The 115,343-nt window shown below is 43.2% G+C and carries 74 protein-coding genes, 1 tRNA gene and 20 pseudogenes (1 of these 95 running past the window's edge); 57 read left to right on the top strand and 38 right to left on the bottom strand.

Translation table 11 applies throughout. The features are described from left to right. The 7 genes in view from cobJ to cbiB are tightly spaced (at most 27 nt apart) and all read left to right on the top strand, a layout consistent with a single transcriptional unit that may run on beyond the window. On the top strand, positions 1-365 hold the 3' portion of the coding sequence (gene cobJ, locus DXA05_RS12720) for a precorrin-3B C(17)-methyltransferase (protein WP_008024866.1). It extends 1,042 nt beyond the left edge of the window; the window shows 365 of its 1,407 coding nt (coding positions 1,043-1,407); its start codon lies off the left edge, out of view; it ends in the stop codon at positions 363-365. A gap of 27 nt (positions 366-392) precedes the next feature. Continuing rightward, positions 393-1,577: a bifunctional cobalt-precorrin-7 (C(5))-methyltransferase/cobalt-precorrin-6B (C(15))-methyltransferase gene (locus tag DXA05_RS12715; RefSeq protein WP_008024863.1), complete on the top strand. Its 1,185-nt coding sequence runs from the start codon at positions 393-395 to the stop codon at positions 1,575-1,577. Then, a complete protein-coding gene (locus tag DXA05_RS12710) occupies positions 1,574-2,896 on the top strand; it encodes a cobyrinate a,c-diamide synthase (protein WP_008024862.1) in 1,323 nt (440 codons plus the stop codon). The genes DXA05_RS12715 and DXA05_RS12710 overlap by 4 nt, the downstream gene beginning before the upstream one ends. After that, positions 2,896-3,486: a cob(I)yrinic acid a,c-diamide adenosyltransferase gene (locus DXA05_RS12705; RefSeq protein WP_032812048.1), complete on the top strand. Its 591-nt coding sequence runs from the start codon at positions 2,896-2,898 to the stop codon at positions 3,484-3,486. The genes DXA05_RS12710 and DXA05_RS12705 overlap by 1 nt, the downstream gene beginning before the upstream one ends. A gap of 4 nt (positions 3,487-3,490) precedes the next feature. Continuing rightward, the gene (locus tag DXA05_RS12700) at positions 3,491-4,981 is read left to right on the top strand and encodes a cobyric acid synthase (RefSeq protein ID WP_032812047.1); all 1,491 of its coding nucleotides are present in this window, start codon (positions 3,491-3,493) and stop codon (positions 4,979-4,981) included. Beyond that, positions 4,974-5,996 (top strand): threonine-phosphate decarboxylase, encoded by a 1,023-nt coding sequence (locus tag DXA05_RS12695; RefSeq protein ID WP_008024855.1) that lies wholly within the window; start codon positions 4,974-4,976, stop codon positions 5,994-5,996. The genes DXA05_RS12700 and DXA05_RS12695 overlap by 8 nt, the downstream gene beginning before the upstream one ends. Before the next feature lie 15 nt (positions 5,997-6,011). Then, positions 6,012-6,959 carry an adenosylcobinamide-phosphate synthase CbiB gene (cbiB, locus tag DXA05_RS12690; RefSeq protein WP_008024853.1) on the top strand — a complete coding sequence of 316 codons (948 nt, stop codon included), beginning with the start codon at positions 6,012-6,014 and terminating at the stop codon, positions 6,957-6,959. Here the strand turns inward: cbiB and cobC are convergent. The 4 genes and pseudogenes from cobC to cobU form a co-directional block, all read right to left on the bottom strand. After that, complete coding sequence (gene cobC / locus DXA05_RS12685; RefSeq protein ID WP_008024852.1) at positions 6,939-7,472, bottom strand: alpha-ribazole phosphatase; 534 nt, start codon at positions 7,470-7,472, stop codon at positions 6,939-6,941. The genes cbiB and cobC overlap by 21 nt on opposite strands. Positions 7,473-7,480: 8 nt before the next feature. Continuing rightward, complete coding sequence (locus DXA05_RS12680; protein ID WP_008024850.1) at positions 7,481-8,227, bottom strand: adenosylcobinamide-GDP ribazoletransferase; 747 nt, start codon at positions 8,225-8,227, stop codon at positions 7,481-7,483. A gap of 1 nt (position 8,228) precedes the next feature. Then, positions 8,229-9,265 (bottom strand): annotated as a pseudogene (cobT, locus tag DXA05_RS12675) (nicotinate-nucleotide--dimethylbenzimidazole phosphoribosyltransferase). Between the two features lie 2 nt (positions 9,266-9,267). Continuing rightward, positions 9,268-9,777 (bottom strand): bifunctional adenosylcobinamide kinase/adenosylcobinamide-phosphate guanylyltransferase, encoded by a 510-nt coding sequence (gene cobU, locus DXA05_RS12670; protein WP_008024847.1) that lies wholly within the window; start codon positions 9,775-9,777, stop codon positions 9,268-9,270. Positions 9,778-9,913: 136 nt separating this feature from the next. Here cobU and DXA05_RS12665 point away from each other — a divergent pair, with 136 nt between their 5' ends. Next, positions 9,914-12,670, top strand: a complete 2,757-nt coding sequence (locus DXA05_RS12665) for an outer membrane beta-barrel protein (protein WP_128859215.1) — start codon at positions 9,914-9,916, stop codon at positions 12,668-12,670. Between the two features lie 52 nt (positions 12,671-12,722). Continuing rightward, complete coding sequence (locus DXA05_RS12660; RefSeq protein ID WP_004313556.1) at positions 12,723-13,355, top strand: cytidylate kinase-like family protein; 633 nt, start codon at positions 12,723-12,725, stop codon at positions 13,353-13,355. Between the two features lie 93 nt (positions 13,356-13,448). On the opposite strand, the pseudogene DXA05_RS12655 reads toward DXA05_RS12660, so the two are convergent. Continuing rightward, positions 13,449-15,112: pseudogene (locus tag DXA05_RS12655) on the bottom strand (putative transporter). 269 nt (positions 15,113-15,381) lie between these two features. Here DXA05_RS12655 and mutA point away from each other — a divergent pair. The 12 genes and pseudogenes from mutA to DXA05_RS12600 all read left to right on the top strand — a co-directional run bounded on the left by mutA (position 15,382) and on the right by DXA05_RS12600 (position 33,273). Further along, a pseudogene (gene mutA, locus DXA05_RS12650) lies at positions 15,382-17,281 on the top strand (methylmalonyl-CoA mutase small subunit). Position 17,282: 1 nt separating this feature from the next. After that, positions 17,283-19,428, top strand: a pseudogene (scpA, locus tag DXA05_RS12645) (methylmalonyl-CoA mutase). 148 nt (positions 19,429-19,576) lie between these two features. Then, positions 19,577-20,127: pseudogene (locus DXA05_RS12640) on the top strand (RNA polymerase sigma-70 factor). Between the two features lie 63 nt (positions 20,128-20,190). Then, positions 20,191-21,198, top strand: coding sequence for a FecR family protein (locus DXA05_RS12635; RefSeq protein ID WP_004313561.1), 1,008 nt, complete (start codon positions 20,191-20,193; stop codon positions 21,196-21,198). Between the two features lie 228 nt (positions 21,199-21,426). Continuing rightward, positions 21,427-24,789: a TonB-dependent receptor gene (locus DXA05_RS12630; RefSeq protein ID WP_120068973.1), complete on the top strand. Its 3,363-nt coding sequence runs from the start codon at positions 21,427-21,429 to the stop codon at positions 24,787-24,789. A 5-nt stretch (positions 24,790-24,794) separates the two neighbouring features. After that, positions 24,795-26,434: pseudogene (locus DXA05_RS12625) on the top strand (SusD/RagB family nutrient-binding outer membrane lipoprotein). A gap of 25 nt (positions 26,435-26,459) precedes the next feature. Next, positions 26,460-27,362: a glycoside hydrolase family 18 gene (locus DXA05_RS12620; protein WP_008641125.1), complete on the top strand. Its 903-nt coding sequence runs from the start codon at positions 26,460-26,462 to the stop codon at positions 27,360-27,362. 12 nt (positions 27,363-27,374) lie between these two features. After that, complete coding sequence (locus DXA05_RS12615) at positions 27,375-28,670, top strand: DUF1735 and LamG domain-containing protein (protein ID WP_008024824.1); 1,296 nt, start codon at positions 27,375-27,377, stop codon at positions 28,668-28,670. 29 nt (positions 28,671-28,699) lie between these two features. Then, on the top strand, positions 28,700-29,470 hold the full coding sequence (locus tag DXA05_RS27570; protein ID WP_284515544.1) for a hypothetical protein: 771 nt from the start codon (positions 28,700-28,702) through the stop codon (positions 29,468-29,470). A 2-nt stretch (positions 29,471-29,472) separates the two neighbouring features. Then, complete coding sequence (locus tag DXA05_RS27565) at positions 29,473-30,252, top strand: glycosyl hydrolase family 18 protein (protein ID WP_284515543.1); 780 nt, start codon at positions 29,473-29,475, stop codon at positions 30,250-30,252. A 248-nt stretch (positions 30,253-30,500) separates the two neighbouring features. Continuing rightward, complete coding sequence (locus tag DXA05_RS12605) at positions 30,501-31,268, top strand: DNA-binding domain-containing protein (RefSeq protein ID WP_008024820.1); 768 nt, start codon at positions 30,501-30,503, stop codon at positions 31,266-31,268. Positions 31,269-31,553: 285 nt separating this feature from the next. Continuing rightward, a pseudogene (locus tag DXA05_RS12600) lies at positions 31,554-33,273 on the top strand (ATP-binding protein). Positions 33,274-33,320: 47 nt separating this feature from the next. On the opposite strand, the gene DXA05_RS12595 reads toward DXA05_RS12600, so the two are convergent. Further along, the gene (locus DXA05_RS12595) at positions 33,321-34,883 is read right to left on the bottom strand and encodes an ATP-binding protein (protein WP_008641128.1); all 1,563 of its coding nucleotides are present in this window, start codon (positions 34,881-34,883) and stop codon (positions 33,321-33,323) included. 123 nt (positions 34,884-35,006) lie between these two features. On the opposite strand from DXA05_RS12595, the pseudogene DXA05_RS12590 reads away from it, so the two are divergent. Both DXA05_RS12590 and DXA05_RS12585 read left to right on the top strand, forming a co-directional pair. Then, a pseudogene (locus DXA05_RS12590) lies at positions 35,007-37,182 on the top strand (DNA topoisomerase 3). Between the two features lie 109 nt (positions 37,183-37,291). Then, positions 37,292-39,327 (top strand): annotated as a pseudogene (locus tag DXA05_RS12585) (hypothetical protein). A gap of 27 nt (positions 39,328-39,354) precedes the next feature. Here the strand turns inward: DXA05_RS12585 and DXA05_RS27560 are convergent. After that, positions 39,355-39,498, bottom strand: a pseudogene (locus tag DXA05_RS27560) (formylglycine-generating enzyme family protein); the annotation flags it as partial. A gap of 181 nt (positions 39,499-39,679) precedes the next feature. Here DXA05_RS27560 and DXA05_RS12580 point away from each other — a divergent pair. Beyond that, positions 39,680-40,738 carry a linear amide C-N hydrolase gene (locus DXA05_RS12580; protein ID WP_118408318.1) on the top strand — a complete coding sequence of 353 codons (1,059 nt, stop codon included), beginning with the start codon at positions 39,680-39,682 and terminating at the stop codon, positions 40,736-40,738. A 113-nt stretch (positions 40,739-40,851) separates the two neighbouring features. Here DXA05_RS12580 and DXA05_RS12575 read toward each other — a convergent pair. Both DXA05_RS12575 and aroC read right to left on the bottom strand, forming a co-directional pair. Then, positions 40,852-42,215 (bottom strand): annotated as a pseudogene (locus DXA05_RS12575) (dipeptidase). Further along, complete coding sequence (gene aroC / locus DXA05_RS12570; RefSeq protein ID WP_008024813.1) at positions 42,215-43,291, bottom strand: chorismate synthase; 1,077 nt, start codon at positions 43,289-43,291, stop codon at positions 42,215-42,217. The pseudogene DXA05_RS12575 and the gene aroC overlap by 1 nt, the downstream one beginning before the upstream one ends. Positions 43,292-43,453: 162 nt before the next feature. On the opposite strand from aroC, the gene DXA05_RS12565 reads away from it, so the two are divergent. Continuing rightward, on the top strand, positions 43,454-44,020 hold the full coding sequence (locus DXA05_RS12565) for a calycin-like domain-containing protein (protein WP_008024812.1): 567 nt from the start codon (positions 43,454-43,456) through the stop codon (positions 44,018-44,020). 104 nt (positions 44,021-44,124) lie between these two features. Here the strand turns inward: DXA05_RS12565 and DXA05_RS12560 are convergent, their stop codons facing one another. Beyond that, the gene (locus DXA05_RS12560) at positions 44,125-44,910 is read right to left on the bottom strand and encodes a porin family protein (RefSeq protein WP_008997271.1); all 786 of its coding nucleotides are present in this window, start codon (positions 44,908-44,910) and stop codon (positions 44,125-44,127) included. 121 nt (positions 44,911-45,031) lie between these two features. After that, entirely contained in the window at positions 45,032-46,117 is a 1,086-nt protein-coding gene (locus DXA05_RS12555; RefSeq protein WP_008641135.1) for a PCMD domain-containing protein, read from the bottom strand. Between the two features lie 133 nt (positions 46,118-46,250). Between DXA05_RS12555 and DXA05_RS12550 the strand changes: the two genes are divergently transcribed. Then, entirely contained in the window at positions 46,251-47,537 is a 1,287-nt protein-coding gene (locus DXA05_RS12550; RefSeq protein WP_128859214.1) for an L-serine ammonia-lyase, iron-sulfur-dependent, subunit alpha, read from the top strand. A gap of 134 nt (positions 47,538-47,671) precedes the next feature. On the opposite strand, the gene DXA05_RS12545 is transcribed toward DXA05_RS12550, so the two are convergent. Further along, positions 47,672-48,250, bottom strand: a complete 579-nt coding sequence (locus tag DXA05_RS12545) for an FKBP-type peptidyl-prolyl cis-trans isomerase (protein WP_004313581.1) — start codon at positions 48,248-48,250, stop codon at positions 47,672-47,674. Positions 48,251-48,731: 481 nt separating this feature from the next. On the opposite strand from DXA05_RS12545, the gene ilvD reads away from it, so the two are divergent. The 6 genes and pseudogenes from ilvD (at position 48,732) to DXA05_RS12515 (ending at position 56,975) form a co-directional block, all read left to right on the top strand. Further along, positions 48,732-50,531: a dihydroxy-acid dehydratase gene (ilvD, locus tag DXA05_RS12540; RefSeq protein WP_117515000.1), complete on the top strand. Its 1,800-nt coding sequence runs from the start codon at positions 48,732-48,734 to the stop codon at positions 50,529-50,531. Between the two features lie 124 nt (positions 50,532-50,655). Next, a pseudogene (gene ilvB, locus DXA05_RS12535) lies at positions 50,656-52,349 on the top strand (biosynthetic-type acetolactate synthase large subunit). 57 nt (positions 52,350-52,406) lie between these two features. Then, positions 52,407-52,964, top strand: coding sequence for an acetolactate synthase small subunit (gene ilvN / locus DXA05_RS12530; protein ID WP_004299476.1), 558 nt, complete (start codon positions 52,407-52,409; stop codon positions 52,962-52,964). A gap of 5 nt (positions 52,965-52,969) precedes the next feature. Next, positions 52,970-53,713: an acyl-ACP thioesterase domain-containing protein gene (locus tag DXA05_RS12525; RefSeq protein ID WP_004306752.1), complete on the top strand. Its 744-nt coding sequence runs from the start codon at positions 52,970-52,972 to the stop codon at positions 53,711-53,713. Positions 53,714-53,780: 67 nt separating this feature from the next. Continuing rightward, positions 53,781-54,823, top strand: a pseudogene (gene ilvC, locus DXA05_RS12520) (ketol-acid reductoisomerase). Between the two features lie 190 nt (positions 54,824-55,013). Continuing rightward, the gene (locus DXA05_RS12515; RefSeq protein WP_004306756.1) at positions 55,014-56,975 is read left to right on the top strand and encodes an LruC domain-containing protein; all 1,962 of its coding nucleotides are present in this window, start codon (positions 55,014-55,016) and stop codon (positions 56,973-56,975) included. A 143-nt stretch (positions 56,976-57,118) separates the two neighbouring features. Here DXA05_RS12515 and DXA05_RS12510 read toward each other — a convergent pair whose 3' ends face one another. Then, positions 57,119-59,056, bottom strand: coding sequence for an AAA domain-containing protein (locus DXA05_RS12510; RefSeq protein WP_165861511.1), 1,938 nt, complete (start codon positions 59,054-59,056; stop codon positions 57,119-57,121). A gap of 66 nt (positions 59,057-59,122) precedes the next feature. Between DXA05_RS12510 and DXA05_RS12505 the strand changes: the two are divergent. The 9 genes and pseudogenes from DXA05_RS12505 (at position 59,123) to DXA05_RS12465 (ending at position 72,339) form a co-directional block, all read left to right on the top strand. Next, positions 59,123-61,365, top strand: a pseudogene (locus DXA05_RS12505) (aconitate hydratase). Between the two features lie 3 nt (positions 61,366-61,368). Continuing rightward, positions 61,369-62,559 (top strand): NADP-dependent isocitrate dehydrogenase, encoded by a 1,191-nt coding sequence (icd, locus tag DXA05_RS12500; protein WP_117611038.1) that lies wholly within the window; start codon positions 61,369-61,371, stop codon positions 62,557-62,559. Between the two features lie 25 nt (positions 62,560-62,584). Further along, positions 62,585-63,928, top strand: coding sequence for a citrate/2-methylcitrate synthase (locus DXA05_RS12495; protein ID WP_004299485.1), 1,344 nt, complete (start codon positions 62,585-62,587; stop codon positions 63,926-63,928). A 193-nt stretch (positions 63,929-64,121) separates the two neighbouring features. Beyond that, positions 64,122-64,883, top strand: a complete 762-nt coding sequence (locus DXA05_RS12490) for a DUF1295 domain-containing protein (protein ID WP_087320508.1) — start codon at positions 64,122-64,124, stop codon at positions 64,881-64,883. Positions 64,884-64,934: 51 nt separating this feature from the next. Further along, complete coding sequence (locus DXA05_RS12485; protein WP_117611037.1) at positions 64,935-66,158, top strand: NADH:flavin oxidoreductase; 1,224 nt, start codon at positions 64,935-64,937, stop codon at positions 66,156-66,158. After that, positions 66,155-67,006, top strand: a complete 852-nt coding sequence (locus DXA05_RS12480; protein ID WP_008770745.1) for an SDR family oxidoreductase — start codon at positions 66,155-66,157, stop codon at positions 67,004-67,006. Before DXA05_RS12485 ends, DXA05_RS12480 begins: the two co-directional genes overlap by 4 nt. 191 nt (positions 67,007-67,197) lie before the next feature. After that, the gene (locus DXA05_RS12475; protein ID WP_117611036.1) at positions 67,198-69,612 is read left to right on the top strand and encodes a TonB-dependent receptor; all 2,415 of its coding nucleotides are present in this window, start codon (positions 67,198-67,200) and stop codon (positions 69,610-69,612) included. A gap of 40 nt (positions 69,613-69,652) precedes the next feature. After that, the gene (locus tag DXA05_RS12470; RefSeq protein ID WP_128859212.1) at positions 69,653-71,041 is read left to right on the top strand and encodes a DUF4374 domain-containing protein; all 1,389 of its coding nucleotides are present in this window, start codon (positions 69,653-69,655) and stop codon (positions 71,039-71,041) included. 89 nt (positions 71,042-71,130) lie between these two features. After that, on the top strand, positions 71,131-72,339 hold the full coding sequence (locus DXA05_RS12465; RefSeq protein ID WP_120490104.1) for a PepSY-associated TM helix domain-containing protein: 1,209 nt from the start codon (positions 71,131-71,133) through the stop codon (positions 72,337-72,339). 747 nt (positions 72,340-73,086) lie between these two features. Here the strand turns inward: DXA05_RS12465 and pfkA are convergent. The 3 genes from pfkA to cmk form a co-directional block, all read right to left on the bottom strand. Then, complete coding sequence (gene pfkA, locus DXA05_RS12460) at positions 73,087-74,067, bottom strand: 6-phosphofructokinase (RefSeq protein ID WP_004297914.1); 981 nt, start codon at positions 74,065-74,067, stop codon at positions 73,087-73,089. Between the two features lie 201 nt (positions 74,068-74,268). Beyond that, positions 74,269-75,138, bottom strand: a complete 870-nt coding sequence (locus DXA05_RS12455; protein ID WP_004306786.1) for a 4-hydroxy-3-methylbut-2-enyl diphosphate reductase — start codon at positions 75,136-75,138, stop codon at positions 74,269-74,271. A gap of 8 nt (positions 75,139-75,146) precedes the next feature. After that, complete coding sequence (cmk, locus tag DXA05_RS12450; protein ID WP_181985794.1) at positions 75,147-75,980, bottom strand: (d)CMP kinase; 834 nt, start codon at positions 75,978-75,980, stop codon at positions 75,147-75,149. A 70-nt stretch (positions 75,981-76,050) separates the two neighbouring features. Here cmk and DXA05_RS12445 point away from each other — a divergent pair, with 70 nt between their 5' ends. The 9 genes and pseudogenes from DXA05_RS12445 to DXA05_RS12405 all read left to right on the top strand — a co-directional run bounded on the left by DXA05_RS12445 (position 76,051) and on the right by DXA05_RS12405 (position 81,957). Then, a complete protein-coding gene (locus DXA05_RS12445; protein WP_004321840.1) occupies positions 76,051-76,734 on the top strand; it encodes an energy transducer TonB in 684 nt (227 codons plus the stop codon). A 68-nt stretch (positions 76,735-76,802) separates the two neighbouring features. Then, the gene (locus DXA05_RS12440; RefSeq protein ID WP_128859211.1) at positions 76,803-77,777 is read left to right on the top strand and encodes a polyprenyl synthetase family protein; all 975 of its coding nucleotides are present in this window, start codon (positions 76,803-76,805) and stop codon (positions 77,775-77,777) included. A 15-nt stretch (positions 77,778-77,792) separates the two neighbouring features. Further along, positions 77,793-78,508 (top strand): annotated as a pseudogene (locus tag DXA05_RS12435) (hypothetical protein). Then, positions 78,502-79,278 (top strand): TatD family hydrolase, encoded by a 777-nt coding sequence (locus tag DXA05_RS12430; RefSeq protein ID WP_008024783.1) that lies wholly within the window; start codon positions 78,502-78,504, stop codon positions 79,276-79,278. The pseudogene DXA05_RS12435 and the gene DXA05_RS12430 overlap by 7 nt, the downstream one beginning before the upstream one ends. Positions 79,279-79,398: 120 nt before the next feature. Beyond that, positions 79,399-79,486 (top strand) — tRNA-Ser (locus tag DXA05_RS12425). Between the two features lie 74 nt (positions 79,487-79,560). Continuing rightward, positions 79,561-80,361: a MotA/TolQ/ExbB proton channel family protein gene (locus tag DXA05_RS12420; RefSeq protein WP_004315775.1), complete on the top strand. Its 801-nt coding sequence runs from the start codon at positions 79,561-79,563 to the stop codon at positions 80,359-80,361. Positions 80,362-80,367: 6 nt separating this feature from the next. Further along, positions 80,368-80,853 carry a hypothetical protein gene (locus DXA05_RS12415; RefSeq protein ID WP_009038743.1) on the top strand — a complete coding sequence of 162 codons (486 nt, stop codon included), beginning with the start codon at positions 80,368-80,370 and terminating at the stop codon, positions 80,851-80,853. Positions 80,854-80,889: 36 nt separating this feature from the next. Next, complete coding sequence (locus DXA05_RS12410; protein ID WP_004315773.1) at positions 80,890-81,483, top strand: biopolymer transporter ExbD; 594 nt, start codon at positions 80,890-80,892, stop codon at positions 81,481-81,483. 3 nt (positions 81,484-81,486) lie between these two features. Next, positions 81,487-81,957, top strand: coding sequence for a biopolymer transporter ExbD (locus DXA05_RS12405; protein WP_004315772.1), 471 nt, complete (start codon positions 81,487-81,489; stop codon positions 81,955-81,957). Between the two features lie 110 nt (positions 81,958-82,067). Here the strand turns inward: DXA05_RS12405 and DXA05_RS12400 are convergent, their stop codons facing one another. Both DXA05_RS12400 and DXA05_RS12395 read right to left on the bottom strand, forming a co-directional pair. After that, positions 82,068-82,607: a GNAT family N-acetyltransferase gene (locus tag DXA05_RS12400; RefSeq protein WP_009038742.1), complete on the bottom strand. Its 540-nt coding sequence runs from the start codon at positions 82,605-82,607 to the stop codon at positions 82,068-82,070. A 98-nt stretch (positions 82,608-82,705) separates the two neighbouring features. Then, complete coding sequence (locus DXA05_RS12395; protein WP_128859210.1) at positions 82,706-83,983, bottom strand: IgA Peptidase M64; 1,278 nt, start codon at positions 83,981-83,983, stop codon at positions 82,706-82,708. Between the two features lie 152 nt (positions 83,984-84,135). Here DXA05_RS12395 and DXA05_RS12390 point away from each other — a divergent pair. Beyond that, a pseudogene (locus tag DXA05_RS12390) lies at positions 84,136-84,614 on the top strand (Lrp/AsnC ligand binding domain-containing protein). A 46-nt stretch (positions 84,615-84,660) separates the two neighbouring features. Here DXA05_RS12390 and DXA05_RS12385 read toward each other — a convergent pair. The 6 genes and pseudogenes from DXA05_RS12385 to DXA05_RS12360 form a co-directional block, all read right to left on the bottom strand. After that, on the bottom strand, positions 84,661-85,155 hold the full coding sequence (locus DXA05_RS12385; RefSeq protein WP_118407705.1) for a dihydrofolate reductase: 495 nt from the start codon (positions 85,153-85,155) through the stop codon (positions 84,661-84,663). 5 nt (positions 85,156-85,160) lie between these two features. Beyond that, a pseudogene (locus DXA05_RS12380) lies at positions 85,161-85,954 on the bottom strand (thymidylate synthase). Between the two features lie 39 nt (positions 85,955-85,993). Beyond that, positions 85,994-87,264, bottom strand: a pseudogene (cls, locus tag DXA05_RS12375) (cardiolipin synthase). 186 nt (positions 87,265-87,450) lie between these two features. Continuing rightward, a complete protein-coding gene (locus DXA05_RS12370) occupies positions 87,451-87,780 on the bottom strand; it encodes a DUF5056 domain-containing protein (RefSeq protein WP_128859208.1) in 330 nt (109 codons plus the stop codon). Beyond that, positions 87,761-88,312 (bottom strand): RNA polymerase sigma factor, encoded by a 552-nt coding sequence (locus DXA05_RS12365; protein WP_128859207.1) that lies wholly within the window; start codon positions 88,310-88,312, stop codon positions 87,761-87,763. Before DXA05_RS12365 ends, DXA05_RS12370 begins: the two co-directional genes overlap by 20 nt. Continuing rightward, on the bottom strand, positions 88,309-89,094 hold the full coding sequence (locus DXA05_RS12360; protein ID WP_128859206.1) for a DUF6249 domain-containing protein: 786 nt from the start codon (positions 89,092-89,094) through the stop codon (positions 88,309-88,311). The genes DXA05_RS12365 and DXA05_RS12360 overlap by 4 nt, the downstream gene beginning before the upstream one ends. Positions 89,095-89,202: 108 nt before the next feature. On the opposite strand from DXA05_RS12360, the gene DXA05_RS12355 reads away from it, so the two are divergent. Next, positions 89,203-90,735, top strand: a complete 1,533-nt coding sequence (locus tag DXA05_RS12355; RefSeq protein WP_128859205.1) for an rRNA cytosine-C5-methyltransferase — start codon at positions 89,203-89,205, stop codon at positions 90,733-90,735. A gap of 15 nt (positions 90,736-90,750) precedes the next feature. On the opposite strand, the gene DXA05_RS12350 is transcribed toward DXA05_RS12355, so the two are convergent. The 8 genes from DXA05_RS12350 to DXA05_RS12315 form a co-directional block, all read right to left on the bottom strand. Continuing rightward, positions 90,751-91,578, bottom strand: coding sequence for a hypothetical protein (locus DXA05_RS12350; RefSeq protein WP_118407707.1), 828 nt, complete (start codon positions 91,576-91,578; stop codon positions 90,751-90,753). A 273-nt stretch (positions 91,579-91,851) separates the two neighbouring features. Next, on the bottom strand, positions 91,852-93,036 hold the full coding sequence (locus DXA05_RS12345; RefSeq protein ID WP_015531455.1) for a TolC family protein: 1,185 nt from the start codon (positions 93,034-93,036) through the stop codon (positions 91,852-91,854). A gap of 157 nt (positions 93,037-93,193) precedes the next feature. Further along, positions 93,194-96,292: an efflux RND transporter permease subunit gene (locus tag DXA05_RS12340; protein ID WP_128859204.1), complete on the bottom strand. Its 3,099-nt coding sequence runs from the start codon at positions 96,290-96,292 to the stop codon at positions 93,194-93,196. Between the two features lie 164 nt (positions 96,293-96,456). Then, entirely contained in the window at positions 96,457-97,692 is a 1,236-nt protein-coding gene (locus tag DXA05_RS12335; RefSeq protein ID WP_128859203.1) for an efflux RND transporter periplasmic adaptor subunit, read from the bottom strand. Positions 97,693-97,777: 85 nt separating this feature from the next. Continuing rightward, positions 97,778-98,188: a DUF6769 family protein gene (locus DXA05_RS12330; RefSeq protein ID WP_008024755.1), complete on the bottom strand. Its 411-nt coding sequence runs from the start codon at positions 98,186-98,188 to the stop codon at positions 97,778-97,780. A 16-nt stretch (positions 98,189-98,204) separates the two neighbouring features. Further along, positions 98,205-98,405, bottom strand: a complete 201-nt coding sequence (locus DXA05_RS12325) for a hypothetical protein (RefSeq protein ID WP_004314140.1) — start codon at positions 98,403-98,405, stop codon at positions 98,205-98,207. Beyond that, on the bottom strand, positions 98,395-98,976 hold the full coding sequence (locus tag DXA05_RS12320) for a zeta toxin family protein (protein ID WP_004314141.1): 582 nt from the start codon (positions 98,974-98,976) through the stop codon (positions 98,395-98,397). Before DXA05_RS12320 ends, DXA05_RS12325 begins: the two co-directional genes overlap by 11 nt. An 88-nt stretch (positions 98,977-99,064) precedes the next feature. Continuing rightward, a complete protein-coding gene (locus DXA05_RS12315) occupies positions 99,065-100,702 on the bottom strand; it encodes an ABC-F family ATP-binding cassette domain-containing protein (RefSeq protein WP_004314142.1) in 1,638 nt (545 codons plus the stop codon). Positions 100,703-100,820: 118 nt separating this feature from the next. On the opposite strand from DXA05_RS12315, the gene DXA05_RS12310 reads away from it, so the two are divergent. Beyond that, a complete protein-coding gene (locus DXA05_RS12310) occupies positions 100,821-101,219 on the top strand; it encodes a response regulator (RefSeq protein ID WP_004314143.1) in 399 nt (132 codons plus the stop codon). 282 nt (positions 101,220-101,501) lie between these two features. Here DXA05_RS12310 and DXA05_RS12305 read toward each other — a convergent pair. Beyond that, positions 101,502-103,116 (bottom strand): annotated as a pseudogene (locus tag DXA05_RS12305) (SusD/RagB family nutrient-binding outer membrane lipoprotein). 11 nt (positions 103,117-103,127) lie between these two features. Then, a pseudogene (locus DXA05_RS12300) lies at positions 103,128-106,097 on the bottom strand (SusC/RagA family TonB-linked outer membrane protein); the annotation flags it as partial. A gap of 342 nt (positions 106,098-106,439) precedes the next feature. On the opposite strand from DXA05_RS12300, the gene DXA05_RS12295 reads away from it, so the two are divergent. After that, positions 106,440-106,661, top strand: coding sequence for a carboxypeptidase-like regulatory domain-containing protein (locus DXA05_RS12295; RefSeq protein ID WP_008024747.1), 222 nt, complete (start codon positions 106,440-106,442; stop codon positions 106,659-106,661). A 565-nt stretch (positions 106,662-107,226) separates the two neighbouring features. On the opposite strand, the gene rpiA is transcribed toward DXA05_RS12295, so the two are convergent. The 3 genes from rpiA to DXA05_RS12275 form a co-directional block, all read right to left on the bottom strand. Continuing rightward, positions 107,227-107,928: a ribose 5-phosphate isomerase A gene (gene rpiA, locus DXA05_RS12290; RefSeq protein ID WP_049702130.1), complete on the bottom strand. Its 702-nt coding sequence runs from the start codon at positions 107,926-107,928 to the stop codon at positions 107,227-107,229. Positions 107,929-108,441: 513 nt separating this feature from the next. Beyond that, positions 108,442-109,092 carry a hemolysin III family protein gene (locus tag DXA05_RS12280; protein WP_074707791.1) on the bottom strand — a complete coding sequence of 217 codons (651 nt, stop codon included), beginning with the start codon at positions 109,090-109,092 and terminating at the stop codon, positions 108,442-108,444. A 298-nt stretch (positions 109,093-109,390) separates the two neighbouring features. Next, positions 109,391-110,290, bottom strand: a complete 900-nt coding sequence (locus DXA05_RS12275) for a diaminopimelate dehydrogenase (protein WP_055236482.1) — start codon at positions 110,288-110,290, stop codon at positions 109,391-109,393. Positions 110,291-110,508: 218 nt separating this feature from the next. On the opposite strand from DXA05_RS12275, the gene ruvA reads away from it, so the two are divergent. Together ruvA and DXA05_RS12265 are read left to right on the top strand one after the other, a co-directional pair. Continuing rightward, positions 110,509-111,111, top strand: a complete 603-nt coding sequence (ruvA, locus tag DXA05_RS12270; protein ID WP_120068915.1) for a Holliday junction branch migration protein RuvA — start codon at positions 110,509-110,511, stop codon at positions 111,109-111,111. Position 111,112: 1 nt separating this feature from the next. Further along, a complete protein-coding gene (locus DXA05_RS12265) occupies positions 111,113-112,105 on the top strand; it encodes a DUF3843 family protein (protein ID WP_120068910.1) in 993 nt (330 codons plus the stop codon). A 605-nt stretch (positions 112,106-112,710) separates the two neighbouring features. On the opposite strand, the gene DXA05_RS12260 is transcribed toward DXA05_RS12265, so the two are convergent. Further along, entirely contained in the window at positions 112,711-113,547 is an 837-nt protein-coding gene (locus tag DXA05_RS12260) for a hypothetical protein (protein WP_128859201.1), read from the bottom strand. Between the two features lie 163 nt (positions 113,548-113,710). Between DXA05_RS12260 and DXA05_RS12255 the strand changes: the two genes are divergently transcribed. After that, a complete protein-coding gene (locus tag DXA05_RS12255) occupies positions 113,711-115,144 on the top strand; it encodes an HD domain-containing protein (RefSeq protein ID WP_118218452.1) in 1,434 nt (477 codons plus the stop codon). Positions 115,145-115,343 lie beyond the last annotated feature (199 nt).

Raw genomic sequence — 115,343 nt, 5'->3', positions numbered from 1 at the left:
ATCTCTCCGACGAACGTGCAGTGGAACAGTCGAAGAAACGGGGAACTACCCGCTCACAGGAAGCTATTCGCCTGGCTGTAGAAAAACATCCGGATGCTCTTTTTGTATTTGGTAATGCACCTACGGCATTAATAGAACTGTGCGATCTGATTCGAAAAGGAAAAGCACACCCGTCCGGGGTTATTGCCGCTCCCGTAGGATTCGTGCATGTGAAAGAGTCGAAATACATGATAAAGACATTCACGGAAGTACCGAAGATTATTGTTCAGGGCAGACGGGGAGGAAGTAATCTTGCCGCTACATTGGTGAACGCGATTTTATGTTTTGATGATGCCCGGACACTGCGCCCCGGCAGAGATGTATAGAAGAGTATAGACATTTTATATGACAGAATGCAGGAATTTCATATCATAGGAATAACAGATAGTCGCGAACTCTCTTTCAGTAAGGAGGTTCAGGCTTTGATTGCCCGTTCTCATGTCTTTTCGGGTGGAAAGAGACATCATGAAATTGTGGCGGCCATGTTACCGGAATCATCGGTTTGGATAGATATAACTGTGCCTCTTGACGCTGTGTTCGAGTGTTATGCCGGTTATCAGGAAATAGTAGTTTTTGCTTCCGGTGATCCTTTGTTTTTTGGTTTTGCCAATACGGTGATGCGTAAACTGCCCGAGGCTGTTGTCAAAGTCTATCCGTCTTTTAGTTCCTTGCAGCTTTTAGCGCACAAAGCCTTGTTACCTTATCATGATATGCGGACGATTTCTCTGACTGGCAGACCGTGGAAAGCCTTGGATGAGGCTCTTATTTCCGGAGAGACATTGATTGGTTCGCTCACTGACAGAGAAAAAACACCTGCATCCATAGCTGCCCGGATGCAAGCGTACGGATATGCCAACTACCGGATGATTGTGGGTGAGCAGTTGGGGAATGAAGAGGAAACAGTGGCAGAATATAGTGTGGAGGAAGCGATGGAAAGGCATTTCAGGATGCCGAATTGTGTGATTTTAAAGCGTATTACCGTTCGTGAACGGTCGTTCGGAATTCCGGAAGAGCAGTTTGAATTGTTGGACGGGCGGGCGAATATGATAACCAAAATGCCTGTTCGTCTGCTGTCATTGAGTCTGCTCGATTTGAGAAACAGATCGGTGATGTGGGACGTGGGTTTTTGTACTGGTTCTGTTTCCATTGAGGCGAAGTTGCAATTTCCTCATCTCGATATTGTTGCTTTTGAGAAAAGAGAGGCGGGGCGGCAATTGATGGAAACGAATAGTCATCGGTTTGGCTGTCCGGGAATAACGACGGTGATTGGAGATTTTTTGGATATACCGTTAGAGAAATTTCCCATGCCTGATGCTGTCTTTATTGGAGGTCATGGTGGCAAGTTGGGAGAAATGATAAAGAAAATAGCTCCTTTATTGCTTGTTGGTGGGACGCTGGTGTTTAATTCTGTATCCGAAGACAGTAGGAATCAATTTGAGAAAGCAATAGACGATAATGGATTGAAACTTGAACAAGTGATCCGACTGACAGTAGACGAGCATAATCCCATTGATACACTGAAAGCTATAAAACGATGAAACAGACCAGTCATTTTTTAATTGGAGCCGCTTCTTCGGGAGGTGGAAAAACAACCTTTACAACAGGGTTGTTAAGACTGTTTCGTGATAGAGGACTGAATGTGCAGCCTTATAAATGTGGTCCTGATTATATTGATACGAAGTATCATGAGATGGCAGCAGGTAATGCTTCCGTCAATCTCGATCTCTGGCTCTCTTCTCAAAAACATGTAAAGGAGACGTATGCAAAATACGCGGCTGCAATGGATGTATGTGTGACCGAGGGAGTGATGGGACTTTTCGACGGCTTCGAAGGAATGGAGGGAAGCAGTGCGGCTATTGCCGCCTTATTGAATATCCCTGTTGTTCTTGTAATCAATGCCAAATCAACGTCTTATACAGTAGCTCCGATTCTATATGGCTTTAAATATTTCAATCCGTCGGTGCGACTTGCCGGTGTGGTATTCAATCAGGTAGCTTCCGAACGCCATTACTCTTTTTTACAGAAAGCCTGTGAAGATGTAGGTGTAGAATGTTTCGGCTTTCTTCCTCGATTGAAAGAACTGGAAGTACCCTCCCGTCATTTGGGATTGACGTTGGATGCTTCCTATCAGTTTGATAAATTCGCTTCTGTGGTGGCGCAGGCGATTGAAGAGCATGTGGCGGTTGACCGGATTCTTGAAGTATGTAGTGTACCATTGGTTGATTATAATGCACATACCTCGATTCCATCGACAGAAATCTCCAAAGACATTCTTTTAGAAAGAAAATGGAAGATAGCAGTAGCGCAGGATGCAGCATTTAATTTCATGTACCGGGAGAACTTGGCTCGTCTGAAAGAATTAGGGACAGTTACCTTTTTCAGTCCCATGAGCGATGAACATCTGCCCGATTGTGATTTAGTTTATTTGCCGGGTGGTTATCCCGAATTTTTCCTGAAAGAGCTGGAAAGTAACATAGCCGTCAAGCAACAATTAAAAATGTATGTGGAAAGCGGAGGTCGTTTGCTTGCCGAATGTGGTGGGATGATGTATCTTTGTGACAGTATCCGGGGAATGGATGGAAAACAATATGCCATGGTCGGATTACTGCATCAGAGGGCTACTATGGAAAATATGAAATTAAGGCTTGGTTATCGAACCCTCCGGATAGGAGAGCAGGTATGGAAAGGACATGAGTTTCATTACTCTTCCATTGAAAAAGAACTTCCATCCATTGCGGAGGTGACAGATGCAAAAGGAAATCCTGTTTCCACTCCGCTTTATCGATATAAGAATCTGATTGCAGGCTATACACACCTCTATTGGGGTGAAATGAACTTAATGAAACTTTGGGAATGATGAGAAGAATATATACCCGTACGGGTGACAATGGAACTACCGGAATCTTTGGTGGTGAGCGTGTCGAAAAAGATGATATCAGGATTGAGGCTAACGGTACGATTGACGAACTGAATACGGTGATAGGAATAGTCCGCTCACTTCTTCCTGAACAGGATGAATGGCACGAATGGCTGTATGAAATACAGATGGAACTGATGTCATGCATGAGTCATGTGGCTACTCCATCCGTTAAAAGGGGCGAAAACCCGAATACCTTGCGTACGGATCTGACCGGTCTTCTGGAAAAAAGAATGGATACAATGAATACCGCTATGGAAGATAATGGCTATTTTATACTACCGGGTGGTACACAAATTTCTGCACAATTGCATCATGCGCGTGTTATAGCAAGGTGTGCCGAACGGAGGCTTTGCACATTACATCGGCAGGACCCGGTGCCGCAATCTCTGCTTGAATTCATCAACCGATTATCCGACTTGTTCTTTGTCATGGCACGCTATGAAATGTATCGGCAGCACTGGACTGAAGAGAAATGGAAAGCTTTCGGTTATAAGCGCAAAGCTTCAACCCCTGACCAAAGTAAATAGAAAGATGGAGAAGAAAAAACTAAATTCCTTTATGCTTGCCGGAACAGGTAGCGATGTCGGGAAAAGTATTCTGGCTGCGGCATTCTGTCGCATATTGAAGCAGGACGGATATCATCCTGCACCGTTCAAGGCCCAGAATATGGCTTTGAATTCGTATGCCACTCCCGAGGGATTGGAGATCGGCAGGGCGCAAGCCGTTCAGGCGGAAGCTGCCGGTGTTCCCTGTCATACGGATATGAATCCGTTGTTGTTGAAGCCAAGTTCCGAACATACTTCGCAGGTTGTGTTATTGGGGAAACCAATCGGTGACCGGAATGCGTATGAGTATTTCCGCAAGGAGGGAAGGGAAGAATTACGAAAAGTAGTCAATGAGTCGTATAATCGCCTCGCTACCAGATATAATCCGATAGTGATGGAGGGGGCCGGCAGTATCTCGGAAATTAATCTGCGGGACGTCGACCTGGTCAATATGCCTATGGCAAAACACGCTGGGGCAGATGTTTTTCTGGTAGCGGACATTGATCGTGGTGGTGTATTTGCCAGTGTGTATGGTTCTATTCTGTTGCAGACTCCGGAAGAACGTTCATTGATTAAGGGTATTATTATCAATAAGTTTAGAGGGGATATCCGCCTGTTTGAGTCCGGAATAAAGATGATCGAAGACCTCTGCAAGGTTCCTGTGCTTGGAGTAGTGCCCTACTATAAGGGAATTTATATAGAAGAAGAGGACTCTGTGATGCTTGAGTCTAAAAACCGGGAGGCTATAGCCGGAAAAATCAATATAGCTGTGATCTTGCTGCGTCATCTGTCTAACTTTACCGATTTTAATGTGTTGGAACGGGATGAACGGGTGCATTTGTATTATACCAATAATGTGAATGAAATAGCGAAAGCAGATATTGTATTGTTGCCCGGAAGCAAGAATACGCTGGATGATCTTTATGAATTGCGCTGTAACGGAGTAGTACAAGCTATTCTGAAAGCTCATCGGGAAGGGGCGACCATCATGGGCATCTGTGGCGGTTATCAGATGATGGGGCTGGAAGTACGCGATCCTGACGGAGTAGAGGGAAGTTTTAAATTACTTCCCGGCTTGGGGTTACTTCCTGTCATCACTACCATGCAGGGAGATAAAGTGACCCGGCAGGTGAATTTCACTTTTGATGAGTCGGATACGGTTTGTAAGGGATATGAGATACACATGGGCAGAAGCGTACCTGCCGGAGGATTCTCCCCTTCTCCTTTAAATAAACTGGAGGATGGAAGAGAGGATGGTTACCGGAATGGCCGGAAGTGTATGGGAACATATATTCATGGCATACTTGACAACCAGTCATTTATAGATTTCCTGCTCAAGCCTTATGCCGACAAACTGGAACAGCAGACCTTTGACTATGCAACATTCAAGGAAGAACAATATGATAAGTTGGCGGAACATGTGAGAAAACACATCAATATGCCGTTACTTTATAAAATATTAGAAAGAAATGATTGAGGGACACGGAGACGATCTTTATAAATACGGAAAGAAAATAGTTAGCAATTTCAGTTCGAATGTGTATAACCGGATCGATCATTCGGGACTTTACCAACGACTGAATGAGCGGCTCTCTACCATTTGCAGTTATCCCGAGCCGATGCCTTATTCTTTGGAAAGTGAAATAGCCCGGAGGTATTCGCTCACTCCCCGCCAAGTTTGTGTGACTAATGGAGCGACGGAAGCTATTTACTTGATAGCACAAGTCTTTCAAGGACGTATTTCAGCTGTGTTGGGACCAACCTTTAGCGAGTATGCGGACGCATGCCGGGTACATCGGCACAAAGTGAAGCCTTTTTATTCGTTGGACGCTTTACCGGAAGATGCGGAACTGGTGTGGATCTGCAATCCGAATAACCCGACAGGTGAAGTGCGAAATAAGGAAGACCTGAAAGCATTGGTCGATTCTCATCCTGATAAATTGTTTATATTCGATCAGTCTTACGAGTATTTCACATTAAAGTCACTTCTTGGGATTAAAGAAGCCGCTTCCTTTCCAAATGTGATCCTGCTCCATTCAATGACCAAGCAATACGCGATTCCGGGACTGCGGGTAGGTTATTTTACTGCCTCCGAGGGATTGACCGATGATGTTCGTTGCCGTCGGATGCCTTGGTCTGTGAATAGCCTGGCTATTGAAGCCGCAAAATATCTTCTGGAAGAGGGAGACGGCATTTCAGCGGATATTCCGCAACTTCTGGCAGAACGTGAGCGACTGACAAACCTCCTGCTTGCCACGGGGATGTTAGAAATATGGCCAACTGATACGCACTATATGTTGATAAAACTACGTATGGGGAAAGCGGCGGCCCTTAAGGATTTTCTAGCCGTGAATCATGGAATACTCATTCGGGATGCATCCAACTTTGAGGGATTGGACGAGCGTTTCTTTCGGATTGCTACGCAAACTCCCGAAGAAAATGATAAGCTGGTGAAAGCAATCAGTGAATGGATGGAGCAGATAATGAGTTAAGATATATTTTTGTTTATGATGAGTTACTTTATCGTTATAGGAGTAGTGCTGCGTGTTTTATTGCCGGCCTGGTTGATGGATCGTCTATTCGGTGATCCGGTGTCTTTGCCTCATCCTGTCATCTGGTTCGGCAAGATGATTGCTTTCGGGGAAAAGAGACTGAATAAAGGATCTTATAAGTTATGGAAAGGAGGAATCATGTCTGTTCTGTTGATCCTGTTCGTTTATTCGGTCACCATAGGAATCGAATATGCCCTTTCTTTTTTAGGAACTCCTGCGGTGATCGGTTTTGATATAATCTGCATTTTCTTTTGTCTGGCCGGAACTACATTGATTAAAGAGGTCAGAATGGTATTTGAGGCGGTTGATCGTTCTTTGGAAGAGGGACGTATTCAGGTTGCCCGTATTGTAGGGCGTGATACCTCCGAACTTTCTGCACAGGAAGTCAGGACTGCTGCTCTTGAAACTTTGGCGGAAAATTTGAGTGACGGAGTGATTGCTCCTCTTTTCTGGTATTTGTTGTTGGGCGTTCCGGGAATGATGGCCTACAAAATGGTGAATACGCTTGATTCCATGATTGGTTATCATAGTGATCGTTATCTCCTTTTTGGGCGTGTGGCAGCTCGTGTTGATGATGTCGCTAATTATATTCCTGCCCGTCTTACTGCTTTTCTGATGGTCTTGGCAAGTGGTCGGCTGAAACTCCTGTCATTTGTGAAGAGATATGGCAGGGAACATGCAAGTCCCAATTCCGGCTATCCGGAAGCCGCTCTTGCAGGTATCCTGAATTGTCGTTTCGGCGGTCCTCATCACTATTTTGGTCAACTCTTTACAAAGCCTTATATCGGAGTGAATGAACGTTTGCTGGACACATCCGATATGCGGATGGGAGTTGCTGTCAACCGTCGTGCAGAAGAGATGATGATTGTCCTGACTGTTTGTTTACGGGCGCTCTTGATATAGAAAAATTCCTCCATAGGCAGGTACTGCCTGAAATGCTTCTTCCGGTTGAATCAACTTTGCATAAATCTGTGCGCAAATCAATACGCCGCCATGAGCAAATACTACTATATTTTCAGCCTCCTTTTGTCTGACTTCGTCTAAAAACGCGGCTACCCGTTTATACTGATCGGCAAACGATTCTCCATTGGTTGCTTTTACATTCAAGTAATCGTCGTACCAGCACTGTAGATTCGGGTCTTTGATTTTATCAAAATACTGCATTTCCCAATCTCCGAAATTAAGTTCCAGTATTCTTGGGTCACGGATGGCATCTCCGAATCCGCAATATTGTGCCAGACGGGTGCATCTGGATAGAGGACTGGTGTAAGCCATATCAAAGTGAATGGATTCGATTTTAGCTTTGGTTACGGCTGCTTCTATCTCAAATGTAGGACGTAAAGGAACGTCTGACTGACCGTAACAAAGACCTTTAGGAACGTCGACAGAGGTATGTCTGATTAGATAAATATTCATAGGATTACTTATTTTATATAGATAGACATCACTGCTCCCAGCCAGAAACTTATTTCGCTTAAGAGAAATAATGCACCACAACAATCTCCGGTATATCCGTTCAAACGTCGTTTCATCATCCGGCAGATAAAGGAGAATACCAGAATAGGAAATATACACACGGGCCAGTAGCTTGGAGGAAGTAATAGGAGAGGCAGTATTCCCCCCATCGCAGACATAACGATCTCCCCCAAATTCATTCTTGTATATACTGTTCCGGATTTGCTATCTTCTTCTTTCCGTGCGTAGGGCAGGTAATTGATGATATTGGAAGAAATGAATTTGCTCCAGGTATCTCCGCTTAGTAATAAGAAAGGAGTAACTGTTAAGGGAAGTGCGACCAGTAGATTGTAAGCAAGCAGATAATAGATGATTAATCCCAAAACTCCGTAGCTTCCGATATGGGAATCTTTCATGATGCGTAACGTGCTTTCCCTGTTCGTTCCACCTCCGAATCCATCGAAGAAATCGGCCAATCCATCCTCATGCAATGCTCCTGTGATAAGTAAACGTGAAGTCAGTGCCAGGATTACGGCTACTCCGTGAGGTAAAATAGTACTGGCTCCCCAGAAAATCAATGCCATCATTCCCCCGGTCAGCCAGCCACTGAAACTCCAATAACTGACAACGTGTTTGAAACACTCCTGCGGAACTTCTTTTATTTTCCAGAAAGGCAATCGTGTAAAGAATATGAGGGCGGCAAGTATCTGGTTCATCTTAGAAATATTTAGTGATAGAGCATGAGCAAATGAATCCATCTCATTCAGCATTTTTACAGCAGAATCTACAATGGGATAGGCACAAACGGAACCGCTTCCTTCTCCAAGTCTTAGTCCGAGATTGAGTAGGGGACGTGCTCCGAGATAGTCCAATAATAGCTTATGTCCGCTCTCGTCTCCCTGATGACCGAATATGGCATAGCTCATCACTTCCGGATAAAGGCGTGAAGCGGCAAGAATACAATTGGTCATAATAAATCCATCAATTAGAATAACCATTCCCAGTTCGGCAGCTTTGAGCATTGCTCCTACGGCCATTACCATTTCGTAACCTCCGAAACGGCAGAGGATTTCTTCTGTGGAATGCTCTCCCGGATATTGTTCGAGAGATCTTTTCAGAACTTCGTATTTGTGATTTATTCCCTGATGATTGAGTCCGCTTCCTGCACCTACACATTGATCTAATGGGATTCCGGTGAAGCAAGTCATCCATAAGGAAGAGGGCGAAGTATTTCCGATTCCCATTTCACCGAAGCTAATGATATTGCAGCCTTCCTGGTGAGAAGTGTCCACACATTGGGCACCATGCTCCAGGCAGAGTTCCATCTCTTCAGGTGTCATGGCTGCTTCATGAAGGAAATTGCGTGTTCCTCTTCCGACTTTCATGTTAATGATGCCTTTTTCATAAGGCAAATCATAATCGACTCCTGCGTCTACAATTTTAAGAGTGAAACCGTGCTGTCGGCACAGGAAGTTAATCCCTGCTCCTCCATGAAGAAAGTTGCTGATTTGTTGCCAGGTTACTTCTTTAGGAGATGGGCTGACTTTTTCTTCTACGATGCCATGATCTGCGGCAAAGATTATATTTTGAGGATGAGTTAATCGTGGAGAAAGGGATTGTTGGATCAGTCCGATTTGCAAAGCGATTTCTTCCAGTCTTCCAAGCGATCCTTTAGGCTTGGTCAGATTATTGATTTTGTCAATCAGAGCTTCTTTGATAGCTTCATCCGGCTTTTGAATATGAAACGTTTTCATGTTTATTTTATTTTTACGGGAATACCACTTGCCATGAGATATACATCGTCGGCATGCGATGCGATGTATTGATTGGTCCAACCTTGCAAGTCTGTGAATTTACGTTGCAGTTTGTTCTCGGAAACTCCCCCCCAACCAATCTCATTAGTTACAAATATGAAAGTGGCGTCCTGCTGGGTAAATTTGTCGAATTCTTTTTTGACGGCTTCCAATGAGGAGGCAACATTAGAATCAAACTCCATAAAGAAGTTAGTGCACCAAAGAGTTACACAATCTATCACTACGACTCTGCCCGCTACATTGTGACGGCTCAATTCTTTTTCTTCTTCTATATTTGTCCATTCAGGACCGCGGTTCTTTTGATGGCGTTCCACCCTTTTTCTGAATTCTTCGTCCCATATCCTGGCAGTGGCCAAGTAAACCGGTGACGTAGTAAGTTCATGCGCTTTTTTTTCCGCGAACGAACTTTTACCGGATCGTTGTCCTCCTGTGATTAATATAATCCTTTTCATTAAGTTGCTGATTGAATAATGGATGGACAAAGGTATAAAAAATAACTCTGGGATTAAACGTTTTACGTAAAAGTTATTAACTTTGTCCCGATTTGTTTTAGATCAACATAAATATCAGACTTAACTACTATTGGATATGAACGCTTGTAAGTTAGTGGGATTGCTTTTGCTGCTACTTTGGGGACATACTACTTTGTATGCTCAACAAGTGAGAACTGTGCGAGGAAGAGTGCAGACAGTGGAAGCCGGCAGTAATGAGAAGCGGGCATTACCATCTGCCAGCATTGTTATTTTGGCGAAAAGCGATTCTGCTTTTATCAAGGGAATAACAAGTGATAAGAATGGGCGTTTCGTTCTTAATTATCAACCGCAGAAGAAAAAGAAATACCTGTTAAAGGTCTCTTTTATGGGAATGCAATCTGTATACCGGGCACTGGAAGACTCTGTATTGGTGAATATCGGTACAGTGGTATTGAAAGATGATGATATTCAGATTAGTGAAGTGACGATAACGGGAAAATTGCAGGAAGTAGTGATGGAGGGAGATACTACGGTTATCAATGCTGCCGCTTTTAAAACTCGTGAAGGAGCTTATCTGGAGGATTTGGTGAAGCGTGTTCCCGGATTGGTATATAATAAGAAAGATAATTCGTTGACATACAACGGACAGCCCATCAGTGAAATCAATGTAAATGGCGAAGCCTTTTTCTCCGGAGATAAAAAGACGGCACTCGAAAATCTGCCGGCAGATTTGATTAGTAAGTTGAAAGTGTACGATAAAAAATCAAAAGAAGAAGAATTTACCGGAATTAGTTCAGGAGAAAAGAAATATGTACTTGACTTGCAGACTAAGGATGAATTGAATAAAACCTGGCTGACAAATGCCACTGTGGGATATGGAAACAATCAAAAGAAGGATTTGGAAGGGCAGGTGAATTATTTTAGTAAAGACGGGGAAAATCTTTCTTTCATAGGACGTTCCACCAACCGATATCAGAATAGCACTTACAAGGATAATATTAATAATTCGGTGGGAATGAATATGACTCATAAATTCGGAAAGAAGTTTTCTTTGACCGGAAGCATGAACTATAATCTCAATCGGAACGGAAATATTTCTTCCATGTATCAGGAGCAATATTTAACTGCTGGTAACCAATATTCTGCGTCCACTAATGAAGGTAACTCTAAAAGCCGGTCGTTCAATTCTAATATCATGGGTAGTTGGGAAGTGGATAAACGTACACGCATACATTTTAACGGTGGTTTCAGCTTTTCTCCTAACCGGAATGAAAGTAATAGCCAGAATGCTTCTTTTGATGCTCCTCCTAACGTCAATCATGAAAGCTTGTTCGATGATTTTGAATCGATTTCCCAAGATATCAAAGTAAATCGTAGTGAAAACCGGTCGCGTTCGGAAGGACAATCGAACCGTTATAATTGGATGATGGGGATTATGAGGCGGCTGAATGAAAAAGGTACAACTTTAGGATTGAACATTCAAAGTTCGGATTCTTGGGGGGATAATGAAAGTTTTTCGCTTTCAAAAACTACTTATTTCCGTCTTAAAGATAAGCAGGGCAACGATTCTTTACTTTATCGTAACCAGTATTTGAAGTCACCCCAGAAAAATAATTCGTGGCGGGTAGGGATTAACTTCACCCAACCTATCGGTAAGAAAATGCATATTCGTGCAGCGTATAACTGGAACACTCATTATGAACGCGATAATCGCGACACTTATGAATTGTCTTCTTTGGCGAAGTCGGATGTTTTTGGTGAGTTGCCTCCTGACTATGAAACGGGGTATGTAGATAGTTTGAGTAATCGAAGTCATAGTCGTACTAATGGACATGATCTGAATGTAGGCTTCAATTACTCTGATGATACATGGATGGTGAATGCATCATTAGGGATTACTCCGCAAAGGCGAACCATTGAACGGAAAATGGGGAAACTGTATGCGGATACCACTGTGCATACTATCGACTTTCAGCCTATGATATGGCTGGCCTGGAAAAAGAAAGAGGCACGAATTACTTTCAATTATGACGGTAGAACCCGGCAACCTTCTTTATCGGACTTAATGCCACTTACAGATAATAGTAATCCATTATATATTACTCGAGGGAATCCGGATTTGAAGCAAATGTTTGCTCATAGTATGCGTATAAGCTTTCAACATTCTAAAAAAGGCATATCTGCGAATCTTGGAGGACAGTTGGAACAGAATAGCGTTACACAAGTAATGATATATGATGCACAGACTGGCGGACGTGAGACATATCCTGTCAATATAAACGGTAACTGGAATGTGTATGGAAGTGCTAACTGGTGGAAACGTTTAGGACATTTCTCTTTACGGTTGGATATGAACGGTAATCATAGTAATAGTGTCAGCATGATTAATGAAGATAGAAGTCTTGAGCCGGTGAAAAGTACAACGCGTGACACCGGCTTGAATTGTGAAGCGAATGTTTCTTATCAGCCTGCCTGGGGAGGTATTGACTTCTCTACTTCCTGGAATTATCAGTATTCGCTCAACTCTGTGAATGATAACAATACGTATACACGTTATTATAATTTCCGTTTGGAAGGATATGTTGATCTTCCTTTGGACATACAATTACGGACGGATGGGGCTTATACTTTCCGTAATGGTACAAATATCCGCAAAGGAGAAGATGATGAGATATTATGGAATGCGAGTGCTACCTGGAGGTTCTTGAAAAAGAAAGAAGCAGAACTGTCTGCTCATTGGGTAGACATTTTAGGAAAGAGGAAAAGTTATAACCGTATGGCAACTTCCGACGGCTTTTATGAGTATCGTACGCAGGAAATAAAAGGGTATTTCATCGTTACTTTCAAATATAACTTTCGTTTGATGATGTGATTTTTAGAAAAAAGTCGTATGTTTGCTACAGAACCATAAAACAAAATGTACTATGAGCGGTAATTATGTTATCAACATCGGTCGGCAACTAGGTAGCGGCGGAAAAGAAATAGGAGAGAAGTTAGCAGCCCGTTTGGGGATTGACTTCTACGATAAAGAATTGATTAATCTGGCTTCTGAAGAAAGCGGGTTGTGCAAAGAATTTTTTGAAAAAGCGGATGAGAAAGCTTCGCAAGGTATTATTGGCGGATTGTTCGGCATGCGTTTTCCTTTTATCAGTGAAGGAGCTATGCCATGTAATAACTGTTTGAGTAATGATGCCCTGTTTAAAGTGCAAAGTGATGTGATTCGTCATCTGGCGGCAGAAAAATCTTGTGTCTTTGTCGGACGCTGTGCGGACTATATTCTGCGTGAACATCCCCGTTGTGCGAATGTTTTTATTTCAGCCTCTAAGGAAGATCGTATTGCGCGATTATGCGCCATGCATCATATTGATGCGGAAGCTGCAGAAGAAATGATAGAAAAAGCGGATAAGAGACGTTCGGAGTATTATAATTATTATAGTTATAAAACGTGGGGAGCAGCTGCTACTTATCACTTATGTGTCGATTCTTCTTCTTTGGGAGTTGAAGAGACAGTTCGGTTTATAGAAGAATTTGTGGTGAAGAAACTACAGCTTATATAATAGGCGTAGAAGAAGTCTATAAGAAAAAGAAATAAAGCCGGTATATTCCATTGAAGGATATGACCGCTTTATTATTTATAAATAAAACATGATTTACATCATCGTTAATAATATCATCTGCCCCGTCAGAATACGGAGGAACATGGATAATGGGTAAACTGTAGAATACCCTACTGCCGGAGCATCTCCGGATGTTGTTTGATTGGCATAAGCCAATGCGGGCGGGTCGGTATTACTACCGGCTATCAATCCCATCAGGGTGAAGTAGTTTACCTTATAATATATCTTGCGATAGCACCGATTATAAGCAATGGGATAACGGTGATAAGGAAACCACAACCTACGTATAGTAATCCGTCACCTTCGACTACCGTTTGCACAAAGTTGGCTCCGGCATCTATACCGACACTAGCAAGGAAGAGCACGATACCGATTTCGCGAAGCATCAGGTTAGCGCTCATGGTTGTATAAGTCACTAAATGGAGCTTATGACCGAAACGTCCGATAAGAATAGCTACTACCAGCGGTCCGCCTGCCAAACCTAATTTCAGAGGAGTCGGCATACCGGGGAATGCTATAGGAAGGCTACCCAGAAGAATTCCTAAGAAGATACCAACGAAAATAGTCACAATGTTCGGTGTGTCCAGACGTTTTAACTGATTACCCAAAACACCTGCCACACGTTCAACTGCATCTTGCTGACCTACCACCATTACACGGTCACCTACCTGAAGTACCAGATTTGGATCGGCAAACAAGTCCATACCGGAACGGTTGATGCGGGTAACGTTCACTCCGTACATACTGCGAAAATGCATAGATCCTAAAGTCTTTCCGTTGATTTCCGGTTTAGTCACCAGAATACGGCGGGAAACCATGGGAAGGTCTTGTTTCTCCCAGTCGAGTTCCACTTCTTTACCGATAAATACGGTAATTGCAGGAGCATCTTCTTCTGAACAGACAATGAATAATTGATCCCCCATATTGAATATGGTTTCATGGTTGGGGATACTTACATGACCCTCATGACGAATACGGGAACAAACGAACTGACGGCCTAAAAACTCTTTGATTTCAATCAAAGTTTTTCCGCTGATTGATTCATTGCGTACTTCCAGACTCATCATGTGAGGTTTGTGATGTGCATCTCCACTTTGGATTTTCAGACTTTCTTCCTCTTTAGCCATATTGACACGGAAGATGTAGCGGATAGCAATGATTGAACCGATAATACCTACTACCCCTAGCGGATAAGCACACGCATATCCCAGTGCGATTTGTGGACCAGTGTAATTAAGCTGGTTCAATGCTTCATTGGCGGCACCAAGTCCCGGAGTGTTTGTGACAGCTCCATAGAGGATACCTACCATCATCGGCAGTTCTACCCGGCCATTCCAGAGGTAGTAAAGCCCCAGTGCAACGGCAATATTTAACACTACGATGCCTACAGCCAACAGGTTCAATGTCATTCCTCCTTTTTTGAAAGAAGAGAAGAAAGATGGCCCCACCTGAAGACCGATACAGAATACGAACAAGATCAATCCGAATTCACGGATGAAATGTAGGATGTGTGTATCGGCTGTGAAGCCGAAATGTCCCATTAGGATGCCGGCAAACAAAACAAATGTGACGCCCAAAGATACTCCGAATATCTTTATCTTGCCCAAATACACTCCGGCTGCCACTACAAATGCGTAGAGAAGCACGATGTGAGCTACGGAGCTGGGGTCCCACAATAAACTTTGTAACCAATCCATAATATAGCAGTTTTTATAATGTTTTTCTAAAAACGGGTGCAAAATTACTCATAACATTGGAGCAAATCAAATAAATGGAGAACTAAAAAAATAAAGAATGAAGAATTTCTATGCAGATTCTATGCGAGAGTGAGAGGTGTGCGAATTTTCTATAAAAAGAAGTTTTGTTTTAACTTATTGGTTATATTTGCATGTCGAACAACAGACAATTAGAAAGAGATAGATAAAAATAAAGACAATATTAATCTTGTTTTAATTTTAGATAAACTATGGCAGACAAAAAAGAAAAACTCTTCTCAGACTTTTCTCCTGTCTCCACCGAACAATGGATGGAGAAGGTTACAGCCGACTTGAAAGGTGCTGATTTTGAGAAGAAGCTCGTTTGGAAAACAAACGAAGGGTTTAAAGTGAAACCTTTCTACCGGATGGAAGATCTGGAGGGTTTAAAAACTACTGATGCGCTTCCCGGAGAGTTCCCTTATCTGAGAGGAACTAAAAAAGACAACAATGAGTGGTTGGTTCGCCAGGAAATCAGGGTAGAATGCCCCAAAGAGGCCAATGTAAAAGCACTGGACATCTTAAATAAGGGTGTTGATTCACTATCTTTCCATGTAAAAGCAAAAGAACTCAATGCGGAATATATCGAGACGCTGTTGAATGATATTCAGGCAGAGTGCGTTGAATTAAATTTCTCAACTTGCCAGGGGCATGTTGTGGAGTTGGCTAATTTGTTGGTGGCTTATTTCCAGAAGAAAGACTATGATGTGAAGAGCTGAAAGGCTCTATCAATTATGATTTCTTCAATAAGATGCTGACTCGCGGTAAGGAAAAAGGGGATATGGTGCAGACAGCGAAAGCGTTGATCGAAGCTATCCAGCCGCTTCCTTTTTATCGTGTATTGAATGTAAATGCAATCTCATTAAACAATGCCGGTGCTTATATCTCTCAAGAGTTGGGTTATGCATTGGCTTGGGGTAATGAATACATGAATCAGTTGACTGATGCCGGTATTCCTGCTGCCGTAGTAGCTAAAAAGATAAAATTCAACTTCGGTATCAGTTCCAATTACTTCCTTGAAATTGCGAAGTTCCGTGCCGCACGTCTGTTGTGGGCAAATATCGTAGCTTCTTATAAACCTGAATGTCTGCGTGATTGCGATAATAAGGGAGCTAACGGCGAATGTCGTTGTGCAGCAAAAATGGCGGTTCATGCCGAAACTTCTACTTTTAATCTTACTTTGTTTGACGCACACGTGAATTTGCTTCGTACACAGACTGAAGCAATGAGTGCCGCTTTGGGTGGGGTCGATTCGATGACAGTCGTTCCGTTTGATAAGACTTATGAGACTCCGGATGAATTATCAGAACGTCTGGCTCGCAATCAACAACTATTGCTGAAAGAAGAATCTCATTTCGATAAAGTAATTGATCCGGCTGCCGGTTCTTATTATATTGAGAACCTGACTGTATCCATTGCTAAACAAGCGTGGGAAATCTTCCTTGCTACAGAAGAAGCAGGTGGTTTCTATGCCGCATTAAAGGCTGGTACAGTTCAGACAGCAGTAAACGAAAGCAATAAAGCTCGTCATAAAGCAGTGGCACAGCGTCGTGAAATTCTGTTGGGTACTAACCAATTCCCGAATTTCAACGAAAAAGCCGGTGACAAGAAACCTGTGGAAGGAAAATGCTGCTGTGGAGGTGACTCTCATACTTGTGAGAAAGATGTGGATACATTGGTATTCGACCGTGCAGCTAGTGAGTTTGAAGCGTTACGTCTTGAAACGGAAGCATCGGGCAAACGTCCGAAGGCGTTCATGTTGACAATTGGTAATCTGGCGATGCGTCAGGCACGTGCGCAATATTCTTGTAACTTCCTGGCTTGTGCCGGTTATGAAGTAGTCGATAATCTAGGATTTGAAACAGTAGAGGCAGGAGTAGAGGCAGCGATGGCTGCGAAAGCTGATATTGTTGTCATCTGTTCCAGCGATGATGAATATGCTGAATATGCAGTTCCTGCTTTCAAAGCTTGAATGGTCGCGCTATGTTTATCGTTGCCGGTGCTCCGGCTTGTATGGATGACTTGAAAGCCGCAGGTATCGAAAACTTCATCCATGTTCGTGTCAACGTATTGGATACCTTGAAAGAGTTTAACGCTAAACTATTGAAGTAAGATGAGAAAAGATTTTAAAAACATCGATATATATGCCGCATTTCAGCCTGCTAACGGTGCTGAATGGCAAAAGGCTAACGGTATCTCCGCCGACTGGAAAACACCGGAACACATTGAAGTGAAGCCTGTTTATACAAAGGAAGATCTCGAAGGAATGGAACACCTTGGCTATGCTGCCGGACTTCCTCCGTATCTGCGTGGTCCGTATTCAGTAATGTACACCCTTCGTCCCTGGACCATCCGTCAGTATGCCGGATTCTCTACTGCCGAAGAATCCAATGCTTTCTATCGCCGTAATCTGGCTTCCGGTCAGAAAGGTTTGTCAGTAGCATTTGACTTGGCTACTCACCGCGGTTATGACCCCGACCACGAACGTGTAGTGGGTGACGTAGGTAAAGCAGGTGTATCTATCTGTTCATTGGAAAACATGAAGGTTTTGTTCGATGGTATTCCTTTGAATAAGATGTCTGTATCCATGACGATGAATGGTGCTGTACTTCCGATTATGGCATTCTATATCAATGCCGGTTTGGAACAAGGTGCTAAACTCGAAGAAATGGCAGGTACTATCCAGAACGATATTTTGAAAGAATTCATGGTGCGTAATACCTATATTTATCCGCCTGCATTCTCTATGAAGATTATTTCTGATATTTTCGAATACACTTCACAGAAGATGCCTAAGTTTAACTCTATCTCTATCTCCGGTTATCACATGCAGGAAGCAGGTGCTACCGCAGATATTGAGTTGGCTTATACATTGGCTGACGGTTTGGAATATCTCCGTGCCGGAACAGCAGCAGGTATTGATATTGATGCATTTGCTCCGCGTCTTTCTTTCTTCTGGGCAATCGGAACCAATCACTTCATGGAAATTGCAAGATGCGTGCCGCACGTATGCTGTGGGCGAAGATTGTGAAACAGTTTAATCCGAAGAACCCGAAATCACTGGCCTTGCGTACTCACTCACAGACTTCCGGATGGTCATTGACGGAGCAAGATCCGTTCAACAATGTAGGACGTACCTGTATTGAGGCTATGGCTGCAGCTTTGGGACATACCCAATCTTTGCATACCAATGCATTGGATGAGGCTATTGCTCTTCCGACAGATTTCTCTGCACGTATCGCACGTAACACACAGATTTATATTCAGGAAGAAACTTACATCTGCAAGAACGTTGACCCATGGGGCGGCTCTTACTATGTAGAATCTCTGACGAACGAACTGGCACACAAGGCTTGGGAACATATTCAGGAAATTGAAAAACTGGGTGGTATGGCGAAAGCTATCGAAACAGGTATTCCTAAAATGCGTATCGAAGAAGCGGCTGCACGTACACAGGCTCGTATCGACAGCGGTCAGCAGACCATTGTGGGTGTGAACAAGTATCGTTTGGAAAAAGAAGCTCCGATTGATATCCTTGAAATTGATAATACGGCAGTTCGTCTTGAACAGATTGAAAACCTGAAACGTTTGAAAGAAGGACGTAATCAGGCTGAAGTGGACAAGGCATTAGCAGCTATCACTGAATGTGTGAAGACCGGCAAGGGTAACTTGCTTGAACTGGCAGTTGAAGCAGCTCGTGTTCGTGCTACTTTGGGCGAAATTTCTTATGCGTGCGAACAGGTTGTAGGACGTTATAAAGCAATAATTAGAACTATATCAGGCGTGTATTCATCAGAAAGTAAAAACGATAGCGACTTCAAGCGTGCTTGTGAACTGGCAGAGAAGTTTGCGAAAAAAGAGGGACGTCAACCTCGTATCATGGTTGCAAAGATGGGACAGGACGTCATGACCGTGGTGCCAAGGTAGTAGCAACGGGTTATGCGGACTGTGGTTTCGACGTGGATATGGGACCGTTGTTCCAGACTCCGGCAGAAGCTGCTCGTGAAGCGGTAGAAAACGACGTTCATGTAGTAGGTGTTTCTTCACTGGCTGCCGGTCATAAGACATTGGTTCCGCAGATTATTGAAGAACTGAAGAAACTGGGACGTGAAGACATTGTGGTGATTGCCGGTGGTGTTATTCCTGCACAGGATTATGACTTCCTGTATAAGGCAGGTGTAGCTGCTATCTTTGGTCCGGGTACTCCGGTGGCGAAGGCTGCTTGTCAGATTTTGGAAATTCTGATGGATGAAGAATAACTTCTGAAATTCTTTAGAATCTTATAATATTCCCACTTTTTAGACTTGTTTTGGTTTAAAAGGTGGGATGTTTTTTTTGTTTGCATCCATTGCCTGAAATTAATTTTGCCTATATTTGCCCCGGGTTTCATAGTAAAAGACTCGACAGATGAACGAAACGATAGCAGAATTGGATATCCGTTTTGAGCAGTTTTATGCCGCTAACTTCCCTCGTGTGAAGAACTTTGCGAAGTTGTTGACCAAGTCGGAGGAGGATGCGGAAGACATTGCCCAGAATATATTTCTTAAGTTATGGACACGTCCTGAACTTTGGCAAGATCAGGAACCATGACTGGTTATCTCTATACTGTGACTCGGAATGAAATATTCAACCTGTTCAAGCATCAGAAGGTAGAGCAGGAATATGAAGACAAAGTTTTGAAAGCCCAGTTGTTGGGTGAACTTTGTGACGAAGATTCCTCCCTGTTAGAAAATCTATACTATAAAGAAGTATTAATGCTTATTAGGATGACACTCAGTCAGTTGCCTGATCGCCGTAGACGGGTTTTTGAGATGAGCCGTTTTGAAGGACTTTCTCATAAAGAAATAGCAGATAAACTGCAAATCCCCTTGCGTACCGTAGAAGATCACATCTATAAAACATTGACGGAACTCCGCAAAGTGTTAATGTTTGTTATTCTATTCCGTCTTTTCCCGTAGTTGTCCTTGCTGAGTAGTGATATTTACGTAAGCGTTTCTAAACAGAACAATAAATATCACCTTATGAAGAATTATATTCGCGATGTAATCGACCGTTATATCAATCACGACTATCCGAAAGAAGTCGATCAGGATTTCCGTACATGGCTGACCGACGAAGAACGTGCCGATGAAAAAGATCATGAACTCAATCAACTTTGGGAAGCTACCGAATCGGCAACGACTTCCGGCTACCGTCATTCTTTGGAACGGATGCGTGAACTGACAGGCATCGGAACGAGGCGCAGGATACATTCTTTACGTACTCATCTGGTAGTGTGGCGCGTAGCGGCAGCTTTGTTGATTGCATTTTCTTCCGTTTCTATCTATCTGGCTTTGCAGAACCGGCAGGCACCAGATTTGTTGCAAGCATATATTCCTACCGCCGAGATGCGGAACATCACTTTGCCGGATGGTACGCAGGTATTGATTAATTCCCAAAGCACTTTACTTTATCCACAGCAATTTAAGGGTGATACCCGTTGTGTGTATCTTGTGGGAGAAGCCGGCTTCAAGGTGAAACGTGACGAAGAGCATCCTTTTATCGTGAAGTCCTCGGACTTTCAGGTGACGGCACTCGGAACGGAATTCAACGTGACAGCCTACCCCGACGAAGAGGAAGTGACAGCTACCCTGATTTCCGGAAAAGTGTTGGTAGAGTACAATAATCAGCAGGGGCAGGAGATCTTGAAGCCGAACGAGCAACTGGCTTATAACAAACGTACCCGTTCCGGAAACGTACTTCATCCTGATATGCAGGATGTCACTGCTTGGCAACGTGGCGAAATCGTTTTCCGCAGTATGACATTGGAAGAAATCTTCACCCGTCTCGAACGCAAATACCCTTACACCTTTGTTTATAGTTTCCGTAGTCTGAAAGAAGACCGGTTCAATCTTACTTTCGGGCAAAATGCTTCTATGGAAGAAGTGATGGATATTATCGCTCGTGTGACGGGAAATCTGGACTATAAAATAGTGGGAGACAAGTGCTATATTTCAGGCACCGGGGAAGGGCGTCTCCGGCACCGATGAAGATAGGCTCCGGTACCGGGGAAGACATGCTTCGGCACCGGGGAACAAAATAGAACTTGTAAACACTGAATATTAACCTTAAAATACATTGAGCCTATGTGGAAAAAATATCCGGGAGAAGCTGCAACCTTCCCCCGGATGTGAAATCGAAATTCTTACTATTAGCGTTAACCAGACGCTACTAAATTCGAGAATCTAACTTTATCTGTATAAACTAATACTAAGAAGATGCAGCAAATTTATGAATTTATAGCCAATAAGCAGGCAATCAGTCGAGTATTTATGCTTTTTTTGTGCTGTCTGCTCCTTTCTACCCCTACTTTTGCTCAAAGTAGTAATGCCCGGATTACGATCCATAAGAAAAACATATCGGTCATCGAGGCATTGAAAGAAGTGGAAAAACAAACGAAACTGTCCGTTGGTTACAACGAGTCGCAGTTGAAAAACAAACCCTCCATCGATTTGGCGTTGGAAAAAGCCACGTTGGAGAACTCTCTCACGGAAATCCTAAAAGGTACAGGATATACGTATCAGCTCAAAGGAAAATATGTCATCATCGTTCCACAAGAACAGAAAGCAACCGAAACTGCTTCCACCAAACGTATCACCGGACGCGTACTGGATGATAGCGGAGAACCGTTGATTGGTGTCAATGTACGTGTGGAAGGTACAAGCATTGGAACTATCACAAACATAGACGGTAACTTTTCGCTCGAAGCTCCTGCAGGAAGTGTGTTGAGTATCAGTTATGTAGGTTACACTCCACAGACGGTAAAAGTAACCGGACAGAATACATATAGCGTGCAACTGGCTTCGGATACAAAACTGTTGAGTGAAGTCGTTGTAACAGCACTTGGCATCAAACGCGAGCAGAAAGCATTGAGCTACAACGTACAGCAAGTAAAGTCCGACGAACTGACCCAAATTAAGGATGCTAATTTTGTAAACAGCCTGAATGGTAAAGTTGCGGGTGTTACTATCAATACGAGCTCTTCCGGTGTCGGTGGGGCAAGTAGAGTGGTGATGCGTGGAACAAAGTCTATTGAACAGAGTAGTAACGCCTTGTATGTGATTGACGGTATTCCGATGTATAATTTCGGTGGCGGAGGAGATACGGAATTTGGTTCAAAGGGAGCTACCGAGGCCATTGCTGATATTAATCCGGAAGATATAGAAAGCATTTCCGTACTGACTGGAGCGGCAGCTGCCGCCCTTTATGGTAGTAATGCGGCAAACGGTGCGATTGTGATTACTACAAAAAAAGGACAGGTAGGTAAGCTGCAAGTAGGTGTATCAAGTGGCATCGAATGGTTGAATGCTTTTAAGATGCCCAAGTTCCAGGACCGTTATGGTACAGGTAGTAATGGTAAAACAGGAAATTCCAATATTTATAGCTGGGGACCGAAGTTGAACTCGGCTGCTCAGACAGGATATGAGCCGGATGATTTTTTTGATACGGGTGCAGTATATACAAATTCCGTTACGTTGTCTACCGGAACGGATAAAAATCAGACTTTCTTTTCTGCAGCTGCCGTCAATTCGGCAGGGATGGTTCCCAACAATAGGTATAACAGATATAATTTCACTTTCCGCAATACGACCAGTTTCTTGAATGATAAGATGAAACTGGATGTAAGTGCAAGCTATATTCTTCAGAACGACCGTAATATGACCAATCAGGGGCAGTACTCCAATCCGTTGGTTTCTGCTTATCTTTTCCCTCGTGGGGATGATTTCTCTATAGTGAAGAATTTCGAGCGTTGGGATGAAGCCCGGAAAATTAGCGTACAGTTTTGGCCGCAGGGCGAAGGTGACCTTCGTATGCAGAATCCTTATTGGATTGCTTACCGTAATCTCCGTCTCAACAATAAGAAACGCTATATGGCTTCAGCAGGTTTGAGTTACCAGATTCTTGACTGGCTGAATGTGGCAGGGCGTGTCCGCATCGACAATACTCATAGCGAATATGAAGGCAAGCTTTATGCAAGCAGTAGCAACACGCTGACTGACGGTAGTTCACAAGGCCATTATACAGTAAATAACGGACAATATTCGCAGACTTATGCCGATGTGTTGGTGAATATTAATAAACGTATTCAGGATTTTACGATTGTAGCCAATATCGGTGCCAGTTATAGTGGAGTGACTAGTAAGGAATTGGGCTATGCGGGGCCTATACGAGAAACTGGTATTCCTAATCTGTTCAATGTTTACGACCTTGACAACGCAAAAAAACGTGCTACGCAGGTGGGTTGGCGCGAAGCGACCGAATCTATTTTTGCCAGTGCCGAAGTAGGGTGGAAAAGTATGCTTTATCTCACCGTTACAGGACGTAACGACTGGGCTTCGCAGCTGACACATTCTCCGCAGGCTTCATTCTTCTATCCTTCCGTAGGGCTTTCGGCTGTCATCACTGAAATGTTGAAACTGCCTGATTGGGTGGATTATCTTAAAGTACGCGGAGCGTTCAGTTCCGTAGGTAATCCTTATCCTCGTTTTCTTACCTATCCTACTTACTCGTATGATGCCAATAAGCAGGACTGGAAATCGCAGACGAATTATCCCATTGGTAAACTATACCCCGAGCGTACTGACTCATGGGAAGTAGGTCTGGATGCAACCCTGTTTAAAGATTTCAAATTGAGCGGATCTTTCTATTACGCCAATACTTATAATCAGACATTTGATCCTCGGCTTCCTGTTTCGTCAGGATATGACAAATTGTATGTACAGACCGGATATGTACGCAACTATGGTTTCGAGGCTATGTTGTCTTATGGGCATCGTTGGGGAGATTTCGGCTGGGACAGCAGCTTTACTTTCTCGGCCAACAAGAATGAAATCGTCGAACTAGTGAAGGATTATGTTCACCCGGAAACGGGCAAAACTTACAACGTCGATAAACTGGAACTCAAAACCGATGAAGGTCGCGGATTCGGAAAGGCGAAATTTATCCTGAAGGAAGGTGGTACGCTGGGCGATCTTTATACCCATGCCGATTTGAAGCGTGATATTAACGGTAATATCCTGATTGACGATAGCGGCAATGTGACAGCCATCGACAATGCCGGTGACATAAAGTTGGGAAGCGTACTTCCTAAGGCAAATTTAGCCTGGAATAATAGCTTCTCTTATAAAGGTATCAATGCCGGTTTCTTGTTGACAGCCCGTTTGGGCGGAATCGTTTATTCGGCAACACAGGCTTATCTTGATCTCTACGGAGTATCTGAAACATCTGCTGCCGCGCGTGATGCCGGAGGAGTATGGATAAACGGCCGTAGCCGCGTGAATCCGCAAAGCTTCTATGAAGTGGTAGCATCGCAGAGCGGATTGCCTACCTACTATACTTATAGTGCTACCAACCTGCGTCTGCAGGAGGCACATATCGGTTACACCGTTCCGCGCCGCTGGCTGGGCAATGTCTGTGATATCAATGTATCCCTTGTGGGCAGAAATCTCTGGATGATCTACTGTAAAGCTCCTTTCGATCCTGAAGCAGTAGCTACTACGAACAACTATTATCAGGGAATCGACTACTTCATGATGCCGAGTACCCGGAATATAGGATTTAACATAAAGATTAACTTCTAAATACTATGATGGACATGAAACGAATATATAACATTCTTCTGATAATGATCCTTTCATTATTTCTGCTTCCGTTGGGCGGTTGTTTCGACAGCGACATCAACCGGAGTATGTACGAAGCGGACGGAGAAGAAATGCAGCGTGAGAATCATATTGTAGGTGCTACGCTCAAAGGAATGCAGGGATTGGTGATTCCTACACGTGAACACCTTTACCAGTTTATGGATGCCATGGCAGGAGGAGCATACGGTGGTTATCTGGAAGGAATTGTAGACACTTGGGTGATGAAATTCTCTACTTTCAATCCCGAACAGGGATGGCTCAAATCCCCGTTTGCCGATCCGATTAAAGACATGTACCCGCAGTACCGCGATATGATGAACAAGACGGATGACCCTGTGGCTTTAGCTTTTGGTAAAATTCTCCGGGTGTGTATCATGCATCGTGTGACGGACATTTATGGTCCGATTCCTTATTCGAAGATGATGGATAATGATAATTCGGGTGAAGACCTGGCTGTCCCTTACGATTCGCAGGAGCAGGTATATACACAGATGCTGAAAGAACTGGAAGAAGCGGATAAAGTGTTGGAGGAAAACAAAGACCTGTCGTCCGAGGCTTTCCGCAAACTGGAAGACTTGTATTACGGAAATATTTCCAAATGGCGTAAGTTTGTACATTCCATGCAACTTCGCATTGCCATGCGTATGAGCTATGTCAATCCTACCGAGGCGCAACGTATTGCGCAGAAGGCTGTGGAAGCGGGAGTGATTGAATCGAATGAGGACAACGCCATGCTTCATGTGGCGGAGAACCGTTCGGAGTTGCTATTTAATAACTGGAATGACTACCGTATCAGTGCCGATTTAGTTTCTATTATGAAAGGTTATGAAGATCCGCGTTTGGATAAGATGTTTGTCAAAGGTGTGCAGACAGTCGATCAGGATGGCGAGAAAGTCGATGTATACGATTATTACGGTGTACGTATCGGCATATTTACCCAGAAGAAAGACGACATGATTAACCTTTACTCAAAGCAGGTGATTTCCAGCACCGATCCTTATCTCTGGATGAATGCGGCGGAGGTGACTTTCCTTCGTGCCGAGGGCGCGTTGCGTGGTTGGAATATGGGAGGCGATGCGCAGGCATTGTATGAAAAGGCTATTGCCCTTCATTCGAAGAGCGTGGCGGAGCCACCGGAGCGGACCAATATGTGAAGGATGCGACGAAAAAGCCTATAGACTATGTGAACCCGATGGACGGGGCTGATATTAAGTATAGCCATCCGGCGGTAAGTACCATTACGATTGCCTGGGAACCTGGAGCGGAGTATTTCGAACGGAACCTGGAGCGTATCATTACTCAAAAATGGATTGCAATATTCCCGCTGGGGCTGGAAGCATGGGCGGAACATCGTCGTACGGGCTACCCGAAGTTGTTGCCTGCCGTGGAGAATAAAGACCCCAATAATAGTGTGAATGTAACAATCGGTCCCCGTCGTCTGCCTTTCCCTGCAGATGAATATACGGGAAATCCGAAATACATCGATCAAGCTGTAGAAATGCTGAATGGTCCCGATGCCGCAGGAACTAAACTTTGGTGGGATAAGAAAGACCATTCCATTGAGAATAGTCAATCTTCAAACTAGAATGAACCTTTAAATCAATGAGATTATGAAATATAAATCAATTTTTAAGTTATGCCTACTGACTACTTTCCTGTCGGTTGCCACCATCAGTTGCGACGACTGGACGGAAATGGAAATACACGATAGTCAGGTGAATGGGTTTAAGGAACAGAATCCGCAAGAATATGCGGCATATACGCAGAATCTTCGTGCATATAAAGCAACGAAACACGCTGTCGTTTATGCCCGGTTGGATAATGCTCCGGAAGTATCTACTAGTGAGAAGGACTTTCTCCGTGCGTTGCCGGACAGTATCGATATAGTGACGATGCGTAATGCCGACCGTCTGTCCGAATATGACCGGGAGGATATGAAGTTGGTACGTGAGGATTATGGTACGAAAGTGCTTTACTATATAGATTGCACGGCTAAAGATAAACTGAATACCTCTATTACTTCTGCTGTTGAGGCAGTGCGTACAGGGACATTTGACGGGCTTGCCCTCGGTTCGGAAGGCTCTGCGGTAGACGTCTCGGCGTTAAAGTCGCTACTGGATGCTTTGGGACAGACACCGTGTCTGTTAGTTTTTGAAGGTACCCCTTCCTTGTTGCCGGAAGCGCAGCGCAGCCTTTTCAACTATTTCGTACTTGATATTTCCGGTGCATCCGATGAATATGATATAGAAACCTCCGTATTTTATGCCACCGGATATGGCAAGGCCGCTCCGGACCGTCTGTTGTTGGCTGTCACTCCTGACGGTACATTGACCGACTATAACGGAGTGACGCGCAATGCCATCGCCGGTGCTGCTTACGGTGCTCTCAATATGGAAACACCATTGGGAGGTATTGCTATTTACAATATCTCTGCCGATTACTACGATACTGATATTATTTATAAACAGACCCGTGGAGGTATTCAATTCCTGAATCCTGCTTCGGCTCACTAAACGATGTAAGCTATGAGAATACATAAACTTTATCAGTGCTTTGCAGCCGCAGTTTTGTTATTTCTGCCGGTTGCCTGTGATAATACGGATTACAGCGAAAAGTCACCGTTCGATAATTCGGCATACTTGAATGTGGCTGCCAGTAAAAATACGGAGGCTTTCACTTTTAACCGTAAGGTGACAAGCCAAACGAAGACTTTTGCGGTGAAATTGTCTTATCCGGCGGGGGATGATGTGAAGGTCAGCTTGAAGGTAGACGCTTCGTTGACTAGTGAATATAATGCAAAGAACGACACGCATTATGAAGTGCTGCCTGAAACATATTATCAGCTGTTGAAAACAGAAGTGGTGATTCCTGCCGGAAAGACTACTTCCGAAGAAGTAGGCATTAAATTCTCCAAACTCGATGAGTTGGAGATTGACGTAACTTACCTCTGCCCGCTTTCCATTGGAGGAGCCGATGGAGTGGGAGTAATGGACGGTTCGCGCACGATGTATTATTTGGTACGCCGTTCCAGTGCCATTACTACGGCAATGAACTTAAAGAATATTTATGTTGCTGTGCCTGGGTTCGATAAAGGAAGTTCGACGTCAGATGTGGTGAATAACTTGAGTGCGGTAACAATGGAAGCTATTATACGAGTGAACAGTTTCCAGCAAGAAATATCCTCTATAATGGGCATTGAACAGTATTTTCTGATGCGTATTGGGGATAAAGAATTTCCGAACCGACAGTTACAAACACAGACTACGTTTGGTAAATTCCCCGAAATCAATAACCAGAAATTACTGTTGGCAGGTGAGTGGTATCATGTGGCATTGACATGGGATATAGCTACTGCGACTATTGCTTTCTATGTAAACGGACAATTACAAAGTATAAGTACCAGTCATGGTAAAAGTGACTTGACTAGTATCAGTTTGGGAGATAAGTTACCTGATGATGAATTTGGGAATGGGGGTGATTTTAACTTCTATTTTGGGCGTTCTTATGGAGAGTCGCACGATATAAGCCGCCAGTTTGATGGTGAGATATGTGAAGCTCGCATTTGGAATGTAGCCCGTACACAAGAACAGATTTATCAGAATATGTATGAAATCTCTAACCCGACAACCGAACCGGCTTTGTGTGCTTATTGGAAGTTCGACGAAGGGACAGGCACTGTCGTGGCAGACCGAACCGGGCATGGGAACGATGCGAAGGTAGTACCTTACTGGAAAGGTAGTGACCATCTCGAAATGTACAGTAAAACCGATGCGGAATTGTGGCCGAGCGGAATCGAAGTACCGAAAGTGAATCAGGAATAAGTGTGTAGAACTTTTTAAATAATCTATATATGAAACGAATAATACGAAATATATCTTTGTGTGCGTTGCTAGCAGTGGCAATGGGAGCCTGCGAGGAAGAGGCTGCATTGGTGAACCCAAGCGTTGCGCATGACAAATCTACACAGTCACCGGAAGAAGTTGTTGAAGCCGCTTCCTTGCAAAGTGCTTCAGCACCGGGAAGTGGACTTATCTTCCGTGACTTTGTGGTACAGACAGGTGATGAACTATATGTGGAATTGGCGAAACCGGCGGAGCACGACATGACTTTTACCATAGGTTTGAATATTCCTTTAAGTAACGAGGAGTTGAAAGCTTTGCCAGCAAAGTATTATAATATATTTATAGAAAACGTGATAGAAGAACCGGGAGATAAGTTAACTATTACCAACGAGGGAAAAGTAACGATAGCTAAAGGCGAACGGAAATCGACGCGGGTAAGCTTTGCCTTATCAAGAATGACTGTTGATGCTTCAATGGCTGGGTCTCAATATCTGTTACCATTGGTAGCGATGGACGAGGATGGCAATCAATATAAGCTTTTCTATTCTATCACGGAACGAGATGAGGAATATCAGGATAGAACTAAAAAAGATTATAAAGTAGTAGCGTATATTGATACGGAAGTGATGAATCCTTTGATAGCTGACAAAACTACAGCTAAACTAGAGTATCTGAGATCTCGTAGAGACAGAGAAACGATTTATGAAAATGTACCTGTTGTTGATATTGTAAATGTGCGCAAAGCCTTTTGGGATATGATGCTTCCTCTCGGAGAGTAATTTTGAAGTATACACCAGATATGGAATATGTGCTGAAGCACAATGTTCAGTACATTCAACCGTTGAGGCGGAATGGTCTGAAAGTGTGTCTTTCTATCGAAGGAGGTGGAACGGGAATAGGCTTCGCTAATTTGACAGATCCTCAAATAATTGATTTTGTGGCTCAAGTTAAGGTAGCTGTAGAACTGTTTCAGTTGGATGGTATTCATTTGCGTGATGAGGGAGCCGGATATGACAAGGCCGAAGCACCGACTGTCAATGAAACTTCGTATCCGAAATTAATCAAGGCTCTGCGTGAAGCAATGCCGGATATAATGCTCACTCTTGCAGATGATGGCGGTACTACAGCCACAATGAATAAAGAACAAGAGGGCATTGTAGTGGGCGATTATATTGACTTGGCTTGGAATGTAATCTGGGATTCTCCGGTAAATCCTTGGGCGGATGGTTCGGAACGCAAACCCATTGCAGGGATGACGAAAGAACGTTATGGTGGAATTGCGCTTTATATTAAAGAACGGACCCCAGAAGACATGGGATTTTTTGAAGAATTGCAGGCAAAAGCTAGAGTAATCACTATAGACGAAGGACTTGGAAAAGTTGCGGTTGTAGAAAACATTCCTTATAGGCAGTATAATTTAGAAACGATGGTTGTTGATGGATTTAAGAATCTTTTGATGTGCTTCCATGACAATAATGATGGGAATTATCCTAAATATAGTGCAGCTGTACAAGAAGCTCGAGTTGCGACGCAATTTTATGCTTTCCGCAAAGACTGGTAAGGGAATAAAATAAGGAAGAGGTTGCCCTGTAAGTCTGATAAGTATATCATTCTGTCATTCAGAATGTAGTAAAGAATCTTTTCTTTGTATATTCGAAAGAGTAGATTCTTCGCTTAGCTCTGAATGACAGAGTTAAATGATAGCAAACAATATCTTTTCGGACTGCCTCAATCCGGTAAACTTTTTATTGATATTCTTTATTTTTTCGTTTAATAATATTCATAAAACCAAGTAGAAACAACATCATAATGAAGAATGTATTGAAAATCTGGTTAGTCGACAACACTGTAACCGTCGACAACAAAGACGATAAGATCGGTCAGCTCGAATCGTCCGGTAATCTTTCGTTGCAGGATATACTCGATGAGATGCACAAGGAAGACACCGGGCTCCGTCCCGAAACCATCGAGCACGTCGTGAAGCTCTACAACCGTGTTGTGAGCGATCTCATCCTTAGCGGATATAGTGTCAACACCGGTCTTTACCACGCCGTAGCGCAACTCCGCGGTGTTATCGATGGCGGAAAATGGAATCCCGAGAAGAACTCCGTCTACGTCTCCTTCACCCAAGACAAAGAACTGCGTGAAGCTATCGCCCAAACCTCTATCAGTATTTTGGGCGAACGCCAAAGCGTGATGTACGTTGCCGGATTCTCACCTGCCACCGCCATTGCAGGCCGTCCGTTCACAGTCAATGGCCGTATGTTGAAAATTGCAGGTACGGATTCTTCCGTCGGCATCACTATCACCGACAGCAAAGAACAAACCACACCTGTCGACCTCAATATGTTGGCCGTCAACAACCCGTCACAACTCACATTCATTGTTCCTGCCGGTCTGGCCGATGGCGAATATACCCTCACCGTCACTACACAGTATGCAGGAAGCACGCTCCTGAAGACACCCCGAACCGCTATCGCTACTTTCTACGTCGGCACGAAACCCGATGCAGGAGGCGGCTCCGGTTCCGGTGGTAGCGAAGGCGGCGGAGGAGAGGCGCCCGATCCTGCGGCATAAATGTTCTCTTGGCCTGGCGGAGCAATGTCCCGCCAGGTTTATGCAGAGAGGCTGCATAGCTCTATACACGCATCATGTATAGAGTTGTGCAGCCTTCGTGTATAGGGCTATACATGCTAAATGCATAACTTTGATCTTTTTCTCTGTTTTGCCCTCTTTTTCATCAAAGACTTATGTATATAGCCATAATTGAGCTTGGTATTTATTTATCTTTTTCGTATTATCTTTTTTATGGTACTAATTTATTAGTACTTTTGTCTTTACCGAAAGAAAAGATCAACGATTATGGCAAGAATAACGATTCCATACGCAGTGGCCGACTTCGCAGAAATGCGTGAACGTGGCTTTTATTATGTTGATAAGACAAATTACATTCCGGGGCTTGAAGACTATAATGCTCCCATCTTTCTCCGTCCCCGTCGTTTCGGGAAAAGTCTGCTCATCTCCATGTTGGCCCACTACTACGACCGTACGAAAGCGAATCGTTTTGAAGAACTTTTTGGCGGCACCTGGATTGGCGAACATCCTACGGAAGAACATAATCAATATTTGGTGATTCGTTATGACTTCTCGGCTATGGTGATGGCGGATGATATGGAAGGGGTGGTACAGAACTTCAATGACCTGAATTGTGGACCCGTGGAAGTTACGGTAGAACATAACCGAGACCTGTTTGGTGATTTTCAGTTTACAACTCGAGGAAATGCTGTGCAGATGTTGGAGGAACTTTTGGGTTATATCAGCTCACATGGATTGCCTAAAGCATATATATTGATTGACGAATACGATAACTTCACCAATCAACTGCTTACTTCCTATAATGACTCACTTTATGAGGAAGTAACCACTAGTGATAGTTTTCTTCTCACCTTTTTTAAAGTTATCAAAGCGGGTATCGGCGAAGGCACGATTCGCACTTGTTTCTGCACAGGCGTATTGCCTGTCATCATGGACGACCTGACCAGCGGGTACAACATTGCGGAAATCCTCACATTCAAACCCGTTTTTTTTGAATATGCTCGGCTTCACCTATGAAGAAACGAAAACATACTTGCGCTATGTACTTGATAAATATGCTCCCGGTGCAAGCGAAGAACGTTTCGAGGAAATCTGGCAGCTTATTGTGAACAACTACGACGGTTATCGTTTTAGCCCTGTCGGTGAACGTCTTTTTAACTCCACTATCTTAACTTATTTTTTTAAGAAATTTGCCGCTAATGCCGGAAGTATTCCCTCCGAACTGATCGATGAGAACCTGCGTACGGACATCAACTGGATTCGCCGCCTGACTCTTTCGCAGAACAACGCCAAAGAGATGCTCGATGCCCTGGTGATAGGCGGTGAATTGTCATACAACGTCAGAGATCTGTCCGGCAAATTTAACAAGAAGAAATTCTTCGAGAAAGAATTCTATCCGGTCAGCCTGTTCTATTTAGGCATGACAACCTTGAAGAGTGCTTACCGCATGGTACTTCCCAACATGACCATGCGCAGCATCTACATGGATTATTACAACCAACTGAACAAGATTGAAGGTAACGCCAGTCGTTACGTCCCGGTTTATGAACTGTATGATTCCAACCGTAGTCTCGAACCCCTTGTTCAAAACTATTTTGAACAATATTTGGGACAATTCCCCGCACAGGTCTTTGATAAGATTAATGAGAACTTTATCCGTTGTTCTTTCTACGAACTTGTCTCCCGCTATTTGAGCCATTGTTACACTTTTGCCATCGAACAAAATAACTCCGTCGGTCGTTCGGATTTTGAAATGATCGGCATCCCCGGCACGGATTATTACACGGACGATCGCGTGGTGGAATTTAAATACTATCGTTCCAAAGATGCCGACCGTATGCTTGCGCTCACCGAACCGCTGGTAGAACACGTAGAGCAAGTGAAAGGTTATGCCGCAGATACAAAAAGAAAATTCCCCAATTACCATGTTCGTTCGTACATTGTGTATATCTGTGCCAACAAAGGGTGGAAGTGTTGGGAGGTTTAATATGAATCATTTGTAGATAAATATGAGGAAGAAGTAATTATACTCTCTTATTCCTCGGGTAGCCATCGACTGACATTTCGTGTGTCAGTACTGAATTCTATTCCAACCTTTTTGACTTCCCGTTCATCTGCCTGATAAGGGATAAGATATCCTTTATCTTCGATTTGCTGTAATGCTTGCTCGGCTGTGCCATTTAGTTTGAATTCGAATACATAAATATACTTCGGTGTTTTGACAACTGCATCAGCCCGTCCTTTTGCACTGCGTACTTCTGCTTGTGTGAACTGTCCCATGAGTTTGAATATCAGATAGAAAACAGTCTGGTAATGCCGCTCTGTCTGGTCATTCAGTTCGTAAGGTATATCGGCAAAGAAGGCTTGAAGGCGGGTTAGAAAAGCATTGATATTGCCACTTTCCAACTCATGGACAAATTTGCCAATATAGAAATCTTGCTCATTATCGGGAATATTAGAGTAGAATGGCAGAAGGAAATTCATAAAGCCATATCTCACTTCATCATTGGGAAAAGCAAGTTGATAAGTCTTGAAACGAGGGTCGTATTCTTTAATCGTCAGATACCCGCTTTGATAAATCAGCGGAATAGGATTCCTGCTTTCTGCCCGGTACTCGTTGAATGACGCTGCGTTTGCTTCCACTCCGTCAATGAGCGTTCGCAGGTCATAGTTGCTATCCATCAGCATCTTGACAAGGAAAGTAGGAGTGCCTGTCTGAAACCAGTAATTCTCAAATTTATATCCATCGAACACATTTAATACACTGAACGGATTGAACATGCCTTCTGCATATTCACAGAAATGATACCCGTCGTAAAGTGAGGTCATCTTATGGATTGTATCTTCTGGTGTCATCCGGTTGTATGAGGCCAGCTTATCCAATTCCGGAGTGAATGTATCTATCAGTTCCTGCTTGGTGATGCCGCAAATGGTGGCATAAGGCGGTTTCATGCTGATATCATTCAGTTGATTCAAATCACTGAATACACTGACTTGTGAGAATTTGGTAACACCTGTCAGAAATACGAAACGCAGATAGCGGTCAGCACTTTTCAATACTCCATAGAATGCTTTTAGCATTTTGCGGTATTCTTCAAACAAGGGCAGATTATCCAGAGCTTGCAAAAGAGGTTTGTCATATTCGTCTACTAATACGACTACTTGCTTTCCGGTTTGCACACATGCGCGTTCTATAATATAGGCGAATCGTTCTTCCGGTTGTCGATCTTGCTTTTCGGTTCCGTAGATTGCTTCCCATTTTTCCAGATGTTGGTTGAGCATCGCTATCAGATCTGCCGGAGAATCATACTTGCGTGCATTCAAGTCAATATGAAAAACCGGATAGACTTGCCAGTCAACTTCCATTTGTGAGATGGCTAGTCCTTCGAATAAGTCCTTGCGTCCCAAAAAGTAAGCCTCGAAAGTGGAAATCAGCAGGCTTTTTCCGAAACGTCGGGGACGGCTAAGGAAATAGGGGATGCTTGTGGACACCATTTTTCCGACAAGGGCGGTTTTATCTACATACAGATAATTTCCTTTGCGGATTTTCTCGAAAGTTTGTATTCCGATGGGCAATTTGCGGTTTAAATCAATCATACTTGTTCTTTGTTATAAGAATTCTACTCTTGCAAAGGTAACATATTTTGTGGGATATTGTTCTTTTAGACAAATATTCGTGTAACTTTGCAAATTGATAGTTTAAAAACAAGAAGAGAAAAAATGATAGTTTGCATAGCCGAAAAGCCGTCTGTAGCACGTGATATAGCCGAAGTACTCGGCGCTCATACCAGAAAAGAAGGATATATAGAAGGAAACGGATACCAGGTGACCTGGACATTCGGGCATCTTTGTACCCTGAAGGAGCCACATGAATACACCCCTAACTGGAAATCATGGAGCTTGAGCAGTCTGCCGATGATTCCGCCACGTTTCGGTATCAAGCTGATTGGGCATGATCCGGGTATTGAGAAGCAGTTTCATGTGATAGAGTGGCTGATGCAGAATGCGGATGAAATCATCAATTGCGGTGATGCCGGGCAGGAGGGAGAATTGATTCAGCGCTGGGTGATGCAAAAAGCTGGCGCACGCTGTCCGGTGAAGCGCCTGTGGATTTCTTCGTTGACGGAAGAAGCTATTCGTGAAGGATTCTCGAAACTGAAAGACCAAGCTGAATTTCAATCACTTTACGAAGCCGGTCTTTCCCGTGCGATGGGTGATTGGCTGTTGGGAATGAACGCTACCCGTCTTTATACCCTTAAATACGGTCAAAACAAACAGGTGCTCTCTATCGGTCGTGTACAGACACCGACGCTGGCATTGATTGTCAACCGTCAATTGGAGATAGCCAATTTTGAACCCAAACAATATTGGGAACTGAAAACAAACTATCGTAATACCACTTTTTCTGCACTCATTCGCAAAAGTGATGAAGAAATTGCCGCGGAAGAGGAAAAGAACGGCGGAAAAAAGAAAATAGATAACCCGGGCATCGACTATTCCAACCGGGAAGAAGGCGAAAGCATTGGTAGAACGTATTAAAGACCTACCTTTTGTAGTCACCAATGTCGGCAAGAAAGACGGGAAGGAATACGCTCCACGTTTGTTCGATTTGACTTCCCTTCAGGTAGAATGTAACAAGAAATTCGCTTATTCGGCCGATGAAACACTGAAACTGATCCAGTCTCTTTATGAGAAGAAAGTGGCTACCTATCCGCGTGTGGATACCACTTTCTTGAGCGATGATATTTATCCGAAATGTCCTGCTATCCTGAAAGGACTCCGTGATTACGAAGTCTTGACAGCTCCGTTAGCTGGCACTACACTTCTTAAATCAAAAAAGGTATTTGACAACTCGAAAGTGACGGATCACCATGCCATTATCCCAACCGGAGTCTATGCTCAAAACTTGACGGATATGGAACGTCGTGTCTACGACTTGATAGCCCGTCGTTTTATAGCCGTGTTCTATCCGGACTGTAAAATTTCTACTACCACCGTGATGGGAGAAGTGGATAAGATAGAGTTTCGGGTAACTGGAAAACAAATTCTGGAACCGGGATGGCGTGTCGTGTTTGCCAAGGAAGTAAAAGATCCTACCGAAGAAAAAGAGGAAGAGGATGAAAATGTACTTCCTGCTTTTGTGAAGGGGGAAAGTGGTCCTCATATTCCGGACCTGAATGAAAAATGGACACAGCCGCCCAGACCTTATACTGAAGCAACCTTGCTTCGCGCAATGGAAACAGCCGGAAAACTGGTGGACAATGATGAACTTCGCGATGCCTTGAAAGAGAATGGTATCGGTCGGCCGTCTACCCGTGCTGCAATCATTGAGACGTTGTTCAAGCGAAATTATATCCGTAAGGAAAGAAAGAACCTGATTGCCACCCCGACAGGAGTGGAGTTGGTGCAGCTTATTCACGAAGAATTATTGAAATCGGCAGAATTGACAGGTATTTGGGAAAAGAAGTTGCGTGAGATTGAAAAGAAAACATACGATGCCCGCCAGTTCCTCGAAGAACTAAAGCAGATGGTTTCAGAGATCGTAATGAGTGTACTTTCTGATAATACGAATCGACGCATAACTATTCAGGACGCAGTTGCTGCAAAAGCCGAAGAGAAAGAGAAGAAAGAACCTAAAAAGCGTGAACGAAAACCGAGTACATCGAAAGAAAAGAAACCAAAAGCGGAAAAAACGACGAATGAAGTGAAGACTGATTCGCCCGGTTCTCCTGCTCCGGTGGCCATGGCAGCTTCAACTCCTTCTGCAGCAGGTGAGGTAGATGCGTTTGTAGGTCAACCCTGTCCACTTTGTGGTAAAGGAACCATCATTAAAGGGAAGACTGCTTACGGGTGTTCGGAATGGAGAAATGGATGTACTTTCCGGAAGAATTTCTAATTTTCCGCACAGTAACAAGGTAAAGTGTATGGCTGAAATAGTTTAGTGGAAAACTACTTGATTTATAGAAAAATACACTATATTTGTACATAAATCTATATGGACTACTATGAACCGTTTTGCAAACTACTACAAGAAGATATTCTCGCAAGAGTATATAGATCGCACCATTTCGGGCGGTATCAAGTCACAGCTCACCTTGCTACTCGTTACCATTGCTACGGCGCTGGCTATCTTTTTTATTATCGCGATGCTCTTTTCCATCCAATTGCATGGACACGAGGAATGGGGAGAAAGGCTCTGGGCAGTGTACAACAACTTTGTCGATCCCGGTAACCAAATAGAAGAGACTGCCTGGCCTAACAGGATATTAGTGGGACTTATCAGTATTTCGGGATCCGTTTTACTGGGCGGTGTGCTCATCTCTACTATCTCTAATATTATAGAGCGGCGTGTGGGAGTGGTATACGCGGGGCGAATGACCTACCGTAATATAAAAAATCATTATGTACTGATCGGATTCAACGAATTGTCTATCAATATGATACGTGAACTGTATGACGAATGTCCTTCGGCACGTATTTTGCTGATGAGCGGTATGGAGTCGGCAACGGTGCGGCATCGTATACAGTCGGCCCTGCCTGTTGAAGTTGAGCGACAAGTGCTTGTTTACTTTGGCAACATTGAGTCGATCGAAGAACTTCAGCGGTTGAACATAGAGAGTGCTATTGAAGTGTATGTGCTGGGTGATGAAGAACGTTACGGGCGCGATGCTAAAAATATAGCTATTATGCACTTGGTAAGTACTCTGCGTGGTAAATGTTCTGATGGTGAGATGATGCCTGTGTATGTACAGTTTGATAGCATCCCTTCGTATTCTAACATACAGAAAATGAATCTGCCGCCCGAAGTCTTTTGTATAGAAGGCAAGCCTAATATTTTCTTTCGGCCCTTTAATCTCCATGAAAACTTGGCCCGGCAGCTATGGAGCCTTTATGGAGCTGATTGTGAAAGGCGTTATGATCCGCTGGATTATCGCCCCATAAGCATTACACAACAACCTGATGGAAGTTGGAGCGCTACCAGTCAAGACTATGTGCATCTGGTTATCGTGGGATTCAACCGAGTGGGACGTTCGTTGCTACTCGAAGCATTGCGTATCTGCCATTATGCCAATTATGATGACCGTCTGCCTGCAGATGAACGTATACGTACCCGTATCACTTTAGTGGATCGCGAGATGGAGGCACAGAAAGACTACTTCAAAGCTCAATTCCCCTATATAGAGAGCCAAATAGATGATATTGAGGTGGAATATTGCCATGACGATATTTGCAGTACTGCTATGCGTACCCGCCTGCAGCAGTGGGCACAAAATAAGCATTGTATGCTTACAGTGGCCATTTGTGTGCATGATCCTGATTTGAGTCTTTCATTAGGACTCAACTTACCACATGAAGTTTATCAGTATCAGTGTCGTGTGCTAATCCGTCAGGAGTTTAATAATGATTTGTCGTCGATGGTGGACGAGAGAAGGGACGCTATCGCTATGTCAAGGTGTTTGGTATGGTAGACAGGGGAATAAAGAAAAACATCTTGCAAGATAAACTGGCTTTGTATGTGAACTACTTATACGATTGTTGTTATGCTGATGAAAGCCTCAAACAAAAAGAGGTATTGAAGAAGATGTATGAATCCTATGGTAACCACTCTGCCGACTTTATTTTGATGAACCACCAGGCGCAGTATTTGTGGAATAAACTAAGCGAGCCGTTGCGTTGGGCTAACCGCTATCAACTAGATGCCTATAGTGTATTTTGTCGCACACTGGGCTACGGCATCAGACGGAGTGACCACTCACCGGCACACATATCCGAATCTATGTTCAATGAAGATCTGCCAGCTCAAGTTTTGTATCTGTTAGTACGCATGGAGAAGTACCGATGGAATGCCGAGCGTACGGTGGCCGGCTGGAGACGTGCTAAGGTGAAGGATAAGGTATTTTTGCAACATCCTCTTATTATGCCTTTCAGCGAATTACTACAAAAGTATCCCGAGGAGGTAGAGAAGGATGCTGATGTAATTTATAATCTGCCCTACATACTGGCATTGGGAGGATATGAGCTTTATAGATTGGCCGATTAATAAGCCGACTTAACATTTATACATAAGTTAGAGAGACACTACTAACCGCAACCCGTAATCAATATCCCACCGTTGTGGGGTCACTCCATAACGGCTGGTGACTTTACAGTATTTCTCGAAGGTGTAATAACTGCCTCCGCGTAATACTTTATGCATATCCTTTTCATTTATTTAATATCTATCGCTAGAAATGAGTTCTGCGATGATAACTATCATGCGTCGAAAACCAAAAACTTCCTCATTCACTGAATAAATTCTTTTTTTTCATTAAAATCATCTTTCTTGTAGGCAATAATCGTGGCATATTTGTTATTTATAAAATGAGAGTATCAATTATTTAAATAGAAAGAATATGAAGAAAAGATTAGTAGGAGTTGCATTGGTGTTGGCTGCCGTCTCTTTGGGGAGTATACAGCCTGTGGAAGCATGTACGCGTGCAGTATACATAGGTCCTGACCAGATGGTGATAACGGGGCGTACCATGGACTGGAAAGAAGATATCATGACGAATATCTATGTGTTTTCACGTGGTATTCAGCGTGCGGGACATAACAAGGATAAAACGGTGAACTGGACTGCCAAATACGGAAGTGTAATTGCCACAGGATATGATATTGGTACTTGCGATGGAATGAACGAGAAAGGATTGGTGGCGAGTCTGCTTTTCTTACCGGAATCTATTTACTCTCTTCCCGGTGATACCCGTCCGGCAATGGGAATCAGCATTTGGACACAGTATGTGCTTGATAACTTTGCTACGGTACGCGAAGCCGTGGATGAACTGAAAAAAGAGACTTTCCGGATTGATGCTCCCCGTATGCCGAATGGGGGACCGGAATCTACCTTGCATCTGGCTATAACCGATGAAACTGGGAATACGGCTGTATTGGAATATTTGGATGGAAAATTAAGTATTCACGAAGGGAAAGAATACCGGGTGATGACAAATTCTCCCCGATATGACTATCAATTGGCTATTAATGATTATTGGAAAGAAATTGGTGGCTTACAGATGCTACCGGGAACAAATCGTGCGAGTGACCGCTTTGTCAGGGCTTCTTTCTACATTCATGCCATTCCGCAAACTGCTGATGCAAAAATTGCAGTTCCCAGTGTATTGAGTGTGATGCGTAATGTTTCCGTGCCATTTGGTATTAATACGCCGGAAAAGCCTTATATTTCTTCTACCCGTTGGCGTTCCGTTTCCGATCAGAAGAATAAAGTGTATTATTTCGAATCTACTTTGACACCAAATATGTTTTGGCTGGACCTGAAGAAAATAGATTTTAGTCCGAAAGCAGGGATTAAGAAATTGTCTCTGGCAAAGGGAGAGATTTATGCAGGTGATGCAGTGAAGGATTTGAAAGACAGTCAATCGTTTACTTTCCTTTTCCAGACTCCGGTTATGTAATTTGTTGGTATCTGTAAATATATAAAAAGAGCGGTGGACGGGTTTGTAATCATACACTTGTCCATCGCTCTTTTTTATATACCGTTTGTAATTAGACTTTTTGTCTGTCCGCTTTATCGTCTGGCATACTCCTGATGAAATTCAATGACTGCCTCTATCCCTTTACGGAAAATATCCAGTGAAAAGTTTTCGTTTGGTGAATGGATGGCGTCTGATTCCAAACCGAATCCCATCAATACAGTTTTGATTCCCAAGACTTGTTCAAAAGTAGAAATGATAGGAATACTACCACCACGGCGTACTGCCAGCGGTTTCTTTCCGAAAGCAATTTCAAAGCCTTTTTCGGCAGCCTGATAAGCAGAAAGCGAAATCGGGCATACGTATCCTTGTCCTCCATGCATTGGAGTCACTTTCACCTGAACAGTTTCCGGAGCAATGCTTGAAATATACTCTGCAAACATCTGCGAAATCTTATGATGATCCTGATGCGGAACTAATCGGCAGGAAACTTTGGCATACGCCTTTGAAGGAAGTACGGTTTTAGAACCTTCTCCCGTATATCCGCCCCAAATGCCACATACGTCAAAAGACGGACGACAGCTGTTACGTTCTAATGTGCTGTATCCTTTTTCTCCGAAAAGCTCTTTTACGCCGATTGCTTCTTTGTATTTCTTTTCGTCAAAAGGAATATGCGCAATCATTTCCCGTTCGGCTTGCGGAACTTCTTCCACATCGTCATAGAATCCGGGAACGGTAATCCGTCCGTCAGCATCCGTCACCTTGCTGATAATCTGGCAAAGTGTGTTGATGGGATTAGCCACCGCACCGCCGAAATGTCCGGAGTGTAAATCACGGTTCGGCCCAGTCACTTCTATTTCCCAATAAGCCAGTCCGCGAAGACCGGTTGTTAAAGACGGAAGTTCAGCTCCCAGCATACTCGTATCTGAGACAAGGATGACATCTGCCTTCAGCAACTCTTTGTGCTCTTCGCAGAAAGCTTCCAGGCTGGGTGAGCCTATTTCTTCTTCACCTTCGAAGATGAATTTTACATTATTCTTCAGCAATCCGTTTTTGACGAGATACTCGAACGCTTTCACCTGGATGAATGATTGTCCTTTGTCGTCATCTGCTCCACGCGCCCAGATATATCCGTTCCGTATTTCCGGTTCAAATGGTTGGCTCTTCCAAAGTTCCAGCGGTTCGGCCGGCATTACATCGTAATGAGCATAAACCAATACGGTCTTTGCGTCCGGTCGACCATCTTTTGAGCGAAAACAATCGGATTGCCCTTTGAGGGCATCACCAATGCTTCGTCTGCTCCAGCTTCAAGTAACAACTGCGCCCAGCGTTCTGCACAAGCCAGCATATCATCGTGATGCTCCGGCAGAGCACTGATACTGGGGATACGGATGAGACTGAACAGGTCATTCATCATTTTCGGTTCGTGCGCTATTATGTATTTCTGAATTTCGTTCATTACAGTTGCGTTGTTTTATCCAGTAAGTAATAATCAAGTATAGTCATGGCGGCCATTGCTTCTACGATAGGCACGGCACGGGGCAGTACACAAGCGTCATGGCGTCCGCGTGCTTTCAGGGTGGTGTCGATTCCATCAATGTTGACGGTTTCCTGTTCCATCAGCAATGTTGCAATCGGTTTGAATACTACACGGAAATAAATATCCTGACCATTACTCAATCCTCCCTGAATACCTCCGGAGTGGTTGGTATGTGTCTCGATGCGTCCATTGTTATTATAGAAAACATCGTTCTGTTCGGAACCTTTCATTTTCAGCCCCTTGAATCCTTCGCCGTATTCGAATGCTTTGGCAGCATTGATGCTTAACATGGCGTTGCCCAAGGCAGCATGGAGTTTGCCGAAAACAGGTTGTCCAAGTCCGATGGGGCATCCTTTGATGACGCAGGTCAGTGTGCCACCGATGGTGTCGCCTTCTCCTTTCACCTTATATATAAGGTCTGCCATTTCTTTTGCTTTTTCCGGGTCCGGACAACGTACATCGTTTGTTTCTATCAAATCGAGGTCGTAATCCGAGTAAGTACCCTCCAATTTGATAGGACCTACCTGTGAAGTATAGGCAGTGATATTGATACCCAGTTGACGAAGTGCTAACTTAGCCAATGCACCGGCTACTACGCGCGAAATCGTTTCGCGTGCGGAAGAACGTCCGCCGCCACGGTGGTCACGGATTCCGTACTTCACTGTGTACGTGTAATCAGCGTGTGAAGGACGATATACATTTTTCAGATTGTTGTAGTCATTGGAGTGTTGGTTTTCATTCCAAACGATAAAACCAATAGGGCATCCGGTGGATTTCCCCTCAAAAATGCCTGAAAGAAACTCAACTTTATCAGCTTCTTTACGTGCAGTGGTAAGAATGGATTGTCCCGGACGGCGGCGATTAAGTTCTTGTTGTACAAATTCTTCGTCGATGACAATTCCTGCCGGAAATCCGTCAATCACTCCTCCAACTCCTTTTCCATGAGACTCACCGAAACTTGTGAGCCGAAAGATATTGCCAAATGAATTAAACATAGTTGTGGCTTTTTTAAAATTACTATATGCAAATATAACAAAGTTTTCGATAAGAAAGTTGTGAACTCGAAATATCTTCGAAAAAGGAAGCATATTGAACCTTTTTTCTTCTTTTTAGTTTATAAGGGACGAAATTTATTATAATAACTAAACCAAAGACGTATGAAAAAGAATCTATTGTATTTATTGGCATTGGTCTGCTCTCTTACTTTCTTCGCTGCTTGTAGCAGTGACGATGACGACAGTGATAACAAGAATAATGGGAATCCTCCTGAAGAGGAAGCTGCGATAACGGCTCCGGATGTAGTCGGAACGTATTGGGGAAATCTGGATATATCCATGATACCGGATGGTTCTGACCAGGAAATTGTCATAGGAGATGGAATAGAGAAGTTTATCACTCTCTCGCAGGTCAGCAATACGGAGGTGAAGATTGAACTGAAGGAGTTTGAACTGTTTATTAACCAACAGATCCTGAAATTTGGAGATATTGTTGTTGATAAGTGTGAAGTGAAGAAGGGAGAAGGGGTGTCTACGTTCACCGGACAGCAAGACCTTACGTTTGAGGGAAATGCCGCTGCTTTGGGTACCTGTCCTGTAACTGTTACGGGAACGGTAGAAGATGGAAATGCAGACATGACCATTAACGTGAAAGTGCCTACATTGCAACAGACTGTAAAAGTGACCTATTCCGGAGTGAAACAGGTGGCGGAGTCTGGTGGAAATTAATTCCTTATTCACCACAGATTACACAGATTAACACAGATTATTTATATTGATAGTCTATGACTTATAAATCAATCTGTGTTAATCTGTGTAATCTGTGGTGAGACTTAAAATGCGTACCCAAAACCTATATTCAAATAGATAGGATACATTGCAAAAGTGATTGTATTAAAATCGCTTTTAAATATATCGTTCAATCCCCAGGTGAGATCAGCATACACATTGAGGTGCTTGAAAGCTCGCCATCCGGCTCCCACCTGTAATCCCCACTGGAAATGTCTCAAGTCGTCCGAGAAATCGTAGGTTGCAATTTTGCCGTCGGTAAATTCTACTTTCGGACCGGTGGGATCATCTTCCCGCAAATATCCTTCGTACACATGACCTGAAAATTCTCTTGAAAGCAGATACGAGAAATAAGGTCCGGCTTTGATGTTCCATCGGTTACTTAGTTTGTAGGTAGCCATTAGAGGTATAGTCAGTCCGGCGGTATGTACTTTGGTTTTCACTCCGCCCGTCCATACTCCGCTGATTCTTTCACCTCCTTGTCCGAGAATTTCCATGTTGTAATTTTTTACGGTGGCTTCGGTGGTCATTGCTTTGTTTTCGAGCCGGAGTCCGACTATGATTCCGAGTTTGTTCTGAACGGCAATCCATTTGGTTACTTCGCCCCCTATGCTGATGGCCAGTGTCGGGTTATATCCGTCAATCGAACGGATTTCTACCGGAAGGGGAAGCGGGGCTGTGCCGCCAATGCTGAAACCTGCTTTGATTTCATATTCCAGTCCGTGAAGGGCGGAACGGATCAGCGTTTCATTTCGGTCTACCTGTGAATAGCCGGGGAGAGCTATTCCTATACAGGCTAATAAACTGAATATATACGGATAGATTTTCATCATTATGGTTGTTATAAAGTTATTTAATTCCGTTCGTTTGATAATGTGCACGTTTTGTGTGGGTACATTGCTTGAGTGTATTATGAGGTATTGTTATGGAAAATCCTTCATCGAAATCCCGCTAATTTTCCGAGTGATAGATTAACTCGGCCTCGTCGATCAGTAATGTACTTCCGATTGCTCCGTTAAAATGATCTCCTTCCAGACTTGAGGTAAACACAATGGCTATATTATATTTCCCATCCCTTAGCTTCTCCTTATCAATGAATTTTCCGGGGAGAGTGATGAAAGGAAGTTTAAAGTAAGTCCATTCGTTCGTTTCTTTGGCATTATTAATCCGTGCTGTTGAAACCAGGTTCGGACTGGTGAATGTATTTGTTCCGTCGAGAGTGGGAACAGATTCACTGGTTTCGTACATGATGGCATATATGTCACAGATGTCCCGTTTCCCGTTCACAGGTTTTCCTCCCTCTGTAAACTGATCTCCTGCTTTGTATTTATAATAACCAGCTAGATAAGTGGGTACATGCCGGAAAGGAAGGCCGAATTTAGTCGCTTTCAGTGGATTGCTCATTGCGTTACTCACATCGAAAGAACCGATAAACAGATTTCCTGCTGCAATAGGCATTCCTGCTAGCTGACCGAAGAATCCGGTACTGCGTGTCACTAAGGAGAGGCATTTGCCGGCTTTTCCGTCCGTTATTTGGAAAGTGGGATAATCATCGGCTGTTTTGGCTACTCCGGTCATGGCATAACCCGCATTTCCGCTGGCCCATTCCATGACGACCTTATCTCTTTCGCGTTCTACAAATATGTAGTACTTCTTTCCGCCCAGTGTATCTTCGAAGTTATAGTTCGTGGCAAGTTCCGTGTCGATCACTGATACTGTATATGCTTTTTTCCAAATACCGTCGGCAGCTGTGACAGTATATTCCTGTGGGGTATTGAAATTTCGTTCTGTGCCGCTAAGTGGACTGATCGTAGCTCCTGGAGTCAATGTAAATTCAGGTTTGAGTTCTGAAATATCAGTTCCCGGACCGACAAAGATAGTTATGGAATTATTGTTAATAATAGGGCTGGTTGTCATGGCTACTCCCGGTAGTATACAACTTAATATGTCTGCTTCTGCATTGAGAGCTTCTTCGCGGATGCATGAAGAGGAAACAATAGCTAGTAGCAAATAGACAATTACGTGTTTTGCTTTCATTTTTCTATCAATTCTTTCTGTTAAAGTTTGGTATATGGGAGATTTTATAACAATATGAGATTTTATTTGTTCATTATAGAATGTTGGAAAAGAAAGAATTTCCTATTTTTGTGGAATCAAAACTTATAAGTCTATGACTGAATCAGAAAGAAGGCAAATTATAGAATTGATTAAGAAGGAGGTCATTCCGGCTATCGGATGTACGGAACCTATCGCAGTAGCACTTTGTGTAGCTAAAGCTGCCGAAACACTGGGAGCGAAACCGGAAAAGATAGAAGTCCTGTTAAGTGCTAATATATTAAAGAATGCCATGGGAGTCGGAATACCGGGAACGGGTATGGTCGGGCTTCCCATAGCGGTTGCTTTGGGTGCGTTGATTGGCAAATCAGATTATCAGTTGGAGGTATTGAGAGATTGTACGTCGGAAGCGGTGGAACAGGGAAAACTGTTTATCGCAGAAAAACGGATTTGTATTTCTCTAAAAGAAGATATTACGGAAAAGCTTTATATCGAAGTAATCTGTAAAACGGAAGATAAAACGGCTAAAGCCATCATTGCCGGTGGACATACTACCTTTATATATATAGCCAAAAATGAACAAACGTTGCTCGACAAGCAACAGACAGTCAGCGAGAAAGAGGAAGAGGCTTCGCCCGAACTAAACTTGCGTAAAGTATATGACTTTGCACTGACTGCTCCGCTGGATGAAATCCGTTTCATCCTTGACACAGCCCGTTTGAACAAAGCTGCTGCCGAACAAGCCTTTAAAGGTAACTACGGACATTCTTTAGGGAAAATGCTTCGGGGAACTTATGAACATAAAGTGATGGGGGATAGCGTGTTTTCTCATATCCTCTCTTATACGTCGGCTGCCTGCGACGCCCGTATGGCCGGTGCTATGATTCCTGTAATGAGTAATTCCGGCAGTGGTAATCAGGGGATATCCGCTACACTTCCTGTCGTTGTCTTTGCAGAAGAAAACGGAAAAAGTGAAGAAGAACTGATTCGTGCTTTAATGCTTAGCCATCTCACTGTTATATATATCAAACAAAGTTTGGGACGTCTGTCTGCTTTGTGTGGTTGTGTGGTAGCTGCCACAGGTTCCAGTTGTGGAATCACCTGGCTGATGGGAGGAAACTACAATCAAGTTGCCTTCGCTGTTCAAAACATGATTGCCAATCTGACAGGAATGATTTGTGACGGCGCAAAACCGAGTTGTGCTTTGAAGGTAACCACCGGAGTTTCGACAGCCGTACTGTCTGCCATGATGGCAATGGAAAACCGTTGTGTGACTTCTGTAGAAGGAATTATAGATGAAGATGTAGACCAAAGCATCCGTAACCTGACAAGAATCGGCTCGCAAGCCATGAACGAAACGGATAAAATGGTACTTGACATCATGACGCACAAAGGATGCTGATTTTAAGTATTAGGTATCAAGTATTAAGTATTAGGTATTAGGTATTAGCCGGAATGACGGCATAAAAAAAGTATTAAGTATTAAAACTCCGGCTATATCCGCACGAAATTAATACTTAATACTTTATACTTCAATTAATGACAGTGTCCGCCTTCGCAACCGCAGTCGTCGCCACAGCCATCACCGCAGCTGTCGCATCCGCAACCGCAACCACCTTCGCCACTCATCATTTTCACCAATTCCTGGATTTCTTCGTTGGTAGCAGGACGGCTTTCCAGTATTTCACCTTCGAAAATCAGGTCGGCACCAGCCAATGGGTGATTGAGGTCAACTACTACAACATCCGGTTTGATTTCTACTACGCTGGCATTTACGCGCTGACCGTCACCAGTCATCAAAGGTACGATGTTACCTTCTTTAATACGTTCGCTATCAAACTTGCCATCTATTTCAAATATATTTTTGGGGAGGTCAATGACGTGTTGTTCGTCATATTGTCCGTAAGCCTTATCTGCCGGAATGGTAAAGTCAAATTTATCACCTTTAGAAAGAGCAGTTATTTGATTTTCGAAGTCTTCGAGTGTTGTTCCTAATCCTGAAATGAATTGAAAGGGATGTTCTGCTTTTGCTTCTTCGAACAACTCTTTTTCACCATCTTCCATTGTATATAGTTTGTATGCAACGGTAATGTACTTGTTTTCTACTGTTTCCATCTGATCTTTTTTGTTTCTGATTAATAATTCCCGTAAATACGGGTCTACAAAGATACGAATTATTTGCTTGTACTCCGGTATAGGGAGGGTAAATTTCAGATTATTAAGTGCTTTTGTCAGAAAAAGAAAGTGAGGTGCGCAGTTAGATAATAGTTGTAAATTCAACCTTTAAGTGATAAAATAGAGAAATAATACCTCTCTTTTCTTACAATTATTCGCTTTTAAGTGATTTTTTTCTTCGATTTGTTTGGATATAATAAAAAAGCCCTTACCTTTGCAGCACGAAAATAAAGAAAAGAAGATATGAATATGTTACATACATCTATTAACCTAGCAGTCCTGCATATTATTCGCGTCGTGGTGGTCCCATCAAGAGCGTGAGAAAGGTTTTTGTGTTGTATGTGTTCGTACCATAAAAGATAGAATTTAGAGCCTTTCTCACTTGTGTGAGGAAGGCTCTTTAATTAAAAGATAGATTGAAATGAAAAAGCAATTACGCAGTTCGTTTAGTACACAAGGCCGTCGGATGGCGGGAGCCCGTGCATTGTGGGCAGCCAACGGCATGAAGAAGAATCAGATGGGTAAACCCATTATCGCTATCGTCAATTCGTTCACACAGTTTGTCCCGGGGCATGTACACCTACATGAAATCGGTCAGCTGGTGAAGGCAGAGATTGAGAAGCTAGGATGCTTCGCTGCGGAATTCAATACAATAGCTATCGACGACGGTATAGCAATGGGACATGACGGTATGCTTTATTCGCTTCCTTCACGTGACATCATTGCAGACAGCGTAGAATATATGGTCAATGCGCACAAGGCGGATGCAATGGTATGTATCAGCAATTGCGATAAGATCACTCCCGGAATGTTGATGGCGGCTATGCGTCTGAATATTCCTGCCGTATTTGTATCGGGCGGTCCGATGGAAGCCGGAGAATGGAATGGTCAGCACCTGGATTTGATCGACGCGATGATTAAATCGGCTGATGAAAGTGTCAGCGATCAGGAAGTAGCGAATATCGAGCAAAATGCTTGTCCTACTTGCGGATGTTGTTCCGGCATGTTTACCGCCAATTCAATGAACTGCCTGAATGAAGCAATCGGACTGGCTCTTCCCGGAAACGGAACCATCGTAGCTACACACGAGAATCGTACGCAGCTTTTCAAAGATGCAGCAGAACTGATCGTAAAAAATGCAAAGTTATATTATGAAGAAGGAGACGAAAGTGTGCTTCCTCGTAGCATTGCTACCCGTCAGGCTTTCTTGAATGCCATGACGCTGGATATAGCAATGGGTGGTTCTACTAATACGGTTCTTCACCTGTTGGCTATTGCTCATGAAGCAGAGGTAGATTTCAAGATGGATGATATCGATATGCTTTCCCGCAAGGCTCCTTGTCTCTGCAAGGTGGCTCCCAATACACAGAAATATCATATTCAGGATGTAAACCGTGCCGGTGGTATCATTGCCATTATGGACGAACTGGCAAAGGGAGGTTTGATAGATACATCCGTTCGTCGGGTAGACGGAATGTCACTGGCAGAAGCCATTAACGAATATTCAATCACCAGCCCGAATGTGAGCGAAAAAGCAATTAAGAAATATTCGAGCGCAGCCGGAAATAAATTTAATCTCGTACTTGGTTCACAAGGTATGTACTATAAGGAACTGGATAAGGACCGTGCAAACGGATGTATCCGTGACTTGGAACATGCTTACAGTAAAGACGGCGGACTGGCCGTATTGAAAGGCAATATTGCTCAAGATGGTTGTGTAGTAAAAACAGCAGGTGTAGACGAAAGTATCTGGAAGTTTACCGGACCTGCCAAAGTATTTGATTCGCAAGAAGCAGCCTGTGAAGGCATCCTCGGAGGTCGAGTCGTCAGTGGCGACGTCGTCGTCATCACGCACGAAGGTCCGAAGGGTGGTCCCGGTATGCAGGAAATGCTTTATCCTACCTCTTATATCAAATCTCGTCATCTCGGAAAAGAATGTGCTTTGATTACCGACGGACGTTTCAGCGGTGGAACTTCCGGATTGAGTATCGGACATATTTCTCCTGAAGCGGCAGCTGGAGGCAATATCGGAAAAATTGTAGACGGAGACATTATCGAAATCGATATTCCGGCCCGGAAGATTAACGTGCGACTGACGGATGAAGAACTGGCGGCCCGTCCGATGACTCCTGTCACTCGTGACCGTTATGTACCGAAGAGCCTGAAGGCGTATGCCAGCATGGTAAGCTCTGCCGATAAGGGAGCAGTGAGAATTATATAATATAGTTGGTGATAGTTGATAGGTAATAGTTAGCTGCGCAGCACTTAGCGCAATGATTGTAAACCATTCATTTTCAACTGTCATTTCTCAACTATCATTTATCATTTATCAACTATCAACTAATATGAAAGATTTAATAACAGGTGCAGAGGCTTTGATGCGCTCCTTGGAACATCAGGGAGTGACTACCATCTTTGGTTACCCCGGTGGTTCTATTATGCCGGTATTCGATGCCTTGTACGATCATCAAAATATATTGAACCATATCTTGGTTCGTCACGAGCAGGGAGCCGCCCATGCCGCACAAGGTTATGCCCGTGTATCGGGTGATGTAGGTGTTTGCCTGGTGACGAGCGGTCCCGGAGCAACCAATACGGTAACAGGCATTGCAGATGCGATGATCGATAGTACGCCTATCGTGGTGATTGCCGGACAGGTAGGAACAGGCTTTCTTGGGACGGATGCTTTTCAGGAAGTTGACTTGGTAGGTATCACCCAGCCAATCACTAAATGGAGTTATCAGATTCGCCGTGCGGAAGATGTAGCCTGGGCGGTAGCACGTGCGTTTTACATTGCTCGTAGTGGTCGTCCGGGGCCGGTGGTACTGGACTTTGCTAAAAATGCGCAAGTGGAGAAAACGAAATACGAACCAACGAAAGTCGATTTTATCCGTAGTTATGTTCCTGTTCCCGATACGGACGAGGAGACTGTACAGGCTGCTGCCGAACTGATTAATAACGCTGAACGTCCGCTTGTATTGGTTGGACAAGGTGTTGAACTGGGAAATGCACAGAGCGAATTGCGCGAGTTTATCGAAAAAGCGGATATGCCTGCGGGTTGTACGCTGCTCGGACTTTCGGCTTTGCCGACAGAACATCCGTTGAATAAAGGTATGTTGGGTATGCACGGCAATCTGGGACCGAATATCAATACCAATAAATGCGATGTGCTGATTGCTGTCGGTATGCGTTTTGACGACCGTGTGACCGGTAATTTGGCTACTTACGCCAAACAGGCAAAAGTGATTCATTTTGATATCGATCCTGCGGAAGTTAATAAGAATGTAAAGGTAGATGTAGCTGTATTGGGAGATTGCAAGGAAACACTGGCTTCTGTGACGAAACTTCTGAAAAAGAACACTCATACCGAATGGATTGATAGCTTCAAAGAATATGAGAAAGTAGAGGAGGAAAAAGTAATCCGTCCTGAACTTCATCCTGCACAAACTCTTTGAGTATGGGGGAAGTGGTACGTGCGGTTAGTGATGCTACTCACCATGAAGCTGTTTTGGTAACAGATGTAGGTCAAAATCAGATGATATCTGCACGTTACTTTAAATATACGAAAGAACGCAGTATCATTACTTCCGGAGGACTTGGAACAATGGGCTTCGGGCTTCCCGCAGCTATCGGGGCAACTTTCGGAGCACCGGAACGCACCGTATGCGTATTTATGGGAGATGGCGGACTGCAAATGAATATTCAGGAACTGGGTACGATTATGGAGCAGAAGGCTCCGGTGAAGATTATCTGCCTGAACAATAATTACCTAGGAAACGTACGTCAGTGGCAAGCTATGTTTTTCAACCGTCGCTATTCGTTTACCCCGATGTTGAATCCGGATTATATGAAAGTGGCCTCGGCTTATGATATTCCTTCCAAACGTGCTTTCACTCGTGAAGAACTGAAGGAAGCTATTGCTGAAATGCTGGCAACGGACGGTCCGTTCCTGCTCGAAGCTTGCGTGGTGGAAGAAGGCAATGTTTTGCCGATGACTCCTCCAGGTGGTTCGGTAAACCAGATGTTGCTGGAGTGCTAGGAGAAGTTGAGAGTTGAGAATGGAGAGTTGAGGGTTCGCATTTAAAAAATTAGAGTTATGAGTGATAAAACGTTATATACAATCATTGTTCATTCGGAGAATATAGCCGGGTTGCTGAATCAGGTAACTGCTGTATTTACCCGTCGGCAAATAAATATTGAGAGTCTGAATGTATCTGCTTCTTCTATTAAAGGTGTACATAAGTATACAATAACAGCCTGGACTGATAAGGACATCATTGAGAAGGTAGTGAAACAGATCGAAAAGAAGATCGACGTGATTCAGGCACATTATTTCACAGAGGATGAAATTTATTTCCACGAGATTGCATTATATAAGGTGTCTACTCCTGCTTTTCAGGAGAATCCGGAAGCATCCAAACTGATTCGTAGATACAATGCACGTATAGTGGAAGTCAATCCGGTATTTTCTATTGTCGAGAAAAATGGAATGAGCGAAGATATAACTTCGCTCTATGGTGAACTGAAGGCTTTGAATTGTGTTTTGCAGTTTGTTCGTTCGGGACGTGTAGCGATTACTACCAGCTGCTTTGAACGGGTGAATGAGTTTCTCGATGGACGGGAAGCTATGTATAACCAAAGTAAAAACCAATAAGAATAATGAGTGAAGAAAATAGAATAGGGACTTATCAGTTTGTGGCAGAACCGTTCCATGTTGACTTCAACGGACGTCTGACTATGGGGGTACTGGGAAATCATCTGCTGAATTGTGCAGGTTTTCACGCCAATGACCGTGGTTTTGGTATTGCAACGCTGAATGAGGATAATTACACATGGGTGCTTTCACGTCTGGCTATTGAGTTGGATGAAATGCCTTATCAGTATGAGAATTTCTCGGTTCAGACGTGGGTGGAAAATGTCTACCGTTTGTTTACGGACCGTAATTTTGCTATTATTGATAAGGATGGGAAGAAGATTGGCTACGCACGTTCCGTATGGGCAATGATTAATCTTAATACCCGCAAGCCTGCCGACTTGTTGACTTTGCATGGGGGAAGTATCGTAGACTATGTCTGTGATGAGCCTTGCCCGATTGAAAAGCCTTCACGCATCAAAGTGACAAGCGATCAGCCGATAGCTACCCTGACGGCAAAATACAGTGATATAGATATCAACGGTCATGTAAACAGCATCCGTTACATCGAGCATATCCTTGATTTGTTCCCGATTGAATTGTATAAGACCAAACGTATCCGTCGTTTTGAAATGGCGTATGTGGCGGAAAGCTATTTTGGTGATGAACTCTCTTTCTTCTGCGATGAAGTGAACGCAAACGAGTTTCACGTAGAAGTGAAGAAGAATGGCAACGAAGTTGTTTGCCGCTCGAAAGTGATATTTGAATAAATGTGAGAATATAAAATCAATTAATAACAGATGGCGTAAGTCATCAAAAACTAAAAACAAAAAGAAAATGGCACAGTTGAATTTTGGAGGTACTACTGAAACTGTAGTAATCCGTGACGAATTTCCATTGGAAAAAGCTCGTGAAGTATTGAAAAATGAAACAATCGCTGTAATCGGTTATGGCGTACAGGGTCCTGGACAGGCACTGAACTTGCGTGATAACGGTTTCAATGTAATCGTTGGTCAACGTGAAGGAAAAACATACGATAAGGCAGTAGCAGACGGATGGGTTCCGGGTGAAACTTTGTTCGGTATCGAAGAAGCTTGTGAGAAAGGTACTATTGTAATGTGTCTGTTGTCTGACGCAGCAGTAATGTCAGTATGGCCTACTATCAAGCCTTACCTGACTGCCGGAAAAGCTCTTTATTTCTCACACGGTTTTGCTATCACTTGGAACGACCGTACAGGTGTAGTTCCTCCTGCTGATATCGACGTTATCATGGTTGCTCCTAAAGGTTCCGGTACATCTTTGCGTACTATGTTCCTCGAGGACGTGGCTTGAACTCTTCTTATGCTATCTATCAGGATGCTACAGGCAAGGCTTACGAAAGAACCATCGCACTGGGTATCGGTATCGGTTCCGGTTATCTGTTCGAAACAACTTTCCAACGTGAAGCTACTTCTGACTTGACAGGTGAACGTGGTTCATTGATGGGTGCTATCCAAGGTTTGTTGCTGGCACAGTACGAAGTATTGCGTGAAAACGGTCATAGTCCTTCTGAAGCATTCAATGAAACAGTGGAAGAACTGACACAGTCATTGATGCCGTTGTTCGCAAAGAACGGTATGGACTGGATGTACGCTAACTGCTCTACTACTGCTCAACGTGGTGCTCTCGATTGGATGGGCCCATTCCACGATGCTATCAAACCGGTAGTTGAAAAGTTGTATAACAGTGTGAAGACTGGTAACGAAGCACAGATTTCTATCGACAGTAATTCACAACCTGATTATCGTGAAAAGTTAAACGAGGAGCTCCGTCAATTACGCGAAAGCGAAATGTGGCAGACTGCTGTAACTGTTCGTAAACTTCGTCCGGAGAATAATTAATTAGACCAGATTATACAAGTTTTAAAAGAAGGAGAGGGCTTTTTGCTTTCTCCTTTTTTATTAATAAGATATTTAAAAATGGGTAGGTGAAGCTTGCAGAAACTTTTTTTTGAAAAATATATCAATAATGTGATTAAAATATGCAAGTTTATGTTTATATTTGCACTATCAAATAAAATGAACGAGAAGTATGATGTGTTTTAACTTACCCCAGAGAATGATTAACATTGCTAAATTAGCATGTGTTATCAGTGTTGTTTCTGTTGCTTTCTCAAGCTGTTTACAGAAAGATGTATATGATCCTGCTAATTCAGGAGATAAAGAAGAAGTTACTTTAGATAACTATTTCGACTTTGCCACTACTAAAAATATTCAATTGAATATTGATTATGGAAAGGAATGTCCTAGGGCTTATTTTGAAGTTTATGCTGAAAATCCGCTTTCTTATGTGGCAGAAGGCGGTCAGATTATAAAGAAAGCAGGGGTGTCACACATTGCAACCGGATTTACAGATATACAAGGACGTTATATCAAACCGGCTTCTTTCCCGACAGCAGTTTCAGAAGTTTATATTTATTCTCCGGATTTTGGTGTGCCGACTTTGTATAAAACTAAAGTTGTCGGTTCGGATGTCAGCGCAAAAATAACCTTTGAGAATGCTCTTGATGTTACTCCTGTGGATTCATCAACGAGAAGTGCACAAACAAGGGCTGCGGTGAAATTTATTACAGATGTAATCCCGAACGTATTAGGAACTTGGAATGCAAATTCAGGTAAGCCTGACTATTTGGATGCTTCTAAGAAGATCAACGTGGATGCAACTCTCAAGAGTTATATAACGACATATTTTCCGGAAGGAAAGAATAACGTAGGACCTTTAGTTACTGATAATGCTGATATTCTGATAAAAGAAGATGCAAATGTCGTTATTAACTATTTTGGGGGAGACACAGGGGCGAAAAGTGTATTTGCTTATTATTGCTATCCGAAAGATGCTTCTATTGATGAAATAAGGAAGGCAACAAAGCATGCATGTGTCATATTTCCTAACGCACATGGAAATAGTTTAGGTTATTATAGTGGGGTTGCGGTTAATTTAAAATATATAAATGAGACTGGTAATTTCCCTCAAAAGGACCCGGAACGTATTCCGGCAAATACAAAGATTGGTTTCTTGATATGGAATAATGGCTGGGTAAATGCCAAGGCTAATGGGAATATGTTCTACTCAACCAAATCTTTGAATAGTGACAAAATTTCTCACACTGCAATTTTTGCAGCAAAAAATAAAGCAGGTGATAGAGTGAATGTTATCACTATGGAAGACTGGAAAAACGGTGAAAATGACTATAATGATGTTGCTTTCGTTATCTCTTCTAATCCTATTGCTGCTATTGAAGTTCCGGATGTTCCTAATCCGGGTGATCGACAAGGAACAGAAATGTATTCTGGAGTGCTTGGCTTTGAAGATAACTGGCCGGAACAAGGAGATTATGACTTGAATGATGTAGTCATGAAATATCAGTCAAGCGTTGATTATAATATAGATAATAAGGTTCTTAATATTATTGATAAGTTCACCTTGGCTTGGACGGGAGCTAATTATAAGAACTCGTTTGCTTATGAAGTTCCTTTCGATTTGAGTAAAGCTTCTAAAGTAACGGTTAATGGTAGTGAAGCTTCTTCCTATTCAGGTAATGTGATAACATTATTCAAGGATGCTAAAGCTGAATTGGGAGTATCCAATGTGAATGCGGAGGATATGATTAATCAGAATATTCAAGAGAAGACATATACGGTATCCATACAATTTAATAATCCTACTCTTGATAAATCAGTGGTGGTAGCTCCTTATAATCCTTTTATAAAAGTATTCAACTCTGCCACAGAAGTCCATCTGACAGATCATAAGCCGACGACTGGTGCGAATAATCGTTTCCCTTCCGGAGCTGATATTTCTCGTGGTGATGTAGATGGTACCTATTTCATTTGCAAAGATGGTTTTCCGTTTGCAATTCATGTAGATGCTCGTTTGGACGCTTCTATTTTGAATTTAGATCTTAAAAAGGAGAATCAGCGCATTGATAAAACATATCCTAAATTTGCAGAATGGGCAAAAACGCGCGATCCGCAAATAAAATGGTGGAAATAGTTGGAGTGCATTGGAATAATCGACTATCTTTGAGGGTGAAAAATTAAGAATAGTACTGATGTAAAATATTGTTTGTTTTGTTTGTGTTAAAAAAAGTGTGGTTTCGGGAGAAAGTGTGCTTTGTTAAAAGGAGGATTAAGTATTTAATCCTCCTTTTTAATGAATAACATCAATCTTTTATAGAAAGGATGTTTGGTAAGGGTGGAGGCATCTCCTAATATAACAAGCTTCATTCGTGCCCTTGTAATCGCTACATTCATTCTTCGCAAATCATTCAGGAATCCAATCTGTCCATCCTCGTTGGCACGTACAAGACTGATGAAAATGACATCTCGCTCCTGTCCCTGAAAACCGTCTACCGTGTTTACGGTGATGAGGCTGCGGAAAGGACGTAAAAAGCTGCTCCCTTTGGTCTTTCCCCTCAAATATTGCACTTGCGCCTTGTAGGGTGAAATCAGACCGAAATCAATTCTTTCATCCAGTATCCGTTCTTTGCCGATACGTTCGATGTAAGTTTCCAGTTCTTGCAGTAGTAGGTTGGCTTCCTGCTTATTGATGCGTCCGAAACTTTCGCCTACAAAGTCTTCGTGAAAGTCCATCTCTGAAGTGTCGATCCAGTTCATGGGAGTGTCGAAATCAAGAATCCCCCGATAGCGTACTTCCGGAGCAGCTTCCAGTTCTCCATGATAAAACCAGTCAGAGGGAAACTGCATGATGGCTTCATGCATTCTGTACTGTACTTTTAATAGAGAGACCGCGGAAGGTTTTTGCTGAACTACTTTTTCCATTAATGTATGATCCAATCCTCCACAGGAGGCTTCTATACATTTGATAGTCGGCGGAAGTTGACAATGATCTCCTGCAAGGATGACCCGGTCTGCTTTGCGGATAGCAATCCAGCAGGCAGCTTCGAGGGCTTGTGCAGCTTCGTCAATGAATAAAGTCGAAAAACGACGTCCGTTGAGCAGGCGGTGGTTGCTGCTGACTAGGGTAGAAGCAATCACGCGGGCACTGTCGAAAAGATCGGCATTGATTTGTATTTCCAACTCCGTGGCGCGGTCGCGGAGACGACTCATGCGATTACGCATTCCTTCCCGTTCAGAATAACTACCCCGGCGCATCCGGCTACCCATTTCGCGGATAGATTTACGAATTCCCCAAAGCTCCGGATAGGCAGGATGACTTTCAAACCGGCGTTCGTAGGTGGATGAAAGCATTTTGTCGTTGACTCGGGTTGGATTTCCAATGCGTAGCACGGGTACTCCCCGGTCTACCAGTTTCTCACAAATCCAGTCGACAGCCGTGTTGCTTTGCGCACAAACAAGCACTTGTGGTTCCCGGTGTAATGTTTCGTAAATCGCTTCGACAAGAGTCGTTGTCTTTCCGGTTCCCGGAGGACCATGAACAATAGATACATCACGCGTACATAGCACCTTGTTGACTGCTGTTTCCTGTGTACTGTTCAGCCATGGGAAGCGGACAGGATATAATTCGCGGAATCCCGGCTTTTGGGTACCCAACAAAATGTCGCGCAGTTCCGCTAGGCGGTTGTCTTTGGCGCGTATCGTGTCTTCCAGTGCCTCGAACATGGCCCGGTACGATGTTTCGTCAAAATAAAGTTGTACCCCCAGTATACCGTCAGTTTGCAGTTCCGCTAAAGCTCCCGCTCCGGGGAGTACTACGACCATTCGTTCTTCGTCGGCAAAGCTGACGGTAGCGATGAAATCCATATATTTCACTTTTCCTTCGAATGACTGGTGGAAAAAGCAAACAGGACGGCCGAACTCAAAGGAATGCTCTATTTCTTTATTTTCGGTCCGTGTAATATCTATTACAAGCTGATTCTGCGAATTGTAGTAACTTCGGCCAAGAGAGACAGGATACCAGCAGAGACCGCGCTTCACTTTACGGGCAACGCCCATTGTTTCGGTCTGCCGCTTAAATTCTTCCTTCTCATATTCATACTCCATCCGCAGGAGGAGTTGCTGTTGCTGAAGGTCTATAATGGGACTTTTCGGATTATTACTCATAATAGGCACAAAGGTAACAAATCTTCGTTCCGGGTAGAAAAAATATTTCATTTTGTTAAACATTACTCGAACGTCGTTCGTTATTTTAATAGATAGACTAAAAAAACAAAAAGCAATATGGTATATGATGTGACTATGTTAGAAGCTTTCTACGCTGCTTATAAAGGAAAGGTAGAACACGTACGGGCTATACTGAAACGCCCTTTGACGTTGGCCGAGAAGATTTTGTATGCTCATCTGTATGATGTAGCCGATTTGAAAGATTACAAACGGGGGGAGGATTATGTGAATTTTCGTCCCGACCGTGTGGCTATGCAGGATGCGACTGCGCAGATGGCTTTGCTCCAATTTATGAATGCAGGTAAGGATCAGGTGGCTGTGCCTTCGACAGTGCATTGCGATCACTTGATACAGGCGTATAAAGGTGCAAAGGCGGATATTGCTACGGCAAGACTAACCAATGAAGAAGTATACGACTTCCTCCGTGATGTATCTTCCCGTTATGGCATCGGCTTCTGGAAACCGGGAGCAGGAATTATCCATCAGGTAGTGCTCGAAAACTATGCTTTCCCTGGCGGTATGATGGTGGGAACAGACTCTCATACGCCTAATGCAGGCGGACTGGGCATGGTGGCTATCGGTGTTGGTGGCGCGGATGCCGTGGATGTGATGACAGGAATGGAATGGGAGCTAAAAATGCCGAAGATTATCGGTGTCCGTCTGACCGGAAAACTAAGCGGTTGGACCTCTCCGAAAGATGTAATCCTGAAATTGGCCGGCATCCTTACCGTAAAAGGAGGAACGAATGCTATTATCGAATATTTTGGTCCCGGAACCGAATCCCTTTCTGCTACCGGGAAAGCTACCATTTGCAATATGGGTGCCGAAGTTGGAGCTACTACCTCTTTATTCCCGTTTGACGGACGCATGGCTACTTATTTGAGAGCTACCGGAAGAGATTGTGTAGTCGATTGGGCTGAATTTGTTGGTGCAGACCTTCGTGCAGACGACATTGTGACCGACGAACCATCCAACTATTACGACCGTGTAATTGAAATAGACTTGTCAGAACTCGAACCTTATATAAACGGGCCGTTTACACCGGATGCCGCTACTCCTATCTCTGAATTTGCGGAAAAAGTGTTATTGAACGGCTACCCCCGTAAAATGGAGGTGGGCTTGATAGGTTCATGTACCAATTCTTCTTATCAGGATTTGAGCCGTGCAGCTTCTCTGGCAAAGCAGGTGACAGAAAAGAATTTGAGCGTCGCTTCTCCGCTGATCGTCAATCCGGGTTCGGAGCAAATCCGGGCTACTGCCGAAAGAGACGGTATGATTGAGGCTTTTGAACGGCTGGGAGCCACGATTATGGCAAATGCTTGTGGACCTTGTATCGGTCAGTGGAAACGTGAGACGGACGATCCGACACGAAAGAACTCAATCGTCACCTCTTTCAATCGTAATTTTGCCAAACGCGCTGACGGTAATCCCAACACCTATGCATTTGTAGCTTCTCCGGAACTAACGATGGCGTTAACAATAGCCGGTGATCTCTGTTTCAACCCGTTGAAAGACAGACTGGTGAATCATAACGGAGAAAAAGTGAAACTCTCCGAGCCTGTAGGAGATGAACTCCCCTTGAAAGGTTTTGAACAGGGAAATGAAGGGTATATTGCCCCGCACGGAGCAAAAACGGAAATCAGGGTAAAACCGGATTCTCAACGTCTCCAGCTTCTGACTCCTTTCCCGGCATGGGACGGACAGGACTTGCTGAACATGCCTTTATTGATTAAAGCACAGGGAAAATGTACTACCGACATATCTCTATGGCAGGTCCGTGGCTCCGCTTCCGGGGACATTTGGAGAATATTTCCGACAATATGCTGATGGGAGCTGTCAATGCTTTCAATGGTGAAACGAACCGTGTTTGTAATCGTTCGACAAATACTTATGGAACAGTTTCCGGTACGGCAAAGATGTATAAGTCCGAAGGTATTCCGTCTATTGTTGTTGCCGAAGAGAATTATGGAGAAGGTTCCAGCCGTGAACATGCAGCCATGGAACCACGCTTCCTCAATGTACGTGTCATTTTGGCTAAGAGTTTTGCCCGTATCCACGAAACAAATCTGAAAAAACAAGGAATGCTTGCTCTTACTTTTGTAGATAAAGCAGACTATGATAAAATTCGGGAACACGATCTTCTGTCCGTATCAGGCTTAGTCCATTTCGCACCGGGGCGCAATTTGACGATTGTTCTTCATCACGAAGACGGAACGAAAGAAAGTTTTGAAGTGCAACATACCTATAATGAACAGCAGATAGCCTGGTTTCGTGCCGGCTCTGCCTTAAATGCAAGATAAAAAATGAGCAAAATAACCATGCAAACAGATGGTACGCTGTTGGTGCCCGATGTGCCTACCGTACCTTATATTACTGGCGATGGAGTAGGAGCCGAAGTGACTCCTGCCATGCAAGCCGTAGTGGACGCAGCTATCCGGAAAGCATACGGCGGCAAACGTCGGATCGAATGGAAAGAAGTGTTGGCGGGAGAACGTGCCTTCAACGCGACTGGTTCCTGGTTGCCGGATGAAACAATGGAAACCTTTCAGGAATACCTGGTAGGAATCAAAGGTCCGTTGACAACTCCTGTCGGAGGTGGAATCCGTTCGTTGAACGTAGCACTGCGTCAGACACTTGATTTATACGTCTGTCTTCGTCCGGTTCGTTGGTATCAGGGAGTACAGTCGCCTGTCAAATCACCGGAGAAAGTGAACATGTGTGTGTTCCGTGAAAATACGGAAGATATTTATGCAGGTATCGAATGGGAAGCCGGAACTCCGGAAGCTGAAAAGTTCTATCAATTCCTGAAAGACGAAATGGGCGTGACAAAAGTCCGTTTCCCGGAAACCTCTTCTTTCGGTGTGAAACCTGTATCACGTGAGGGCACGGAGCGTCTTGTACGTGCTGCCTGCCAGTATGCGCTCGACCATCATTTGCCTTCCGTAACGTTGGTGCATAAAGGGAATATTATGAAGTTTACCGAAGGTGGTTTCAAAAAATGGGGCTACGAACTGGCGCAACGTGAATTTGGCGATGCCTTGGCAGATAGCAGACTGGTGATAAAAGATTGCATTGCGGATGCTTTCTTGCAAAATACACTCCTGATTCCCGAAGAATATTCCGTGATAGCCACCTTAAACCTCAACGGAGACTACGTTTCCGACCAACTGGCGGCCATGGTAGGCGGTATCGGCATCGCTCCGGGAGCAAATATCAACTACCAGACAGGTCATGCCATCTTTGAAGCGACTCACGGAACAGCCCCCAATATTGCGGGAAAAGATGTGGTGAACCCTTGTTCTATTATCCTTTCGGCAGTAATGATGCTAGAATATTTTGACTGGAAAGAAGCGGCTGCTCTGATAGAGAAAGCCTTGGAACAAAGCTTTCTGGACGCTCGTGCTACACACGATTTAGCCCGTTTTATGCCGAATGGAACCTCCCTCTCTACTTCCGCTTTCACTCGTGAGATCGTAGAAAGAATTGAAAAATAAAAGTAACGAATAAAAACGAAGAAAGATGAAAAAAGAGTACTTGATTTACAAGCTTTCCGAGGAAATGAAGGAAGCTACCCGGATTGATACAGAATTGTTCTCCAAGTTTGATGTGAAGCGCGGATTGCGTAATGAAGACGGCACAGGTGTATTGGTAGGTTTAACCAGAATCGGTAATGTAGTAGGATATGAACGTGTTCCGGGTGGTGGACTGAAACCCATACCGGGAAAACTGTTCTATCGCGGTTATGATGTAGAAGATATTTCTCACGCTATAATCAAAGAGAAACGCTTTGGCTTCGAAGAAGTGGCTTACCTATTGCTTTCCGGACGTCTGCCGGATAAAGAAGAATTGCTTTCTTTCCGTGAGTTGATTAACGACAATATGCCGTTGGAACAGAAAACGAAAATGAACATCATCGAGTTGGAAGGAAACAACATCATGAATATTCTTTCACGCAGTGTATTGGAAATGTATCGTTTTGACGCAAATGCGGATGATACCTCCCGGGATAACCTGATGCGTCAGAGTATTGAACTGATTTCAAAGTTCCCCACTATCATCGCTTATGCTTATAATATGCTTCGTCATGCTACTTTCGGACGTTCTCTGCATATCCGCCATCCGCAGGAAAAGCTCTCTATTGCCGAAAATTTCCTGTATATGCTGAAAAAAGACTATACCGAACTGGATGCACGCACCCTTGATTTGTTATTGATTCTTCAGGCAGAGCACGGTGGTGGTAATAACTCCACTTTCACCGTTCGTGTTACTTCTTCTACTGGAACAGATACTTATTCGGCCATCGCCGCCGGTATCGGTTCGCTGAAAGGCCCGCTTCACGGAGGTGCCAATATTCAGGTTGCCGACATGTTTCAGCACCTGAAGGAAAATATTAAAGACTGGACAAGTGTAGATGAGATAGACACTTATTACACCCGAATGTTGAACAAAGAAGTGTATAACAAAACCGGATTGATCTATGGTATCGGACATGCCGTTTATACCATCTCCGACCCTCGTGCTCTTCTATTGAAAGAACTGGCTCGCGACCTTGCCCGTGAAAAAGGCAGAGAAAGCGAATTTGCTTTTCTTGAACTGCTGGAAGAACGTGCCATCGCTACTTTCGGACGGGTTAAAAACAACGGAAAGACAGTGTCCAGCAATATCGACTTTTATTCGGGCTTCGTGTATGAAATGATCGGTTTGCCGCAGGAAATCTTCACTCCACTGTTTGCCATGGCGCGTATCGTAGGCTGGTGTGCACACCGCAATGAAGAATTAACCTTCGACGGTAAACGGATTATCCGCCCGGCTTATAAAAATGTACTTGATGATTTGGCTTATATCCCAATTAAGAAACGCTGATAAGAACAAATCCTTTTATTAAATAGATAAGTAATCCCGGATGTGTGCCCGATCATTTCAGAAGCGCATCCGGGAAATTTTACATTTTCTCCTTTTTTATGTTCGTAAAAGAATGTACTTCAGATTCTTTCTATTTTTTGTATCGTCATTTATCTCATTTTTGTTATTTTTGCGTGTTACAAAATAGATCGGTATGAGTATAGATACTTTTAATCTGTTTCTGGGGGTGATGAGCCTGATTGCTTTGTTTGTTTTTATCGCCCTTTACTTTGTGAAAGCCGGATATGGTATTTTCCGCACAGCATCGTGGGGAGTAGCTATCTCCAATAAACTAGCCTGGATATTGATGGAAGCTCCGGTTTTCGTGGTGATGTGCGTGATGTGGATCTATTCCGAACGTCGGTTCGAGCCGGTGATTTTCACTTTCTTCCTCTTCTTTCAGATTCACTATTTTCAGCGTGCTTTCATCTTCCCTTTGTTATTGAAAGGAAAAAGTAAGATGCCGCTGGCAATCATGTCGATGGGAGTTCTTTTTAATCTGCTGAATGGTTATATGCAAGGAAAATGGATTTTCTATCTTGCTCCCGAAACGATGTATCAATCCGGTTGGTTCACTTCACCGTGGTTTATTATCGGCACACTGCTCTTTTTCGCAGGTATGCTGTTGAACTGGCAGTCGGATTATATCATCCGTCATTTGCGCAAACCGGGAGACACCCGGCATTATCTGCCTCAAAAAGGAATGTACCGTTATGTCACTTCCGCCAACTATTTCGGTGAGATAGTAGAATGGGCAGGTTGGGCGATACTCACTTGTTCACTTTCCGGTCTGGTCTTCCTTTGGTGGACGATTGCTAACCTTGTTCCCCGTGCCAACGCTATTTGGTGCCGTTACCGCGAAGAATTCGGAGACGCAGTGGGAGAACGGAAACGAGTGTTCCCTTTTCTTTATTAGGGGCGCTTTTCATCACGACTTACGTATGACTTAAATAAAATATCAACTACTATGGAATCTAAACTTTTTAGCCCGGTCACCTTTGGTCCTTTGACGCTGCGGAATCGAACAATCCGTTCGGCAGCTTTTGAGAGCATGTGTCCGGAGAATACTCCCACGCAGATGTTGCTGGATTACCATCGGTCGGTAGCTGCGGGGGGAGTGGGTATGACAACAGTGGCTTATGCTGCCGTGGCACAAAGCGGACTTTCTTTCGACCGTCAGTTGTGGTTGCGTCCGTCCATTATTCCCCGTTTACACGAACTGACAAAAGCCGTGCACGATGAAGGTGCCGCAGTAGGTATACAAATCGGGCATTGTGGAAATATGTCCCATAAAAATATATGTGGTGTCACTCCTATATCCGCATCTTCAGGCTTCAACCTCTATTCTCCTACGTTTGTGCGTGGAATGGAAAAAGAGGAGCTGCCGGAAATGGCGAAAGCGTATGGAAATGCAGTCAATCTGGCGAGGAAAGCCGGATTTGACGCCGTTGAAGTACATGCGGGGCACGGCTATTTGATTAGTCAATTCCTGTCTCCCTACACCAATCATCGGAAAGATGAATATGGCGGTTCGCTCGAAAACCGGATGCGTTTTATGGATATGGTGATGGAAGAAGTGATGAAAGCGGCAGGCAGTGATATGGCAGTTTTCGTAAAAATGAATATGCGCGACGGTTTCAAAGGAGGAATGGAGATTGACGAATCCATACAAGTGGCTAAACGACTGTTGGAACTTGGCGCTCATGGATTGGTGTTGAGTGGTGGTTTTGTCAGCAAAGCGCCGATGTATGTAATGAGAGGTGCCATGCCGATTCGTTCGATGTCTTACTATATGAATTGTTGGTGGCTGAAATACGGAGTCCGTATGTTTGGCAAATGGATGATACCCTCTGTGCCCTTCAAAGAGGCCTATTTCCTTGAAGATGCACTGAAATTCCGTGCGGCTCTTCCGGATGCGCCGTTGATTTATGTCGGTGGTCTTGTTTCCCGTCAGAAAATAGATGAAGTGCTCGATTCCGGTTTTGATGCCGTGCAGATGGCGAGAGCATTACTGAACGAACCGGGATTCGTGAACCGGATGAAACAGGAGGAACAAGCACGCTGCAACTGTGGACACAGTAATTATTGCATAGGACGTATGTATACGATAGAAATGGCTTGTCATCAACATTTGAAAGAACAATTACCTTCCTCTTTACAAAAGGAGATTGATAAACTGGAGAAAAAATGAGTGAAATGAAATGGGCAATCATCACCGGTGCGGACGGAGGAATGGGAACAGAAATAACACGTGCCGTAGCCAAAGCCGGTTATCGAATCATAATGGCTTGTTATCATCCGAAGAAAGCGGAGGTTGTTCGTGAACGTTTGAGCAAGGAAATTGGAAACCCGGATTTGGAAGTAATAGCTATCGATTTATCTTCTATGCAATCCGTAGTTGCTTTTGCCAGTCAGATCTTAGAAAGGAATCTTCCCATCTCTTTGTTAATGAATAATGCCGGAACGATGGAGACAGGTTTTCATACTACTTCCGAAGGATTCGAACGAACAGTAAGTGTGAACTACATGGGACCTTATCTGCTTACCCGGAAATTAATTCCGTTGATGGTGCGTGGAGCGCGTATCGTAAATATGGTTTCCTGTACATACGCAATCGGCAAGCTCGACTTCCCAGATTTCTTTCATAGAGGGAAAACGGGAACGTTTTGGCGGATTCCTGTTTACAGTAACACGAAGTTGGCTTTATTATTGTTTACTTTCGAGCTTTCCGAGCAACTTCGAGAGAAGGGGATTACCGTCAATGCTGCCGATCCGGGAATTGTTTCTACTGATATCATCACTATGCACAAGTGGTTCGATCCGTTAACGGATATTTTTTTCCGTCCTTTTATCCGTAAACCCAAGAAAGGGGCTTCTACGGCAATCGGTTTACTGTTGGACGAAAAGGAAGCCGGTGTGACAGGACAACTGTATGTCAATAACCACCGGAAAAACTTGTCTGATAAATACACGAATCATGTGCAAAAAGAGCAGTTGTGGGAGGTAACGGAACGTGCGTTGGCGAGTTGGCTGAAGTAGGTTTTCTTTTCTTTTTTTATTTAAATTATCCAGTATTTACTTATATATAGGTATTGTACATATCTATATATCTCATTTTTGTTGTCTTATTTTTACCAATAGATAGGGATTGTTTGGCATCCCTCTTTCTGCTTACCTTTGCATCGCTTTTAGAGCAATGAAAAGGTATAAAGTAAAAAGGTAAAAAGGAGATGAGCAATAAATATTTTTTGGTTTTTCTGGCATTCTTGTTTTCCGTATCCGTATATTCACAACATGGGCGTCACCGTAATAGTTTAATTTCGGGTAGAGTAATGTCCACGGAGAAAGAAGTGGTGGATTTTGCGACAGTTTATCTGAAAGGAACCAACCAAGGATGCTATACAGATGAAAAAGGTATATATCATTTGAAAACTACAGCCGGTGAATATACACTTGTCGTTTCGGCTATCGGTTATCAAACGGTAGAAAAGAAAGTTAAATTAGCCAAGGGAGAAAGAATAAAAGTAAACGTCACTATCGCGCCGGCGGTAAAAGAACTGGGAGAGGTGCTGGTCACGACATCCGGAGTCGGTCGTGTGAATCAGTCTGCTTTTAATGCGGTAGCCATTGATGCGAAGAAATTGCATAATAGTACGCAGACTTTGGCAGGTGCACTGACTAAAGTGCCCGGTGTAAAACTCCGCGAATCAGGTGGAGTGGGGTCGGATATGCAATTGTATATCGATGGCTTTAGCGGGAAACATGTGAAAATCTTCATTGACGGCATACCACAGGAGGGAGCCGGTGCCGCATTCGATTTGAACAATGTTCCTATTAATTTTGCCGACCGTATAGAAGTCTATAAAGGAGTAGTTCCTGTAGGATTCGGAACCGATGCTATTGGGGGAGTGGTTAATATTGTCACCAACAAGCAACCCGGAAAGTGGTTTATGGACGCTTCCTATTCTTACGGGTCATTTAATACTCATAAATCATACGTGCGCTTCGGACAAACGTTCAAGAATGGTTTTATGTATGAGGTTAATGCTTTTCAAAACTTTTCGGATAATGATTATTATGTAGACACTTACGTACGCGAATTTGAGATTAAAGAAGATGGAAGCGTACGTTTTCCGCCACTTGATAAAAATAAGATTTATCATCTGAAACGTTTTAATGACCAGTATCATAATGAAGCCGTGATTGGAAAAATCGGCCTGGTAGGAAAGAAATGGGCAGACCGTCTGGCGTTGAGTTTTAATTATTCCCATTTCTATAAAGAGATACAAACAGGCGTTTATCAAGATGTCGTGTTCGGTGAAAAATTCCGCAAAGGACATTCGTTGGTCCCTTCTTTAGAATATTACAAAAAGAACTTATTGGTGAAAAACCTGGATCTACTGTTGACTGCCAATTATAATCATAATATCACCAACAATGTCGATACCGCTTCGCGGGCTTACAACTGGCGTGGAGATTTTTATGAAAAAGGTAGCCGGGGAGAACAGTCTTACCAGAACAGTGAATCTAAAAATAAAAACTGGAATGGGACGCTGAAGATGAATTATCATATCGGACAGGCGCATACGTTTACTTTCAGTCATGTAATCAGTGATTTTGAACGTACGAGCCGCTCTACCATCGGTGCTTCTTCCAAATTCACGGACTTTTCTATTCCTAAAATCACCCGTAAAAACGTCAGCGGGCTTTCTTACCGTCTGATGCCGTCGGACAGATGGAATGTGTCGGCATTTGCCAAATATTATCGGCAATACAACAAGGGACCGGTATCGCAGAATACGGATGGAATAGGCAATTATATCAATCTGTCCAATACGGCAAGCGCTCTTGGATATGGAGCGGCAGGTACCTATTTTATATGGAAAGATCTTCAGGTGAAACTTTCGTACGAAAAGGCTTTCCGCCTGCCGACCACGGACGAACTCTTTGGAGATGAAGACCTTGAAGCTGGCAAAATGAATCTGAAACCGGAGAAAAGTGATAATGTCAATTTGAGTTTCAGCTATAATCATCAGTTTGGCAAGCATGAATTGTATGCCGAGGCCGGTTTGATATATCGGGATACGAAAGATTACATAAAAAGAGGACTGGACGTATTGGGAGGAACAAGCTACGGATATTATGAGAACCACGGTCACGTAAGGACCAAAGGGTATAATTTGTCATTGCTTTATAGCTTCTCGCGTTGGTTTGATATAGGAGGAACATTCAATAGCATCGATACTCGTGATTACGAAAAGTTTCTGGCGGGTTCCTCTTTGCAGGAAAGCATGCACTATAAAGTGCGTATGCCGAATCTGCCCTATCGTTATGCTAATATCAATGCAAATTTTTATTGGAATGACCTGTTTGTCAAAGGAAATGTGTTGAGCATCGGCTATGATAGCTACTGGCAGCACGATTTTCCTCTTTATTGGGAAAATCTCGGAGATAAAGATTCAAAGAATATGGTGCCGGAACAGTTTTCTCATAATCTGTCTTTGTCCTACACCATGAAGAATGGACGTTATAATGTATCATTTGAATGTCGGAATTTCACCGATGCCCAACTGTTTGACAATTTTAGCCTGCAAAAAGCGGGGCGCGCATTCTATGGAAAGTTCAGAGTGTTTTTCGGTAAATAATAAAAGTAAGTTTTTAGTATCAATCAATAATAAAGAATATATGAAGAAGTTTTTATTACAGGCTTTTGCCGTAGCTTTTTGTTTGAGTAGCGGTGTGTTTGTGGCATCTTGCGACGATGATAATAATCCGGTGGATAACCCGCTGATTGATGGAGAAACGGCTTATGTGGTGGCTGCCACAACTGGTGAAGCAAGTTATTTGGTAGTAGCCAATTCTTTGGATGAAGGAACAGTGTCGACCCAAGGGAATGGAACCGAAGTGATTGGCGGTACCTATTGGGTATATAAAGGACTGGATTATGTGTTTGCTTTAGTTTATAATAAAGGTGGCGCAGGTACAGGAGCTTCCTATTATCTGGGGGCAGATGGTAAAATGAAGGAAAAGTACACATACACTTATAATCGTATCACGTCATACGGTACTTGGGGGGATAAAGTGGTGACTGTTTCCACCGGGGACTCGAAAATAACAGATGAGGATCAGAATGTGGCTCAAGCATTGTTGTTCAACTATTTGGATGCGACCGATGGCAGTCAGGAAGAGGGTACCTTGCTTGCCGAAAATTACTTGGGTAATGGTGAAAAAGTTTCATGGGCAGGTCTGGTTGAAGCTAACAATAAGATTTATACATCTGTCATCCCAATGGGAATGAGTAAGTACGGTATTAAAAAATGGCCGGAAGCTGTGACAGATCAGGAACTTGTGACTAAGACTGACGGTGGTAGCGGCAGCGGTGCATATACAGCCGGTGTCATTCCTTCTACACAATACCCGGATAATGCTTATGTGGCAATTTATAGTGGCACGAACTTCAATGAGACTCCGGTGATTGCCAAGACTGATAAAATAGGCTATGCATGCGGTCGTATGCGTTCACAATATTATCAGACCATTTGGGCCGCTGATAATGGTGACGTCTATGTGTTCTCTCCCGGATATGGACGTACGGCAGTTTCATCTTCAGATTTGAAGAAGGTAACAGGACAGAAGCCTTCGGGCGCAATGCGTATCAAAGCAGGCGCAACAGATTTCGATCCGGATTACTATGTGAACTTTGAAGAGATAGGCACTAAACATCCTATTTTCCGTTGCTGGCACATCTCTGAAGATTACTTCCTACTTCAATTGTATAAAAAGGGAGCGGAAGATATGATTAATGGTGGTACAAGTGCAGATGTTAGCGAATTAGCTGTTTTCAAGGCGGAAGATCAGACGATTATGCCTGTTACAGGTCTGCCGGCTGACGGAAAGTTTGGTGGCGAGCCTTATGGAGAAAAAGGCTATGCTTATATGGCTGTCACTGTGACTACGGGCGAAAAACCGGCCTTCTATAAAATAGACGCAAAAACAGGCAAGGCAGTCAAAGGTTTAACGGTAGAAGCTGACGCTATTACTACGGTAGGTAAGATGGAATATCTTTCAAAATAATACAGTCGGTTAAATGGAGAATCTTTTGTAGATAAAAGCCTGCCGAGCGGAAAGCTTTGCAGGCTTTTTCAAGAAATAGGATTGAAAACATGAAAAAAATATTCAGAAAGATACATTTGTGGCTTTCCGTCCCTTTCGGACTGATAATAACTCTTGTCTGCTTCTCCGGTGCCATGCTGGTATTTGAAAATGAGGTGAATGAGTGGTTTCGACGCGATCTTTACTACGTAGAAACGGTAAAGGAGTCTCCTCTTCCTATGGATAAGCTGCTTGAAAAAGTGGCGACGACATTGCCTGACAGTGTATCGGTGACCGGTGTCAGCATATCTTCTGATCCCGGACGTGCGTATCAGGTTAGTCTTTCCAAACCACGTCGTGCATCTTTGTATGTAGACCAGTATACGGGCGAAGTAAAAGGAAAAAGTGAGCGTAGCGGCTTTTTTATGTTTATGTTCCGAATGCATCGCTGGCTTCTGGATAGTATGAATCCGGGAAATGAAGGAATCTTTTGGGGCAAAATGATTGTAGGTGTCAGTACGCTTTTACTTGTTTTTGTACTGATTTCGGGAATTGTCATTTGGTGGCCGCGTACACGTAAAGCATTGAAGAATAGCCTGAAAATAACAGCAACAAAAGGTTGGAGAAGGTTTTGGTATGACTTGCATGTGGCAGGTGGAATGTATGCTCTGATCTTTCTACTGGCTATGGCACTGACGGGATTGACCTGGTCTTTTCCGTGGTATCGGACGGCTTTCTATAAGGTCTTCGGGGTAGAAGTACAGCAACGTGCCGCCCAAGGACATGAACAGAAAAGTGATGCTCAAAAGAGAGATACCAAACTGGCAGCCCATCGGGAAAAGAAAAGAGAAGGAAATGAGGTTCGAAAGGGTGAAAGAGGCGGACGTCCGGAAAACAATCACAGTGATATGTACTCGGTAACTTCACCATTCGTTTATTGGCAGGAGATTTATGATAAACTAGGACGTCAGAATCCGGAGTATAAGCAAATCAGTATTTCTTCTGGTACGGCAAGCGTGTCTTTCAACCGTTTCGGGAATCAGCGGGCATCTGACCGTTATTCTTTCAATACGGATAATGGTGAATTTACAGAAACAAGTCTTTATCAACATCAAGACAAGTCGGGAAAGATTCGTGGTTGGATTTATTCTGTGCATGTTGGTAACTGGGGAGGAATGTTTACTCGCATACTTACCTTTATTGCTGCCTTATTGGGGGCTGCACTACCACTGACTGGATATTATTTATGGATAAAAAGACTCATAAAGGTACGGAAATGAATGAAATTTTTTCCTACTATAAAGTTGAAAAACATAAAAACATCTGCCACCTGCAACGAAAAGCGTGTAATACACTAGTTAATAAATAGTTGGAACGTTGCAGATACCTGTGGCAGATAGGTTGCAGATAAAGTATCTGCAACACGTTATATAATCAAAGAAAAAGCCTTGATTCCTTTGTGCAAAGCTATGGGATAATTGGGATGACTCTATGGAGAAATTTTGGTATCTCTACGGGGAAACGACAGTATCCTTACGTAGAAACTGTAGTGTCCCGCCTTAGAAACTCTCGTTTCCTGCCGTGGAAATTGTAATTTCTAATGCCGGAAACGACAGTTCCCCGCCTGGAAACGGGAAGTTAATGTATACAATAAACTTTTGCACCCATGGAGAATTGGCTTATGTAAGGCTTATACTGTGTGGCAGATACTTTGATCTGCAACCTATCTGCAACAGTATCTGCCACGCTCCAACTATTTATCAACTAGTGCATTACACGCGTTTGGTTGCAGGTGGCAGATGTTTTCATGTTTTTTCAACTTTATAGAGGAGGATTACGCATTAAAATTAGGGTCACAACCGTAAGTCATAAAACAAATTCACCTTTGTGTCCTCCGTGTCCTCTGTGGTGAAAAGAAGCATTGAATAAATGAAAGAAGAGCGGTGAATGATAAGGAAATCTCCCGTTCATCCACCGCTCTTTATCTTATAATACTGATATAAGCTGAACTCCTAAAAATAAAAAGATTAGATTGAAAGCTCTTTCAATACAGTGACAAGATCTCTCTTGATTGGTTTATCATTCTTAATAGCCTTGCTGAACGGTACGTAAACGATTTCATCATGTTCGATTCCGATCATTACGTTACGTTGATCTTCCATAATAGCATCGATAGCAGCAGCACCGAGGCGGCTTGCCAGGATACGGTCGTGGGCAGTCGGGCTACCACCACGTTGCAAGTGACCTAAGATCGTCACACGTACATCGTATTGCGGGTATTCGTTTTTCACACGTTCGGCATAATGCATGGCTCCTCCGGTCAGTTCGCTTTCGGCTACCAATACAATACTACTGTTTTTTGATTTACGGAATCCGTTCTTGATAAACTCTTCCAGTTGGTCGACTTCCGTACTGAATTCCGGAATAATAGCAGCTTCCGCTCCCGAAGCGATGGCTCCGTTCAGTGCAAGGAAACCGGCATCACGTCCCATCACTTCAACAAAAAACAAACGTTCGTGTGAAGTGGCCGTGTCGCGAATCTTATCCACAGCGTCCAATATCGTATTTAATGCAGTGTCATATCCGATGGTAGTGTCTGTACCATAAAGGTCATTATCAATAGTTCCCGGCAGTCCGATACACGGAACATCAAATTCCTGTGCAAAGATGCGTGCACCTGTCAGTGAACCGTCTCCACCAATGATAACCAAGGCATCAATGCCTTCTTTTTTCATATTATCATAAGCCAACTGGCGACCTTCCGGAGTCGTGAACTCTTTACAACGGGCTGTTTTCAGGATAGTACCACCCAACTGGATGATATTACTCACATTCTGACTCTTAAATTCTTTGATTTCACCTGTGACCAGACCTTTATAGCCTCTGTATATACCTTTGACTTGCAATCCATTGTAGATAGCTGCACGTGTCACTGCACGTATAGCAGCGTTCATTCCCGGAGCATCACCTCCGGAGGTCAAAATTCCGATACACTTAACTGTTCCCATATAACAATCTCTCATTAATTAGTTTGACGCGGCAAATGTACAATAAAAAGTTGAAAGCAGCGGTTATGAAGTTTTTTTTCGTATGAAGAAAACATTAAAAATGTTCAAATAGCCCTTTCTTGCTTTCTTTTTATTCATTCGTGTTACTTTGCCGTTTTTTCTTATGTTGCTTTGCTATTATTCTTTATATGAATAAAGCAATTATTCTTTGATAAGCGTCCGAATGTGATTGTAAATCTTCTCCATCAACCATTTCGGAGTAGAAGTCGCCCCACATACACCAATCGATTTTACGTTTTGAAGAAGAGAAGGATCGATTTCTTTCTCGTTATCTATCAAATGCGAATTAGCGTTCACCTTCAAACATTCTTCAAACAGCATCTTTCCGTTCGAACTCTTTTTGCCGCTGACGAAGAAGATCAAATCGTGTGTAGCCGCAAACTCCCGGAGCTTAGGCATACGGTTGGCAACCTGACGGCAGATCGTATCATAATATTCGAAAGTCGCCTCCGGTGAAATATGTTGTTTGAAGTATTCTACGATTTCTTGAAATTCGTCCAGTGACTTGGTTGTCTGTGAGAAAAGGCGGATACTTTTATTTAAATCCAGCTTTTTGGCTTCCTCTGCCTTTTCAATCACAATTGCTTTTCCGTCTGTCTGCCCTACCAGTCCCAGCACTTCTGCGTGTCCGCTCTTGCCGTAGATGACAATTTGTTTTTCTTCGTCACTGTCTGCCAGATACCCTTGTCGGATGCGTTTCTGCAAACGTAATACAACCGGACAGGTCGCATCGATAATCTCGATCTTATTTTCACGGGCAATCATATAAGTTTCCGGTGGCTCTCCATGCGCCCGGAGCAATACTTTTGCATTTTTCAATTGCTTGAATTCTTCCCGATTGATAGTGATTAATCCCATCGTTTTCAGCCTGTCCACTTCCCGGCTATTATGCACAATGTCTCCGAGGCAATAGAGTGTTTCTCCCTTTGCCAACTCTTCTTCTGCCTTATGAATGGCTGTCACCACACCAAAGCAGAAGCCGGAACCTTCGTCTATCTCTACCTTGATCATAAAACAAACTATTTACTTACCTTATTAAATTGTTCGAAAAGCCATTTTTTCTGCTCTTCAATCGATAAGTCGGTATTATCCAGGAGCAGCGCATCTTCTGCTTTGCGCAACGGACTTACTTCACGGTTTTGATCGATATAATCCCGTTGTTTCACATTTTCCAGAATCTCGTCGAAGCTGGCTGCCTGTCCCTTTGCTTTCAGCTCGTCATAACGGCGTTGAGCACGGATTTCGGGAGTGGCGGTTACAAATATTTTCAGTTCCGCATCCGGGAAAACAGTGGTACCTATGTCCCGGCCATCCATGACAATCCCCTTCTCATTTCCCATTGCTTGTTGTTGAGCTACCATTGCTTCACGTACGAAGTCGAGCGTACTGATAGGACTCACTTTGGAAGAAACCTCCATCGAACGGATTTTATTCTCTACATTCACACCGTTGAGATAAGTGTCGGGACGTCCGGTTTCCTTATTCAGCCGGAACGATATATGAATGTCCTTAATTTCTTTTTTCAGCCTCTCCGTATCGATAACGTCTCCGTCGAAAATTCCGTTTTCTATACTATATAAAGTGACCGCACGATACATGGCTCCGCTGTCAATGTAAATGTAGCCCACTTCACGGGCCAGATCTTTAGCCATTGTGCTTTTTCCGCAAGAGGAAAAACCATCGATTGCAATTGTTATCTTTTTCATATTCAGTTCATCTGATTTGTCCGCCAAAGATACGGTAAATTTGAAAATCAACCATAAGTTTGCCGTTAAAAGGAGCAAGACAAGTACGAAAGAATTAAAAAAGTTAAAAAGCCGGATAAAAAGAGGCAAAGAGGGGAACGAATACATGAAAATGTACTATATTTGCCCGGAGACACATGAAAGGACACTTTTTTTTAATCATTATATTAATAAATTTATGGAAGTTAAAAAATCACCCAAAGCAGACCTGGAAGGCAAGAAGTCTACATGGTTGCTCGTTGGTTACGTGGTAGTTCTAGCTTTCATGTTCGTGGCGTTCGAATGGACCCAGCGTGACGTGAAGATTGATACAAGCCAGGCAGTAGCTGATGTCGTGTTTGAAGAGGAAATTATTCCTATTACCGAAACCCCTGAACAAGCAGCTCCACCACCACCTGAAGCTCCAAAAGTAGCAGAATTGCTGGAGATTGTGGATGATAAAGCTGATATTGAGGAAACAACAACTATTATCAATGAAGATAACCAAGCTCGTGTAGAAGTAAAATATGTGCCTGTACAAGTTGTTGAAGAAGAACCGGAAGAACAGACTATTTTCGAAGTTGTAGAAAACATGCCGGATTTCCCGGGCGGACAAGCAGCTTTGATGCAGTATCTGGCAAAGAATATTAAATATCCGACTATTGCACAGGAAAACGGAACTCAAGGACGTGTTATCGTACAGTTCGTTGTTAACAAAGACGGTAGTATTGTAGATGCGAAGGTTGTACGTAGCGTTGACCCGTATCTGGATAAAGAAGCCCTCCGTGTGATTAATACCATGCCGAAGTGGAAACCAGGTATGCAGCGCGGAAAACCGGTACGTGTTAAATTTACGGTTCCTGTGATGTTTAGATTGCAGTAATTTGTAATAATATAAATTAGGAGGCTGCTTTCGGCAGCCTCTTTTTATTCATTAATTTTTTATTCATCATGTTTACAGCTTCTCAATTACTTGATAAGATAAATAATCATATTTCTGAAATTCAGTTTACCCGGACGCCGAAAGGACTTTATGAACCGATTGAATATATCCTTTCTCTGGGTGGGAAGCGGATACGTCCTGTATTAATGTTGATGGGATATAACTTGTATCGGGAGGATGTGGCGTCTATATACGATCCTGCCACTGCAATTGAAGTTTACCACAACCACACCTTGTTGCATGATGATTTGATGGATCGCTCGGATGTGCGCAGAGGCAAACCTACTGTACACAAAGTATGGAACGATAACACTGCTGTTCTTTCGGGAGATGCTATGTTGATTCTGGCATTTCGCTATATGACGGGATGTCCGCAGGAACATCTGAAAGAAGTGATGGATTTATTCAGTCTGACTACACTTGAGATCTGTGAAGGGCAGCAGCTGGATATGGAATTTGAGTCCCGCTGTGATGTGACAGAAGACGAATACATTGAAATGATTCGTTTGAAAACGGCAGTGTTGCTTGCTGCTAGTCTTAAAATCGGTGCAATTTTGGCAGGAGCGACTGCTGAAGATGCAGAGAATCTTTATCATTTTGGGATGCATATCGGAGTTGCGTTCCAATTGCAGGATGATTTGTTGGATGTATATGGAGACCCGGAAGTGTTCGGGAAGAAGATAGGCGGAGACATTCTTTGCAATAAAAAAACATATATGCTTATCAAAGCATTGGAGCACGCAGATGAAAAGCAGCAGGAAGAATTGAATCGTTGGTTGAATGCAGAAACTTTTCAACTAGCAGAAAAAATAAAAGCGGTAACTGAAATCTATAATCAGTTGAATATCCGTAATGTCTGCGAAAACAAAATGCGCGAATATTACACCCTTGCTATGGAAAGCCTGGCTGCAGTCGCCGTTGCAGAAGACAGGAAAAAAGAATTGAAGAATCTTGTGAAATTATTAATGTATCGTGAAATGTAGCTAAGTGTCAGAGATATGCCTTACAGACGATTACCAAATACTGATCAAGCAAGAGTTCGGGCGTTGAAAGCGGCAGTCGAAAAGGGGGAGATGTATAACGTACGTGACTTGGCTATTACATTAAAGACATTATTTGAGGCACGTAATTTCTTACATCGGTTCGAGGCTGCGCAAATTTATTATACACAGTGTTACAACAACCAGTCGCGTGCCAGCCGTAAGCATCAGATGAACGTGAAGACCGCCCGGTTGTATATCTCTCATTTTATCCAAGTACTCAATTTGGCAGTACTTCGCGATGAAATCAAAGTGGCGCATAAAGAATTATATGGCCTGCCTGCTTCAAACACAGTGCCGGACCTGTTGAGTGAAGCGCACTGGTAGAGTGGGGGAAGAAAATAATTGAAGGCGAACAACAAAGAACAACTCAAGGCGGCATACCTATTTATAATCCGACTATTGCACGTGTAAAAGTGCATTATGATATTTTTCTGGAAAGCTACGAACGGCAGAAAAACTATCAGGCATTAACCAGTCGCAGTCTTGATGAATTGGCATCCATGCGTGGGCGTGCAGATGAATTGATTCTGGATATCTGGAACCAGGTAGAAGCTAAATATCAGGATGTCACTCCCAATGATACCAGATTAGAAAAATGTCGCGACTACGGACTGATATATTATTATCGTTCCAGCGAGAAAGTAAAAGAAGAAAAAGAAATATCATGCTGATAGATACTCATTCTCACCTTTTTGTTGAAGAATTTACCGAAGACCTGCCGCAGGTGATGGAACGTGCACGGAAAGCGGGAGTTTCCTATATTTTCATGCCCAACATAGACAGTACCACCATTGATGCTATGTTGTCAGTGTGTAGGGATTATCCGGGTTTTTGCTATCCGATGATCGGGCTGCACCCGACTTCCGTCAATGAATCCTATGAACAGGAATTAGCAGTTGTACGCAAGTACTTGTCGACTTCTAATGAATTTGTGGCTATCGGAGAAATAGGCCTCGACCTTTATTGGGACAAGACTTTTCTGAAAGAACAAATTTTGGCTTTTGAAAAGCAAATAGAGTGGGCATTAGAGTATGACCTTCCGATTGTAATTCATTCAAGAGAAGCATTTGAATATATATATAAGGTAATGGAGCCCTATAAAAAGACGCCATTGACCGGCATTTTTCATAGTTTCACCGGGACATCGGAAGAAGCGGCGAAATTGTTGGAATTCGAAGGATTTATGTTAGGTATTAACGGAGTCGTTACTTTTAAGAAATCGACTTTACCGGAAACACTGACGACAGTTCCTTTGGAACGCATTGTGCTCGAAACCGACTCCCCTTATTTAGCTCCTGTGCCGAACCGGGGGAAGAGAAATGAGAGCGCCAATGTAAAAGACACACTTATGAAGGTGGCGGAGATTTATCAGATAACTCCAGAGCACGTAGCAGAGGTCACTTCTGTTAATGCGCTAAAAGTGTTTGGAATCCGCAAATAAGGTTCGAAAGGTTTTAAATTATATTAATTTGCAGTATTTATTCAAGATAAAAGAGGGAGAATGCTTCAAGAAAAGAAAAAAAAGAATACATTTGTAGCTGAAAATGCAGAAAACATGCAGGGAGAGATGCTCGAGTGGTTGAAGAGGCACGCCTGGAAAGCGTGTATACGCCAAAAGTGTATCCGGGGTTCGAATCCCCGTCTCTCCGCAGACATGAAAAAGAGAAGAGAAGTAAATACAATAATAATAATCAATTAATTAATCTTAAAAATTAGACACACAATGAAAAAGTTATTTGCAATTGTTGCTGTGATTGGGGCCTTCACTTTTGGCTCAATTCAACTTGCTCAGGCTCAAGATGCTCCTGCAGCAGAACAAACTGAACAACAAGCTGCTCCTGCCGCTGAAGCTACTACTGCTGCTGCTCCTGCTGCAGAAGAAGGTGGTATTCACAAGGAAATCAAAGTTAAATTCATCGAAGGTACTGCATCTTTCATGAGTTTGGTAGCTATCGCTTTGGTGATCGGTTTGGCTTTCTGTATCGAACGTATCATTTATTTGAGCTTGGCTGAAATCAACACAAAAAAATTCATGGCATCTATCGAAGCTGCTTTGGAAAAAGGTGATGTTGAAGCTGCTAAAGACATTGCTCGTAACACCAGAGGTCCGGTTGCTTCTATTTACTATCAAGGTCTGATGAGAATTGATCAGGGTATTGATGTAGTTGAGAAGTCAGTTGTATCTTACGGTGGTGTACAGGCTGGTTACCTTGAAAAAGGATGTTCTTGGATCACACTGTTTATCGCAATGGCTCCGTCACTCGGATTCTTGGGTACTGTAATCGGTATGGTGCAGGCATTTGATAAAATCCAGCAGGTAGGTGATATCTCTCCGACGGTTGTTGCAGGTGGTATGAAAGTTGCCTTGATTACAACTATCTTCGGTTTGATCGTAGCATTGATCCTTCAGGTATTCTACAACTATGTACTTGCTAAGATTGAAGCTCTGACTAGCGAAATGGAAGATTCTTCTATCTCTTTGTTAGACATGGTAATCAAATATAACTTGAAATACAAAAAATAATCGAAGATGAGTAAGTTAACATATAGAGCATCGTATTATGCACTTTATGCGATGTTTGCCATCATCCTGATCGTATTGTGCCTTTTCTTCTTAGGAGGAGATGCTACAGGCGATGCAGTGATTGCGGGAGTAGATCCCGAGATGTGGCAGCCGGCTCAAACAGACGCCTTACTTTATTTGATGTATGCTTTGTTTGGCATTGCCATTGCAGCTACTATACTTGGTGCAATATTCCAATTTGGAGCAGCTTTGAAAGATAATCCGGCAAATGCTATCAAATCTTTACTTGGTTTGGTTCTTTTAGTTGTTGTTTTAGTTGTTGCTTGGTCTATGGGTGACGGAACACCAATGCAGATTCAAGGCTATAGCGGTACAGACAACGTTCCTTTTTGGCTGAAACTGACTGATATGTTCCTTTATTCTATTTACATCCTGTTGTTTGTAACAGTTGTTGCAATCATCGTGAGTGGCATAAAGAAGAAATTATCCTAATCAATTGAGTAATTCTCAATTAAATAAGTAATAACAATGGCAAGAGGAAAAAGAAAAGTTCCTGATATTAACTCAAGTTCTACGGCGGATATCGCTTTCTTGTTGCTGATCTTCTTCTTGATTACAACATCAATGGATACGGACCGTGGTTTGGCAAGACTTTTGCCTCCACCGCCCGAAGATCAAGATCAGGATAATACTGATAAAATCAAAGAACGTAACGTATTGCAGGTATACTTGAATAAAGATGATGCTTTGATGTGCGGTAATGATTATATTGGTGTTGATCAGTTGAGAGAGAAAGCTAAAGAATTTATTGCTAACGTTGCTAACGCAGAACATATGCCTGAAAAAACACAAAAGAATGTAGAATTCTTTGGCACATATCTGGTTAATGACAAGCATGTAATTTCTTTGCAGAATGACCGTGGATCTTCTTATCAGGCTTATATCAGCGTGCAGAACGAATTGGTGGCTGCATACAATGAATTGAGAGACGAGTTGGCTGAACAGAAATTTGGAACTACATATGCGGAATTGAATGACGATCAGCAAAAAGCGATTCGTGAAATTTATCCGCAACGAATTTCTGAAGCAGAACCTAAAAAATACGGAGAAAAAAAGAAGTAAGTAATGGGAAAATTTAATAAGACTGGTAAACGTGAAATGCCGGCATTGAATACTTCTTCGTTGCCTGACCTTATCTTTACCTTGTTGTTCTTCTTTATGATTGTAACAACAATGCGTGAGGTAACGTTAAAGGTACAGTTTACACTTCCGCAAGGTACTGAACTCGAAAAACTGGAGAAGAAATCGCTGGTAACATTCATCTATGTAGGAGAACCTACACAGGAATATCGCGCAAAAATGGGTACTGAAAGTCGTATTCAGCTCAACGACAGCTATGCTGAAGTTGGTGAAGTACAGGACTTCATTTTCCAGGAACGTGCAAGTATGAATGAAGGTGATGCAGCTAAAATGACTGTATCTCTGAAAGTAGACCAAAAGACAAAGATGGGTATTATTACTGACGTAAAAAATGCTCTTAGAAAATCTTATGCTTTGAAGATTAACTATTCAGCTACTAAACGTGGTGAAAAGTAATTAGTTAATTTGATATATAAAAAGGAAGGGTGTCCAAATCGGTTTGGACACCCTTCCTTTTATATATTAATATTACACATTTGTACAACTCTTTCTATCGGGATTCTTTTTTAATTGTCTTTTACTCCATATACTTCTTTATGTATTCTCTTTTTGATTGTTTCAAAATCCTTTTCACAATCCAGCTCTCCGTGTACCATTAAATACATGGGAAGAAAATCATCTCCGGGTTTGTAAGGAGGTTGACAGTAGTCTTTTTCCCATAGTGTAAAGCCCTGGCGTTGATAAAAGCTGATACGTCGTTTGGCCATTTCCTCCACCGGACGTTCTACTTCCAATACGATCGGGCGTTTTAAATAATTGCACAAGTATTCCAGTGTACGTTTTCCATAACCTCCATTTCGCAGGGCAGGATTGGTTGCAAAGTGTTCTACATAGTAGAAACTGCCAAAGTCCCAATAGGTAATGAAGCCGACTGGCAAGTCATCATCAAAGATGATGTTATTATGAAAGTTGCCCGTACGGTCAGTGTACTCGCGCAGTTGTTCCAGCTGACGGTACTCTTCCGGTGGAAATGCATCAATCAGGAGTTCTTCCATGAATTTGTAATGTTGCAGGTCCGACGTACTGATTGGTTGAAGTCTAATCATGAGGTTTGGGTTTTAAGTTTGACAATAATATGATTGTATATTGATTTTGTTTTTAAGTAGGTATTTACCATCGGTTACCATCGATGATTGTTATTCAATTAAGGAACATAAAACTCAATCATTCGGCGGATGGCACGTTGACAAACCGGGCAAAATTCCGGATATCCGTTTGTTTTCATGCGACAGTCGTAGGCAGGACGATAAATACCTTTAGCGGAATAGCCGCCTCCTTCATATACTCCTACCGGATATTTCTTTCTTTCAGCAATAGGAGTAGGGATCGGAGTGCCTAGTGGAAGCATATCTTTCCATTTGGAAGCAAAGTTCACCTGTGTTGAAATATTCTGTTCCCACGGTTCGACATCCAGTGGATAAGTATTCGTCATCACATCATCCTCATAAAAATACTCGTCGGCCAATCCGCCGAAGCTGTGTCCGAATTCGTGCACTACCACCGGTTTGAACATAGGGTGATGAGCTGTGGTTAGCGTATAAGAATTGTATATTCCTCCTCCGCCGTATACATCTGTGTTAGCGAGGATAATGATATGCTCGTAAGGGATACCAGCCAATGCATTGTGGATAGACTTTACCCGGCTGGTAGTCAGATAGCGATCTGAATAAAAGGTATCGAAATGAGAATGAACCGCCGTTTCTTTCCACAGATTTTCGCGGGGAACACTGACACCACTATCCGTTGAAGGACTGGCTACGGCAACAATATTAAATTTACCCTTCATGGAACGGAACGGCTCGTACGAAAACAAACTTTCGCAGGTACGTTGTGCATCCTGATAGAATATATCCATTTCTTTTTCTGTATATCCCTCTGCCAGAATAGCAACATCTATGCAGTCTTTTTCATTGCCACTTTGCAGCATATACCGGTGTGGAGTAACATGTGATACTCCCCGTTTATGAATCAGTATGTCATCCGGACGCACGATATGTTTGTAAGTAGCCATTGTTTTCTTTCGCGGAGAATATAAAGTCACTTCTATTTCTACAGGCTGTTTGGGATAGGGAAGAAGAAAGGTATTCTCAAACCCTTTAGCTGTTTCTTTGGCTTCGTCTGTTGACAGCCATTCTTGAAATAAAGAAGAGAAAGAAGTTTTGTAGATACACTGTTTGCTGGCAAGGTCTTTCACAATAATTTGTCCGTTGCCTTCCAAGGGAAGTTCGGAGAGATGATGTTGACGCCCTGCCCAGGTAGGGAGCTGTGAAAGCTCATCCAGATAAATAGCCTGTTGTGTAGCATCCCCGGTAAAGATATAATCCACTCGCAATGTTTTGTTCTGAAAATAATCAGCAAAATTCTGGGCATAACTTCCTATAGAAGTGCAGAAACACAGAATGATACAGCAAATATGTTTCATATAAATGGTATATTTATGTTTTTCGCAAAGGTACGAACTATTGTTGACTTATCCGCTTTCTGCAAATAAAAGTAATAGATTATAGTATTTGTTGTCGAAAAAACGCTAACTTTGCATAAAAGATTCATTGATAAAAACAATTTGATTCAAAAATGGGACATCATCAATTAGATGCTTTAGATGAGCAAATTCTGAGACTGATTGCAGGGAATGCGCGTATTCCTTTTTTGGAAGTGGCAAGAGCATGTAATGTTTCCGGTGCTGCGATCCATCAGCGTATTCAGAAGCTTACTAATCTAGGAATATTAAAAGGTTCGGAGTATGTTATCGACCCCGAGAAAATCGGATATGAGACTTGCGCTTATATTGGTATATATCTAAAAGACCCCGAATCCTTTGACTCGGTAACAAAAGCTTTAGAGGCTATCCCCGAAGTGTGGAATGCCATTTCACTACCGGAAAATACGATATGTTTATCAAAATTTACGCGAAGAATAACCACCACTTATTGAGTATTATTCACGATAAGTTGCAACCATTGGGCTTGGCGCGTACCGAAACATTAATCTCCTTCCATGAAGCCATTAAGCGGCAGATGCCGATTATGGTCGACATAGAAGATGAAGATTAATCATTAGTCAGTATTCGTGGTTGGATCACAGTAAGAAACAATTTTCTTACTTTCTTACGTAATCAACGAAAGCATAAGAGCAGAGATGTTTCTCATCCGCAGGATGGGCTTCTCTGCTTTTTTCCTGCCATACCTTTGAAGATACTTCCGGAAAATAGGCATCAGCTTCGGGAGCTGTACTGTCTATCTCTGTCAGGCGAAGTTCGTCAGCAAAAGACAGAGCCTGCTGATAAATGCTCGCCCCTCCTATAATATAAATATGTTCATCCTCCCGGCAACTTCTCAAAGCCGTTTCGAGTGAAGGAAACACTTCCGCACCGGAACATACTGTATCCGGATTGGAAGATAAAACGATATTTCTTCGATTGGGCAATGCGCCTTTCGGTAATGACTCGAAAGTTTTGCGTCCCATAAGTATGGTGTTTCCGGTAGTTAATGCTTTGAAACGTTTCAAATCATTCGGTAACCAGAAAAGAAGCTTATTCTCAAAGCCTATAGCCATGCGGCGATCTACGGCAGCAATGATGGATACTTTACTCATATTTTTTACACGGCTACTGCTCCTGCAATATGCGGATGCGGATCATAGTTCACTAATTCGAAGTCCTCAAATTTAAAATCGAAGATGTTTTTTACGTCCGGATTGATTTTCATTTGCGGCAATGGACGAGGCTCCCGTGATAATTGGAGCTTCACTTGTTCCAGATGGTTCAGGTAGATATGAGCATCACCGAAAGTATGAACGAAATCGCCGGCTTTCAAACCTGTCACTTGTGCCATCATTTGCAGTAATAATGCGTATGAAGCAATGTTGAAGGGAACACCGAGAAATATATCGGCACTGCGTTGATATAGTTGCAGGCTCAACCGCCCGTCTGCTACGTAAAACTGAAAGAATGCATGGCAGGGAGGTAGATTCATATTGTTCAAATCTGCTACGTTCCACGCACTAACGATGATACGGCGTGAATCCGGATTGTGTTTGAGTGTCTCCACTACTTCGCTGATCTGGTCGATGAAGCCGCCGTTGTAATCAGGCCATGAACGCCATTGATAACCGTAGACATGACCCAAATCACCGTTCTCGTCCGCCCATTCGTTCCAAATACGTACTCCGTGTTCCTGCAGGTATTTCACGTTTGTATCTCCTTGCAGAAACCAAAGCAATTCGTATATGATTGATTTCAGATGCAGTTTTTTGGTTGTCAGGCACGGGAAACCGTCATCAAGGTAAAACGCATCTGATGACCGAAGATACTGATCGTTCCGGTTCCGGTACGATCACTTTTTTCCGTGCCTTCGGTAAGTACACGATTGAGTAAATCCAGGTATTGTTTCATAATGAATAATTTGCAGTGAAAATGATTCTCCGTACAAAATTACAAAAATGGAGTGAATAAATTAGCAAACCAGCCGACGAACTTCTTCCAGGGAGAACGCTTTTTCCAAAACTCCGGTGTCAGCTGGGTACAATGCTCGATATCGTTTCGGAACATATTATTCAATTCACCCGTTATTCTTTTATCAAAAATAAAGGCATTTGTTTCGTAGTCATATCGTAGGCTGCGGCTGTTCAGGTTGGCAGTACCGACTGTGCAGAACAAGTCGTCCACCATCATAATTTTCGAGTGATGGAATCCCCCGTTGTACATGTAGACAGTAGCTCCTCTTTTCATCAGTTTATGTAACTTGTAAAGTGCGGCATCCGGAGTAAAAGGGATATCGGAAGCAGAGGAAACCATGATGGTTACATCTACTCCCCGGTCGATTGTCCGGTTCAACGCCTTTTTGATGGAAGAAGTCGGTACAAAATAAGGATTGACGATATGAACATTCTTTTGTGCCGAATAAATGCTCATGGCATAGGCATGACTCAACATACGGCTATTCTTTTTCGGGGTACGGTCTACAATTGCTACAACGATATTTGTGCTGTCTGTCTGTCCCTCATGTTGGGGGAAATAAGCTTCTCCTCCTACGTTCTGTTTAGTCTCTTTGTTCCAAATTGTCAGGAAAATTTCCTGCAAATCATTGACTGCATCCCCTTCGATACGCATGTGCATATCACGCCAAGTTCCGATTTTGGGTAGTCCGTTGATATAATAATCGGCGATATTCATTCCGCCTGTATATGCCACTTTTCCGTCGATAACAGCAATTTTGCGATGGTCGCGGTGGGCGGCATGATTGATATAAGGGAAGGTGAACGGGTCAAACTTGACGATTTCGATTCCCTGTTCACGTATTTTCTTGAGGTGTTTCTTTTTAAGGGGCTTGTTGTTCGACCAGTTTCCGAAAGCGTCAAACATAGCTCGTACTTCAACGCCTTCTTTCACTTTTTCGGCTAATAAAGTGAACAAAGCATTGGCAATGGAGTCATTTCGGAAGTTGAAATATTCCAGATGAACATGATGTTTAGCTTCCCGGATGGCTTCAAATAAATCGATAAACTTCTCCCGTCCGCTTTTTAGCAGTTTGACTTTATTATTATCAGATATAGGGATTCCCGACTCTTCTAGGAAATGCAGTACTAGGGAATCGCTTGTTAGTCCGATTGAGTCTCTGGCTGCGTCATCAGACTGTCGATGACATCTGCCTGAACATGTAATAAAGACAGGAACAGAAATAAAATAAATATACGTAGTTTCAAAACTCTTCTCTCTATTTTAGTTTACAGAGCAACAAATATACAACATCTATGTTTGGGCTTACTTGGAGTAAAGGGTAGATTTATTATTGTTTAACACTAAAAGGGAGGGATAAAGAGTTCTTTGACTCATAAATATAAAAATCTGGGAAACTTATGCTTTGGACTTTTAATCTGTATTTATTTTGTTTATGCCATAGAAGCAACCTTTCGTGTAGCCATAAATAATAATACAACAGCTGCGATAATAATTGACTTTGGATCAAGGCTGGTAGTGCCATGATTAATCATGCCGATAAATACTTCTCTTATTGTTCCCCAAGCTGCTTCCAATCCGCCTAACCATACGAAAAGTACGGCAGCCACAGTCATTACGAAGGCACTCCAGATACGAACCAGGTGGTTGCTACGACCGGGTAAATGGTGCATGACACGGCGACTGAATCCGTTGTCTGCTATTTCCTGCTTGTTTTCTGCGAAGAAATCGCGCAAGAGCTTATCATTGTCTATTTCTGTCATAACCGTTTTGTTTTAAATACGTTGCTAATTTTTCTTTTCCACGTGACAGGTGGCTTTTCACCGTTCCTGACGGTACTCCTACAATACCTGCTATTTTGTCGATACTAATGTCCTCCATATAGAACAACATAATGCAGGTTCTTTCCACTTCCTTAAGCATTTTGAGTGACTGATAAACATCCATTTTCTGTCCTACATTCTCTTGTTCGGTACTGTTGATGGCGTCTATTTCTTTTGTATCCAAGTCGGCTGTCTCTTTCCGGCTGCGAATATAATCATAAAAAACATTATAAGCAATACGGTACAGCCACGTAGAGAAACTTGACAAGTTTCGGAAAGAGGCAATGTTTGTATATGCTTTGATAAATGTATCTTGTGCAAGGTCGTCACTCAATTCGCTGTCGCCGCAAGTCAGGTTCAGGAAGAATCGCCGGATGGGCGACTGATACTTCTCCACCAACTGGTCGAAGGCCTTGGTGTTCTTGAACACCACGACCTGCGCGACTAACGATATATCATTGAGTTGGCTCATTTATTCTCGTCGTTCTTTTCTTCGTTTACTCCATTATCTTTCTCTCCGGATTCGGAAGGGATGATTTCGAAGCTATCGTTTTTGACGTTATTCTGATTCTTTTTTTCATCTTTATGGGTAGTATACGTCCGGGGAGCATCTGTACCTTGAGTCTGTTGTTTACTACCGATGATCCATTGTCCGATACCCATAAATGTAACGAGTAAACCGATCGCTCCAATTCCGAATTCACCGGTGATTGCCCAAAGGAAGATGAAAAGACCGATACCTGTAAAGGTGTTTTTGATGCCTTGTGAACGTGGGTCAACCGTTTTGTTTTCACGAATAAATTCTGCTGGCAATGGCTGACCTGCAGCGAGTGCCTGTTCGGCAAGACGATAGCGTGCTTTCCGATTTTTATAACGGAAGAAGAAGATTACAAACAGAATGAATACCGGAAATCCGAAAACGGCAATGATTGATATGATTGCTACGAGAATTCCTCCGTTGATACCAAAGCCGTGGAATGGGAAATCGTCGTCATCCGATTCGAATGTAAAACTGGCCTTACCATGACCTGTACTGATATTACTTGAGTTTGCATCTACTTCTGTGGAATCAGTGTCCGCTGTATCTACACCGATGACTGTGACAGCAGTATTGTTTGTTTTTGCTTTATTGTCTTTGGTCACAGTTACCTTTACTTTTCCGACGGAATCGCGGACAACAGTAGTTTGGTTTTGGGCAATAGCCAGTGTGCAAGTGGTCAGTACAACCATCAATGCTAATAGAAAATTTTTCATATCAATAGTTTTTTTATTTATTTCTTTGTCTGTTAGACGTAGTTAATATCATAGAAAGTTGCAAAGAGACGAAATATTTTTGATATTTGCGGAAATTAATAACGAAAAATGGAATTACCCGCTTCTTTTATAGACTATACCCGTTCCCTGCTGGGCGATGAAGAATACGACAAATTAGCTGTTGCCATCCGACAAGAACCACCTGTCAGCATCCGGTTGAATGATGGGAAATTAAAAATTGAAAATGGAAAATGCAGAATTGTACCGCAAGCAGGCTGTATTACTGATTTTCAACTTTCAACTTTTAATTTAGAATTAAATCAAGTCCCTTGGTCTTCCGAAGGCTTTTATTTGGATGAGCGTCTCACTTTCACGTTTGATCCATTGTTTCATGCAGGTTGTTATTATGTTCAGGAGGCTTCTTCTATGTTTGTGGAGCAGGTGCTCCGGCAGTATGTCACCGGACCGGTGAAGATGCTGGATCTTTGTGCAGCTCCCGGTGGAAAGTCTACTCATGCCCGTAGTGTGCTTCCTGAAGGGAGTTTACTGGTGGCTAATGAAGTCATCCGAAATCGTTCGCAGATTCTTGCGGAGAATTTAATGAAGTGGGGACATCCGGATGTAGTAGTAACCAATAATGATCCGGCAGATTTTGCGGTTTTGCCGTCTTTCTTTGACGTGATTCTTACAGATGTCCCTTGCTCCGGTGAAGGTATGTTTCGTAAAGACCCTGTCGCTGTAGAAGAGTGGAGTCCCGAGAATGTAGAAATCTGTTGGCAGCGGCAACGGCGGATTATTGGAGATATTTGGGATACGTTGAAGCCTGGGGGAATTCTTATATATAGTACGTGTACATTTAATACAAAAGAGGACGAAGAGAATGCACGTTGGATTCAACAAGAGTATGGAGCCGAGCCGTTAACTGTGCAGGTACAGGAAAACTGGAATATAACAGGAGATCTTTTACCGGATAATTGTGATGGTTCTAAATCTTCTATTCCTGTCTATCATTTTTTCCCTCATAAGACGAAAGGCGAAGGCTTTTTCCTGGCAGCTTTTCGGAAGCCGGAGACAGGAAACGAGATTCCGGTATCTTCTTTCTCGAAGGAGAAGACTTCTAAAAAGAAAGATAAGAAAGGAGGAGCAACCTCTTCTCCTGTTTCGAAAGAACAGCTGAATATTGCAAAAAGCTGGCTGAATGATGAAAATTCGGACAAGTATATATTGTCGGCAGAAGGAACAAGTATCCAGGCTTTTTCAAAGCATTATGCTGATGAATTAATGGCAATGAAACAATGCCTGAAAATCGTATCGGCAGGAGTGGAGATAGGAGAAGTGAAAGGAAAGGATTTGATACCTGACCATGCATTGGCGATGTGTAGTTCACTTTTATGCCGGGAAGCTTTCGCTACGGAAGAAATAAGTTATAAACAGGCTATCACTTATTTACGAAAAGAGGCCATTACCTTGCCGGTAACAGCCCCTCGTGGATATGTTTTGCTTACGTACCGGCATATTCCTCTCGGATTTGTGAAGAACATCGGTAATCGTGCCAATAATCTTTATCCGCAAGAATGGCGTATTCGTAGCGGATACTTGCCGGAAAATATACGCATATTATCGGAAAGTACAGTTGATTAAAGAAGACCCTGCTGATTAAGGCAGTATTCCGGCAGGTATTTCCTGTTCGGAAAGGGTAAAACTAATTTGTTTGCCTGTGCCTGGTTCACCTCCAGCGATTTCTTCCAGCGTGTAGGAAGGAGGTGGTGCAGGTGATGTCCGCGTTTCTCCGATGGGTGGAGTATTCCAATTCAGATTCAAGCTTTTATCCAAGCGGTGAAATACGTATGCATTTCCCCACAAGATGAATTTATGATTGGAAATAGGTGTTGCCGCATCTTCCGAAAAAGTGAGAGTCAGTATAGCTTTCTCATTATTTCCTTCTTCTTTTTCCAGTTTGTAACTTCCTCGAGTTATTAAGGTTAGTCCGGATGAAAAAGCTGTTTGTTCTCCCTGTTTGAAAAAATAAGCATCCCGTGCGTGATTGTTGATTAGAAAAATGTCGGAAATGCCGGGCAGAAGATTTGCGTCTCCGTTGGGTAAGTTAGACAAGTAGCTGCGGAGCAACTTTATATCCTCGTAATTGTCGACAACCTTGATTGGCAGGGTGCAGGTTTCTTGTGTGGCGTTGTCCGTTACTGTCAGATAAGTTTGCCCGGTGAGAATACCGGTAACATAAATCATACGTCCGGCAGGTACTCCGGTCCAGCCGGTTTCGGTTCCTGCGCTTGCGATGCGTGTGTCTTTAACTTCAAGTGAGTAATCACCATTTCCGCTTTCCAGTCCAAGGTAACGTCTGCCACCCATGGGCACTTCATATTCACTGTTGTAAAAACGAAGTGGATTTTCTTCATCCTCTTTACATCCACTGAATAGTGTAAGGATGCAACATAACATGAATAGATAGAATTGTTTAGGTCTCATAATCTGTATTTTATGTTCGTTGCAAATGTAACATATTATTTTGAAATATTTAGTTGGAACTTGAAGAAAATGAGAGGGAGAGGGGAGATATATTCAGGCACGGGTTACACGGATTTCACGGCTTTTAGAAATATGATTGTCATAAAGTAACAGCGTAATCCGTGAAATCTGTGTAATCCGTGCCTGAAATTATTATATAAACATACTTACATCACTTAAAATAGAAATTAGTATGTTCGGCGTAATCCATGTCTAAAGGATTTTATGTACTATTTATAGTTTACTCTTGTAAATCCGTGCCATTGCTTTCTGGTACTGATTTTCCAGTTGCAGATAATTTTGATGGCTTTGATAGATGACAGAAACTTCAACGAAATATTCAATCATACTAATCTGTCCACCTGTCAGAGCCTGTTTCAGCAGTGACAGATCTTGTTGCGACTGGAAAGTCTTGCTGTATTCTTCCATCGAAGCATGCAGTGTTTTCGCTTCCCGGTAAAGCTGTGCCAATTCGGACTCCACTTGCAGGGTAGCATTATCCTTTTGCAAGTCAATGTTAAGAGCCTGTGCTTTAGCGATTTTTACCTTATTCCGGTTTTCGAAAAGCGGGAAAGAGAAACCTACCACTACACCGTTGAAAGGTACGCCTGTTTCTGTGTTCCGGCGGTAGCCGAGTTCCAGTTTGGGTAGCCATTGTGATTTATTGACAGCAATCTGTTTGCGGGCAACAAGACTTTCGTTGCCGAGTGCCATAAGAGTACGGTCCGTTGCCATGACTTCCGACTTCAATATTTGATAATCAGTAGGGAAAGGTATAGCCGGATATTGGTTTTCCTCAAAAACTACCGGAATATTACCATTCAGCGTATTCAGCTCCTGCTGTTTGTTGCGGAGTGCTGTTTCGTTCAGAGACGCTTCTGTTCTGACATTCAACAGTTCCAGATTGATTTTGTTGGTTTCGAGAGCATTCGCATCTCCTGTTTGAAGACGCTTGGCATACATCTTTGCAAGTTCTTCCGCATTGCGGAGGCGTTCTTCCAGAATATGCTTTTGCTGACGAAGCATGATGATATCCAGGCAAAGTTCTTTCGCCTGTAACAGCTTCTCTTGACGGAAAACATCCGACTGACTGTCAAAAGCTCCGGCTTTGAGACGATTCAACTTGTTGCGTGTAGCATATAAACTAGGGAAATCAAAGCTTTGTGAAACAACCAGTTCGCCGATTGTTTCGCTTTTATCTTTCGCTCCCCATAGATGTGCGTAAGAAAGAGTAGGATCAGGCAGGTTATTATCCGTTTTAGCTTCCAGCTTCTGCGAAGTAATCAGTTGCTCGTTTGCCTGCAACTCCTTATTGTTCGTTTCGATATTCTTCAATACCTGTTCAATTCCGTTTTGGGCTTGCACTTCGCCTATGGTTAAGAAAAGAAGTGCAGCGCTTATGGTCATGATTTGTTTCATTTCTAATTTCTTTATTTATTACAAGCTATTGTTGATAGATACTTTATGATAAGGCATTTATTTGTTTGGCACCGAGGAACGACCCGTTTCTCACCGAGAAACACTTGGTTCCTCACCGGGGAACGATGGTTTCCTCACCGAGGAAAAACATCACCCGCTACAGGCTTTCCTGGGCCTTTTTCCGATGCATCATCAGATAAACAATCGGAACGATAAAACCGTTCAAAAAAGTAGACGTTAATAACCCTCCTAAAATCACTTTTGCCATCGGACTTTGAATTTCGTTACCGGGCAAGTCGCCGCCGAGTGCCAATGGAATCAGTGCAAGTGCAGAAGACAATGCCGTCATCAAAATCGGATTCAGACGGTCGAGAGAACCTCGGAGCACACTATCGTATACATTCAAACCTTCTTCCTTTTGCAAATGATTGTAGTGGCTGATGAGCAACATACCGTTACGCGTTGCAATACCGAACAAGGAAATGAAACCGATGATAGCCGGAATACTGACCTCTCCTGTTGTAATCACCAAAGCAAATACACCACCGATCAGTGCCAGCGGAAGATTCAGCAAGATGACGCCCGACTCTTTCACGCTGCGGAACTCATTATACAATAACAAGAAGATTACTACAATGCTGATAAATGAAGTCAGCGCCAGTGTCCGGCTGGCAGCCTGTTCACTTTCAAACTGTCCGCCATACTCGATGTGATAGCCTTCGGGCAGTTGCACCGATGTGTCGATGCGTTTCTGAATATCATTTACAACACTACGCAAATCGCGGTCGGCCACATTAGCAGAAATCACAATTTTACGTTTTACATTCTCGCGGTTGATCGTATTTGGTCCCATGGCCGATACCACTTCTGCTACATAGCTCAAAGGAACTTTGCGGCCGTCATTCGTATCTACCATCAAGTTCCGGATTTTTTCTATTTCATCCCGGGCATCATCCTTCACTTTCACGATCAGATCGAAACTCTTGCCTTGCTCATAAACCTGCGAGATCACTTTTCCAGCCAAAGCTACGTTCACATATTCCGAGAACTCCGGCAGGGTAATACCGAACTTAGCCAGCATTTCCCGTTTAGGCTGTATTTTCAGCTGCGGACGCTCAATCTGTTGCTCCACGTTCAGGTCGGCAACACCGGGAATATCACTGATAGCTCCTTTAATTTGATTACCGAGTGAGAACATTTTATTCAGATCGTCTCCGAATAGCTTGATAGCGATATTCGCTTTCGTACCCGATAACATAGCGTCGATACGGTGGCTGATTGGTTGTCCGATTTCTATATTTGCCCCGGTGATAGTACCCAACTTTTCACGTACATCAGCTACCAGTTCACTGCGCGAACGATCTTTCAGTTCAAACGGAGCTTCTATTTCAGAAACGTTTACCCCTAATGCATGTTCGTCCAGTTCGGCACGTCCCGTTTTCCGGGCTACGGTTTGTATTTCGGGAATCGTCATCAATAACTCTTCTGCCCGATGTCCCATTTTATTGCTTTCTTCCAGTGAAATACCCGGTAGAGAACTAATATTGATGGTGAACGAACCTTCGTTAAAGGAAGGAAGGAAGCTGCGTCCGAGGGTAAAGAACACTCCGAGCGCAACCACAAAGAGTGCGATTGTACTTCCAAGTGTCACTCGTTTGTGTGCGAGCACCCAAGTCAGTGCCTTTTCGTAAACCCCTTTCATCCAACGGGCAAGGGGAGCTTCTTTCAGTTCCTTGTTTGTCTTATTGCTTCCTAATAGATAAGAACAGAGCACCGGAGTCAGCGTCAGAGCAACCACTGTCGACGCGAACAATGCCACGATAAAGGCAACGCCCAGCGGAACCAACATTCTGCCTTCCATTCCGCTAAGGAAGAACAACGGAACAAAGCTGACAACGATAATCAGTGTCGAATTAAGTATAGGCATCCGCACTTCTTTCGAAGCATTGAATACCACCTCGAGTGTACTTAACCTTTCCGCTTCTGCTTTCTGACGGTTCTCCCGCAGTCGTTTATACACGTTTTCCACATCGACGATGGCGTCGTCTACCAATGATCCGATGGCTATCGCCATACCTCCGAGACTCATGGTGTTGATTGTCAGTCCCATGTAATGCAGCGTCAGAATCGAAACGAGCAGGGAAAGAGGCAGCGTTACCAATGAAATCAATGTAGTGCGCACGTTTGCCAGGAACAGGAAAAGTACGATTACTACAAAAACACCTCCTTCAAAGAGTGATTTCTTCACATTGCCGATGGAACTTTCGATAAAACGGCTTTGACGGAATATATCCGTTGAAACTTTTACGTCCGCTGGCAGGTTCTTTTGCAGGTCTTTCAAAGATGCTTCCAGTTTATCTGTCAGTTCCAGCGTACTGGTAGCCGGCTGTTTGGTAATAGTCATCAGTACGGCAGATTTTCCACGCTCTGAAGCAGTTCCCAGTTTCGGGGCTTTCGGTCCGATGGTTACGTCCGCAATATCTTCCAGCGTGACGGGGAAGTTATTCACTGTCTTTACTACCGCTTTGCCAAGTTGTTCTGTTTTAGAAGTAGAAAGTACACCGCGTACAATATATTCATTTCCAAATTCGTAGAGCACACCTCCGTTTGCGTTCAGGTTCATATCCTGTGTCACAGCCATCACTTCTCCCATCGAAATGCCGTAATGACGCATCCGTTCGGGATCCAGCTGAATCTGATATTCTTTGATATCTCCTCCGAGCACGGCAACCTGTGCCACTCCTCCGGTAGACAATAGACGGGGACGGATGGTCCAGTCCGCAATCGTACGAAGATCGAGCATCGAAGTAGAGTCGGCAGTCAGACCGACGATGAGCATTTCGCCCAAGATGGAAGATTGTGGGCCGAGTGTCGGTTTACCAACGTTGACCGGCAGTGATTCGCTGACCACTGCTAACTTCTCGCTAACAATCTGGCGAGCGAGATAAATATCGATTCCCCAATCAAATTCTACCCAGACAACGGAAAATCCGTTGGTAGAAGAAGAGCGGACACGGCGTACACCCGTAGCTCCGTTTACGGCAGTTTCAACAGGAAAAGTGACGAGCTGTTCAACCTCTTCCGCAGCCATACCGTTGGCCTCGGTCATGATGACTACCGTAGGTGCGTTCAGGTCGGGGAATACGTCTACTTCCGTATGCATGGCGGTATACGTTCCCGCAATTAGCAGGAGGATGGCCGCGCAGACTACAACCAACCGGTTGTGTAGGGAGTAATGTATAATTTTATTAAGCATTTCTTTAAGAATTAAGAATTAAGAATTAAGAATTAAGAATTAAGAATTAAGAATGAAGAATTAGAAATGAAGAATTAAGAATGACTATGCAGCACGTGCAATAAACATATACCAATTATTGCGCAGCCAAATTCTTCATTCTTCATTTCTAATTCTTCATTTAATCAATGTTCGTGACTATGTGCCGGGATGGCATTGCTTGCGCTTGCCAGTCGAACCTGATAAGCACCTTCGGTCACTACACGGTCGCCAGCCTTCACTCCGGTCAGGATCTGAACACTTTTACCGTTGTCGGCTCCTATCGTTACTTCCTGTTTTTTATAACCCTCTTCGTCCAGTTGCAGGTAGATAAAGAAGATACCTTGTTCTTCTGTCAGTGCCGTGCGTGGGAGAGACAGTACGTTTTCCATCGTTGAAGAAAGCAAGAACACCTCTACGAATGAGCCGGGGATCACTTCCCCTTTATTGTCGAACTCAAAAGTGACAGGCACATAAAAAGAGTTGTCTCCGGCAGCTTTTCCAAAAGAGAGAAGTTTGCCGTTCAATGCTTTCAGCTCGTACACCTGATTATTATAAGGAGTCTGGAAATTGGCGGAACTGATTGTACGGAGGTATGGATAATACTTTTCCGACACTTCGGCACGGAGGAAAAGACGACGATTCTGCGTCACGCTCACCAGCGGTTGTCCGATGGTCACATAGTCACCTTCTTTCACAAGAATGCTTTTCACATATCCTGCAATAGGAGCTGTAATACTTTGGCCGATAGCCGAATGATTCTTGGAAAGGGCTTCGTAACTAAGGCGGGCATTTTCATAACTTTGCTCTGCCTGTGCAAAATCCTTGTCAGATACAATCTTGTTTTTAACAAGCTCTTTCATACGTTCGTACTCCTTCTTAGATACCTCGTAGGCAATGCGGGCACGTTGTACCGGATCACCGTCGGCGATATTTTTTGAAGAAATCGTGACTAGCGGCGTGCCGCTGCCGACGCTCATTCCTTCCGTTACTTTTCCACGGAAAGATACAACGCCGGCCACTGTAGCTACGGCAACCGATTCATCACCTTGGGCAGCCAGTACCTGTCCGCTGGTTTTAATCACTTGCTGGAAAGGTGCAGGTTCGATAATGCTCACCTTGACACCGGCTGCTTCAGCTTTTGCCTTCGGAAGGATGATTTCATCACTGTGCGCTTCGGCAGACTCGTTATGTCCATCGGCCGCTTCATGGTTGTGTTCTCCGCTACATTCGCCTTCATGAGAATGATTGGAACCCTCTGCCTCGTGATTATGTCCTTCCGTGGCATGATCGTGTTCATTGTGTGTGTGTGTGACGGTACTATTATTACAGGAACCCAGCACGAATAAGCCTAGGATTCCTACGAAAATAAATTTTTTCATAATGATATTTTCCTACTAAATTTTACTGTTTTTTTACGCTACAAAGATAAGGTAACGCAAATGCAACTGATTTGCATTTACGCTTTTACGCAAAAACAGAGTAGGGAGGGGCACGAAGAGGAGTGGCACGGTGTATATCCGTGCCATGCAGAGAGTCTCGGTAGACGTAATAGTTCTTAATCCGTCTCTCTTGTGGCCGTAATAGATGTTCGATGATTACATCCGTGAACAGGGTAGCGATGAATACATAATCCGGTCCGCTATCCGTATGTACGGATGGAGTGGGAGAGTAGAAACGAGTCATACATTCGCTGCTGCAACATGAATCGTTTCCCGGGTGATGATGATGCGTGGGACATTGCTGTTCTACAGGCAAGTCCTGCTTCATGCAAATCATTCCGTTGGGGTGATGATGATGGGGAATAACGGCTGCCACCAACATTATAATGTTGATTAAAAACAGCAGAGTTACTATTATTCGTTTCTTCCCTTTCATCCTTCTTTTAGAGAATTTATTTTTTTATTGATTCCTTTTCTTTCTCTTGCAAACGTTCCAGCAATTCTGTTGCTGATACATAAATTACTTTTCCATCTGGTGTTCCCTGACTAAGGAGTTTACCATTGCGAGCATTTTTTTCCAGCAATCGCTTTTCTGCCAGCTGAAGACCGCGTCGTAATTTATCGCTCAATTCTTGCATTTCATTATTTGACATAATTCTTGATGCATTTAAAAAGTTCAAGTTCATATATTCGATCCTCGCCATGTTGGTAACCTTCGGCTACAATTACTCGAGGAGAAATACTGTTATCGGCTAACAGCCAATAGTCTACACGCGGCATATAAATCTGAAACAGATTGTTAATGCCTGCCTGATATCGGCGGTAGATAACGTCCATCGGTACATTATGTCCCCCTTCATTGACCCGTTGTAACACACGGTTGACGGCAAGTTCCGGAGAATTCAGCCAGAAATAAATCAAGCTGACTTTATATCCGGCATTTTGTGCTCTTTGAATGAGCCGGGTGTATGAACGGGTTGCCAATGTTGTTTCAATAGAGAAACTTACTTTAGCAGCTAATAGTTCATTAATACGTTTCAACATCAGACGGCCGGCTTCTATAGCCATACTTTCCGGATTGAACGGTGATAAACCTTTGGCGATTTCATCCGCATTAACGAACTCTTTGCATAATAAAATTTCAGGCAGTACAGTGTAGGAAGCTGTTGTTTTACCAGCTCCGTTACATCCGCTTATAATGTATAACTGCCTTGTTTCATCCATTTTTTTCTAACTGCCTGTTATAAATGATGTTGCAAATATACAAATACTTTTATTCCGCCTGCAGCCGATACCCTCTTTTTATTATTTATTATTTCTTTTCCAGTTCTTGCAACGAATCCATTTTTTTCTTTTCGAGGAACTCGTAGATGCCGCAAAGATGTTCCGTCACCTTTTGATTACCGAACTCATATACCTTGGTCACCAGTCCGTCGAGGAAGTCACGGTCGTGTGAAACAACAATCAGCGTGCCGTCAAAATCCAGCAATGCCTGTTTCAGGATATCTTTCGTTTTCATGTCCAGATGATTCGTCGGCTCATCCAGGATCAGGAGGTTGACAGGTTCCAACAGCAATTTAATCATGGCAAGGCGGGTACGCTCCCCACCCGAAAGTACTTTCACCTTCTTCATTGATTCCTCGGGACCACCAAACATGAAGGCACCCAGTAAATCACGAATCTTGTTCCGGATATCCCCCTTGGCTACATCATCAATCGTTTGGAAAACTGTCAGGTTTTCATCCATCAACGAAGCCTGATTTTGAGCGAAATATCCGATTTGTACATTATGTCCTAGAGTCAGTGTACCGTCATGTTCGATTTCCTTCATGATACATTTCACGAGTGTAGATTTACCTTCACCGTTTTTACCGACAAAAGCTACTTTATCACCACGCTCAATCGTCAGGTTAGCGTTGCGGAACACCACTTTCTCTCCGTATGCCTTTCCAACACCTTCCATGATAACTGGATAACTGCCCGAACGGGGTGAAGGCGGGAATTTCAGTCGCAATGCAGAAGTATCCTCCTCATCGACTTCGAGCAATTCCAGCTTTTCCAGCATTTTGACGCGGCTCTGTACCTGCAACGTCTTTGAATATGTTCCTTTGAATCGTTCGATGAACTCCTTCGTTTCAGCAATAAACTTCTGCTGCTCGTCGTATGCCTTCTGCTGCTGTTCGCGGCGATCCTTACGCAGTTGCAGATATTGGGAATAGTTCACTTTATAATCATAAATACGTCCCATCGTCACTTCGATGGTGCGTGTTGTAATATTATCCACGAATTTGCGGTCGTGGCTGATTACGATAACTGCTTTCCCGTTATTAATAAGGAAATCTTCCAACCATTGAATAGATTCAATATCCAGATGATTCGTCGGCTCATCGAGCAAGAGTACGTCCGGTTTCTGCAACAGCAACTTAGCGAGCTCGATGCGCATCCGCCATCCACCGCTGAAATCACTCGTCTGGCGTTGAAAATCGCTCCGGGTGAACCCTAATCCGAGCAATGCCTTTTCCACATCCTCTTCATAATTAGTTGCGTCAATCGAATAAAACTTCTCGCTCAAGGCAGACACTTCTTCAATCAGCGCCATGTAACTGTCGCTCTCGTAGTCCGTCCGTGTCTCGAGCTCTTTGTTCAGTTTTTCAATCTGCGCTTCCATTTCATGTAGATGTGAAAAAGCTTGTGCCGTTTCGTCAAACACTGTTCTTCCGTCTTCCGTCATCAGATGTTGAGGCAGATAGGCTACTACGCAATCTTTGGGCGCGGAAACTTTTCCACGTGTCGGTTGTCGTGCGCCTGCCAAAATTTTCAGCAGCGTACTTTTTCCCGCCCCATTTTTACCCATCAGTGCGATGCGGTCTTTTTCATTAATTACGAAAGAAATATCACTAAATAAAGTAGTGCCGCCAAACTCTACGGCTAGTCCGTCAACAGAAATCATACTATTCTTTTAAATTGAGGCGCAAAGATAGCGAAATATATGAATCTTTTTTATAACTTGCGGGCTGAAAAGGGAGATTAATCTCAAAAAACAGATAAAAAAACAATATATAAGCGATATGGAAAGCGAACAAATGAATGAATTCAGACCCTTAATTTTAGTAGCTGAAGACGATGACAGCAACTTTAAATTAATCAAGGCTATCATAGGCAAAAAGTGTGATATCGAGTGGGCTAAAAATGGGCAGGAAATGGTGGAGTTGTTTCAACAGCATCAGGAAAGAACCAAAGCAATGCTGATGGATATCAAGATGCCGGTGATGAACGGGTTGGAGGCAACGAAGATAATTCGTGAGTCTAATACCGAAATTCCTATTATCATGCAGACAGCTTATGCTTTCAGCTCGGATAAGGAAAACGCAATGAACGCAGGAGCAACTGAAGTGTTGGTGAAACCTATTACTTTGAGTATTCTCCGCACTACTTTAAGCAAATATCTACCCGATTTGCAGTGGTGAAATTGATTCGTACGGGAATTTTTTTAATTTATTTAAAAGATGCTTAAACGTTAAATACGGAATAGCGTAGAAAAAGAGTATGATTGGGTAGAAAAATGGTATGTAAAAGATGCCGTTGAATATTCCTTTTTCTCTATTATATTTGAGCATTCATCTGATGAAATTGGATAAAATAAAATAGGCGAACCTCACGGTTGGCCTATTTTTGTTCGCCTCTGTTAATTTGTTAGAGTACAGAAACGACTCTATGTAAAGTCTCTCCTTTGAGAGATTTTAAGTTCATTATTTGTTTCCGCCGGCCCACCAGACAGCTTCGCTATATACATACTGGCCATCACCGAAAGCAGCTTTCACTTCAGGATTTGCCAATACGTCGTCTGCTCCATAACCGAAGCGCAATGGGAACTTATTGTTGTTCAGCGGGTTCTTCAGTACAATGAAGTTTTCTCCTGCACCTTTCAAACGACGGTAGTCGTTATAGCTTCCAGTGATTCGCCGGATGCACCGAAGAAGGCGAGATACTTCTGTATCATTGTCTCTTGCAGAGGGTTGGCATCGAATAACGGTTCTACTTCATCCGTGAAATAGGTTTCTGCTACATCTGCACCCAAATCACTGTCGCCATCAGCTACCCAAGTGTCAGCGGCATCTATAATTGAGTTTTCCAGATTCTCGAATCCGGCAGTGATTGCAGCTTTTAAAGCACTCTTAGCTTCATCCAGTCTGCCTCCCAAGCGGCATAATGCTTCTGCTTCGAGGAATTTCACTTCATGATAACTGATTAAAAGAGTCGGAGCCGACATTGCCCATGATATCATTGACATACCATAATTGTTCTGCAACTCTTGCGGGGTTCCGTTAGGAGCTGCTTTGATACTTGCGATGTCTGTAGCTTGCGTACACTTGCATAACCAGCAGGGAAGTCTCCGCTGGGGTCGGGTTCCAGAAACGCTTGCGGTGCTCTAGGGTCATTGCGTTCAACAAATTTTTCAATCAGGCTTGCACTAGCTGCCAAACTGTTACGGCTGTAGCTAAATGCCCAAAGCGGATTTAGTTGTGAGTCAGCATCATAAATAGCTAGTTTACATTCTTCACTTGCATTAGCAAATGATTTGCTCACATAAGTGAGAATATTCTGAAGGTCTGTTGTCTTGTTGGCACTTTTATTGAGCAAACGCATTGTATAACGTGCTTTTAACGCATAAGCTGTCTTGAGCCACATACTTGCTTGTGTACTGGTGTTTGAACCATAGATCAAGTCTTTAGAACCGACTGCACCGGACAAGCCTGTATCTTTGGCAGTACCGTTATTCAGTAGAGTGATAGCATCATCCAGATTCTGCATCACTTCCTGGTAAATGCTTTCCTGCGTATCTATTTTAGGCTGCATATACATTGGTGTGCCGTCCGGGTTAAGGATACCAGTCTGGCTGTACGGTGTATTTCCAAATACATCGGCTGCCACAGCTCCGTTGTAGGCGAGCAAGATTTTAGCAATTGCTTCCGTCACTACATTTCCTTTTTCCGAGGGATCTTCTTCGCACTTCTTGATAACGATTTTAGCGTTCTTGATATTTGCGTAGACGTTGATCCATGCGTTATTGTAAGTAGTAGCCGTTGTAGGCTCTCCGCTACGTACTTCCGCACGGTAAAGCTGGTTTGATATACCCGTTTCATGTTCTATGTAAACAGAGGAATAGAGTGAAAAATCCCCTCCCACAGTGCTGAATCCAGTGTTTACACCTAAGTCTGTAATCAAAAACTTAGCGGGCGCATCCAGCGGATTGTTAGGGTTTTCATTGATTTTATCCATTGCATCTTCCGTACAAGCAGAAGCAATGGCAGCAGTCAAGAAAGAAACTGCCAGCAATTTTCCTATTGATTTATATTTTTTCATTGTCTTGCAGATTAAAATTTAATGTTGAAACCAAAGCCGAAACTAGCTGTTTGCGGCATTGAATAATCTTCAAATGCTCCTGCCATGTTGTTGTTACCCTGACTGGCTTCCGGATCGAGGTCAGGCAATTGAGCCCAGATTAGGATATTTCTGGCAAATGCGTTTACAGAAAGTTCCATTGAACGTTTTTGAAGAATTTTGTAGTTGACAGCCACTTCACGCAGTTTGATGAAAGAGTTGTCATATACTGAAGATTCGTCAATATCGTTCAGACGGCTGTAATATACCTGTTGTGCGTTTGCGCCAGTGATGGCGATATCATTTTTAGTTCCATCGGTTTTGTATCCGTCGAAGATGATGGTACCTTCGCGGTTTTCCGTTCTCTTGCTGACACCGTAGTAGTCTGCGAGTCCGGTTGTTCTACTGTACATCTGACCACCCTGTTTCCAGTCGAGTACTGCGCTGATTGTACACTTCCATAAGCGTAATGTGGTGTTGAATCCCATCAGGAAGTCCGGAGAAACTTTACCGATTACCTGTGCTTCACCAGCGATAGGAAGGCCGTTTTCGTCTACCAGACGATTGCCGTTTTCATCTCTCTTGTAACCTACACCATAGATTACAGGGAATTTTTCACCTGCTGAAGCGCGTACCTGTGGAGTAACATAACCACCCAGAGAGATATTTTCTACACCCGGTGCCAGTTCATCTACGTAGTTGTCGATTTTCGTCCAGTTGAATGCAAAATCCCAGTTGATATTCTTCGTCCGGATGGGGTTGAATCCGAGAGTGAATTCGTGCGTGTTGGTATGAATCTTACCACCGTTGGTGAGCAGTTTGCTGGCACCGGTAGAAGAAGCCAAAGGCACTTCAAAAATCTGGTCTTTCACATTCTGGCGTGAGTACGTATAACTGAATGTGATTAAGTTATCGAGGAAGTTCACATCAGCACCCACTTCGTACGAACGTGTGTTCTGTGGTTTCAGTTTCGGGTCAAAAATCGTGTAGTACGGAGTATAGGCGGTAGTACCTTTCATCGGATACATGATTGGAGTCAGCATATAGAAACCACCTCCGTATGTCGGAGTTGAGTAGTAGTTTTCGAGGAAATCTCCTGCTTGTCCTACTTCCGCATAAGATACTCTCAATTTAGCGTGATTAACAACATTGTTTTTCAATGCATCCAGTTCCGTCAGGATAAAACCTGCTGAAATAGAAGGATAGAAGAACGAACGGTTGTTGCGTGGCATGTTAGATACATAGTCCTGACGTCCGGTGAGGGTCAGATAAAGCATATTTTTGTAAGAAGCCGATACGTTACCGAAGAATCCCACTGTGCGGTTTTTCCACGTCTCTTCCTCTGTCTGTTGAGTAGTGGCGTTGTTGATGTGGTTCCATCCCGGGAAGTTGTAGTTCGTACCATATTCATAATACTTCTTTCTGTTGCTTTGGATAATTTCATTACCCAATACGGCGTTCAGTCCCCAGTCCTCATTGATGTGCCAGTCATAGTTGATGGTCAGCAAAGAGTTGTATGTAGCGTTCGTCCAGCCGTAGTTTTCGATCTGTCCGCGACCGCCACCCGTGTTACTACCGTATCCGTAGCTGTCTACATAGTGAGTGGTGTAAGCATCCACGCCGACCATGTATTTTGCGTTTAACTTGTGGTTAGTTGTACCGAAATCAGTCTGATAGCTTGCGTATACATTTCCGAAGAAACGGTTGGTATCTTCTGTGAATTTGTTGTTGTCCATCGCCCAATAAGCGTTGTCAAAGCTACCACGGAAAGAATTCTGTGTGTACTGGTTACCGTCTACGTGACTTGGAATCCCTGCAAGATCATAGCTGGGAGGAGCTGCGTAAACCGTTCTCAACAGACCGTTACCGGAAGTCACTGCCTTGTCGATAGAAGTAGTGATATAGTTAGCTGTAAATCCGGAACTCCAGTTGTTAGTCAGTTTGGTGTCGGCGCTAACCTTTACATTATATCTGTCCATACCAGTGCTTGAGATAATACCGTCCTGATGTGTATTTCCCAATGAGATAGAGTAGGAGCTTTTGTCGAGCATCTGCGCTACATTCAGTGAGTTGCTCCAAGTGATTCCTGTGTCGAAGAATTCTTTAGCATTGTCATACGCCTGTGGAGTGACCCATGGATCAAGGCCGGCTGATGCACGTTGGGGAACATAATATTTTCCTTGTTGCTTACCGTACTGTTGAGTGTATTTGTTGTCCGTGTTACCACCGTATGTTGCATCGTTGGGAAGTTCGGAAATCTTAGGTCCCCAGGAGGTTCCCGATGTGGCACTGAATTTTCCACCCGAACCTTGTGCGTATGTTTTCTGGAACTCCGGCAGACGACCTACTACATCGAAGCTGACATTAGAAGAGAAGCTAACCTGCGGTTTGCCTTTTTCCAGCCCTTTACCACTTTTGGTTGTGATAATAATCACACCATTGGAAGCACGGATACCATAAAGTGCAGAAGCAGCCTGTCCTTTCAAAATGTTGATACTTTCAATATCATTAGGGTCGATATCTACCGCACGGTTGGCGAAGTCGGCTCCGCTCACACTACCATTGTTCTGTATGTCTGTACTAACGTCCGGCGTACTGGTTACCGGCATTCCGTCGATAACGTAAAGCGGAGTGTTGTCACCCGAGAAGGAACGTGCACCACGGATGGTGATCTGTGAAGAAGCTCCTGGCATACCACTTGAAGGCTTAACGTCCAAACCGGATACTTTACCTTGCAGCGCTCCTGCCAGATTGGAGTTGGCAGCTTGTGTCAGCTGATCTGATTTTACGTCCTGAACGGCGTAACCCAGTGCTTTCTTTTCACGCGAGATACCCATGGCTGTCACTACAACCTCATCCAGAGCCTTTGCGTCACTTTTTAATACGACTTTTATTACTCCCGGTTTGATGGAAACGTCCTGCGAAATCATTCCTACATAAGAAATGCGCAAAGTTTTAGCAGAACTTGGTACATGGTCGTTTCAGTTTTCATCATTGTTAATAGTTCTTTAGTCTTTTGGGAGATGTAAAATGATAAAAAGATACCATTTGGGAGGAAATAATGCTCTTTTTATCTTGAAAATATCTTTTTAGACGCTATCTTTATGATAGAAATTCTATTTTAAAATATATTAAATTGAATATTTCTAGTTATAGTTTGTTGGTTTTTACTAGATGGGAACTTGCAAAATAATACTTTTTAGTTAAATACGTAACACTTTTTCCGGTTTGTCATAATTAGTGTTATCTTTGCAACCTGTTAGAGACAAAAAATCTGTTTATAGGTTAAATTTAAGAGAGAATTTATGAAAAGAAAATTGATGTTCTTAATGACCTTCCTTTTTATAGGTATAGGTCTGATGACAGCGCAGACATCTAGAGTTACCGGTTTGGTTACTTCTGAAGAAGATGGACAACCTGTCGTAGGTGCTTCAATATTGGTGAATGGCACTACCCTTGGTACTATCACTGATATTGACGGTAAGTTTACAATCGCAAATGTACCAAGTTCTGCTAAGACTTATTGATCTTTTTTCTTCCTGTTTTTTCGTGTTTTCTTCTTCTATCTTATTGTTTTTCAGTAGTTTTGTTTCTATTTTCGCAAATTGTCCGGTTCTTCCGGTTTCTTTTATTGAAATTTCCTTTATCTGTTCTTGTTTATTTAGTAGTCTCTTTTTCTCATTGATTTTGAGATGGGGGGTAATATTCTACCCGAATTTTTAATGAATTTCCCAGTGTTTTCCCTATTATTTCAACTATCTTCGACTTTGAATAAAAATATGTTTGATGACGTTTTAATATCTGTGTTTTAAGGGAAATACATTTCTCAACTATACTTATCCCTATGAGAAAAAATACTCATAGTAATGAGAAAAAATACTCATAGTAATGAGAAGAAATACTCATAATAATGAGAACTTTTTCTCATTGCAGTGAGAATATACCCTTGTTAGAATAGGCTGAAACAGTGCATAGCGGTATATAAATGAAAAGAATCAAAACCGTACAGGCATGAACAAGATTCACCTCTGGGGCCTCTGTGGTAAATAAATTCATTTCCTTACAAAATGCGATTTTCCAGTTTACGTTGTTTTACTCTGCCATGATAACTTCGACATCATAACCTATGAAAAGGCCGCTCTCTATGACACCGGTAATGGTTTTGAGTTGTTCTTCGAGCGAAGAATCAATATAGTTAAAACGAGTGTCGAGGATGAAATTTCCGTTTTCTGTAAAGACAGGCCCGTCTTTGCCGTGGGCTGGACGCAGGACGATTTCTGATGCACCCAGTCGTTGCAGCTCATGCTCTACATAAGTTAGTGAGTCCGGAAAGACCTCTACCGGAATGGGAAATTTATTTCCCAACTGATTGACGCGCTTGCTGGGGTCGATGATGATGAACGTTTTGCGGCTGCTTCTAATGAGCAGTTTTTCTTTGAACATAGCTCCGCCACGTCCTTTAATCAAGTTTTGCTGTGGGTCTACTTCGTCCGCTCCGTCAAATGTCCAGTCGGGGCGCTTGTTCCAAAGGGTAGTTTGTGGGATGCCTAGCTGTATGCAAGTCATCGAGATTTCTTGAGAGGCGGGAATCACTTCAATATGCAAGTGCTCTTCACGAATCCGTCGCGCCAGTTCGAACAGAGTTAGATAGACTGTAGAGCCGGAGCCGGCTCCTATCACATCTCCGTCTTTTGCCGTGGCGGCAATTTCACGGGCTACGTGTTCTTTGGCTTCCCGGTTGATAATGGAGTCCGACCATTGCAGGTGCTTTATAAGATGATTTTCCCAGTCCATAAATTTATGCTTTATAATTGTTTTAAATTACTCTTTTATATATAACGAATTGGCGAATCTGTTTGTTTGTTTCAACTTTAGAGAGAGGCTTTAGAGATAATTCGGATTAGGCAACAATCATTGTTGGTATATGCTATAAGTGGATGTAAGCCCTCCGATTGACGTAGAATAGATAGTGACGGTATCATTGTCATATAGCGTCGCTATTTGTATCGGATAGCGTCACTATCTTTTAGCAGGGAACTCGCCAACAACAATTTTTACTTGGTCCGATCATTCAATCATTTAAATAGTTAATAAACGATTCGTTAATTTTTAACTTTATTGCGTTAAACGTTAACGAACCTCTGCTTTTTATTAAACCGTGTTATAAGTTAGGCTGCTTTGCCCTGAAAATTTGGAGATAACCGAAAAGTCTGTATCTTTGTACTGTGTTTTTCATAGTATTAGATTTAAGGTTAACAAAGATTGGCTGTCTGGGATAGATAGCCTTTTTTTTGTCCCTACTATTCCTTATAGAATCAGCCAGATGGCAATGATATGCCCGATGCTGCCTCCCAGACAAAACAAGTGGAAAGTGGCATGCATATATGGTTTGCGCAACGAATAAAATACAGCTCCCACGATATACGAAACTCCTCCGCCAATCAGCCACCAGAAAGCGGTAGTGGCTTCCAGTTCTCCCAGATGGTCTAACAAAGGTTTCATGGCTACCAATATACAGGCGCCCATCCCTACGTAACAAGCCGTTTCGAGATTGCTATGTTCTTTCAGTTTTTTGAAGCTAAGAATGAAACCGGCGATAGCCGATAGCCAGACGAAAGCGAAAATTCCCCATCCCCATCCGCCGGCATGCCGCAGAACGAGCAGGGTAAAAGGAGTGTAGGTTCCGGCAATGTGCAAATAGATAGCTCCATGATCGAATTTGCGAAGCAGCTCTTTCAGCTTTCCCGGACGGCTGCCGTGATACCACGTAGAACTGACATAAGAAGAAAGCATCCCCGCCAAGTAGACAGATACACAAGCAACTGCCCACTGCGGCTCTATATTTTTGGAAGCCTTTTCCAATAACAAATATCCGGCCACGATTCCAAGCAGAATACCTATTCCATGGCTAAGGGTATTTGCCCATTCTTCTATATTATTGTATCGTTTGTTCTTCAATGTTCCTTTTTTGAATTGTTAAGTCACAAAAAATATTGAGTCGCAAAGATACTTTATTTTCCGTAAAGCGTTTCTTCGCCTTATTCTTTTTTTAAAGAAATATCGGCGTATGATACTCCCTGCGGTTTTAAAATTTTGATGCGTACTCAATGCTCGGTGTCCAGTTGGAAACCGTCGTGGTTGATGGAATGAACAGTTTCCTCATAATTGTGTTTTTTGTAGTATCTTCACAAAGAAAAAAAATAGAGAAAGGTGTATCGCCTTTCTCTATTTAATTTTTATTTTATGTATAAATATATTATACCAAATGTCCGATCCATTCTTCACGGTCGCCGGGGAGAAGGTCGATAACAGGAATTTCTACCATTGTGTAGCATCCCGGTTGTTGCTTCATCGAAGCACGTGCCACACATACTAGCACTTGTGCTGTCAGTGCGGGGTTGTTGATGCGCATATTAAATTCGAACAACTGATTCTGTGTTTTGCCGGATACGCCTTTGCGAGTGAGATTTACACCGTGACCCATATCCAATAGAGCGTCTACGCTCGGAACGAGTTTCACGTGTGTTTCATCATTCACGAAGTAAGGATCTGCTTTGATGGCAGCAGCTACTTCTTCAAATTTATATCCGTCTTTCAGTTCGATGTATACCATGCGGCGGTGGATTCCCGTGCCAGTAGGAATAGTCATGGAAAGAGCGGCTTTTACCCCGTCGATAGCTTTTACGGCTACTGTGTGTCCCATGCTCATACCCGGACCGAAGTTGGTGTAAGTGATTCCTTTCGGAGCAATCGCTTCGAGCATGGTGCGCACGATGGAGTCGCTTCCCGGATCCCATCCGGCAGAGATGATCGATACGGCTTTATGTTCTTTGGCGGCAGCATCCAGTGTGCGGCGTAAGTCTACGATACCAGTGTGGATATCGAAACTGTCTACCGTATTAATCCCCATTGCCAGATATTCTTTTGCATATTTCTCAACGCTGCGGGTGGGCGTGCAAAGAATAGCTACGTCTACATCCCCCAACTCTTTTATGTCCTTCACTACTGCATAGTTTGCCAACTCTTCCGGTTTGTTCTCTGCTCCTGCACGACGAACGACTCCGGCTATTTCGAAATCAGGTGCCGCCTGAAGCGCTTCCAGTACATAATGTCCGATGTTACCATAACCAACGATGGCAGCTCTTACTTTTTTCATTCTTTTCTTGGTTTTAATGAACAAATTTCTTTCTTTTGCTTGCAAAAGTAAACAATTTACTACTGACTTTGGTTCATTCGCTTTAATATTTTATTTTTTTTCACTAGCAGGCAATACCGGTCCGCATGAAAGCAAATCAGGGTGTGATGTGCTGCATCGAAAAAACTCTGTGGCCTCTGTGTCCTCTGTGGTGAAATTGTTTTATCTTTGTCCCTGTTATGATAGAATATATTAGAGGCGAACTTGCCGAACTAAGTCCGGCAACCGCAGTGATTGACTGTAACGGGGTGGGATATGCCGCCAATATATCCTTGAATACCTATTCGGCTATTCAGGGAAAGAAAAACTGTAAGTTATATATTCACGAGGCGATTCGGGAAGACGCTTATGTGCTTTACGGATTTGCCGAGAAGCAGGAGAGGGAGATTTTCCTGTTGTTGATTTCCGTCTCCGGAATCGGGGGGAACACGGCACGTATGATTCTCTCGGCGCTCTCACCTGCCGAACTGGTGAACGTAATCAGCACCGAAAACGCAAATATGCTGAAAACGGTGAAAGGTATCGGGCTGAAGACTGCGCAACGGGTGATTGTCGACCTGAAAGATAAGATAAAAACGATGAGTGGGCCTGCCGGCGGAGGTGCTTCCGCAGGTCTGTTGCTGCAAGCTGCCAATGCGGAAGTGCAGGAAGAGGCGGTGTCTGCATTGACAATGCTCGGTTTTGCTGCCGCACCTTCGCAAAAGGTGGTGTTGGCTATCTTGAAGGAAGAACCGGATGCTCCGGTAGAAAAGGTTATCAAACTGGCTTTGAAACGTTTGTAGTATGAAACAACAGAAAATTTATATGAAGGCATGGCTGGATGCTCACGGCCGTGTAAAAGCGGTGGATACGGATGAATGGTATCTGGATTTTGCTAATCAGCTATTGCCTTTGGTGGCTGAATCGTATATATATGGTGGGAAAGACATGGAAGAAGACCAGAAGCAAGTGGCTCTGACGTGTGCTTTATACTTGGAAGATTGCGTGGCAGACGGAGGAAACTGGCGTCAATTTATCCACTGGCATCAGGAAAACTACGGACGTTACCTGCCTTTCTACACGTTGACGGACGAATATCTGCCGGACGAAATCAATCGTGAAGATGTTGTTTTCCTTTTGTGGGCAATCAATTCACCGATCGGTGATGATTTTGACGGAGTGGAGAACCCGATGGATGCAGATTTGCTGGAGTTTGCAGATGTATTATACAACCGTTTGGATGCTGCGTTCGAATTGGCTCCTATCAGTGATTACCTTGCGACCGACTGGCTGCTGGAAACGGAATTGATGCAAAAGAAGCGAATGCCTCTACCGATAGCTTTGCCGGGAGAAAAAATGCCTGCCAACGTTGAGCGTTTCCTTGAAGCAAGTAAAGGTGAACCGCTTTTGTACTTCGACTCTTACGATGCGCTGAAATTTTTCTTTGTGCAATCATTGAAGTGGGAGGATGAAGAAGATTCTCTGTTGCCTGATTTAAAAGAGTTTGATAACTTCGTGGTTTTCGCCAATCCGAAAGGTCTGTTGATCGGTCCTGATGTGGCCCCATATTTTGCGGACAAACGCAACCCGCTTTACAATGCTGAACTGGCAGAAGAGGAAGCATACGAACTGTTTTGTGAAGAAGGTTTGTGCCCGTTTGATTTGTTGAAATATGGAATGGAACATGAGCTGTTGTCGGAAGCACAGTTCCCGTTTGAGAACGGAAAGGAACTGTTGCAGGAAAACTGGGATTTTGTGGCTCGCTGGTTTTTGGGCGAATATTACGAAGGAGAATAAGAGAACAAGAATCAGATATAAGTACTGTTTATATAAGTGTTGTCTATGCCAATCAAAAAAAATAACAATCCTTTCGTCGGAAAGACAAAGTCCGCAGCCGGTAAAAAGAAGGCAACCGGAAAACGGGTTGGAAAATCAAAACGGGAAAAGGCTAATAATCAATTGAATAGAAGGGTAAAATAAGGATGTGGAGGATACGCCGTTTTTGCTTACCAGGCTACGCCGTTTTATGATGGCAGACTACGCCTTTTCTCCATACCAGGAAACGCCTTTTCTTCCGCGCAGAGAATAAAGAGGCTTATTATACATTTGACGGGAATAGTTGTCGTTTATGAAAAATAACAACTATTCCCGTCAGTTTTATTGTTGACCGAGGTTTTTTCTGCTAAATAGCTTCTCTTTTGACGGTTTTTAGTTAAATGGGAATATAATTCAGACAGAAGAACAAAAGAACAAGAAATAAAATAGCAGTTCAATAAGCAACAAAAATAATTTTCAAAGCGCAGCCTTTATGTTCTTTTGTTCTTATGTCTAAAAATAAAAAAATCATTTATCTCATTTCCGCACAGATCGTTTTCTTTTTGCCAAATGGAGTTTCCTTTTTATTAATCGGTAATTTCCTCCTGTGCTTTCCGTTCTTTTTTCTTATTGATAAATCCGATTTTCAGGTTAGCTTCCTCTTGTTCTTTTTTAATCTGTTCCATCGCGGAGAGGATTTGCGCTAATTCATAAACATTGGCTGCGGCTAGTCGGTCGGTGGGACTCATCGTTGTTTTATAGGTACGGTCGCCCATATATTCCACACGGATATTTTTGTCTTTATTGAGATGTAGGAATTCGATTACATTGCCGTCTTCTCCCTGTTTGTAATCAGCTTTTTCTATTTTCTCGTTCATATCGGTTGTTTCGTAGCTGTCTTTGGAGCTTGGAGTTTCGGCAAAACTGCCGTCAGGAGCAATCACTTTCACTTTGTTGTGGTGGATATTGCCGGCACCGCAATAGATAGAGGTCATACTCATGATGCCTTGCTCGTTCACTTGGAAGCGGAGGTACGAACGGTGCATGTTTTTCTCAATGGTCTGTGTAGGCCAGAGGTAGTTGCCTACTTGTTGATATTCGGCATCTTTTTCTAGTGTGAATTTGTCTTTGATGGCGTTGAATTCTTTCGTTTTTGCCTGAAAGGCGCTATCCAGATAAGCAAGTGTTTTTTGCTGTGCTTTTGTTTCAACATCAAGCATTAGTGCCTGTCCCGCCTTACGTGCTTCGAACGCTTTGGGATACAGAATCTTGATACTGTCAATTTGCAACTTAGCTTCTTCATAGTCGCCACGTTCGTAGGCAGCCTTGGCAACCATCAGTTTTTCATTGGCTTTTTTCTCAAGGCCATTTCCGCAGGCAGCTAATGCCAGCGTACCACAAAAGAGGATAATCAGTTTTTTCATCACAAATTCTATTTACTAGTTTTATTATTTACATGAATAAGCAGTGTCCGTTTGCCATTCACTGTTCATCGTTCTGTTCTTCATTCACTTTATTAGCGGCAAAAATACAAATATATCCCTTATTTTTGTAATTTTGTCCCCTCAAAACTTATAACTAAAAAGAATGATAGAGTTGACTCAAGAGGAATTGAAGCAGCATTTTAGCGAACCCATCTTCGGACAGATAGCCGAAACGGCTGATGCGCTCGGCATGGAGTGTTATGTGGTAGGTGGCTACGTTCGTGATATTTTTCTGCAACGTCCCTCTAAAGATATAGATGTAGTAGTTGTAGGAAGTGGAATTGCAATGGCAGAAGCCCTTGGAAAACGGTTGGGACGTGGTGCTCATGTCTCTGTTTTCAAGAATTTCGGGACAGCACAAGTAAAATACAGAGGTACGGAAGTAGAGTTTGTAGGTGCGCGCAAGGAGTCTTATCAACGGGATTCGCGCAAACCGATTGTTGAAGACGGTACGCTGGAAGACGATCAGAACCGTCGTGATTTCACGATCAATGCTCTTGCCGTATGTCTCAATAAAGCACGTTTCGGCGAACTGGTGGACCCGTTCGGAGGCATGGAGGATATGAAGGAAAAGACAATCCGCACTCCGCTCGACCCGGATATCACTTTCAGCGATGATCCTTTGCGCATGATGCGTTGCATCCGTTTTGCTACGCAGCTGGGCTTTTACATTGACGATGATACTTTCGAATCGCTTTGCCGGAATAAGGAACGGATTGAAATTATCTCCCGTGAACGTATTGCGGACGAACTGAATAAGATTATTCTTTCTCCGATTCCCTCAAAAGGTTTTATTGATTTGGAACGTAGCGGTTTGCTGCCGTTGATTTTTCCGGAATTTGCTGCCTTGCAGGGAGTGGAAACACGGAACGGACGTTCGCATAAGGATAATTTTTATCATACATTGGAAGTGCTGGATAATATCAGCAAGAAGACTGATAACCTTTGGTTACGCTGGGCTGCTTTGCTGCATGACATTGCCAAGCCTGTCACGAAACGTTGGGAACCGAAAGCGGGATGGACGTTCCATAACCATAATTTTATCGGTGAAAAGATGATTCCGAATATCTTCCGCAAGATGAAGCTGCCGATGAATGAGAAGATGAAGTACGTGCAGAAGCTGGTTAGCCTGCACATGCGTCCGATTGTTATCGCGGATGATGTGGTGACAGACTCGGCTGTACGCCGTCTGCTCTTTGAAGCGGGTGATGATATTGACGACTTGATGATGCTCTGTGAAGCGGATATTACTTCCAAGAATATGGAACGTAAGCAGCGTTTCCTGAATAACTTCCAGTTGGTTCGACAAAAGCTGAAGGATTTGGAGGAGAAAGACCGTGTCCGTAACTTCCAGCCACCCGTGAGCGGAGAAGAAATTATGGAGATTTTCGGTTTGGAACCTTGTCGTGAAGTCGGTGTTCTGAAAAGTGCTATAAAGGATGCTATCTTGGATGGAGTGATTCCGAACGAATATGAGGCTGCTCATGCTTTCATGCTGGAGCGGGCTAAGAAGATGGGGCTGACGCCGGTGTGCTGATAGAAGGACGGAACAGATATATTATAGTATTCAAACACGGGTTTATACGAATCAGTAGTTGAATTGGAGTAAAACTGTACTGAAATGAACTAAATGATAATTTTGCGGAGTGCCCTGAAAGGGCTTAATTATATAGCGTAGGGCAACGCCCTACGTAAAAACGACAATCTGAATTTGCGCCCTGAAAGGGCATAATTGT

The sequence above is a fragment of the Bacteroides sp. AM54-2NS genome (assembly GCF_003602935.1).
In the GTDB taxonomy this organism is placed as follows: Bacteria; Bacteroidota; Bacteroidia; order Bacteroidales; family Bacteroidaceae; genus Bacteroides; species Bacteroides xylanisolvens.
This window is presented reverse-complemented; position numbering and strand designations above follow the sequence as displayed.

Bases quoted from the DNA above. Each gene is read 5' to 3' on its own strand.
- DXA05_RS12715 (WP_008024863.1), top strand. From the start codon at position 393: ATGCAGGAATTTCATATCATAGGAATAACAGATAGTCGCGAACTCTCT.
- DXA05_RS12710 (WP_008024862.1), top strand. From the start codon at position 1,574: ATGAAACAGACCAGTCATTTTTTAATTGGAGCCGCTTCTTCGGGAGGT.
- DXA05_RS12705 (WP_032812048.1), top strand. From the start codon at position 2,896: ATGAGAAGAATATATACCCGTACGGGTGACAATGGAACTACCGGAATC.
- DXA05_RS12700 (WP_032812047.1), top strand. From the start codon at position 3,491: ATGGAGAAGAAAAAACTAAATTCCTTTATGCTTGCCGGAACAGGTAGC.
- DXA05_RS12695 (WP_008024855.1), top strand. From the start codon at position 4,974: ATGATTGAGGGACACGGAGACGATCTTTATAAATACGGAAAGAAAATA.
- cbiB (WP_008024853.1), top strand. From the start codon at position 6,012: ATGATGAGTTACTTTATCGTTATAGGAGTAGTGCTGCGTGTTTTATTG.
- cobC (WP_008024852.1), bottom strand. From the start codon at position 7,472: ATGAATATTTATCTAATCAGACATACCTCTGTCGACGTTCCTAAAGGT.
- DXA05_RS12680 (WP_008024850.1), bottom strand. From the start codon at position 8,227: ATGAACCAGATACTTGCCGCCCTCATATTCTTTACACGATTGCCTTTC.
- cobU (WP_008024847.1), bottom strand. From the start codon at position 9,777: ATGAAAAGGATTATATTAATCACAGGAGGACAACGATCCGGTAAAAGT.
- DXA05_RS12665 (WP_128859215.1), top strand. From the start codon at position 9,914: ATGAACGCTTGTAAGTTAGTGGGATTGCTTTTGCTGCTACTTTGGGGA.
- DXA05_RS12660 (WP_004313556.1), top strand. From the start codon at position 12,723: ATGAGCGGTAATTATGTTATCAACATCGGTCGGCAACTAGGTAGCGGC.
- DXA05_RS12635 (WP_004313561.1), top strand. From the start codon at position 20,191: ATGAAGAATTATATTCGCGATGTAATCGACCGTTATATCAATCACGAC.
- DXA05_RS12630 (WP_120068973.1), top strand. From the start codon at position 21,427: ATGCAGCAAATTTATGAATTTATAGCCAATAAGCAGGCAATCAGTCGA.
- DXA05_RS12620 (WP_008641125.1), top strand. From the start codon at position 26,460: ATGAAATATAAATCAATTTTTAAGTTATGCCTACTGACTACTTTCCTG.
- DXA05_RS12615 (WP_008024824.1), top strand. From the start codon at position 27,375: ATGAGAATACATAAACTTTATCAGTGCTTTGCAGCCGCAGTTTTGTTA.
- DXA05_RS27570 (WP_284515544.1), top strand. From the start codon at position 28,700: ATGAAACGAATAATACGAAATATATCTTTGTGTGCGTTGCTAGCAGTG.
- DXA05_RS12605 (WP_008024820.1), top strand. From the start codon at position 30,501: ATGAAGAATGTATTGAAAATCTGGTTAGTCGACAACACTGTAACCGTC.
- DXA05_RS12595 (WP_008641128.1), bottom strand. From the start codon at position 34,883: ATGATTGATTTAAACCGCAAATTGCCCATCGGAATACAAACTTTCGAG.
- DXA05_RS12580 (WP_118408318.1), top strand. From the start codon at position 39,680: ATGAAGAAAAGATTAGTAGGAGTTGCATTGGTGTTGGCTGCCGTCTCT.
- aroC (WP_008024813.1), bottom strand. From the start codon at position 43,291: ATGTTTAATTCATTTGGCAATATCTTTCGGCTCACAAGTTTCGGTGAG.
- DXA05_RS12565 (WP_008024812.1), top strand. From the start codon at position 43,454: ATGAAAAAGAATCTATTGTATTTATTGGCATTGGTCTGCTCTCTTACT.
- DXA05_RS12560 (WP_008997271.1), bottom strand. From the start codon at position 44,910: ATGAAAATCTATCCGTATATATTCAGTTTATTAGCCTGTATAGGAATA.
- DXA05_RS12555 (WP_008641135.1), bottom strand. From the start codon at position 46,117: ATGAAAGCAAAACACGTAATTGTCTATTTGCTACTAGCTATTGTTTCC.
- DXA05_RS12550 (WP_128859214.1), top strand. From the start codon at position 46,251: ATGACTGAATCAGAAAGAAGGCAAATTATAGAATTGATTAAGAAGGAG.
- DXA05_RS12545 (WP_004313581.1), bottom strand. From the start codon at position 48,250: ATGGAAACAGTAGAAAACAAGTACATTACCGTTGCATACAAACTATAT.
- ilvD (WP_117515000.1), top strand. From the start codon at position 48,732: ATGAAAAAGCAATTACGCAGTTCGTTTAGTACACAAGGCCGTCGGATG.
- ilvN (WP_004299476.1), top strand. From the start codon at position 52,407: ATGAGTGATAAAACGTTATATACAATCATTGTTCATTCGGAGAATATA.
- DXA05_RS12525 (WP_004306752.1), top strand. From the start codon at position 52,970: ATGAGTGAAGAAAATAGAATAGGGACTTATCAGTTTGTGGCAGAACCG.
- DXA05_RS12515 (WP_004306756.1), top strand. From the start codon at position 55,014: ATGATGTGTTTTAACTTACCCCAGAGAATGATTAACATTGCTAAATTA.
- DXA05_RS12510 (WP_165861511.1), bottom strand. From the start codon at position 59,056: ATGAAATATTTTTTCTACCCGGAACGAAGATTTGTTACCTTTGTGCCT.
- icd (WP_117611038.1), top strand. From the start codon at position 61,369: ATGAGCAAAATAACCATGCAAACAGATGGTACGCTGTTGGTGCCCGAT.
- DXA05_RS12495 (WP_004299485.1), top strand. From the start codon at position 62,585: ATGAAAAAAGAGTACTTGATTTACAAGCTTTCCGAGGAAATGAAGGAA.
- DXA05_RS12490 (WP_087320508.1), top strand. From the start codon at position 64,122: ATGAGTATAGATACTTTTAATCTGTTTCTGGGGGTGATGAGCCTGATT.
- DXA05_RS12485 (WP_117611037.1), top strand. From the start codon at position 64,935: ATGGAATCTAAACTTTTTAGCCCGGTCACCTTTGGTCCTTTGACGCTG.
- DXA05_RS12480 (WP_008770745.1), top strand. From the start codon at position 66,155: ATGAGTGAAATGAAATGGGCAATCATCACCGGTGCGGACGGAGGAATG.
- DXA05_RS12475 (WP_117611036.1), top strand. From the start codon at position 67,198: ATGAGCAATAAATATTTTTTGGTTTTTCTGGCATTCTTGTTTTCCGTA.
- DXA05_RS12470 (WP_128859212.1), top strand. From the start codon at position 69,653: ATGAAGAAGTTTTTATTACAGGCTTTTGCCGTAGCTTTTTGTTTGAGT.
- DXA05_RS12465 (WP_120490104.1), top strand. From the start codon at position 71,131: ATGAAAAAAATATTCAGAAAGATACATTTGTGGCTTTCCGTCCCTTTC.
- pfkA (WP_004297914.1), bottom strand. From the start codon at position 74,067: ATGGGAACAGTTAAGTGTATCGGAATTTTGACCTCCGGAGGTGATGCT.
- DXA05_RS12455 (WP_004306786.1), bottom strand. From the start codon at position 75,138: ATGATCAAGGTAGAGATAGACGAAGGTTCCGGCTTCTGCTTTGGTGTG.
- cmk (WP_181985794.1), bottom strand. From the start codon at position 75,980: ATGTATTCGTTCCCCTCTTTGCCTCTTTTTATCCGGCTTTTTAACTTT.
- DXA05_RS12445 (WP_004321840.1), top strand. From the start codon at position 76,051: ATGGAAGTTAAAAAATCACCCAAAGCAGACCTGGAAGGCAAGAAGTCT.
- DXA05_RS12440 (WP_128859211.1), top strand. From the start codon at position 76,803: ATGTTTACAGCTTCTCAATTACTTGATAAGATAAATAATCATATTTCT.
- DXA05_RS12430 (WP_008024783.1), top strand. From the start codon at position 78,502: ATGCTGATAGATACTCATTCTCACCTTTTTGTTGAAGAATTTACCGAA.
- DXA05_RS12420 (WP_004315775.1), top strand. From the start codon at position 79,561: ATGAAAAAGTTATTTGCAATTGTTGCTGTGATTGGGGCCTTCACTTTT.
- DXA05_RS12415 (WP_009038743.1), top strand. From the start codon at position 80,368: ATGAGTAAGTTAACATATAGAGCATCGTATTATGCACTTTATGCGATG.
- DXA05_RS12410 (WP_004315773.1), top strand. From the start codon at position 80,890: ATGGCAAGAGGAAAAAGAAAAGTTCCTGATATTAACTCAAGTTCTACG.
- DXA05_RS12405 (WP_004315772.1), top strand. From the start codon at position 81,487: ATGGGAAAATTTAATAAGACTGGTAAACGTGAAATGCCGGCATTGAAT.
- DXA05_RS12400 (WP_009038742.1), bottom strand. From the start codon at position 82,607: ATGATTAGACTTCAACCAATCAGTACGTCGGACCTGCAACATTACAAA.
- DXA05_RS12395 (WP_128859210.1), bottom strand. From the start codon at position 83,983: ATGAAACATATTTGCTGTATCATTCTGTGTTTCTGCACTTCTATAGGA.
- DXA05_RS12385 (WP_118407705.1), bottom strand. From the start codon at position 85,155: ATGAGTAAAGTATCCATCATTGCTGCCGTAGATCGCCGCATGGCTATA.
- DXA05_RS12370 (WP_128859208.1), bottom strand. From the start codon at position 87,780: ATGACAGAAATAGACAATGATAAGCTCTTGCGCGATTTCTTCGCAGAA.
- DXA05_RS12365 (WP_128859207.1), bottom strand. From the start codon at position 88,312: ATGAGCCAACTCAATGATATATCGTTAGTCGCGCAGGTCGTGGTGTTC.
- DXA05_RS12360 (WP_128859206.1), bottom strand. From the start codon at position 89,094: ATGAAAAATTTTCTATTAGCATTGATGGTTGTACTGACCACTTGCACA.
- DXA05_RS12355 (WP_128859205.1), top strand. From the start codon at position 89,203: ATGGAATTACCCGCTTCTTTTATAGACTATACCCGTTCCCTGCTGGGC.
- DXA05_RS12350 (WP_118407707.1), bottom strand. From the start codon at position 91,578: ATGAGACCTAAACAATTCTATCTATTCATGTTATGTTGCATCCTTACA.
- DXA05_RS12345 (WP_015531455.1), bottom strand. From the start codon at position 93,036: ATGAAACAAATCATGACCATAAGCGCTGCACTTCTTTTCTTAACCATA.
- DXA05_RS12340 (WP_128859204.1), bottom strand. From the start codon at position 96,292: ATGCTTAATAAAATTATACATTACTCCCTACACAACCGGTTGGTTGTA.
- DXA05_RS12335 (WP_128859203.1), bottom strand. From the start codon at position 97,692: ATGAAAAAATTTATTTTCGTAGGAATCCTAGGCTTATTCGTGCTGGGT.
- DXA05_RS12330 (WP_008024755.1), bottom strand. From the start codon at position 98,188: ATGAAAGGGAAGAAACGAATAATAGTAACTCTGCTGTTTTTAATCAAC.
- DXA05_RS12325 (WP_004314140.1), bottom strand. From the start codon at position 98,405: ATGTCAAATAATGAAATGCAAGAATTGAGCGATAAATTACGACGCGGT.
- DXA05_RS12320 (WP_004314141.1), bottom strand. From the start codon at position 98,976: ATGGATGAAACAAGGCAGTTATACATTATAAGCGGATGTAACGGAGCT.
- DXA05_RS12315 (WP_004314142.1), bottom strand. From the start codon at position 100,702: ATGATTTCTGTTGACGGACTAGCCGTAGAGTTTGGCGGCACTACTTTA.
- DXA05_RS12310 (WP_004314143.1), top strand. From the start codon at position 100,821: ATGGAAAGCGAACAAATGAATGAATTCAGACCCTTAATTTTAGTAGCT.
- DXA05_RS12295 (WP_008024747.1), top strand. From the start codon at position 106,440: ATGAAAAGAAAATTGATGTTCTTAATGACCTTCCTTTTTATAGGTATA.
- rpiA (WP_049702130.1), bottom strand. From the start codon at position 107,928: ATGGACTGGGAAAATCATCTTATAAAGCACCTGCAATGGTCGGACTCC.
- DXA05_RS12275 (WP_055236482.1), bottom strand. From the start codon at position 110,290: ATGAAAAAAGTAAGAGCTGCCATCGTTGGTTATGGTAACATCGGACAT.
- ruvA (WP_120068915.1), top strand. From the start codon at position 110,509: ATGATAGAATATATTAGAGGCGAACTTGCCGAACTAAGTCCGGCAACC.
- DXA05_RS12265 (WP_120068910.1), top strand. From the start codon at position 111,113: ATGAAACAACAGAAAATTTATATGAAGGCATGGCTGGATGCTCACGGC.
- DXA05_RS12260 (WP_128859201.1), bottom strand. From the start codon at position 113,547: ATGAAAAAACTGATTATCCTCTTTTGTGGTACGCTGGCATTAGCTGCC.
- DXA05_RS12255 (WP_118218452.1), top strand. From the start codon at position 113,711: ATGATAGAGTTGACTCAAGAGGAATTGAAGCAGCATTTTAGCGAACCC.